The organism is Bradyrhizobium sp. 33ap4 (assembly GCF_032654765.1).
Classification (GTDB): domain Bacteria; phylum Pseudomonadota; class Alphaproteobacteria; order Rhizobiales; family Xanthobacteraceae; genus Bradyrhizobium; species Bradyrhizobium australafricanum.
This window is the reverse complement of the sequence record NZ_JAUMTJ010000033.1, coordinates 1-100,911: the sequence shown is the minus strand read 5'-3', so window position 1 is coordinate 100,911 and position 100,911 is coordinate 1. Positions and strand designations below refer to the sequence as shown.

The window sequence follows — 100,911 nt, the reverse complement described above, 5'->3', positions numbered from 1 at the left end:
CCGAGCCTTCTTCGAGACCGTCCCGGCTCGAAACACCGCTTAAGCCGGGCGCCGGCGCCAGTTCTTCACGAACGACTCAGTCCCCGCCGAGGAACTTCGCAGCGGCGCTCTGGGAGAAGAAGAAGCGGCCATGAGATCCCGAGGCCATGACGAATGCCGCGCGTCCAAACAGCTGGGGCTGACCGCGCATCACCGAGCGCAGCGCTGCCTCGGCAGCATCGCGCTCCCCCTGCTCGAAAAGGCAGGTGGCGAGGTGGGCGCGGGTTGAGCGATCATCCGGGTATTGCGCGAGCACGCGGCGGAACGCATCCGCGGCTGCGGCGTAGTCGCCACGGAGGATCAGGACCCGCCCGAGCTGGTTGAGAATGTCGGGGCGTCCCGGCGCAGCATCACGTGCCGCCGTCAGGACGCTTGCAGCCCGCGCGACGTCATTGGTCTCCTGCAACAGGCGCCCGAGAGCGAGCTTCAGGTCGGCGCTCTCAGGGGCCAGCGCGAGACCGGCCTCGATCGTGCTGATCGCTTCGTCGTGTTGACCGGCCTTGGCAAGCTGCCCGGCGAGTTCCTGAAAGGACGGAAAATATGGCGGGCGGCGTGCCGCCGTGCGCCGAAGCTGTGCGATGCCGTCGGCGACGCGGCCCGCGCCGCACATCAGCGCGCCGAGCAAAGTCTCGACCTCTCCATCGTCGGTGCGACGCGCAACCCGCTCGAGCGTTGCGATCGCCTCGCCGCCCCGGTTCTGCCCCATCAGGGCATGCGCCAGAAGAAGCGCGGCGTGTCTGTCCGTGCGGTTTGATTTCAGGAGGTTCGTCGCAATCTGCTCGGCCTGAGCAAACTGCTGCGCCCGCAACGCCAAGGCGCCTTGTTGCAGCGCCTGAGCGAGGAAATTGTTCTGCCTGCCACTCACGAGAGGTTTCTGGAGGATCCGAGAGAATGTTGAGGGCCCTAGCCCCGCCATCGCGGGGCGTCCAGCAACAGTCTCGTTAAAACGCGACATGAGGTCAACAGCAGCGCCCCGCCCACCTTCTGGCCTACCCAACGGCCTGATGTCGTCGAGCCCATGGCGATCACATCAATTCGCATCGAAATCGCGAAACGGAACCCGTCAATTCGGGACAAGCGTCGGATAAATCCTGTAGTGTCGGAGTTGATCGGCGTGCCGCCGAGCGAATCTGGCACCATGTGGCTCAGATCGGAGAACAGGGATGGCACAGTGTATCGTCGTCGTTCAATTCGACCTTCCGAAACGAACTGAAGAACAGGCCATCAGGGGTGGCATGGGCACCGCCCCCATTTACCGAAAGCTCGCAACAAAGGGGCTGATCCGCAAAGACTATCTCAATGGAGAGGCCGGTACCGGCGGCGTCTATCTCTGGGAGAGCCGAGAGGCGGCCGAGGCATGGTTTACCGAGGCCAAGATCGTCGAGCTCACCGGACGGTTCGGAGTCCGGCCGCGGCTGACCTGGTACGACACACACGTCACCGTCGACAATCTCAAGGGCGAGACGCGGGTGAGCCAAACCGCGCTGATTTCAGCAGCGGAATGAAATCGACCTGAGGTCAGCGTCGAGCGCCCGCATCTGAGCACAGTGCGGGCGCTGTAACGCGGCCGTTTTCGACCGGGGCCTTTGGCCCGACGCCTACTCCCCGCCTCCGGCAATCCCGCCGGGGCTCGGTTGCAGCTTGCCGCGCGCCTGCGCCGATGACGCTTCGCTGTCCATCGCCTCCGGCCGCAATGCCTCCAGCGGACGCTTGCGGGTCTCGATGCCGAGCACCGCAACCGCGATCGCCTGCACCACCAGGAGCCCGGCCACCACAGAGACGACGCCGGTGACGCCGAACCTGATGAACAGCTCGACCACGATGAACGGCGTCACGATCGACATCAGGCGACCGGCGGTGTTGCAGATGCCGGATCCGCGCATCCTGAGCTCGGTCGGGAACAGTTCGGGGATGTAAAGCCCCCAGGCCAGCGCCAGCATCACCGCCACCGTGAACACGAGCAGGAAGCCGATCACGACGAAGGCGACCGGGTTGATGAACATCGGATAGATCAGCCCGAGCCCGGCCGCGGCGAGCGACAGCACGATCAGCGACGGCTTGCGGTCGATCTTCTCGCCGATCCACATGCCCGACAGCGTGCCGAGCGGGCTGCCGAGCGTCATCAGCATGGTGTAGCCGAGCGATGACGACAGGTTGATGCCCTGCTTGACGAAGAAGGTCGGGATCCAGGCGATGAAGCCGTAGACCGCGGTGTTGAGCCCGATCAGGATCAGGCAGCCGACGGTGGTCCGCGCGATCAGTGCGCGCGAGAACAGGCGCGTAAAGCGAACGTCCGGCTGTACCGGCGCCGGCTGATAGGCCGGGGTCGGCAGGGTCCTACCCTTGCCGACCTCCTGCTCGATCGCCGCCAGCACCGCCTCCGCCTCGGCGCTCTTGCCCTGCGTCTCGAGCCAACGTGGCGATTCCGGCAGCGAGCGCCGCAGGAACCAGACGATCATCGCGCCAATGCCGCACAGCGCAAACATCCAGCGCCAGCCGAGGTGCGGAATGACGACCCAGCCGACCAGCGTCGCGACGAACAGCGCACCATTGGTGCAGGTCGCGAGCGCCGCGCCCCAGCGGCCGCGCTGCTGCGGCGGGATGAATTCGCTGAGCACGACATAGCCGACGACGATCTCGGCGCCGAGCCCGAGGCCCATCACGAAGCGGGCCCCGATCAGCCAGCTCATCGACGGCGCGAGCGTTGCCGCCAGCGCGCTGAGGCCGAAGATCAGGAGGTTGGCCTGATAGGCGAACTTGCGGCCGAAGCGGTCGCCGGCGACGCCCGCCAGCCAGGCACCGATCAGCATCCCTACAAAGGTCGCCGAGATGAAGCGCGCATTCTGCGCGAGGTCCGAATAGCCGGACTGAACCAGTGCGCCGAGAATGCTGCCGGCGAGGAAGATCTCGAAGCCGTCGACGAACAGCCCGGCTCCGATCAGCGCGAAGATCCGGTAGTGAAACCTTGAGATCGGCAATCTGTCGAGCCGGCCCCCCGCGTTAACGCCCTTGGTCACTTCAGCCTCCCTGATTTTGATTTTGTTTTGATCGTTGTCCGCGCCGATTTTTGTGCCCGCGCTATCCGGTCGAGACGCGCGCCTCCTCGTCTGCGCTCGCATGCATGGCTTGCGGCCGCGGCAGGCCGAGGTTCTCGCGCAACGTGTCGCCCTGATACTCGCGCTGGAACAGGCCGCGCCGTTGCAGCTCGGGCACGACGAGGCGCACGAAGTCCTGGTAGGTTCCGGGCACATGGGTGGCGGCGACGACAAAGCCGTCGCAGCCGCCTTCGCAGAACCAGCGCTCCATCTGATCGGCGACCGCCTTGGGCGAGCCGACGAAGGTCGGTAGTTCAGCGAGCGTCCCGCGCCCGCTGAACTGCACGAAGTCCCGCGGTGTCGGATTGGGCTTGCCGCTGAGATTCATCACGCGGTCGCGGATTGCTTGCAGCCCGCTGATCGAGGCCAGCTCATCCGACGTGAACGGCTCGTCCATCGGCTTGGCCGCGAAATCGTAGTTCAACACCTCCGACAACAGCGTCAGCGCATCGATCGGCTTGGCGAGCCGGCTGATCGCCGCGAACTTGTCCTCGGCCTCGGCCTGGGTCTCGGCGACGACAGGATAGACCGCCGGCGCGATGCTGATGTCCCTGCCCGTCTTGGCGAGCGTCCCCTTCAAGTCGGCATACTGCTTCTTCGCGATGTCGAGATTGGGATAGATCACGAAGATCAATTCGCCCCAGCGCGCCGCGAAGGTCTTGCCGCGGCCGCTCTGGCCGGCCTGAATGATCACCGGATGGCCCTGCGGCGAGCGCGGCACCGTGAACGGGCCGCGCGAGCGGAAGAACTGCCCGTGATGGTCGAGCCGGTGCACCTTGGCCGGGTCGGCGAACAGCCCGCTCTCGCGGTCGAAGCTGACGGCGCCGTCCTTCCAGCTGTTCCAGTGGCCGAGCACGACCTCCATGAACTCGTCCGCGCGGTCGTAGCGCAGATCGTGGCTGAGATGCTGCGAGGCACCGAAATTCGCCGCCTCGGAGTCGTTCAGCGAGGTCACCACGTTCCAGGCGGCGCGGCCGTTCAGCAGCAGGTCCATCGTCGCGAACACCCGCGCGACGTGGAACGGCTCGTAATAGGTGGTCGAATAGGTCACGCCGATGCCAAGCCGCTCGGTCGCCAATCCCATCGTGAGCGCAACCGAGACGGGATCGAGCTTCGCCGCGCGCACGCCGTGGCGGATGGTCTCACGGAAATCGTCGCCGAAGCGATCGGGGATCGCGAGCCGGTCGTCGAAGAAGGCGAGATGAAACTTGCCGTGCTCCAGCGTGCGCCCGATCTCCTGATAATAGTCGCGCGAGAACCAGTTCGGCTTCGAGTCCGGATGGCGCCAGGAGGCGGGATAGTTCGAGCAATTCTGGGCCTGCAGGAAGCCGATCAATTTCATCTGCCTGGTCATGGCGTGGTTCCTTCGTGGCCGCGGGAGAATTGGGGCATGTCAGATCACCCCGTCGCTGCGCAGCGCGGCGAGCGCCGCCGCGGTTGCGCCGGCAAGTGAGGTCAGGACTTCGTCGGTGTGCGCGCCGAGCGCGACGCCGGCATGCTTGAACTGCGGCGGCGTGCGCGACATTTTTGGGATCGCGCTCGGCACCGCAATCGGCCCGGCGCGCGAGGGCACCTCAGCGATGTTGCCGCGGGCGCGGTATTGCGGGTCGGCGAAGATGTCACTGATGCTGTAGATCGGCCCGCAGGGCACGTCGTAGCGCTCGCACTCGGCAAGCGCCGTCTCCAGCGGCATGGAGCCGATCCAGTCGGCGACCATCCCGTTGACCTCCTCGCGCCGCGCCAGGCGGCCGGCCATGGCCGCATAGCGCGGGTCGGTCGCGAGATCCGGCCGCCGCATCGCCTGCGCCAGGCGCTCGAACATCTTGTCACTCGAACAGGCCAGCGCCACCCATTTGCCGTCGGCGGTCTGGTAATGGCTGTGCGGCACGACATTGACGGTATCGGCACCGAGGCGTTCGCGGACGAAGCCGGTCTTGGCGAACACAGTCGCCATCTCGTCGAGCAGCCGAAACACCGATTCATAGAGCCCGATATCGACCACCTGCCCGTGTCCGGTGGCTTCGGCATGGCGCAGCGCCAGCAGCACGCCGAGCGCGCCCCATAGCCCGGAAATGTAATCGGCGAGCGAGGTCGATCCCGGCATCACCGGCGCCCGTCCGGCCTCGCCGGCAAGATAAGCGAGCCCGCTGAAGCCGTGCGCGATCCGGGCAAAGCCCGGCTTGTCACGCAAAGGGCCGTCCTGCCCATAGGCGCTGATGCGCAGCATCACGAGTTTTGGGTTGATCTCGCGCAATGCCTCGAAGCCGAGCCCCCATTTCTCCAGCGTGCCCGGCCGGAAGTTCTCCAGCACCACGTCGGATTGGCGGACCAGCTCGCGAAACAGCGCCGCGCCCCGCTCGCTGCGCAGATCGAGCGTCACCGACTTCTTGTTGCGGGCCTCGCTGAGCCAGACATAGGTGTCGCCGCATTCGCTCGGCGTGCCGAACCGGCGCAAGGGATCCCCTGTGCCTGGCTGCTCGATCTTGATCACCTCGGCGCCGAAATCGGACAGCACCGTCCCGCAGAACGGCGCCGCCACGAAGGTCGCGATGTCGAGCACGCGAATTCCGGACAGCGGTGGCTCATGCGACATCGCGCGCTCCTTGCCTGCCCGCCGCCTGAATTGCGTCATGGCGGTCGATGATCGCCTGCGCGCGCTTGAGCACCGCAAGATCGATCAACACGCCGTCCTGCCCGTAGGCACCGTCGCCGCCGGCGCTGGCGGACTGGATCTTGGCCGTGATCTCGCGCGCCCAGCCGATCTCGCGTGCGGTCGGCGAGAACACCTCGTTGGCGGTTTCGAGCTGCGAGGGATGGATCGCCCATTTGCCCTCGAAGCCGAGCGCGGCCGCCCGCGCCGCACTGGCGCGAAAGCCTGCGGCATCGCCGAAATTGGCATAGGGGCCGTCGATGGCACGCAGGCCGTGGGCGCGGCAGGCATTGGCGATGCGGGCGAGCGCGAAGTGCCACTGGTCGTTCCAGTGCATCCGGCGCGCGCCTCCCTCGTCCGCATCGGTGAGCACGGCATAGCGCGGATCGGAGGCGCCGATGATCTCGCCGCAGGTACGCAGGTCGATCGAGTAATCGCCGATGCCGAAGATGACCGCTTCCAGCCGTTCCGACGCCTGCACGATGTCCTCGACATTGGCGAGTCCAAGCGTGGTCTCGATCAGGATCTCGATGCCCAGCGGCCTTGCGCGCGGGAACTCGCGCTCGAGCCCCGCCAGCAGCGCGTCGACGAAACGGACGTCGAACGCGGTGCCGACCTTCGGCACCATGACGAGGTCGAGGCGCGGCGCGCGGCTGACGATCTCGATGATGTCGCGATGCGCCCATTCGGTATCGAGGCCATTGATGCGCACCGCCAGCGTCTTGTTGCCCCAGTCGATCCGGTTCAGCGCCTCGATCGCGATCTCGCGCGCCTCGGGCTTTCGCGGCGGCGCAACCGCGTCCTCCAGATCCAGGAAGATGAAATCGGCCGCGCTACTCGCTGCGCGTTCGAAGAAATGGGTCGAGGTCGCGGGAACCGCGAGTTCGGAACGCTGGACGCGGCGCGTGCGCGGCTTGGTGACGGTGAAGGACATTGGAGCATCTTTTCTGCATCGCGCCGCAGGATCGTCTCCCGCGGCCAACAACAATCATGCTAGATGTCCGACACTGATCTTTCTAACGAGATTATCTTAAGAACTGTTCAGTTCTCCGGGACAATCGTCTGCAGGGCAAAACGATGTCGCAGATCAATTTCAAGCTGCTGCACATGTTCATCGCGGTCGCGGAGAACAAGAGCTTTCGCCAGGCCTCCGAGCAGCTCAACCGCTCGCAATCCGCGGTCAGCATGCAGATCAAGCTGCTGGAGGATCAGGTCGGCGCCGCGCTGTTTCATCGCACGACGCGGCGCGTCGAGCTGACCGCGGAGGGACTGCAACTGCTGACGCATGCGCGGCGCGCGCTCGGCGAATGGGAGAACGGCCTGCGCGAGATCCGTGAGGTCATCGACATCCAGCGCGGCACGCTGTCGCTGGCCTGCGTCCCGACCATTGCCGCGACCATTCTGCCGCAGGCGCTGCACGCCTTCCAGGCGAGCTATCCCGGCATCAACATCAATCTGCGCGAGCTTGCGGCCGAGGACATGCTGGACTGCCTGCGCCGGCGCGAGGCGGATTTCGGCATCGGGCCGGAGACGGACGGCTCGACCGAGTTTCAGTTCGCGCCGCTGTTCAACGACCCGATCTATGCGCTGGCGACAAGAGCGTTTCCGTTTCGCAAGCGCAGCGCTGTCGACCTAACCGAACTGTCCGCCTATCCGATCCTGCTCAACTCAAAATCGGCGGCGCTGCGCTCGATGCTGGAGCGCGCGCTCGCCACGCGCAATCTGCAGATGAAGATCAAGTTCGAGGTCGAGCACAGCTACACGCTGGCCGCGCTGGCCGGCGCCGGTCTCGGCGTCGGCATCCTGCCGAAGGTCGCCTTGCCGCGGCCGGTCAGGAAGACGATGCAGGCGCTACCGATCGTCAATCCGACGCTGGAGCGCACCGTCTGCATCGTCTCGTTGCGCGGACAATCGTTCTCGCCGGCTGCCGGCGCGCTGACATCAGTGATTCACAAATTCCTCAAGCCGCGCCCTTAGGTCCGCCGGGCCAACCCGCAGAACGCGCCACCAAAATAGATCAGCGGCGTCTCCCCCTCACGCAGATGCATCGCGCGGACCGCGCCGACGAAGATCGAATGCGTGTCGTGCGCATGCTCGTCGATCAGCTCGCAGTCGAGCCCGATCAGCGCATCCTTAAGGATCGGCGCGCCCGTGGCCAGCGACAGCCAGCCGTCGGCGTCGGAAAAGCGATCGTCCCGCTCGATGCCGCGGCGGCCGGCGAACACATTGGCCAGCTCGGCCTGGTCGGCGTGCAGCATGTTGACGCCGAACGCGGCGGTGCGCCGGATCAGGCCATGCGCGCTCGCCGAGAGGTTGACGCAGGCGATCAGCCGCGGCGGCGTGTCCGACAGCGAACAGACCGACGTCGCCGTCATCCCCGTTCTGTCGCCCGGCCCGCCCGCCGACAGGATCGTCACCGCGCCGGCGTGGTGGCGCATCGCCGCGCGATAGGACGCGGGGTCGACGCTCCCGTGAGCCGGAGCGGCGGCGGTCCGTGAAGCGGTCGAAAGCAGGCTGGTCGGTGCGTTCATCTGACTGTTCCGGGCGAGAGGCGACGGTTTCGAATCGTATAGGCCAGCTCGACCGATCGCAGAAACGCAAATATCTAACCAGTTGTTCAGATCATCCGATCAATGCCGTCGGGCGTGTGCAGGCCGGCGAGCCACGGCAGCGCCTGATCGAATGCCGCGCGATGCGCGCGCGCGGCGACATCCATGTCGGCCAGCACCAGCCGCCTAATACTCAATCCCGAACTCGTCATAGAGGCGGCGGAACACGGCGGGCAGCACTTCGGTGAGATCTTCGGCGATCAGGCCGGGGCCCGCCTCGCTCGCGCTCTCGCCGTGCATCCAGACGCCGATGCTGGCGGCCTCGAAGGCCGCGGCGCCCTGCGCCAGGAAACCCGCGATGATGCCCGACAGCACGTCGCCGGCGCCGGCGGTGGCGAGCCACGGCGGCGCATTGGCGGCGACGGTGGCGCGGCCGTCGGGAGACGCGATCACCGTGTCGGCGCCTTTCAGCAGCACCACCGCGCCGGAGCGCTCGGCCGCCGCGCGCACGCGCTCGAGCTTGGAGCGGCCGGGATGCTTGTTGGAAATATCGCTGAACAGCCGCGGAAACTCGCCCTCATGCGGCGTCAGCACCACCTGCTGACCGTCGCTAGCCTTGATCGCCTCGAACAGCCGGTCCGGCGCGCCGGCAAAGCTGGTCAGCGCGTCGGCGTCGAGCACCAGATGCCGCTGCGCCGACAGCGCGGTGTGGACGAAGTCACGGGTCCGCGCGCTGACCCCGGCGCCCGGACCGATCACGCAGGCATTGAGGCGCTTGTCGCCAAGCAGCTCGGCGAACTGGATCGGGTTGTCGACTGCGCGCACCATCACCGCGGTCAGCGCCGCAGCGTTGACGGCAAGCGCATCACGCGGCGAGGCCAGCGTCACGAGGCCGGCGCCGGCGCGCAGCGCCGCGCGCGCGGCGAGCCGTGCCGCCCCGGTCGAGGCGAGATCGCCCGACACCACGACGGCGTGCCCCCGCGCGTATTTGTGGCCGTCGATCCGCGGTACCGGAAACGACCATCGCCAGGCCTCCGGCGCATTCTCCGCGGTCAGCGGCTTGATCTCGTCGAGCACCTGCGCGGCGATACCGATGTCGGCGACGCGCACCCGGCCGCAATACATCCGGCCCGGCAGCAACAGATGCGCGGGCTTCTTGCGGAAGAAGGTGACGGTCTCGGTGGCCTGCACGGCCGCGCCCATCACCGCGCCCGATGTGCCGTTGATGCCGCTCGGCAGGTCGACCGCCAGCACCGGCGTACCGTTGGCATTGATCGCGGCGATCATCTCCAGCGGATCGCCCTTTACCGGCCGGTTGAGGCCGGCACCGAACAGCGCGTCGACGATCAGCGCCGGCTTGCCGAGCGCCTGCGGGTTAAACGGCAGCACCGGATATTTCCAGCCCTTCGCCGCCAGCGCCGCGTCGCCTTGCAGGCTGTCGCGCTCGCAGAGCAGGATCACCGAGACCTCGCGGCCGCGCGCGGCAAGCTCGGCGGCAGCGACAAAGCCGTCGCCGCCATTGTTGCCGCGGCCGGCGACCACCACGATCGGCCCCTCCTCGACCAGGTCCATCGCGGCTTCCGCGACGGCCTGGCCCGCGCTCATCATCAGCGCGAAGCCCGGCGTTCCGGCTGCGATGGTCAGCCGGTCAGCGCGCTCCATCTCGGTCGTGGTCAGAACGTCCATGCCGAATCCTCAATCGCTTCGCCTTTTCGAGAGGCAATTCCTGTGACGTTCGCGGGGTTTCTACTGGCCGACTGCATACGGATTGATCTATTTGCCTATTTATTAGGCTTGGATATCATAGCCCATGTGGTTCGATATCAGCCGATTGCCTGTTAAAAGGCTGATAACATTCTGAAATCGGGGACCTTAACAACTTGGCATAGACCCTGCTTTTGAGGAAGCCGCGCGCAAGGCCGCTTCATGCGACCATTGCGCGTGTTTCCGGCCACCGGCCGGAAGCCTTAAGACCAACCAGACTGCGCCCCACGCGCATCGAACTCGACCCTGCAATCTGCAATGCCCGGGAGGCGCTCAGTGAAGAAGATTGAAGCCATCATCAAGCCCTTCAAGCTCGACGAGGTGAAAGAAGCGCTCCAGGAAGTCGGACTGCAAGGCATCACCGTCACCGAGGCCAAGGGATTTGGCCGCCAGAAGGGCCATGCCGAACTCTATCGCGGTGCGGAATACATCGTCGACTTCCTGCCCAAGGTGAAGATCGAGATCGTGATCGGCGACGACCTGGTCGAGAAGGCGATCGACGCGATCCGCCGCGCGGCGCAGACCGGCCGGATCGGTGACGGCAAGATCTTCGTCTCCAACATCGAGGAAGCCATCCGCATCCGGACCGGCGAATCCGGGCTGGACGCTATTTAAGGGCGGTGCTATCCGGATTTTCCGACGGCAAAAGAGAAAAAAGGCTGCTTCGGCAGCCTGATTTCGTTTGTGTAGTCACACGAACTCGCCAAAAGCGGGAATAACGTCGCTCTCCGCTGGAAACCGACCCGCACATCCATAAGGGGTATTCATGAAGACCGCCAAAGACGTCCTGAAATCGATCAAGGACAACGACGTCAAATACGTCGACCTGCGCTTCACCGATCCGCGCGGCAAGTGGCAGCACGTCACCTTCGACGTCAGCATGATCGACGATGACATCTTCGCCGAGGGAACGATGTTCGACGGCTCGTCGATCGCCGGCTGGAAGGCGATCAATGAATCCGACATGTGCCTGATGCCCGACCCGGTCACCGCGACGATCGACCCGTTCTTCGCCGAGACCACCATGGTCATCACGTGCGACGTGCTCGAGCCGACCACCGGCGAGCCCTACAACCGCGACCCCCGCGGCATCGCCAAGAAGGCCGAGGCGATGGTGAAGTCGATGGGCGTGGGCGACACCGTGTTCGTCGGCCCCGAGGCCGAGTTCTTCGTGTTCGACGACGTGCGCTATTCGGCCGAACCCTACAACACCGGCTTCCGCCTCGACTCCTCCGAGCTGCCGATCAACTCGGCGACCGAATATGAGGGCGGCAACCTCGGCCACCGCATCCGCACCAAGGCCGGCTACTTCCCGGTGCCGCCGCAGGACTCGGTGCAGGACATGCGCTCCGAGATGCTCGGCGCGATGGCCAAGATGGGCGTCAAGGTCGAAAAGCATCACCACGAGGTGGCCTCGGCCCAGCACGAGCTCGGCATGAAGTTCGACACGCTGACGCTGATGGCCGACCATATGCAGATCTACAAGTACTGCATCCACCAGGTCGCCCACATCTACGGCAAGACCGCCACCTTCATGCCAAAGCCGGTCTACGGCGACAACGGCTCGGGCATGCACGTGCATCAGTCCATCTGGAAGGACGGCAAGCCGACCTTCGCCGGCAACAAATACGCCGACCTGTCGGAGACCTGCCTGCACTACATCGGCGGCGTCATCAAGCACGCCAAGGCGATCAACGCGTTCACCAACCCGTCGACCAACTCCTACAAGCGTCTGGTGCCGGGCTATGAAGCCCCCGTGCTGCTCGCCTATTCCGCGCGCAACCGCTCGGCGGCCTGCCGCATCCCCTACACCGCGAACCCGAAGGCCAAGCGCGTCGAGGTGCGTTTCCCCGACCCGATGGCCAACCCCTATCTCGGCTTCGCCGCGATGCTGATGGCCGGTCTTGACGGCATCAAGAACAAGATCGATCCGGGTCCGGCGATGGACAAGGACCTCTACGATCTGCCGAAGGAAGAGCTGAAGCAGATCCCGACCGTCTGCGGCTCGCTCCGCGAGGCGCTCGAGAGCCTCGACAAGGACCGCGCGTTCCTCAAGAACGGCGGCGTGTTCGACGACGACTTCATCGACGCCTATATCGAGCTGAAGATGACCGAGGTCGCGCGTTTCGAAATGACCCCGCACCCGGTGGAATTCGAGATGTACTACTCGCTGTAAATCTTACGGCACCGACGACAAGCGAAAGGCGCTTCCACCGGAAGCGCCTTTTGTTTTTGGGTGAGAACGGTGCGTAGGATGGGTAGAGCGAAGCGAAACCCATCGCACCGGTGCAAGCCTTGAGATGATGGGTTTCGCTTCGCTCTACCCATCCTACGCAGGGCAGTTACACCTTCGCCTTGGCGAGCCGCCGTCCGCCGGCGTCGAGCGCGCCGAAGGTGCCGGCGATCATGTCCGGCGTCGGAATCATGCCGCCGAGCAACCAGCTCGCCGGCTCGCCCTCCTCGATCTTGGCCCAGACGTTGCGGCGGAAGTCCGGGTTACCCTGCGCCTCGATCTCGACCATGAGGTCGGTGACGCGCTCCAGCAGCGCCTGCTTCTGCGCGACATCGAAGATGCCGCGGACGGTGGAAATGGTGACGCAAGGCATGGTCTCTCTCCATTGCTGAGGGTGTGACAACGCAGCGAAGATGGACCGGCACGGCCAAATCAGGCAGTGGCCGATCGGACAGAGATCGGGCAATATCTGCCACCGCCCGATTGCGCTGATCGGCTAGCATGACGGCAAATTCCGGAGGTCCCATGAAGCTTGCGATCCTCGCGCTGGAAGGCTGCATGCAATCGGCGGTCGCCGGCATCGCCGACATCCTCACCCTCGCCAACCACGTGATGCAGCTGCGCGGCGGCAAGGCGCGCTTCAGCTGGCAGACGCTCTCGCTCGACGGCAAGGCGGTGCGCGCCGGCGGCGGCAAGTTGCTCGCCGTCGATGGTGCGGTGGGCAGGCGGACGGCGTGCGACGCGATCATCGTGCCGGGCAGCCTGGTCGATCATCTCACCGCCGAGCGCCTGCAACCGCAATATGACCGTGCCGGCGCCTGGCTGCGCCAGCAGCATGCCAGCGGCCGGCTGATCGGCGCATTCTGCAGCGGCGTGCTGCTGCTCGCCAATGCCGGCCTGCTCGACGGTCGCCGCGCCACCATCACGTGGTGGCTGCAGAGCGAGCTGCGTCGCCGCCATCCCAAGGTTGATCTCGCCGGTGATGCCGTGATCACGCAGGCCGATCGCCTGGTCTGCGCCGCTGGCCCGATGTCGTGGGTCGATCTGTTGCTGCGGCTGATCGAGCTCGTCGAAGGCGCGGAGGTCGCAAAGGTTTGCGCCGACTATGCGGTGATCGACACCGCGCAGCGCACCCAGGCGATCTTCATGCCGCTCGGCTACATGCTCGGCCAGGACCCGCTGCTGATCAAGGCGGACATGCTGGTGCGCCGCACCGGCAAGACCCCGATCACGGTGCGCGGCCTCGCGCATGCGCTCGGCCTCAGCGAACGCACACTGAACCGCCGCTTCCGCGAACTGACCCACGAGCCGCCGCAGGCCTTCATCATGCGCCGCCGCGTCGAGCACGCCCGCACGCTATTGGAAACAACGGCGCAGCCGATCAAGGCGATCGCCCGCGCCACCGGCTATGAGGACGAGAGCAGCTTTCGAAAGGCCTTCCGCAAGCTCACGCTGACATCGCCGCAGGCCTATCGCGCGCAACGATCGATGCGCGCGGCCTGATCGCGGGAAGCCCCGGAAGACTACGGTCAGCAACGCTGACGAACCTGATGACGTGATGCGAACCGCACACAAGGTTGTGTTTCCGGGATCGACAACGCCTGGGCTCGGGTGTTCACTGCCGGCAAGGACCCGAAAGCGGCTTCCGATAAAACACACATTCATTTTTCTGCATGGGGAGAAACGAGATGTCTTTCGTCGCTCGACGAATGGCGGCGCTTTCGACCGCCATCACCATTCTCGCTGTCTGTGCTGGCAGCGCATTCGCCCAGAAGAAATACGACACCGGCGTAACCGATACCGAAATCAAGATCGGCAACATCATGCCCTATAGCGGGCCGGCATCCGCCTACGGCACCAGCGGCCGGGCCCAGGCGGCCTATTTCCGCAAGATCAACGCCGAGGGCGGCATCAATGGCCGCAAGATCAACTTCATCTCCTATGACGACAGCTACAGTCCGCCGAAGACGGTCGAGCAGGCGCGCAAGCTGGTCGAAGGCGACGAGGTCTTGCTGATCTTCGCCTCTCTCGGCACGGCATCCAACGGCGCGATTCAGAAATACATGAACGTGAAGAAGGTGCCGCAGCTGTTCATTCAGACCGGTGCCACCAAGTGGAACGATCCGCAAAGCTTCCCATGGACCATGGGCTGGCAGCCCAGTTATCAGAGCGAGGGACGGATCTACGCCAAGCACATCCTGAAGGAAAAGCCGGGCGGCAGGATCGCGGTCCTCTACCAGAACGACGATTACGGAAAGGACTATCTCAAGGGCCTGAAGGACGGCCTCGGCGACAAGGCGGCGTCGATGATCGTGATCGAGGATGCGTATGAGGTGGCCGAGCCGACGATCGACACGCACATCGTCAAGATGAAATCGATGAATGCCGACGTATTCGTCGACATCGCCACACCGAAATTCGCGGCGCAGGCCATCAAGAAGGCGGCCGAGATCGGTTGGAAACCGCTGCACATCCTCAACTCGGTAGGTTCCTCGCTCGGCGCCGTGATCCAGCCTGCCGGCTTCGAGAACGCACAAGGCATCATCTCGGTGGCCTACCTGATGGATCCGCTCGATCCGCAATGGAAGGACGATCCCGGCATGAAGGCGTTCGACGAATATCTCTCCAAATATTTCCCCGAAGGCAATCGGGCCGACAGCCTGATTGTGACAGGGTACAATGCGGCTCAGACGCTGGTTCAGGTGCTTAAGCAGTGCGGCGACGATCTCACGCGCGCCAACGTCATGAAGCAGGCCGCCAACCTGAAGGCCTTCCGCACCACCAACCTGCTGCCCGGCATCACAATGAACACCAGCCCGATCGATTTCGCGCCGATCAAGCAGATGCAGCTCAGACGACTCAAGGGCGAGCGATGGGAGCTGTTCGGGCCGATGCTCAGCGCGGAAGTGGGAGGTTAGCCGACCGCAGCCCCTCACTGCGCCGCCCGGCGGTCCGAGCGTTATCCGCGTCATTGCGAGGAGTTCGCGACAAAATTGCAAAGCAATTTTGCGCTGAATCGGCGAAGCAATCCACCTCTCCGCGTATCCGGAAAGATGGATTGCTTCGCTTCGCTCGCAATGACGCTAGTAGCCTTGGATCTGTAGGATGGGTAGAGCGCAGCGAAACCCATCATCTCGCCCCCTGAACAAGCGATGGGTTTCGCTTCGCTCTACCCATCCTACGGAGCTTGACCTACACCCGGAACAGCTTCGCGTACCTCGCCTTGATCTCCTCCGACTGCACCTGCACCTGGGCCGGATCGGCCTTGAGCATTTTCAGTTTGTCGAGCGGCACGTGCCCGGCCTTCTCCTTCACCTTGGCGTGGAACGAGCGGTGCGCGAATTCGTCGGCCAGCATCTGCTGCGTCTCGGCGCTGAAGAAGTAGCTCTGGAACAGCCGCGCCGCATTCGGGTTCGGCGCGTTCTTGAAGATGCCGCTCCGGACGATGATCAGCGGCGCGCCCTCGGCGGGATAGACCACCTCGACCGGCTTGCCCTGATCCTTGGCCAGCACGAGGTTGTAGTCGTTGCCATCGGCCATCACCGCGCGCTCGCCGAGCAGAATCTTCTTCGGCGGATCGGCCGCCGACTGCACCTGCATCACGCGCTGCTGCGACAGCTTCTCCAGATACGGCCAGCCGAGGTCGCGTGCCAGCACGAAGGTCGCGGTCATGATCGCGCCGGAATAGCTCGGGTGGCCCTTGACGATTTTGCCGCGCCACTTGGGATCGAGCAGGTCGGCGTAGCTCTTCGGCGCCTCCTCGCGCTTCACCTGCTCGGTGTTGTAGCCGATTACCTCGAACCAGGCGCAGGATGTCGCCGAGGTGCCGTCGGGATCGATCTGGTCGGCCGGAAAATGCCTGGCGACGTCCTCCGGCACATAGGCCGCGAGCCAGTCGTTCTTCTTCCAGTCGAGGTAATGCGCGGGATCGGTGGAATTGGCGACGTCGACGGCGTTGATGCCGCTGCCCTGCTCCTGTGCGATGCGCTGGAAGATACGCTCCGCGCCCGAGCGCTCGACGCGGACGCTGATCCCGGGATATTTCTGCTCGAAGTCACGCGCGAGACGCTCGGCCGTGTTCAGCTCCAGCGCGCTGTAGAACGAGATCTTGCCTTCCTTCTTGGCGGCTGCGATCAGCTCCGGCGTCACGGCTTCCGCCGGCGGCGCCGCCGCGCGCAGCGGCTCCGCGAATACCATGCCGGCGGCGGTGGCCGCCGTCACCTTGAGCCAGTCGCGCCTCGACCATTGGCGGTCCTGCATTCCATACTCCCTGAAATCGGGCCGTTGACCGGCCGCGCCTTTGTCGCGGGAGCTTAGCGCGTAGGAGGGGTAGAGCGAAGCGAAACCCATCAAATAGCGGCCACATCAGGGATGATGGGTTTCGCGCAGTTTATCATCGGGCCGCGCGTTGCGGACCCGTTGGCATCCAGGTCACGCCACGGTCTACGTTTTCGCGGGCGGATTCTCGCGCAGGAAGCGTTCGAGATCGGGCTGCACGGAATAAGGCTGCGGAACCGGATCGCCCTGAAAGTCGACCTGAAGATCGAGGCAGCGCCGCAGCATCCGCGCCAGCTCGCCGCGCCGATAGGGCTTGGTCAGCAGCGGAATGCCGTGACCGCCACGCCCCTGCTGTGCGGGCAGCACGCCGTCGCTGTAACCCGAGGTGAACAGCACCCGCAGTGCCGGGCGCCCGGCCATCAGCGTCTCCGCCAATTGCCGGCCGTTCATGCTGCCGGGCATCACGATATCGGTGAACAGAAGGTCGAACGCGGTGCCGCGTTTGACGATTTCGAGCGCAGCGTCCGCGTTCGCAGCGACCAGCACGTTGTAGCCGAGGCTTTCGAGCTGGCCCGTGACATAGTCTCGGATCGTAGGGTCGTCCTCCACGCACAGGACCGTCTCGTGGCCGCCCCTGACGGGCAGATCGTCCTCCTCCACCGCGCGCTGCGCGGTACCGTCGGCCTTCGGCAGATAGATCCTGAAGATGGTGCCGCGCCCCTGCTCGCTCTTGACCTCGATGCCGCCGCCGCTTTGCTTCACGAAGCCGAACACCATGCTGAGCCCGAGCCCGGCGCCCTGCCCGACCTCCTTGGTGGAAAAGAACGGATCGAAGATCTTCTCCAGATGCGTCGGCGAAATGCCGGTGCCGGTATCGGTCACCTCGATCACGAGATGATCGCCGGCGCGCTCGACGCCGCACGCCACGGCGTCGGGAATCCCGAGCTGGATGTTGCGGGTCGCAAAGCTCAGCGTGCCGCCGTCAGGCATGGCATCGCGCGCATTGATGGCGAGATTGACCAGCGCAGCACCAAGCTGGCTGCGGTCGACGAAGGCGAGCCAGGCGTTGCGGCCGAGCTCCGTCCTGATCTCGGTCTGCGAACCGAGCGTCTGCGACAGCAGCCGGACCACCTCGCCGACCAGGTCGTTGACGTCGGTCTCGCCGGGCTGCAGCGGTTGCTTGCGCGCGAATGCCAGGAGGCTCGAGGTGAGCTGCGCGCCGCGATCGGCGGCATCGCTGATCAGCTTGGCGATTGCGGCGAGTTGCGGGTTGTCCTTGACGCCGTCGGCGAGGATCTCGATCGTGCCGGTGATCACGGTCAGCATGTTGTTGAAGTCGTGCGCGATGCCGCCGGTCAGCCGCCCCAGCGATTCCGACTTCTGCGCCAGGATCAACTGCTCCTCGGCGATCCGGCGCTGGCTGACGTCCCTGACAAAGGAATTGATGATCCAGCCGTCACCGCGGCGCAGCGCGTTGAGGGACACCTCGACATAGAACCGGTGACCGTCGCGGTGCAGGCACGCCGTTTCATAGCGCATGCCCATGCCGCCGGCCGCGGTCTCCTGCAGGAAGCGGGTGATCCGCTGCCGGTGCGCGAGGCGCAGCTCCTCCGGAAACACCAGTTCGACCACCCGATAACCGACCGCCTCGGAGCGCGTCCAGCCGGTCAGCACCTCGGCCTGCGGGCTCCAGTCGAGAATGACGCCGTCCTGGTCGGTCTGGACGAAGGCGTCGAGCGCGGTCCTGACGATGGCTTGCGCCATCTGCTCGCTCTCGACCAGCGCCTGGTGTGCCCGACGCTGCGCGGTGACGTCGTGCAGTACGGCGACCGCGCCCCGCAGATTGCCGGTATCGTCGCGCAGCGGCCGCGCGTTGACGACAAGGAAGACGGCCGGTTGCGGCGGTTGCGGTTTGACGATCAGCTCGAAATCGTCGACGTCATCGCCGCGCAGCGCACGCGCCATCGGCGTGTCCGGGATCGGCATCACGGTGGTGCCGTCGGCATAATAGTTCTGGAAGGTGCGAACGCCGGTCAGGGTATTAAAACCGGGTTCGACACTATACAGCCGTCGCGCCGCGGCGTTGACGATCACGATCATCCCGTGCTCGTCGGCGACCACCACCGGATCGCGGATGCTCTCGACGGTCTTCTCCAGCAGGTGCTGCCTGCTGCCCAGCTGCGCCGACAATTCGGCAAGCGTCGCCGCGAGCTGAGCGGTCTCGCGGTCATCGCTTGAGCCGAGCGAGACCTGCTGGCCGCGCGACAACGCCTCCGCCGCCCGCACCAGCTGGGCGGGCGTCCTGGACAGCGATCTCGCAATCACCTCAGCCGTCATCAATACCACCGCAACCGCGCCACCCGCGAGCAGAACGCCCGGCCAGGTTACGCCATGGATGAAGCCCAGCGCGAGCAGGAGCGCGGCGACGGGAAACAACATCCCCATCGCCAGACGGCCCGACAAATTCATCCCGACCAACCCCTCGTGTCGGCTGCACCCGAAAATGGAAAAGGAAAAGCAGTATTCGGAAAGGGTCGTCGGCGCCGGAGCAAATATCCCTGTTGCTTAGCCGAGTCCGGCGCCGCAATCCGCCACTATCGTATCCGTATTAGTACGGAGGAAGGCCGATTCCGGCGCACGCGCAATACCGGAAGTATAGCTGCGACCTGTCGACCAGCGGTACATCTCGCCGGCAGCACAACTCAACATACCGAGAATTTGCAGGAGGGCCCCGGAGTACATGTTTGGCGCCGTGGTCAGCCGTCGGCCGAACGCGCCAGGCGGGATGCCGACATGGTCGCTCGCCAAACATGGACCACTCCCGCGTTTCTGGGTCCAGCCCAGCCCTCGCCGGCGCTTGGCGACGCTCTCAACGCCGACTTACGACACCTCGAAGTAACGTGCCTCGGCTGCGAGACGCATCGTGAGGCGGCCGAACAGGACCTCGATCCACGAGCTCGAGCGCCCCGTGGCAAGCGGTGTTCCCGATTGCGGACGAACAATATCTCGGCCAAAATCGTCGGGACAGTTCAGGAAGGATGAGCTTACAAAAAGAGAGACGATGTGACGTGCAGGCCGCATCCTCATCCCTCGTAGGCTTAAGCTGCAAATACCGATCTGGGTCCCGTTGAATGTTAGCGCGCCGAAGAGCGGATCTGCTCTCAAGGCGGGTGACCTTGCATTTGCTACGGAGCACAAAATGGATTCCATGCTGAATGACAGGGTCGCGGAAGGGCGGCTCGTGAGCTTGGAAGAGCAGCTTTCGAACCTCGCGCGCGAAGCAGGAGTCAGCCCTTCCGGCCCGCCGACCGGCAAGAAAGCGCTTCACGCGCCGCTAGAAGCGGTTCATCGATTGGCGGATTGGCGCCACCTGGCCATTGTCGGTTCCGTGCTGGCAGCATGCATTGGTGGCGCTGCTTGGTGGTGGTCGTCACCCAGCGATACGGCGATGGTGGCCTCCCCTGGCCACTCCTCACCTCCTGCGCAAACCCCGTCGAAGGACGCCGCGCCGAAAGACGTTGCGCCGACTGCCGCCGCACTTTCTTCCGACTTGGCGCAGCAGCTTCAACCGATGGCGCGCGATCTCGCTGCCTTGAGGCAAGCGGTCGAACAGCTTGAGGCGAGGCAAGAACAATTGGTCCGCGACCATAAAAATGTCGCAAGCCAACTCGAGGCGAGCCAAGCAGAAATGGCACGCAGCAAAGATATCATCGACCAGATCAAGGCGACCCAGGATCAGATGGCTCGCGAAAGCGAGACGGTCACCGAGCGGCTCAACGCAAGCCAGGACCAGCTGGCCGGTGTCATTGCCAACGCCGCAGAGCCGAAGGTGAGCCCCGAACAGCCAAAGGTAAGCCCCGAACAGCCAACGGTAGCCCCGGAAATACCACTGCCGCGTCCGCGGCCGTCGACCGATGTTGCCCAGGCGCGCAAACCGGCGCCAACCCCGACGCGGCCGCACGCCACCAGCAAACCGCAACCGCCGGCATGGCCATGGTCAGTGCGCTAATGCCGTGACGTGCTGCTTCCTGCGTGCCGTCGACGAACTCAGGACGTCACGAACGCAAAGTGTGTTGTCCCCGCAACGTCTCAAGAGTTCCGTTGAGCATCGCACCTGTTGGGACTTCACTGTGTGGCAAATTCCCCGTTTAATAAAGGCGGACCTGAGGCAAAGATTTTACCACCAAGACGTTCATTTAAGATCAGGTTCAAGAGGCCGCTGACCAGCGCCAGCGGCCTCTTCGTGTTGCTTCATTGATCGCAAAGTGCAGGTATCGGCCGTTGCCGCTAGGAACGATCTACTCGCCTGCCGCTCGGCTCCCATCGATTGGCCAAGGAAAGCCCCGCGTCTTTCATGGCTTCCCGAACCGAGGTTCGACAAACCGACCCGACGGACAGGCGACGCCACACCTTTGGTGTCGTCCCTGCGAAGGCAGGGATCCATAACCACCGACGGTCCTTGTTGAGCAGTGCCGCAACGACGAGTCCCCCTCCACAACAACCGCCGCGGAGCATGGGTCCCTGCCTTCGTAGGGATGACAGCGCGTTTTTCGGAGACGACGTCGTGATTAACGCGCAGGGACGGTGGGGGTGAAACCGTCCTACGCCGCCCGCCGCCGTTCGCGCAGCGCGTCGCCGAAGGCTTCGAACAGGGCGCGGTTGATCGGATTGCGCTGCGGATCGTATTCGGCGTGCCACTGCACACCCAGCGCAAAACCCGGCGCATCGGCGATGCGGATCGCCTCGATGGTGCCGTCCTCGGCGATGCCCTCGATCACGACGCGCTTGCCGGGCTCGAGGATGCCCTGACCATGCAGCGAATTGACTCGAATGGTCTCCCGGCCGAGGATTTTTGCGAACGCGCCGCCCGGCGTCAGCGCGACGTCATGACGGTCGGCGAACACAACGGTCGGGTCAGGATGGATCTCGCCGTTCTCCAGCCGCGGCATCCGGTGGTTCATGCGGCCCGGAATCTCGCGGATCTCCGGATGCAGCGAGCCGCCGAAGGCGACGTTCATCTCCTGCAGGCCGCGGCAGATACCGAAGATCGGCACACCGCGCGCGACGCAGGCTTCCGACAGTGCCAGCGCAACGTCGTCGCGGTGGATGTCGTAGGGCTCGTGGGCGGCGCAAGGTTCGGAATTGAAGCGGGTCGGATGAACATTGGCGCGGGCCCCGGTCAGCACCACGCCGTCGACCACGTCGAGCAAGGCACTGACCTCGGTGATTTCGGGGCTGCCGGCGAACATCAGCGGCACCGCGCCCGACACCTCGGCAACCGCGCGAAGGTTGCGCTCCCCGACCATCTGGACTGTGAAACGATTTTCGATGCGATGGGCGTTTCCGATCACGCCGACCACGGGCCGTCTCATTATTGAAGTCTCGCGCAATGATTCTTCTAAGTTTGCGACGTTGCGGAGACGATCATGCCTTCGAGTTCCCGCCGGATCAACTGTCTATATCTGCACAGGGGGGCTTGCAGTCCTGCACAGATTCGCGCCCCTCGGGACCCAAAGCCGGCCAGATGCCCACCGATCGCGCCCGGCCCCGCACCCCGTCAGCGGCGAACCGGCACGGCCCCGCCAGCTTGATCCCGGCGGGGTTTTCGCCAAAGACTGCTCGAAACACCGTCGCGAAGGGGGAATCACCCGTGACAGACTCGGCTGACAATCGCCTGAAGGCCCGCAACGACTTGGCATGGGCGATCGCCGTCGGCGGCATCGGCGTGGTGCTGTTCGCTGCCCTGCTGACCTTCGCCTGGCATTTTGCCGCGACCTTGTTCCTGCTGTTCGCCGGCATGCTGCTCGGGGTCGCCCTCAATGCCATGACCACCCTGCTCGGCCGGCTGACCAAGCTGCCCCACGCGTTGCGGCTTGCGATCGTCTGCCTGGCGATGGCCGGGCTGCTGTCCGGCATCGTGTTCCTCGGCGGCACCACGATCGCGCAGCAGGCCACGGTGCTGAGCAACACGATCAAATCGCAGCTCGGCAGCGTCAAGGACTTCCTCGAACAGCACGGGGTCGACACCAGCTATCTCGATTTCACCAATGCCGCGGGCGAGGCAAAGGGCGAAGGCACCGCCGTGACGACGACGACAACGACGCCCCCATCGTCGCAGTCCCATGGCATCCCCGGCGCCGGCGCGCTGGCCTCAAGCGGCGGCGCCATCATCAGCCAGACGCTGAAGGTGCTACTCGGCACCGTCAGCGTCGTCGGCAACTTCTTCATCGTGCTGTTTCTCGGGCTCGCCTTCGCGGCCCAGCCCAGCATCTACCGCGCCGGGCTGTTGTTCATCGCGCCGGTCAAGTACCGCGCGCAGGCGACCATCATCGTCGACCGCATCGGCGAGACGCTGGAGCGCTGGCTGATCGCGCAGATCATCACGATGACGGCGGTATTCCTCGTCACCTGGATCGGGCTTGCCATCATCGGCATTCCGAGCTCGTTCATCCTCGGCATCCAGGCCGGCCTGCTCGCCTTCATTCCGACGGTCGGCGCGATCCTCGGCGGGCTGATCGTGGTGCTCGCGAGCCTTGCGACCGGATGGATCGCGGCGCTGTCGGCCTTCATCCTGTTCCTCGGCGTCCACGCGCTGGAAAGCTACGTGCTGACGCCGATCATCCAGCGCCAGGCGCTCGACATCCCGCCGGCCACGCTGTTCGCGTTCCAGATCCTGCTCGGCGTCGTGTTCGGCATCTGGGGGCTGGCGCTGGCGCTGCCGCTGATGGCGATCGCCAAGGTGATGATCGACCACTTCAAGACGGAGGATCCGGCGCGGGCCGCGTGACCGCACGTCAGGAGAGCAGCAGCACCGTTCCCGCGACCATCAGCATCACGCCGGCCAGCATCACCATCGGCCAGCGACTCTTCGGCGGCTGGTATCGCCCCTGCGCGCGCCGTTCGGCGATCAGCGCGGTCTCGTATTCATGCGAGTCCGAGAACAGGCAGGCGAAACCGCTGCGCGCCGAAACCGCGGCGGCTTCGAGCGACATCAGGGCTGACTGCGGATTGCGGGTGCGGATCGACTCCATGCCCGAAAGCATGGGATCGAATGGTTAACCACTCGTTACCGCACTCATGCCCGGATGCTCGCCGGCTTTTGCCGCGCCGAAGCCGGCAGGCCCGCGGTCTTGCGCCGCCAGTTCTCCAGCGAGAGCGGCAATTCCTCCGCTGCCTCGACGCGGTTGCGGCCGCCGCGCTTGGCCTGGTAGAGCGCGGTGTCGGCCGAGGCCAACAGCACCTCGAGCTCGGTGCCGGCGGGACCGCCTGCGACGCCGATGCTGACCGTGGTGTCGACCGCGCCTTCCTCGCAGGTGATGTTGCTGTTCTCGAAGGCTTCGCGCACGCGCTCGGCGACCAGCACACCCTCCTCCAGCGAGCACGGCAGCAGCGCCGCGAATTCCTCGCCGCCGATCCGGCCCGACAGATCGCTGATCCTGAGGCTGTTGACCACGACAGCGGAGAACAGCTTCAGGATCTCGTCACCCGCGGGATGGCCGAAGCGGTCGTTGATTGACTTGAAGTGATCGATGTCGAAGATCATCACGGTGACCGGCCGGCCGGCAATGGACTCGCGCTCGATCACCCGCGCGCAGGCCTCGGTGAAGCCGCGGCGGTTGAGCATGCCGCTCAGGGGGTCGATCGACGCGGCCGTCTTGTGCACGGCCACCGCGCGGTCCGACACCATCATAAAGATCACGAACACCGTGCCGATCGCGTACAGCACGAGTTCGATCGAAAACAGCGTGACCCAAAAGCTGGAGACGAAATTCTGGCCGTTCAATCGCAGCAGGTCGCCGACCAGGATCGGCAGCATCAGGACGCAACCGTGCGCGACCGGGATGACGATCGCAAGCCAGCGCCGTTGCATCGCGCGGCGGCGCTCGCTCCACAGTTCTGATGCGGTCAGCGCGGCGTAGATCGCGACGATCCCGGCACCGATCGTCAGGCGCATCGCGGGATCCTCAACCGTCGTCACCGCCCCGATCCATGCGATCGGGCCGAGCACGAGGCCCAGCAAATTGGCCTTGCGGCCGTGGAAAATGCGCGCGGCATTCCAGACCAGGCCGCAGGCGGCGAATCCGATCGCATTGAGGCCCAGCAGAACCATCGGATCGAGCGTCGAACTACCGACCGTCCAGACCGCGACCGAGGCCGCGCCGAGCAGATAGGCGGTGCCCCACCATTTCAGCGCGGAAATGTTCTCCTGCCTGCCGAACAACCACAGCATGGCGCCGAGCATGCCCGCGACCATGGTGGCGAACAAATAAAGTGTCGATGGATCGAACGACATAAACTCACCCCAGCCCGGTGTGATGCAACGTTCGCAGGCGCAAATGAATACGGTGATGCAGCGCCATTGCGAGCCCGCAAGCTAGAAGGTGCGAGTTCCAATTTCGTTTGCACGCACACGCAAGTTTTCATGAAAAACTGCGCTAATTCGCGCCGAAGCATCGCCGGTCGGACGCAGCAAAAAGGGCGCCTCGCGGCGCCCTCTGCAACTCGATGCCCGCGGCAATTGCCGCGAATTTTAGAACTCGAATTAGCGCTTCGAGAACTGGAAGGACTTGCGGGCCTTCGCCTTGCCGTACTTCTTGCGCTCGACCGAGCGGCTGTCGCGGGTCAGGAAGCCGCCCTTCTTGAGGACGCCGCGCAGCTCGGGCTCGAAGTTGGTGAGCGCCTTCGAGATGCCGTGGCGGACAGCACCGGCCTGGCCGGAGAGACCGCCGCCGGCGACGGTGCAGATCACGTCGTACTGGCCGTTACGGGCGGCAGCGACCAGCGGCTGCTGGATCATCATGCGCAGCACCGGGCGGGCGAAGTAGACTTCGAACTCGCGGGTGTTGACCGAGATCTTGCCGGAGCCCGGCTTGACCCAGACGCGGGCGACCGCGTCCTTGCGCTTGCCGGTGGCGTAAGCGCGGTTGTACTTGTCGACCTTCTTGACGTATTTCGGCGCGTCGGGAGCGGCCGGCTTGACCTGCGAGAGCTGGTCGAGGGACTGCAACGTATCGGACATTATGCGGCCCTCGTGTTCTTGCGATTCAGGGAAGCGATATCGACCTTCTCGGGGCTCTGCGCTTCATGCGGATGATCGGCACCCGGATAGACGCGCAGATTGCCCATCTGCATGCGGCCGAGCGGACCACGCGGGATCATGCGCTCGATCGCCTTCTCGACGACGCGCTCGGGGAAGCGACCCTCGAGGATCTGCTTCGCGGTGCGCTCCTTGATGCCACCGATGAAGCCGGTGTGCTTGTAGTAGGTCTTCTGGTCGCGCTTGCGACCGGTCAGCACCACATGCGCGGCGTTGACGATGATGACGTTGTCGCCGCAATCGACATGCGGGGTGTAGGTGGGCAGGTGTTTGCCGCGCAGGCGCATCGCGACGAGCGTGGCGAGACGACCGACGACCAGACCCTTGGCGTCGATCACGACCCACTTCTTCGTCACTTCGGCGGGCTTGGCCGAGAACGTGCTCATGTGTGAAATCCGTGAAAAAGAAATCGGCGCCGTATGCGCCGAACTGGCAGCTTTCTAGAGAAGCCGCGATCGCGCGTCAACGCCCACGCGCTCAAATTACATCAGAAAAAACAATGGCTTGCAATTATGGTGCAATAATACCGTAGAAAAGCCTATTGATTTGGAATGGAATAGGTCGCCGTGACATGGGCGATGGGATCGGGAGACGAGCCGGACAGCAGGTTGACCTCGCCGACCGCGAGCCGCTTGCCGAGCTTGAGCAGCCTCGCCACCGCAAGTACGTCCTGCCCCGGCTGACCCTTGCGCAGGAAGTTGATGTTGAGGTTGGTGGTCACGGCAAGGCCAACCGGCCCGATCGCCGACAGCAGCACCACGTACATCGCGAAATCCGCCAGCCCCATCAGGGTCGGCCCGGACACCGTACCGCCCGGCCGCAGCATGCGCTCGCTGAAGCGCTGGCGCAGCAGGGCGGTCTCGCCGTCGGCGCTTTCGATCCGGACATCGTCGTAGACGAACGCCTGCGGGAATTCCCTCCGCAGGAACTCCTCCACGTCAGCCACGCTCATTTTCGCAGTCGCCATGCCGTCCCTGCCCTCGCTTCAGCCTGCCTGTTACATTACTTTGATTTGCGATACAAGGCCATAACCTTGAACTCATTGCAAAAATTGATGTTTTGTATCTTGTATGTATGTCACTTCATACGCGTTTTGGGCACTTTTTTGGGCGCGTATCGGGTGTCTGTCGAGTACGACTAATTAACGCTTCGCAACTCAGAGACACACGCCTATACATTCAACCGTTGATTTTGGAATGCTTGAAGTGAAACTTACCAGGGTACTACTCTATACCGCCGTCGCGATCGTGACCGTGGTTCTATACACCGCCCCAGACCGTGCGACTTTCGTTATTCTTGGAATCATCTGCGCGGCGCTTCTCGCGTTGATAATCCAGGCGTGGCGCGATGACTACGACGGTGAATGGCACCCCGTTAAGACCGTGCCTTGGAAGAGCGTCACGCTGATCGACGGCTCTACGGCCCGCGGCGGCAGTGTACTGTTTCGCCGGCGCGAGAAGGGTGCATGGCAATACCGCCGCCCGGACGGCGTCGAGCCGCTGACCGACTATTGGTCGTGGTGACCCCTGACCGAGGATGGACGCTTAGTCTTTCGTCTTATCCGCTTTCTCGCGACGCTTCACTTCCCGCTCAATGGCCTCACGGATGAATTGGGCCATCCCCTGATCGCCAACGAGCGCGCGAATGCGCTCCCGGATTTCCTCCGAGATGCGCACGTTTGTTGATCGAATTCCCAACGGAGGCCGCCCCATACGGCGGGGAATATCCGGTGCCGGAAAAATTGTCAAAACCACCTCCCATAAGCGGTGCCGCTTATTGACACCATAACCGGCACCGCTTATAAAAGCAAGGCCAGCTATGGAGGCAGTAAAATGGTTGTCGTTAATTATCCAAAGGCCCCGCATGGACCTCGCAACCTCAAGGCAGGCGGCTTCACCAATGGCCTATGGAGACTTCAAGAGCGTAGAGACGCCCTGTTGGCTAAGCTTCGCGCTAACCGCGACGAAGCCGCTGCACGAGGTGATCATGCTGAAGCTCTGGCCATCAACGACAGGATCAAAGACCTCAAGGACAAAGTATGACACCGAAGCAACTGGATTATGTATTGAACGGCGCGAAAGTATTCATTTACAAGCGCCCCAGTGATGGCGCGATCTATCCCAGTCTTGAAGATTTTTCGCGATTTGGCGTCAAGGCGCTTGACGTAGTGCGCGTTAAGCTAAGCGCAAAGTCCACAGCGGAGTCTGTTCTGGCTGATCCGAAAGTGGTCGCCGCATGTTCGCGTTCCTGAGCAGCGACGGGGCCTAGCCGTAGAGCTGCGCGAGGCCGCTCCCGCCGAGCAGCGCCTGTCGGCGCTGTTGCGCCTCTGCTGCGGCCACCGCCTGACGGCGCGTGAACTCATCTTCCGCCGGCGGCTGCACGAACGCCGCTGCAAGCCCCACGGGCTCGGCCGGCAGAACGGCGGGCTGCATCGCCGCGGCGATCGGCGCGGGCCCCGCTACGGGCGTCTCGCCAGCAAGCCCGGCCGCCACGCCGTATCGGTTCGCCCACCCATGTCCGGCTTCCGGATTGGCCGTCGTGTAGCCCTGCGGGCGCTCGAAGGCCATGCCGGCGCGCACCGCGTCGCGGACGTTGGTCGCGCCGAACAGCGCGTCGCCGGCACCCTTCTCGGTCGTGCGGAGCTCGCGGTCCATATAGCCGAGCTGCGTGTCGAGATTGGCGGGGTCCTGCCCCGTCTCGCGGGCGAAGCTGTAGAGCCCGGCCAGGCGCGGCCCGCGCCACTGAAAAGCGCCGTATGCCGTCCCGTTGTCGCCCGTGGCGTTCGGGTTCAGCCCGCTTTCCTGCACGCCGTGCCCGACCATCGCCGCGGCCTGCGGCAGGCCGTAGCCCCGCTTTTGCAGCCACTGCAGGGCGTATTGTTGCACGTTACCGGCCATTCTTGTCGTCCCTGTTGATCGCGTCCTTGACGTCATCGGGTGCCGGCTGGCCGGTCAGAATGTCCGTCAGAGTCGACGCCTCGTTGCCGAGATAGGCCTTCGTGGTGCGCGCCAGGGCGGCGCGATTCGCCGGGTTGTTCTCTTTCAATAGCTGCGCGGCGAGATCCGGGTCGAGCAGCGCCTTGTCGAGCAGCCGCTCGATCGCGTCGCCCTGCGCGCCGCGCACCAAGCGCCGAGCCGCGACCGAGCCGAGCGCGGTCAACATGAAACCGAGCGACGTCTGCCCGCGCTTGTAGGCGTAGAGGCGGCTTTGCAGCGTCTCGGGCGTGAGCACGTTCGACAGGCCCTGCGACGTGCCGGACGTGTTCGGCGCCTTGCCGCGGGACCGCAGGTCGACGTTCTGCAGCTCGTCGGCGATCTTCCGGACACGCGCAAGCTGTTCCGGATCGTCGCGGTAAAGCCGCTCGGCGACGGCCGCGTTCGCGGGGTCGTCGAGAAAATTCTTCAGCCGGTTCGGCATCCACGGCTGCGTGCCGTCGGTCGTGCGCGTCGTCTCACCGTTCGACCGCGACTTGCTCTGCATCAGGTCCCAGAACGACTTCTTCGCGCCTTCGACGGCCCGGGCGTCGTTGTTGACGAAATTCAGGGCTTCATCGATCGCGGCGCCGGGGTTCTTCGACGCGATAATACCCTTCAAGGCGTCTTGCGACCGCTCGTCGCCGTAAGCCAGATACTTGCCGACAGTGCTCGTGCCGGGTCGATCCGGCGCGCCGAGCTCACGCGTCAAGTTCGCCTGGCTGGCCGTCGCTTCGTCGAGCGATCGGCGTAGGCCCGCCGCATTATCAAGCTGGCCGCGAACACCCGCAAAGCGGGGGTCGGACAGGACGGTGTTGTAGCGGCCAAGGTATTCGCGGAGTTGGTCGGGTCGCTCGAGCAGTCCGCGATCTCGGACATCAGCCAGGATTTGATCTCGAACAGCGCTGATCGTCCGGTCATCGTTGCCGGTCTCCCTCATCAGGTTGCGGAACTCGTTGATCCGGCCTTCGTCGGCCTGCACGAACTTGCCGGCGATGGCACTGTCGGGCTGGCGGTACTGACCTTCGGTGCGGTCGAGCGTCTGCGCAATGGCCGACTGCGGTCGCGTGAAGCGGTCGTGATAGTCGACCGTGGCGTCGCGTGCCGCGTCGTACTGCTGGCGCAGCGTCTCCGGAACGTTCTGGTCGAGATAGTTGTCGAGCGCCGTCACGTGCTCGTCGATGATGCGCGCCTCGTTCGTACGGCCCGCCGTGCGGGCTTCTCGCGATGCGTCGGTGAGCGCGCTGCGCAGGCCGGTCACTTCGCGCAGCGGCTGCGTGATCGGCTCCGTGACGGGGTTGCCCGCCGCGTCGACCTGCGGCGGCTCGACGGGCCGCTCGCCCGACAGGCGCTGCGGAATACCCGCCTCGTTGGGCTGGAAACGCTCGCGCTCGGCGGTGGACAGCCCGCGATTGACGCGCGCGAAGTCCCGCGCCAGCGGCGCCATGTCGACCTGCTCGCCGCTCCGGTTCAACGGGGCCCACGCCTCGCCGACGATAGCCCGCGCGTCCGCGCTGGCGCCTTCCAGCGCCTGACGGATATTCGCCCCGCGGCCCTCGCCGGTCATCACGGGACGCAGCGACTGCGTTGCGCGCTCGAATGCGTCCTGCGCGTTCTGCGTCTGCACGCCGGCATCGGTCAGGCGGCGGCCGCGCTCTAGATCGAGCTCGGCGCGCAGATCCGCCGGGTTGCCGTTCGGGGCGTTCCGCTGCATCTCTGCATCGACCGCAGCGGTGTTCTCGGTACGGCGCGCGGCGAACTCTCTGGCGTTCGTGCCGGTCTGACGGCCGTATTCCAGCGTCGCGAGCCCCGGGTCGGCTGTGCGATCGGCGATGCTCTCTTTGAAACCGGGGATCGTCTCGCTAACGCGAGGGCCCCGATTGATCGCGTCTACGAGCGGCTGCGAATCAATCGGTTGGCCTTCCACCTTCGGGAGCGTCTCGGCGTTGTTAAGCAGACGGTCGGTGACGTTTTCCTTGACGAGTTGGTTGCTGAACTTGTCGCGATTGAAGAGCGCCTGTCTGACGTCATTTAGCGGCCGTTCGACAATGCGAGCCGCGCCGAGCGCCCCCGCGCCGCCGAGCGCGCCGAGAATGTCCAGCGTGTTAGCGGCTGTGCCGTGTTCCTGCGCACCCATACCGCGCGCCGCTTCGCCGGCGAGGCCTGCGCCGGTCCCCGCTGCGGCTGCAGTCGAGCCTTCGCGCACAGCAAAACGAACTGGGTTGATCGCGGCAGGTTCTACGAACATGCGCGCCAGGACGGGCAATTCGCGAGCGGCTTCGACGCCCATCTTGCCGGCCTGCACAGCGGCGCCGACAGGGACTGCGGCCGCGCCGATTTCTTCGCCGGTACGGCTCAGCAAGCGCTCGGTCATCGTACTCGGCGGTCGCACTTCAGGGATGAGCCCGAAGCCGCCAAGCGCTTCGTCGATCGATTTCGAGCCCATGAACGGCTTCGGGCTGACCGGCGCGCCGGCGACGGCCATCCCCGCGTTCACCAGATCGACCGGCAAGCCGACGATGTTCGCGACGCCACGTCGCGCACCACGCGCCAGATAGGCGCCCTGGTCGCCGATATCGCTCAGCGTACCCATTACGCCACGGGACGGCGCTTCCGGCGCTGGTGCGGCCGGCGGCCCGAACACGGCGTCGTGCAGCGTGTCGTACCAGCCCTTCGGTTGCGAAACCTTCGTCAGCGCCGCGGTGTCCGCGTCGGCCGCCGCGGCCGCCACGGCGGGCTGCGACGCGACTGCGGGAGCCGTCGAAGCGGCCACATCAGACAGGTTCGACGCCGGCGCTGCTGGCTGCGTCGACAGGATCTGCGACACTTCGGCGTCGGTCGCGTCGTCCGGAACCTGAATGACGCGACCTTCGAACTGTACCTGCCTCATTGCGCCCGCCTAAGCTGTCCGTCCGGCCCGCGCTCCCAAACTTCCGGCGCGGCCGGGCTGCTCGGTGCCGGGGTCGGCGTTGCGGCCGGCGTGGGCACCCCGCCCTGCACGGCTCGAGCCGCATCCGGACGAATGCCGGACAGCAGTCCGCGCCGATCGGCGGTGATCTTGTCGAGCTGGTCGAGCGTCGCGATCGTGCGCGCCGTGTTGCCGGTGAGACCGCCCTGGCCGAGCGCACTCGCGACCTGCTTATAGCGGTCGTTCGAGATCCGGCCATCGGGGTCAAGCACCTTCGCGACCTGCGCAGTGAGCAACGTTTCGAGCATGTTCACCGCGGGAATGTTCGGATCGAAGTTCGTGAACTGCTTCGCGATAGCCGGATCGACGCGCCCGGCGGCGATATCGTCCTGCATCTTCTTCATGTTGACTTTGAAGAGCTGGCCGACTTCGTTCCCCGACTGCAACACGTCCTGCACCGTGCCGCGGATGCTGCCGGCGAGGCCCTGCACCGCCTTGTTGTTCGTGACAAGGTTGCGGAGCTGCTTCGACGTCTGGTCGACCAGCGCCAGGTCGACGAGTTGGCTGTCGATGTTGTTGTTCGCCGTCGTGCCGAGCCCGGTGCTTTTCTGATCGCCCTGCAGGTTCGCGCTGTAGGTCTGAACGCCGGCCGGCAGCTCGGCGCCGGTCTGCGTGTCGAACCACTTGTTAGAATCCTTGTCGAAACGCGCGGTACCGACGGCGCCGGCGGGCGTCTTGTAGTTCGCGACCTGCGTCTGACCTTTGTCCTGAATGTATGGCGTCTTGCCGACGGCGTCGGGCGTGAAGGCGACAACCGGCTCGCCCTTGGCGTCCTGCACGTTGGTTGTGCCGACGCCACGCATAGCGAACGCGCGCTGAGCTTCTTCCGGCTGTTTGGCGATGATAGCTGCCGTCATCTCGCTATCGGTCAGCGGCTTCGGCTGGCCGACGATCGTCTCGCCGGTCGCCGTGTTGACCGTCTGGCCCGGGTTGGTCGTGACGTTACCGCGGAACATACCCGGCAAACCCGTGGCTTCGGCGGTCTGGACCGGCAAGACGGCCGTCTGCCCGTCGCTGAGAATGACAGGCTGCGCGTTCTGCCGTGCGAGCGCGCCGGCATTGTTGATGTTCGCCACATTGGCGGCCGACGACGCGGACACGTCGGCGTTGCGGCGCGTCGTCGCGTTATTCTGATCCTGCGCGTAGAAGCTCTGGATCGGCGTGTAGTTGCCGACGGCGATGTTCCTGCGATCGAAATCCGGCTGGTTAGGGTTGTTGTAGAGATCGGACAGCCGCGCCGCCTTCTCGCGCTCGGCGTTCGCTTTCGTGTAGCCGTAGACGTCCGCGCCGGTTGGCGTCTTGAACGCTTCGGCCAGGTTGTCGAACGCCGACGCAATCGTCGGGTCGAAGTAGAGCCCATTTCGCCGGACGGCCATATTATGCCCCGTAGGTGAGGAACGGCGTGGCGCCGCTCGCGAAGACGTTCGAGCCGTTCGGCGCCAAGCTGGCGGCAAGATTTCCGACGGCGGGCTTCACAGCGGCCGCTGCCGGTGCAAACGAGCCGGACAGGCCCGCGGTCAACCCGACCTTACCAAGCCCGCCGAACAAGTCCGACAGCGCCTTGTAGCTGTTGCCGGCGTTGTTGGCGCTGTCGAGCTCGAGCTGTTCGACCGCCTGCGACCCTTTCTTGAAGCCACCGATCTGGTTGACTGCCTGCGCGTCCTGCGCCTGACCGCGACCGATCGTGCCCATGAGATCGCCGAACGAACGCAGGTTCGCCAGTGCGTCGCCTTGATTGGCGACGTAGTTGCTGGCGATCGCATTGCGGTTCGTTAGATCCCGCGCAACAAGGTCGGACGGCGTCGCCGGCAGCGGGTTCGTCGTCTGTGCCGTGTTGAACGTCGTTACGGGCGCCTTGAACATGTCGGCGAGCCGGGCCGTGTCTGCGGCCTGCTGCTGATCGAAATTGGCGTACCGGCCGAGCGACTGGTTGTTGACGCCCTGCGCTTCGGTATCGAGCGCTTGCTGCCTGGTGCGTTCGGCCGCGATGACCTTGGCGCGCGCCGCATTGACCGCGTCGTTCGCGTTGTTGCCCAGAATCGACGATACGATGGTCGAACCGCCGCCGAGAAGTGCAAGTGAAAGCGGGTCCATTATGACACCTTTACCGAACCGCTCGGCGCAAACAGGCCGGTGTTGAACGGCGCCTTGACCGTGCCGCCGCTGTAATACTGCGCGCGTTCAGCGTTCGCCTGCGTCCCGAGCGCGCTGGTGAAGTTCGAGAAGAGCTGGCCGAGCGGCGAGAACTGCTGCGGCTGCGACAAGGCCGTCGCGCGCGACAGGGCGTCACTTACAGACTGCTGGTTGTCGCCGGTCGTGTTGAGCTCGTTAATCAGGTCCGAACGCGCCTGCGCGACCGAATTGCGGGCCTGGTTCTCCGTCGACAGAGCGGTGTCTGCGATCTGCTGTTGCGCGGTACCGGCTTGCTTGTTCAACGTGCCTTCGAGATCGGACCGTGCCGAGCTATTCAGCAAGTGCTGGCGATCGAGCGAATAGGTCAGTTGCTTCCGCGCGTCGGCGAGCTGATCTTCGAGCTGCGGCGTCGCGTATTGGGTGTAGGCGTTGCCAACCCCCTTGAAGAAATCGTCGGTGAAGCCCTTGAACGTGTTGCCGGCGAGCGGGTCCGGCGTTGCGCTCGTCGAGTCGGTACCGCCCATCGCGTGCGACAAATCTGGCGGCGTGCCGCTCGAAGTCGTCAATGCAGGAACCGGCGTTCCGTCGAACAGAGCGTTGATCCGCGCCGTGCCGTTCCGGATATTGGCCTGCCGGGCCTGTTCGTCGGCGCGCGCCTGTGCGGCGTTCTGCGCTGCCGCGTCGTCACCGCCCTTTTTCGCCATTGACCCCGGCCTTCCGTCTGAGGAACGCTCCGACACACTCCCAGCCAAAATGGCCCATTAGGCGTATCGTGCGATCAGTCGTCAGATTGTTGTCGTTGCCGCCCGTGCTCTCGATCGCGCCTAGCTGATCGCTCCAACGGGAAAATTCCTGCAACAACAGCGCGGCGGCCCGAGTGCCGCGTTTGTCGGGTCGAACATATGTACCACAAAGCGTCGTATAAATGCCATCGGCAAAATCAAAGGCCGAGATCGTCGCCTGCGCGACGCCGATAACCTGGCCGTCCTGCTCGGCGAAGAAGATCGTCGGGTGCGCGCTGGCGATGTACCGGCGGAAGGTCTCCCGGGTGTTTTCCTCGCTGAACGTCAGGTGCGGGTAGTTCTCCGGGAGCATCAGCCTGGCAAGCTCGACGAACGTGTCTTCCTCTTCCGGCATGGCGAGACGGACATACATCATTCGCCGCCGTCCCCGTCGAATTTGATGACCGCCGACGACACCTTCTTTTCGCCGGCGCCGACACCCTTAAAGCGCAGACTGACATGCGTCGTTCTGTGCTCGAACGGGATCTTGTCGCCGGCGTAGGTCGAGCCGTTAACCACGGCGACTTTGTCCGACACGTTCGGGTTCTTCGGATCGAACGCGACCCGAACTTCCCACTGTCCTTCGCAGCCGACGTCGAGCGTCCGGAACTGCTTGTCGTCGGCCGGTGCCCCGCAATCGAGGTATGGCGTCCAGAGCTCCGGTGACGTCTCGTCGTAAATGACGTCATTGCCGAGCCCGCCGAACACGTAGATCGTGTCGCCGGACCGCAAATAGACCTTCTTTTTGAAGACCGCGTAGTCGTCCACCAGAAACGGCACGCCATCCACGCCAGGCGTGTAGGTTGCCCACGAACTGATTTTCGAGCCCTCGAAGAAGCTCAGCACGACGATCAGGTCTTTGAAGCCGAGCCAAAAACGACCGGACGTCGGTTCGATCAGTCCGACGATCTTGCTGCGATCGGCGGTCGACATGGGCCGGATCTTGTCGACAACGAGCGTATCGACGGCCACGCCTACGTCGCTCGTCGAAGCGGCATTCGAGGCGTCGCGGGCGCGCAGGGAGCGGACGCCGCTCTCGTCTAGGAAGAAGACGTCGCTGTCGCCGAATTGCGTCACGCTGCGCGGGCTGGTCGTCCCCATGTTGTTGAGAACCTGAACCTGCGCGTATTTCGTCGGGTCCGGGTCGATTGCCCAAATCTGCGTAACGCGCTCGGCGAAGACTGCAATCCACTGCTGATACTTCGCGAGGGCCTGCAGCGATTCCGAGCCGCCGGCCTGTGTCGACATATCGATGAAACCGGCGCCGGTGTTGTCCGGCGCTGTCGCAGTGGTTTGAAACCCGGTCGGGTTGTCGATCGCCGAGAAGTTCAGATATTGACCGTTCGTGACGTACTCTTTCGAGCCGATCGTCTTCGCGAACGTGCCGGATTGAAAGATGTTGCCGGGGTCGAGCCCGCCGGACAGAATGCCCGCCGGCGTGAACGTCATGCCCCGCAGCAACGTAAAAGCGACCGCAAAGCCGTTCGCCGCAACCCCGGGATCGGCGGCCAGGATATTCACCCTGTCGCCGACAGCCGTCGCTGTGTAGTCCGGCAGAGACGCGTAGCTGTTGATCGAATCGACGATCGCCTGTGCCGTCGCTTCGTTGCTGGTCGCCCACGTAACCGGCCCGGCCAGGATCGACACGCCATTGACCGTAATGTCGGCCACTTGCGAAGGCGCTGCGTCCGCGCCACCCTGCATCGCCGTCACGTTCGAGACGGCCGTGTCGCCGTTCAGGACGAACGTCGGCGTCGGCCCGTTCGCGACCGCGCCGGCGGTGATGGCGAAAATGGTCACGACGGGACCGTCGAACGCTGCGGAGTAATCCGGGTTCGACACGTAAGCGTTGATCTGCGCCGCGATGGCGCCGGCCGTCGTGGTGTTGTTCCCCGTGTGCTGCACAGGAACGCCGAGAATCGACACGCCGCCGATCTGGATATCGCCGAACGTGTTGACGATGCTGTTCGAGCCGCCCGACACCGTGAATTGGCAGGACGCCTGAATGGCTGGCTGCGGTCCGCCGGCGACGACGCGGAAGGGAAACCGCGCGCGGCCGTCCTGCCAGTCGGTGACGCGCTGGCCGTCGTAGAAGTGGTAAATCGTGCCGTCTTCATATTCGGCCACGACGTAGAGCTTCGTAGCGAAGAGATCGTAGGCCCGGATACGGTACAACGGCGTGATGCCGTCGGGGTGCTGAAGTTGCTGGTAGAGCACGCCGCGCGGCGTTGCCGGCGCCGGGCCCGAGCCGAACACGTAGAGGCTTCGCTGCGTCGCGCCCAATCCGATCGTGCCAGCGGGAAGAGAATAGGCCTGCACGAACGCTGGCCGCTGCTCGAACTCGCCGCCGCGCGAGACGTGGCCGTCATTGGCGCGAATGGCCGAGCCGCCGGGCAGCGCCTCGCTCATGCGCCGCGTGTCGAGCCCACCTTTGATGTCTTTGAGCCAGAGCGTTCCCATCAGGCGCCCGGCGGCCTGTATTGCCCGACGAACAGGCGCCGGACCGGTTCGGCGCGGCCGATGCCGAACATCCTGAACTCGCGCCGCGGCGTGAGATGGCCTTTCAGCCGCGCCAGGCGCCGGTTCGCGATGTTGAGCGCGATCTTGCCCTTCTGCGATTCCGGCTCGAGCTTGTTGGCCGCGTAGTTGACGATGACGTCATCGTCCAAATCGCAGCGGTCGCTGTCCGCGACAAGCGGCCGCAATCGGCGAATGCCGGTGACCTTCAGCGTACCTTCGAGCGTCGCCGGCTCGGCGTTCTGATCGGGGATCGGCCAGACTTCGACCTGCTCATTCTCGGCGATGCGCCAACGGCGGACCGGCCACGCGCGCTCACCAAGCTCGGTGTTGTGCGCGCGCAAATGCCCGGGGTCGATACCCGGCAGGACGGGGTTCCAGAGCCCCGCGTTCATGACTTCTATCCGCTCGATACGATCGATGTCGAAATCGTTGTGGATGTCGTAGAGGTACTGTCCGGCCTGCAGCGGGTAGTTGCGCCAAACGCGCAAATGCGGCCATGTGAAATCGTCCCACAGCCACTCTTGCGTCTTTTGCAGCGCCTTAACTTGGCGATCCCGGACCTGATTATTGTGGGCCGGGTTCAGCGAGAGGCCGAGCGCGGCGCGTAGATCGTCCAGCAGCTTTACCAGCGTCGTTCCACGCGCCATCGCCCAAGCACCTTTCAGTCGAGAACGCTGCCCTTGTCGGCACCGTCGCCTTCGGCGTTCTTCCGGCCGATCTCGTCGTTCATATCCTCGCCGACGTCTTCATCGTCACCGTCGGTGTTGTCGTCCTGCGCGACCGGCGCGGGTTTGGCGGCGCCCTGCGATTCGATCGCCAACGCGATCTCTTCTTCGGTGCTCTTCGAGGCGTAGCCGTTCGGCGGGTAGTGCTCGGCGCGATAGCCGGCGGCCATCCACTCGGCGATCGTCGGCCCGTCCTGGCGCAAGCCGGCATCCCAGCCGGGGCGGCTGTCGGTCGTCATGTGGCCCTGCGCCTTGAAGAAGGCTTCGGGAATGTCCAGTTCGTGCAGCTCTTCGTGAACGCGAGCCGCTGCGCCCGGGTAAAGGTTCTCGACAATGCGTTGCTCGCTGTTCGGCACCTTGGCGTTGCCGTAGATATTCATCAGGCGTGCGCGTTCGACGGAATGGGCGCGCTTAATGTTGCCGACCGGCTCGACGTCCTGAACCGACTCCTCGCCGTGGATGGCGCGCAGGACGGCGATCTCGGCCGCCGTGACGCCCCACTTGTAGACGGTGTTTCCGTGGTCGCCGCCGAGCGACAGGCGGATATTCGCTGTGTGCATGGTAACTCCAAAGAGGTTGCTGCGGTGGTGGGTAGTTGAGCGGGGCGCGCGGCCCCGCCCTAGGCGATCAGTAGTTGAACGCCGAGTTCTTCCGGATGCGGATATTGACGAACCCCTGACCTTCAGCGAAGGCCGTCACGCCGGCCGCTTCGATCGAGAGTTTGCTGTCCGGGGTGAGCACGTTGGCGCCGGTGATCGCCGCGCCGGCGACGACCTTGCCCAGCGGAGTCGCGTTCGCTGACGTCAGGGCGATCAGGCCGCCGCCGACGTTGGTCGTGCCGATTTCGAGGTTCAGGGTCGCCGCCTTGGCCGCCGTGGTGACGGGCTTGGTGACAACGAACTCCCAATACTCGATCGAGCCGTAAAGGCCCGGCCGGATCTCGGTCATGACGTCGCCGTTGGCGGTGATCGACGCCAGGTCGATCGGGACCTGCAACAGGACGATATCGTTGCCGTCCTGCTGATCGGCGCCGAGCGACAACTTCGTGCCGGCGGCCCACGTGTAGGTCGAGTTGTTGGTGATGGTGATCGCCGACGCGCCGAAGGACAGCGAAATCTGCGCCGCCGCGACGGTCAGCTTCTCGTTGTCGTTCAACATCACGTAGGAACCGGGGCCGGCGAGGCCCGCGTTGAACGTGTCCTGCGTAGTGCCGGTCGGATAGGGAACGTCCACAGTCGCAGCGTTCGCGACCGCCGATGCGAGTACCGTCGTCACGACGGCCATACGATTCGCGGGCATGTGAGCCTCTTCAAAAACTGGTTGCCGGAAGGGTGGAACGGGCGCCGTGGCGCCCGCTGTATCACCTTGTCTTACGCGATATCATACACCGCGGACGTGTTGAGCTGCTTCGCGATCATGACGGCGGTCGTCGAGATGCCGTTGTACATGACCATGCGGTCATACGGCCGCGCCGGGTTGTGCTTCTTCATGCGCTGCCCGTCCATGTAGAGCACGCGGAGGCCCGTCTTGCTCATATCGATGACGTACATGCGCTTGGAGAGGCCGAGATCGTCGAGGGTCGGGTCCCAGACGATCGGGTTCTCTTTCCAGTAGACCGGGCCCTGCGAGCCGTCGACCGAGCCCTTCAGACCGTTCATGGAGTAGAAGCCGTTCGCCCGCATTTCCTTGCGGTAGCCCGCAATGAAGTCGGAACCGGCGAACAGCTTGTAGCGCGTGGTGCCCTTCCGATACTTCGAAAGCTGCAGCCACTCTTTCTCCAAGAACTCGATCAGCGCGCCGCCGCTGGCGGTGTTGACGGCGATCGGGCCCTGCCCGCCGGCGCCGGCGTTGGCGGTGGTCGCCGCACGGTTGCGCCAGTAGGCCAGCGCGACGCGCGAGAGACCGCCGGTCGAGCCGAGCGTCGGGGCGTCGAGAATGATCGACTGAATGCCCGCAAGGGCCTTCGCGTCGGTCGAGCCGTCGCCGTGGATGAGCCGATCGAGGCTGAACGCATAGTCTTCGCCAAGGTCGTCCATCTTCTCGTCGAGCAGGTTCGCCAGGGCATGCTCTTCGCGGCCGCTGACTTCGCTGGTCGTCTGATCGGCGCCGTCTTCGGTGACGTTGATGCCGTCGATCTTCAACTCGGTGTGCGTGATCTGCACGCCGATGAAGTGCTCTTTCCACGGGAAGCGAGCCCGCTTCGTGCCGGTCGGGTTGTAGTAGGAAAGCTGATCGTCGCCCGAATAGCCGGCCAGCGAACCGCCGCCCTGCCCCGCCTTGACCGCGAAGCTGACGTTGGTGTTGCCGCCCGAGAACTTGCCGGCCGCGGCGTTGAACGCCTCGAGCATCGGCTTGTTCGCGACGTTCTGAGCCCAGACCTTGCCCTTGTCGATATAATCTTCAAGGGCAGAGTTGTTGATGTTGGCAATTTCGTCTGCCGTGAAGGCCATTTTTCAAACCCGGAGTTTAGCCCGCGCTTGCCTTCCCCCGGGCCCGAACAATGTCGAGCGTGGTTCGAGGCTTCTCGCGGACCGAGCCATTGACTGACCCACCATTCACGGGCTTGATCGCGGGCTTCCGACCTGCCGGCGGTGCGCCGGACTGTTGCGCAGCGGGCGCCACGAACGTCTTGTTCACGGCGTCGTATGCCTTTTTGAGCTGCGCCAGCACGCCGTCCTTGTTGGTCGGCTTGCCTTCGGTCGTCTGCAGATAAGCGATCTCCCGCATGATGAGAGGTTGCTTGGCGGCCCAGTTCGGGTCTTTCGCCTGGCGATCCTGCTCCCAAGTCTGCGCAGTGGTCGCGAGCTCATTCGCAAGAGAAACCTGCGACTGGCGCTGCGCGCGCTGCTGATCGAAGCTCTGCCGTGTTTCGTGCGACTTGACGCGCGCACGCTCCCGGCTCAGTTCGAGCGCCGTCTCGGCGGACATTTCGCCCTTCTCGACGCGCCCCCTCAGGTCATCCGGCAAAACCTCGCCGGCGGCGACCAAGAGCTGCTGCAACCAGGGCTTCAGTTCGGCGAAGGCGCCAGCCGGGTCGACCTTCGCGCGAGCGAAAGTGTGCAGGGCGTTGGCGGCTTCTTCGGCGTTCAAGCCATTCGCGTCGAGATAGTCGGTGATATTCTTGTACCGACCAGCGTCTTCGCGAAAGCCGTTGCGCTGCCGAATGACTTCCTGAAACCGTGGATGCTTGTGGAACGGAACGTCCGAGAAATTCTCGTTGTCCGGTCCGGCTTGGGTTGCTGAATCGCCGGTCGCCTGACCGTCGGTTCCGCCTTCGGCTGACGAAGCCGCCGCTGCGGGCCGCTCGCTGACAACGTCTTTGACAACGCTCAGAAGCGACGCATCGTTATCGTCGGTGTTCGCGCTGGATGACTGCGCGGCTGCGCCTTCGCCTTCACCGCCTTCGGCGGCTTGGCCTTCGGTCGCGGCATCCGGGTTCGAATTGGTGGACGAGCCCAACTCTTCGATATCTTCGTCCGTGTTGTTACCAATAGGAGGCATACAATTCCCTTGGATGGTGGTGCTGTTTGTATCTCGTGTATGTCACAATATCAAGCCATTTGGTACAAAAAGCCTAAACGCGGTTGTTGCCCATCGGCGCGTCGCTGCCTGCGGGCTTCTCTGCGGCCGGCTTCGGGGCGTTCTGCCCGCCCTTGCCGCCCTGCGCCGCCGGGTTGTCCTGCGCGCCAACCGCTTCCGGCTGCGCCATCTGGTTCAACTGCGCGATCGACGGCAGGCCGTCGACAAGGGCGTCGGTCAGGTCGAGCTTGTCGTCGAGCCGACGCAGCGTTTCCTTCGCCAGCCAGATCGGCTTGATACCCGGCATCTGGATCAGGAACGGCAGCATGTTCTGCCAGTTCTTGACTTCGATCGCCTGGTTGGGCTTGCCCATCGACCCGGCTTCGATCTCGAGGAAAACCTCGTTGGCGATATCGGCGAGCGACATATGCGGCCACACCGCGCCGGGCCCGAGCTGCGCCTTGACGGTCTCTTCCGACATCTCCCGCAGCAGGATCTGACCGGCGGCCCGCGCGATGACGGTCATGAAGCCGTCGAGATCGTCGACGCTCGAGCCGTCCGAGTTGTTCGTCGTGCCGGCGGCGATCGCCGATTCCGTCGCGGTCGCGCTCGACGTGGCGCCGAGTTGCGCGGCCTGCGCTCCGACGGCGAGTTGCGCGTCGCCGAACACTTCGCCCGTGTCGTAGAGGTTCGGGTCGACGCCCGGGACGGGAATGCGCTGCAGCGCCTTCGACATGTCGGTCGCCGGGTCGACGTTGAGACCGATCGCGTCGAACGGCTTCATCTTCTTCAGCCGATCGACGTCTTCATCCTCGAACAGCCCGTTCGGGAACACCCAGCGCGGCCGCGCGGCTTCGCGGTGCTCGCGCTTGCCCTGGCGCGAACGGTTGAGTTCGTTCTGCATGTCAAGGATCAGTGACACGTCGGACGGCGGGAACAGCTCGTCTTCGCTCTCGACTTCGTTGAAAGTCAGGGCGTAGACCGGCCAAAAATCCTCAACGAACACGTCCGGCGGCGCCGGCTCGCGCAGGAAGGCGTTGTAACCGTCCGCCAGGTAGTAGCAGAGCCCGCTCGGCTTGTCGTAGTGCTTCCACACGCGGCACAGGCCTTCGCCCGGCTTCGTGCTGGTGCGCTCGCCGTCTTCGTCGAACAGCGCACCAGCAACTTCGCCGACGGTCTTCCCTTCCGCCGTATAGTTGGCGCACTGCGACAGGTCGACGTCGAACAGTTCGCGGATCTCGGTCGGCGTGTATTCGTATTCGATCGTGACGTGACGCGCGCCGACAAAGCCGACGAGCGTCTTCGTCAGCATGTCCGGAATAACCTTCGTCGACCGCGGATAGTCGAACACCAGACCTTCGCGGATCAGGATTTCCGGCTCGTTCTGCAGGGCCGTCATCGATTCCTGCAGCTCGGCCATCTCGGCGTCGTACTCTTCGATCTCGCCCGCCTGCGCCTTTTCGGCAAGCACGCGCAAATGGTCGAGCCGCGTCCGCGCATCGGCCATGTGATCTTCAAGCCCGGGCCGCGGCCCGTACTCGCGCTGGAAACCGAGCTCGATATAACCGACGCTGGTCGTGCAGGTCCGCCGGACCAACTGCTTCGCCGCCGTCTTGAAGTCGACCGGCTTTTGCTCGCGCAAGGCGCGAGCGTAAAGCAGCTCCATCGTCTTGCCGACGCGGTCGAGCAGCTTGCGGTACTCCATGCCCTGCTGAAAGTCGGCCAGCAGCGCGCTCGCCTGCTGTGCTTCCGGCGAGGGTTGGTAGGGCTGCATCGCGGCGTCGTCGAGCGGCGGGCCGCCATTGTGGCCCATGACTGCCGTGTGAATCGGGCTCGGCGGCGCGGCCGCCATGGCTGCGGCTTGCGCTTGCGCGTGCGCAGCCTGCGCTACTGCGTCCTGCTGCAAGGTCTGCAGCGCCTGCATCAGCGACTGCGGGTCTTCGTCCCACACCGCAAAATCGAGCCGTTCGGTGCGGCTCGCCGTCGCCTTCGGGTTCTTCGCATACAGGGTCGCCGTCTTCTGTTTGACGTGCTGGCCGGCGATATTGGCCTTGTAGTTCTTCTCGCTCCAATCTTCCTCGCGGCCGTGCATCGCGACAAACATGTCGCGCTTCATCCGCTTGAACGCCTTTTCGTGATGCTTTTTGTCGGCTCGGATCTTCTTTTTGATCGCGTTGACCTGCGCCTGCACGTTCTGCGGCGGTTCGTTCTCTTCGGTGTTCGCCTTCTCGCCGCCGTTCTGCACCGTCGACAACGTCGTGTCGGTGTCGTCGGGTACTTCGTTGGTGATCGGCGCGCCGTAATCGTCCGTAGCCATGTCAGAAGCCCCCGGCCGCGCGCTCAGCGGCCTTTTCCTGCGACCATTTGTCCTGCATCTTCAGCCAGGCGACTGTTCCGAACGACGGCCGCTTCGGCGCGCGCTCGGTGGCCGATCTGCCGGGCTTGACCTGGCTTTCCATGCCGCGGCCGATCAGACCGAGCGTGTCGGCCCATTCGTCGTGAAGGCCGTTCGGGAACGACAGCAATTCCGCGATTGCGCGCTCAACCCACGTCGCTTCTTTCGGCCAGTAGACCTTGCCCATCGCGAAGCGGCCGATGATCGACTGCGCGCCCTGCACCTTGTCGCCGATCGTCGGCACTTCGCGGATATTGATGTAGACGCCGCGTTCGTTCATGCGCTTGCGCAGGAACGGCCCGATCGACTTCGTGATGTGATCGCGACCAGCCCACCAGAGCAACGGCTTCTCGACTTCGGCCATGTTCAACATGGCTTCAGTGACGGTGTCCGTCGGCGCCCGCCGCCAGAAGATGTTCGGCATGATGTAGATGTCGTTCTGCCGGCTGATGCCGACGGATAACATCAGCGTCGGGTCGTTGCGCTGCATCTGGCCGAGCGCGTGGTCGGAAGCGGCGTATTTGCGCAGCTCGAGCGGCAGTTCGTCCTTCGTGTAGTAGCGGACGTTTTCGCGCTTGAAGAGATCGCCGTCGAGCGCGGAAGGCCGCCCCTGATACAGGGCGGCGAAGCCGAGCGGGTCGAGATCCTGCTGTTCCTGCAGAAAATTGAGATCAAACTTGTCCGGCCCGTCCGGCCACAGCGGCTCGCCCGGCTTGCGGCCGAGCGGGTCGTTCTCTTCCGCGATGGCCGGCATGTTGATGATCTTAATCTTCTTCGCCAAGCGCGCGTTGTAGTGCGGGTTCTCCGGATCGGTGAGCCGGCCGATCGGATCGTCGGCGTGCCAGCGAGTAAACGTCAGGATGACGAGCTTTTTGCCCATGCGTCGCGTCATCGCAACTTTGGTGAACCACTCCCACGCCTGGTTGCGAACGGCCGGGCTGGCGGCTTCCTTCGCGTCCTTGATGAGATCGTCGCAGATCAACAGATGGGCGCCGCGGCCCGTGAGCGCGCCACCCCGGCCGACGAAAAACAGCAGGCCGCCGGCCGTCGTCTCAAGGCGCGCCTTGGCGGTGCCGCCGCGCGTCAGTTTGACTTCGGGGAAGACCTGCTTATAGGCGGGCGAGTTCATGATCGCGCGCACATTGGCGCCGAAGTCTTCCGCGAATTCGTCGCTGTAGGTCGCCACGACGACGTTGTGGTTCGGGTGCCGGCCGATATACCAGGGAGGCAAACGCCGCGAGACCTGTTCGCTCTTGCCGTGTCGCGGTGGCTCGACAAGAATCAGGAACTCGTAATTGGCCTTCTCGACTTCCTCGAGCGCGCGGGCCGTGGCGTCATGATGCCGGGCGTTCTTGTATCTGGACCGCTTGACGTCGTTCGGTGCTTCCGGATCTGGCGACGTGAATTTGATGAACGGCATGAAGCGTTCGCGCGCCAGCGTCGCGGCGTCCGCGCGCTCGAGCACGGCGACCTGACGGCGCAGCGCGACAACTTCGGCGTCCTGATGCGCAGGATCGACAAAGTCAAACCGCTTCCCCGTTCGCGGGTTAATTTTGTTTGGCGCGGGCATGCGGCAAGTTGCCTTCCATGCGCTCCAGGCGCTTGTCGAGCTTGTCGAACGCTTTGTCGATATCTGTCTTCAATTCTCCCATCGACGTGTAATAGCTGTCGCGGCGCATATACTTTTCGGCAGCTTCAGCGCGGAACTTCAATGCTTCCAGTTCCTGCGCGTGCAACAGATCCTTCATCTGCTGAATCGCGGTCCCGATATTTCCCTCGCTGGTGTCGTGCTTCAGGAACACTTCCTTGCGAAGGTCGGCGAGCTCTGTATCGACGTAGCTCTTCATGGCCGCTTCAGTCGCAGCGGTACGGTTTCCGGCGCCCCACACGCGGTCGAAAACAAAAAACGCGAACATTGCACCTGATATGCAAAGTGCGGCAACGCTGGTGTCCATTACGAAACGGGCTTTCTGAACTTCGACCGGAATTTCTGCCAGCGCGACTGCTTCACTGGCGCCGCCTTCGGCACCGGAACGGGCGCAGCGTCGAGCGACGCGGGCCGCTCTGCGGGGCGATCCCACGCGCAGCCAGCGACGCCTGATTCCGTGATCCGGTCCGCCCACCTTTGGTCGAAGGCGGTTTTGCCGACGATCCGGTACTGCGGCCGCTCGAACGCGCTGCACGCGCCCTCGCCTTCCTTTTCGCTGGCGCCAGGCGCGCCGAACGTCGCGAAGGTCGGATTAGTGGCACAGCCCGCTAGCAGTATCCCAGAAACCGCCGTTAGCGCTGCAATCGTCCACCTTAGAAACTGCACCTTTGACAGCACGGATAGTCTCCGCATTGCGGCTGGCTACGCCTGCAATGGCGTCGTTCCAACCCTTGTTGTAGATGTGAAAACCGATGCCGGTGACTGCGCCGGCCGCGACCAGCGCGACGACACCGTAAACTGCGTACTGAGCGACGAGACGTGCGAGAAGCGCCTGCATATCAAACTCCCTGGTCGCGCATCTTGCGCCAGCGCTCGAAGATGACGAACACCGCGCAGCAGACGGCCGCAGTGACGGCGATGACAGCGATCGTCTGCCAGGTCGACGGCGCGAGCCCAAGGAACGGCTTCACGGTGTTGACGATGACGGTCGCATTGTCCTTCGCTACCGAGATCGTCTGCGCGACGTCGCTCGCGTGCTGCAGTTTGTCGGCGACGTTGTTGATCGTGGTGACGGTCGTGTCGGTGTTCGCGTTCTTGGCGACTTCAGCGCCGCCAGCGGTCGCAAGCGAACCGATGACGCCGCCGGCGCCCTTCACGATGTTGGACGTGACCAGCGTCTTGCCCGCCGGGTCTTCGGCCGCTCTCGGCCGCGGCAAAGGCGCCTCGATCCCGGGTAGAACCTGCTTCCACTGGCGCAGCAGCACGGCGCGCTCGGCAGTGCCGTTGCTGTTCGGCCCGTTCACGCGTCGCGTCACAAGCGCGACGTTGTCGGCATCCGCCGCCGGCAGGCAGTTCAACGCCTTGAACTCGGCCGCCGCGACGCGCAGGGACGTCTCCGGACCGTCGAGCAGTTCCGGGTGCTCGTAGAGCGGGAAGCCCGTCATTTCGCCGATGCGCTTGTAGCTACCGGCGCCCGTGAGCTGCAGGAAGCCGCCGCCGCGGCAGCGGTAGGCGTCGCCTGGCCGCGTATTGCCGAGCTCTTTCGCCTTCTTCGGGTTGCCGAGCCCGTAGACGCGTTCAGCCAGCGCTTCCGGACGGTGCGCGAGCTGCTGCGCCTCTGCGTCGGTGACCTTCGCCGAGTGGTGCCATTTGCCCTTCGCCTTGTCGAAGCCAAACACTTCGACGATCCGCTCGGCGCGATAGTTCATGTTCTCGCGGGAAATTGTCCCACGACCACTCTCCCAACTGATTTGGGCCATGAAATGCGCGACGCGCAGCGGTGTGTTGATCTCGTACCTGGCGAAGACCTGCTCATGCGTCCGCACGATCGCGTCGACAACCGCGGCCGACGCGCGGGGCCACATGCGGTGCATAATTTCGGCGGTGAGCATGTCCGTCGTCTCTCGCTGTCTGTCGCCAATCAATACAAACGAACCGTTAATATTTGATACAGAACTGCTTCGCCACGTTCCGGGGCCGCGTCTCGGTGCCGCCGAGCCCGCCGTTCACGCCGCCCGTCGTGTTGTCGGAGTGCGCGCCGCCGATACCGCCGCCGGCATTGAGAGAACCGCCGTCATAGCCGTCGTAAGGGTGCGTGTGATCCTTCAGCAAATCACCCTGCCAAGCGCCGACGAACCGGCCCGCGTCGATGCCGCGCGCGTTGTCCCAGCCGCGGATAAACTCGCCGCGTGAATCCGGTAGACGGAATGTCGTGGCGAGATCGCCGGTCGAGAATGCGCCGTTGTTCCCTGCCGCCCACGTCGCTTCGGACACGATCGCGCCGGATGCCTGCGCCCATGTCCAGAGCGCGGGGTAAGTCGTGCGCGATACCAGCGCGCCATTCTCGGCGAGGAACCCGGGCGGTACGGTGCTGCCCGTCATCATGATCGTGCTGCCGACGGGAAGTGTCGCCTGGCTTTCCCAAGCCGTCCAAGCGATTCCGCCGCCCGTGTCGTAGCCGTGGCGCCGGAACGGAACGATGACCGACGTTGCGGTGCCGGCCGAGTACGGATAGGCGATCTGCGTGACGTAGTGTGTGCTCGCCGCGAGTACCTGCACAAGCCAACCGATCTGGCCGGCGTACACAGGCGCGTTGGCCGCTCCCGCAGCGCTGTACCATCCGCTGTCCCCGACGACGTTCCAGTCGGTAACACCACCCATGCCAGCCGTTTGCTTGGCGAGACGGTAGGTCGCGTTCGAACCGTCGATCTTCATCGCGCTGATGTTCGCGAGCGCGGTATCCGGGCTACCGATGCCGGCGAGATTGCCGGCCTTCGTCAGGAACAGGGACAGGTTGACGCTGCTGGCCGATGCTGCGGCCGCTGCCGCAGACGTCGCGGATGCCGCTGCTGAGCCCGCCGCTGCGGTCTCTGAGGCCGCTGCCGCGGCCGCCGATGCCTCCGCGCCAGCGACCGCCGCGGCGACGAGATCGCCGTTCGTCGGGTCGAACGTGAGCTGCAGCCCAAGCGCCAGGCTGTCGTAGTTGACGATCCCGTTCTTCAGCGCGCCGTCAGAACGCCGCACGTCCTTGATCGCGTTGACGAGCTGCAGAATGGCCGACGCGATGTTGTCGTACTCGTTGTCGACCTTCGGCGCCGGCAGCGGCGACGTCGGCGAGTTCGCTTGAAAGCTGCTGAAGTTGTAACTTGGGCTGTACGGCTGCGGATCTGACATGTCTGCCCTCAGAACGGCGGGAGCTGGAACGAGATATTGGCGAGCGACACGTAGGTCGCCGCGCCCGGGAAGCTCGACAGAGTGATGCTGCCGTCCACGCCGATATATATAACCGTGACAGACCCGGTATTGGTGCGCGCGTTGAATTCGAGCGTCATCGTCGGGCACAGATTGCGCGGGAGCGTCGCGATAATGACCGGCTCCGCGACCGTGCCCTTGTCGAGCACGCCGGCAAGATTGACGACGCCGTCGCGGCTGACCGAATAGCTCGCCGGGAACGTGGCATCGAGCGTCCAGCTATTTTTCAGCCAGCTCGAATGGAAGGCGGTCAACGGCTCGCGCTGCGTCATTTCGGTGACCGTGCCAGCGAGCAACGCCCGCGCGTTGGCGACACCGATCTTGCGCTGCGCGTACAGCGTTTCGTGGATATTGTCGCGCACCTGCGGGTCGCGCCCGGCCACGGCGAGATCGTCCGGCGTCACGGCGGCCATCACTTCCGTCAGATCGACCAGGCCGCAGCCCTTCACACCCGCCAACCGCCGGATGCCTGCGCGCAGCCTACCGTGCTGGTCGTTCGCGCCTGCATTGAAGCCGCCGCCAGACATGGCTTCCGTGTACCAGAGATATGGGACGTTGAGGATGATGTGGCTGAGATTGATCCCGTTAGTGATGAGCAACGTAATCATGTTGGTGATGTTGGTGAGCGTGCCACCAGCGCCGCCCGACTGATCGTCGTTTGCGCCCACATCAATCACGACGTGAGTGATCGACGGAAGCAACGCAGTGTTCGCGACAAGCGCGTTGTACTGGTCGGTGCTGGTGTTGCCGGGAACCGCGATGTTGTGCACTTCCCAGACGCGCAAGCCGGCCGAGCCTTCAAGGATCTCGACCGCATGGTCGACCCAACCGCCGGCAATCGGCGCGTCCTTGCTGTCGCCGATAACAAGCAGACGCATCGGCGAGCGGCCGGCCGCTTCCGAGCGGCGCACTTTCGAGAAATACTGCATCGATCCGGTGACGGCCGCCACGCCGAGCATAGCGAAACCGGCGTCGGTGATCGCGCCCGGCGTCGGTTGCCGTTCGATAATCTCCATGCCGTTGAACAGGATCGAATAGCTGTGGCTGTCGTTGATACGAACCTTCCAGTCCGCTTTGTCCGGAGCCCATGCCGGGTTGTTGCTGAGCCCGAACCACGACAGCGCCGCCGAATCCGCCGCCGCCGAGCCGATCAGCTTCGTGCGCAAGATGCCCTGCGCGTTATTCGCATAGAACGCGTGCCACCCGCCGGCGAAGCGGATCAGCGCCATGCGGACAAAATTGCCTTGAATGAAGCTGATGCTGACTTCGTCGCCGCCGCGAACAGGCACCAGCAACGCGCCGCGAATCTGTCCGTCATTCGCCAGGTTGACCGTGACCGTGTCTGCGTTCGTTGCCGCAGAGACGTCAGTCGCGAACGTGTCGCCGGTCGTAAAATCCGCGGTCACGCAGCCGAGCGTCGACATGTCGTAGCCGGTGATATACTTACGCTCGAGATCGCCGACGTTCAGCCACATCTCTTTGTCGTGAACCGGCCGATACCATTTCGACGAGAAGCCATAGCCGTTGTAGGCAAAGCCCGTGTTGTCGGAATAGTTGACGGGAATCTCGGCGATCGACCGCGCCGCGGGATCGAAGACGACCGGGCCTGAGATCGTGACGCCAGGATCGGCGTCGATCACAACGCCGGCCGGGTTGAAGCCCGGGCCGGCCGGGTTGAACGCATAGCGGCCGATGCCGAGCTTCGGGAGCTTCAGACGACGGGCCGAGCCGACGAGCTGCGACTTCGCTGCGGCCCATGCCGTGTCGTTGAACGCGACGCCGTTGTCGCTGCCGCCGTACTGCAAAATGTTCGGCTCGTCTTCGGCGAGCTCCCACCACGCACCGTCCGCCGACTGGAACCGGGCCAGATGCGCGGGCATTGCGCCGGCCTTCCGGTAGAGCGCCCCGCCCCCGTCGCCGGCGCTCGCATACCCGACCAGCCGGACAGCGTTCACGCCCGCCGGCGTGTGCGCCGCGGTCGCCAACGCGACGGTGTCGAAAGTGAATGCCTGGTTGTTGATCGACGCGGCCGCAGCTACGGCCCCTGCTTCGGCCGTTGCCGCATTCGTCGCGCTGGTCGCGGCCGCGGCGGCTGATGCGACTGCCTGGTCGGACGCTTCGACAAGCTCTTCGACCGCTGTCGTGTCGCCGATCTGCGCCCGCACCGTCAGCGAAAGCTGGTCGATATCGACGCTGCCGTTCGCGAGCTTCCCGTCGGACCGCAGAACGCCCTCAATGAACAGCGCGAGGCTCGAAATGCTGCTTTCGAGCCCGGCGAGATCGGCGTCTAGCTGCGTGCCCGGGAAGCTGTCATCGCCCTGCGCCTGCTGAAAGCCGGTGTAGCTGTAGGTGACATCGTAAATGACCGGATAAGCCACGCCAGCGCCCCGAGTTGTATCGAATGTCTCACGACAATGCATGATTTCGATACAAAACGCAAGAAAAGGCCCGCGGGAGGGCACTCTCGCGGGCCAAAGTCAGGGAGGAAACACGCCGATGAAAGCGTAGAAGCCTTGTATCTCGCGTATCGCGATTCGGCAACCGCCGAATTACATCGGCTGGCGATCGCCCGGCAGTTTCACGCGGGCCGGCTTGAAGATCGCGCGGTTGATCGCCATGAAACCCTTCTCGAAATCGGTTCGGCCGATCGCGAGCCAACGCTGATCGACGGCGATAACGCTCGGCTTGTCGTTCGAGGCCGCCGGGCCCTTCATGTTGGCGAGATTGTCGAGCACGCGCAGAACCTGCTCTTCGAGCCGTTTGTTCTGGTTGACCAGTTCGATGGAAACGCTGTTCTGGGATTGATAGCCGGCAACCGGCAGGCCTTCATGCTTCGCCTGGTCTTCGGCCGTGTACGTGGCTTCGAAAATGTCAGGCTTGCAGGGGTAAATCTCGCCCTTCACGCCGCGGATGACGTAGTCGCCGACGTTGGCGGTCATGACGCCTTCGAGTGTTTTGATCTGCATCGTCACGTTCGACAGGCTATCGCCGGTGAATGTCACGTCGCCGCGAACGATCGCTTCCTTGATCCAAAGCGGATCGTCGGTCTGATCGGGGCCGGCGGTCCATTTGAAGGCGTCGATGACAACGGGTTTCTTGCGGTACTGAGCCACGGATGGGGTCCTTTGCGGTGGTGACTTTTGGTGCTGAAACGTCGGCCGGTTACGGGAGGGCCTGTTCGAGCCGGTCGAGCGAAGAAAGCGCCTCGTTGAGCGAGGCGGCCGTGCGCAACGCGTGCTGCGCCATCGCCGGCAAGACTGCGGACTGATCGACGGCCTCTGCACCGCACGCGCCCGTGGTCGGCGCCGGGCCGATCATGCGGTTCGTGACCTCGTCAACGCGGTTGGCGAGTCTGCGGGCCATGTCGAGCGTCTGAGCGACGGTGTCAAAATCGGTGTGGCGCTTATTCGGCGGCGCGGGATTGGTCTTCGAAGTGGCGGCCGTGGCTGCGTAGTAGTCGGAAGTGGTCAGCATGGGGCGGTTTCTCGGGGTTGCGGTGGTGAATGTAACGCGATGTATCACGCAATGACATACAACGCAATTTTTATCCGAAACGGTACGAAAAGGCCGGTTCGGCCGGTTCGCCGATTTCCCAGAATCGGTTTTTGAGGCGCAATTTTGTACGGGTGCCCGACGCCGTCTTCGATTTGCGCCGCGGACCGTGGCCAGGGGGCGGGTCGCGGGCCCTCCACCGGGCCGGCGCTCGCCGAGCTGGCGCGCCAGGACCTGCCGACAAAGCTCAATACTTTGTAGCAAGCCAGCGATTACAGCCGCTTAGAAGTCGGAGGCCAAGCGGTCTTAGGAAGACAACTATAACACTCAACTCCTTGGCTCACAGAACGACATGGCTACGATCCGACTTTACGTTCCTCGAGCTGGCGTTGCGCCTGCCCTAGCAACTCGCGGATCTTGTCCGGCGGCATGTCGGCTAGGTCCGCCTCCGTGAGGCTCTGCGCGGTCGTAATGCCGCTGAGCTGCACCAGGGCTTTAGCGGCCGCGCCGCGCGTGCTGCCCTTCTGCTTCACGTCTTCTGCCAGCTCAATCAACACTCTAACGCCGACTTCGGCGCCTTCGGTTTGCAGCCGCTGGCGAGCTCGGCGCCGCACGTCTTCGGCCACGTCCGGGTTTTTCGCCAGGCGATTGCCGGCAACCGCCGGGAACCGATAGCCCGCTTTCTCGGCCGAATAGGTCGCGTCGCCCGAAACGGCGTATTTGGCCGAAAAAGCCGCTTCCATTGGCGTTAACGCTCCCTTTCGCTTCCCCACAACAGCAAATCCCGATCGCAGAACAGGCACAAAAAGTTACTAAGGCACAGCTTAGCCGCTGCAGGCCTACGCTACCGCCTCGCCGAAAAAATATCAACGCGTCTGTATTTTGTCTCTTGCAAATGGCATACAAATGACATACAAATAGTCGCACACCAACTAGGGGACTTCCAATGACTAAACCGAAGATATCGACAGATGCCCGCGTCGTGCTGGCCTGGTGCGCGACCAACCAAAGCCAAACCTCTTCCCGTGTCATCAAAGGCAAGATTTGCCCTGTCGTGAACATCTGGTGGACCGGCATCGCCCGCGCGCTTGGCTATGCCGACGACTGCCGCGAAGCGACCTTGCGCGCTCTCGACGCGATGCGCGAGCTGCGCAAAGCCGGCTTGCTGGCCCACTACGACGAAGGCTCGAACACTTTCGGCCACACCACGACGTGTTTCGTGCCGCAGGCCTGACCCATGACAACGCACCCTTACCAACCGCCGCATGCTCTCGCTGGCCGCCAGCGAGAGATCAGCGAAGCGAATCGCCGCACTGAAATGGCGCTCGCCGCGATTTACGCCGCGCTCTGGCCCAACGCCGAACAGGGCTGGAACGCTTGGAACCGCTACGCAGCAAATGGGGAATGGCAATGAAGACCGAAATGTACCGCTTCGAAACAAAGCACTTCCAGATAATAGCTTCGATCGTGCCCGACACGGATCTAGACCTGTCGTGGGACGAAGACGGAGAGACGCGCGCCAAGCTCGAGAGTGGCGAATACGAAGCCTTCGGCACAGTCGTTGACGTGTTCTGCAACAGCGCCAAGGTTGGCTCCGATTCGCTTTGGGGTTCGATCTATGTCAACCCGCGCGAATTCTTCGACGGCCACCGCGACGCCGATCCGCTGAACCGCAACAGCTCGATCATGCGCGACGCGCGAGGGCAGAACGTCTGCATTTGCCACTACTTTCCCGACATGATCCGCCAGGCAATCCGCGAAGCGCGCGAGACGCTCGACGACATGCCAGCGCTGCGCAAGCGCGACTGAACCGTATCGAATGCCGCACGACACACAGAACATCGAAGGACACCGCACCATGCCCCGCGTTTATGTTGGCACCTACGCCAAGTACAACTCCGGATCGATCAAAGGCGCTTGGATCGATCTTGAAAACTGCGCCAGCCATGGCGATTTCATCGCCGAGTGTAACAAGCTGCACTCGGACGAGCGCGACCCGGAATTCATGTTCCAAGACTTCGAGGGCTTCCCGCGCAGCTACTACAACGAAAGCAGCATTTCCCCGGATCTCTGGGATTGGTTCAAGCTTGACGAAAACGACCGCGAACTGTTGGCCGTCTATCAGGACAACGTCGACCAAAGCGGCGATATCGATCGCGCTAGAGAGGCCTTCTGCGGCAAATACGATACCGAAGCGGATTGGGCGGAAGAGTGGTTGAACGACACAGGCGGACTTGAAGGCGTTCCGGAACACCTGCGAAACTATATCGATTTTGAAGCCTATGCCCGCGACGCGCGAATCGGCGGCGACATGGTCTTCGCTCGTCACACCGATGGCGAGCTCTGGGTTTTCTACGCGAACAGTTGAGGCGCCCCGTGATTGTATGGTTGATCCTGTTCGGCGGCCTGTTGCTGGTCCTGACGTTGCCCGCTCGCCTGTTCGGTTGGCTATGCGGCTGCATCGTCCGCCGATGGGTGCGCGACCGCAAGCCGCCCCTGCCCCCACCGATATAGGCATACGTCCTAGTATTCGGCCTGCCCCGCCCCGTGAGCGCCCCGCCAGGCTCTCGCGGGTTTCATTTTGAATAGCATACGTTTTCGACCCCGAAGACCCCGGGCGTGGGGTGAGCGCCCAAAAGGCGCTACCCACCCCGTAGGGGTGGTACTTCGATGCACTCACTTTGATGCACATCGATGCAGACATACACGCAACGCCTTTTTCCTTTTGTTTCATGACGTTATCCGCGCGACCCGGGCAAAACGCCGTGTATGTCGATGCAGCTTCGATGCAAAACATGTCGATGCAGCTTCGATGCAGACCACAAGCCCTTGCGCAATCAAGCGAATACCCGAAAACGGCATACATTGGGAAAATCACTTCGATGCAGCGAAAAGTCACTTCGATGCACGCTTTGATGCAGTCAACCGAAGACATTTTCAGGCTCTTCGGCGCTCTCAACCTGTACGACTTTGAAGCCTACAATTGGCATACGGTTGTGAGCCTTCCTGCCGACGACAGCGACCGCCACCCGACCAGCCGTTAAGACGCGTTGCCAGCCCGCCTCTATCTCGTCCATCAGGTACACGCCGAGCGCGTCGTCATTCCGCTTGAACACGCGCGGCGCCCAATGTGGCGAGTTGCTGGCCTTCGATAGCGGCACGCCTTCAGCGGCCAGGCGCTCAACCGCGGCCAGGATGGCGTCATCAATGACATTGCCCATAGACTTCACAGGAAGCCCGGCACCGGCCGAATCATCGGCGACGTCGTCCAACAGCTCGCCGCTCTTCGCGCTCTCCAAGGCGAATGCCCCGCGCGCCCAGCGCAGCATGAACACGTCACCGGATGCACCGTAATTCGCCTTGCGGTTCTCGAGCCGACGGAACGGCCCCGTCCGGTCTTTCGCCGCATGCTGCAGGTAAAGGCGCGATCTAACCGACGCGTGCCATGCCGTAGAGCCGGACGTGCCGTCACCGCCGGCGGCTTCGCCGCTCTTCGACGGATGGCCTAGCGCCATGACGGCACCGCCGATCTCTTCAGCCAGGCGGCCAAGGCAGGCCTGCACGAATTGCCGGACCTGCGTGCGATCGATCTCAGATCCGCCGAACGTGTCGGCGATCGTGTCGACTATCAGCAGCTTGGCGCCGAATGCGACAGCGTCGTCGCGCAACGCCTTCCAAACCGCCGTGCGTTTCATCTCGCCTGTGTTGCGGTTCCAGATGGCGAGCAGGTTGTCCATGTATTTGCGCGACGCGATTCGGAGCCAGGGCGAGACGTCGGCCATATCGAGACCCATTGACGCGTTGATATCGCGCTGGCGCAAATTCAGCTCGTCTTCGCTGTCTTCGCACAGGAACATCATTACCTTGCAGCGCTCAGTCTCACGGCCTAGGAACGGCAGGCCCTGCGAAACCGCTGTGCCGCCCTGCTGTGCTAACAGCGTCTTGCCGACGCCGCCCGTGCCCGTCAGCAGCGTTACCTCGCCGTCGGGCACCATGCCCGTGATGCGCCATTTGCGCTTCGGCGGCGTCGCGCCGTTCCACTCGATCGGGTCGACCCACTTGATCGCGACGGGCTGTTGAGGGTCTTCTAAAAGGCGTGTCGAATTTTCTATAAACAGACTTTCCGGCTCATCAGGAATTTCCGTGAACCAGGCGTCGACGCGCTTGAAGCTGTCGGGGTTGTGCTGCTCGGCCAGCTCGAAGAGCCAACCAGCGCCGCGCCTAAAAGGCCCTTTGAACCGTTTCCACTCGGCCTCGAGGTACCCCGGGTCGTTGCCAGGCTCAGCGGGCTTGCCGCCTTCCGTCCAGCGTGCCGACCACTCGGAAAATATCTCGAACGCTTCGGCCTCGTTATCGGGCAAGGCGGCCTTGATCGCGTAACCGAAATCACGCCACGTCTCGCGGGTCGGGAACGCTTCGCTGGTGTTCGGCGTCGCCGCTACAGCCTTGCGGACCGTCTCGATATCGCCGCGCAGCGATGCTTGGCTAACCTCGTTGCCGGCACCTTCGGTGATGACAGCCTTGGCGGCCGGCAACATCTGGCGCAGGTCTTCGAGGAACGCCGCGAGCTGCTCGGGCGTGACGACGGGAAGCTGATCGAACGGTACCAGCGGGAACGGCCATGTATACGGCGCGCCGGTCTTCGGGTGGATGCCGTGAAAGACGGCCTGGCGCCCTTCCGTGAGGATCTCCACGCGCTCGTTGTCGCCGAACTCGACGCGCTTGTACGGCATCGGGCCCGACACGCGCACCAGATAGAGTGCCTTCGGGAAATTCCCGATGCGACACGGCGGGACGCCAACATGCTGCGTGACGGCCTGCTGAATTATCGACGCCAGGCGCTTGTCGAGCGTGTCCGCGTCGATCGCAGCGAGGCCGTCGCCCATGCGGCACCCGATGCCGGCGCCCATACGCGCCCAACGCGCGAGATCGCTCTGCGCCGTCTCGGCGCGCAGCCAGTCATAGGAAAACCAAAGCCCATCGGCGCCGCAGACGCCAGGCGTCTTGCCGCGGCCATCCTGCTTCGTGCCGACCCGCTTATGCAGCGTCGAGCGTTCACTGATCTTCGCGTTGGGCGGTACAATAGGAATCAGGCGCGTGGTGTAGCCAAGGCGCCAAAAGTCGTCGAACGTCGCAGGCACGGTCAATCGAAAACACTCCTGCGCGTGAGCACCGAATGCGACACAACCTTGAGGCAGTGCGCAAGGTATTGCGGTGACGACATTTGCATCTTTGCGGAGTTGCAGCGGTCGCAGCACGTCCGGGAGTTCTCGAACGTGTAGCCCTTGAAGGCGTTTTCGCGGTCGATCCCGTTGTAGTGGATACCCGCAGCGCCGCGCTTCCGCTCGGGCTGCGTCCTGTCGATCGACATGGGCGGCGATCCGCAATAGTAGCAGTCCGCGTAGATCAGGCTTTCTACCTGCTCAAGCGTTAGGGTGCATTCCCACCCGCGGTTTCGACACCGATATAGCACGGCGCTGACAACCTGCTCCCGGCGCGGGCGCCTCTTGACAGGCCGGATGCAACCGCAAGACTTTCTATTTCCAAAGCCGGCTGACGGGAACGTTTTCTTCCTGCCACACTTGCACAAGCACAGAAGAGTGCGGCGCCCTTTGGCGTCTCGCCTCACTTCCAGCACCGTAAGTTTGCCTAGCTTCACCCCTGGCAAGATTCGCGGCGGCCGTCCGATCGTCACGATTGCCCCTTCTCCACCAGTTCGCCCTTCAACCACTTGTCGAGCGCGAGCCCGCCGGCGTGCAGCCTGCAGTACGGCTTGCCGTCGATCTCGACCGTGCTCTCGCGCTGGCACGCGTCCGGGTTAAAGGACGGCCGCAGCTTCAGATAGCGGTCACGGCGCCACATCGTTGCTTTCGTCGGCGGTTCTACCGGCGCGCAGCATTGCGGCGTGACGACGCGCGCCGGCTTGATGATCTTCGCTTTGATCTCGCCGATCATTGGCCGCCCCGCAGCCACCGCGCCACGCGCTGCTGCCAGGTCGGCGCAATGCAGGGGCCCGACGCGCCGATGCGGGTGCAGTAGCAGCCGTGTTGCGACATGCCGATGCAGTCTTCGCAATCGAACAACGGTTCGGCTATATCGTGCAGCCAGCGCCAGGATCTGATCCACCGCCTCATGCGTTCCCCGGCTCCCGTGTGTATTTGGCGTTCAGCGCGGCCGCCATCAGGTCGCACTTGGCTTTCCCGTGGTGCGCGACGATCGCCGCCAGGCTCGTCTTCGCCAGCTTGGCGACGAGCGTATTCGGGTTCTGACACGCGAAAATCGCCTGCTCGAAGTCGGCGAGCTCTTCAGGCGTGAACGTCTGCGCGTGCAGAACGGTGACGCCCGGCTTCGGCTTGTTCGGGCAACCGTGCGAGTGCGTTGTCGAGTAGTTCGCCCCGCAGTAGCGGCAAGGTGCGCTGGTCATTTCGACGCCTCCACCAGCGTATTCAGCACCGTGTGAAGCACGTGCAACACGCAACGGATCAGAGTGAACGCGAAGAAACAGGTCGCCAATCGGCGGAGAAACCCGACGTCGTCCGTGCTCCATACGTAGCTGACCAACGGAACGAACGCGATCATGAAGAGGATAGAGGCGACGTGTCCCAACACGTCTATAATCGGTGTTTTTGTCTTATCGGTCATGGGTGTGAATCCCGCACTGGCCGCGAACGATCGCGTTCTGAATGCCCTCGCTCAGCCCCTCGCCGTACATGTTCGTCGGCGCGTGCGGGTCGAACAGCTTGCCGTACTCGAGCCGCAGGTAAATCCAGCGGACGTACATCAGCAGGACGAGCAACAAAAAGGCGATGAAGACGAGAAGCAAATTCGTGTCGTTCATGCCTGCACCCCCTTCAACAAGCGGATCGCGAAGGCGATGTTGTTGCACATCTGCAGTTCATCCTCAGTCGGCGAACCACCGTCGGGCGGGACGAGACAACCGTTTTCGGCGATCCGGGCCGCGTCTTCGAGCGCCGCTTCGCGCGATCCGTTCACGGCGCCGCGCAGGCGTTCACAAGCCACGCGCAACGCCGCGATTTCGGTCATCGCGCGTCGGATGCACGCTCCGGTGTAATAGTGGCTGCGCTCTTCGGTGGCCTGTTTGTATAGGTCGCCGAGATCGGCGAGAATGTCAGCCATGTTGCACCGCCTTCAGCGCGTGTGGTCCGCAATACGGCTTGCCAGCGGCCGGCGTGCAGCCGCAGAAACGAAAATCAGGGGCGCCCACTTCACCGATCGGCCAGCGGCAGGTTTCGGCGGTGAGCTCGAGCAGCGACACGCCTGGCGATTTACCCGGGCAGTCGACCCAGCGCGGTTCCGGCGACGGCAGTAAATCGTCGACGATCACAACCGACGCGGTTCGGCCGCTGACCGGGCCGAGCCCTGCCGGCTTCGGCGGTTTGGGCGCCCGGAACGGCGCCGAGCGAACCGGCTTCGGTCCGTCACTCGGCTGCACCTTGGCGCGCGGCTTGCCCCGGCGCCCCATCAGGCCGAGCCGGTTCAGCTTGCCGGCGACGGCGCTGCGCGACATGTTCAGCGCGTCGGCGATCTGGCCTTGCGTCCATTTCCGCTCCCAGCGGTCCTTTAGGATCTCGACCTTCTCGTCGGTCCAATCGGTGTTGACGTGATTCGCGTGCGCGGTCATCGCTGCGGCGCCTTGTGCGGGTTGCAGACCAGGCAGACGTCATCGGCCTTCGGGAAGTGCGTGCAGGGTCGCGGCGGCAACTTGCGCAGCGCCATGACGGCTTCGGTCTGGTTGTTGGCGCCGAGCAGACGCCAAAGCTCGTTGAGCGCGACGCGCAGCACTTGCTCGCCGACCCCGACGAACTTCAGATCGTCCCGCCGGCACTCTTCCAACACCGTGATCTTACGCCAAGCCGCTTCGAGCGCTTCGGGCGGCGAATCAAAGACCGGCTTATAGAGCGACCTGAAACGCTCTTCGACGTGCTCGAACTGCGCGGGCGTGATGAAATAGTAGCCGTTAACCCCGCCCTCGCGGGGCCACAGGTAGCCGAACGGCTCGACCGTATGGGCCGTCTCTTGCTTTTCGATACTAGATGAGGTAGTCATGCGGTGTTCCTCGCTGTTGCAGAGCGCAGGGATATTGCGGTGGTGCGCGGGCGGCGGGCTCTTCGGGGTCCGCCGTTTTCCTTTTGGCGCGTCGTGTATCTAAACCCGCGTCTCGCGATGTATCAAGACATTTGATACAAACTGGTCACAAATAGCCGCCGTTCCGGAAGAGAACGAACAGGTAGACGGCGGCCAGGAAGATGCAGCCGGCGATCACGAAGGCGGAAAACAAGTCCAGCCCGAAGCGCCACATCGGCCGCCAGATCAGCACCCAGAGCAGCCGGCGCGTCATCCGAACACCTGAGCGTCATGCAGCGGCGGCTTCTGCAGGAAGATCGGGAGCGGGTTGTCGTCGACGTGCATATGCCCACGCATGCGGTCAGCGCTGGTCATCTCGGGGGCTGTCGGCGCCACGGGCAGTTGGTGCGCGGTCTGCAAGGCGACGTGAGCTCCTTCGATCGCCGCCCGCTTCGCTTCGACCGTCACGGGAGCGCCGTAGGGCGCGGCGAGCACCGGGTCTTTGCCGACCGTGCGCGCAGGCTCTTCGGGCTCAGCCTTCTCGTCCGCGCAGGCCCCGACGCAGCCCGGCGGGTTCGGACAACCTTCGCAATGCGTGAAGCCGGCCGGGGCGGTCGCCGGCGCGTGCTCGTCGCCGCTGTCGCCCTGGTAAGCCGCCGGATCGGGCTCGGCTTCCGGCTCGACCGGCTGGCGCTCGGGCTCGACGGCAGCATTGACGGCGTCCAGCACGGAGGCAGGAACGTCGATCGCGGCGTTGATCGTCTTCACGGGCCACGCTCCCGGGATAAGGACGCCGGGACCTTGCGCCTTCAGGGTGGCGATATCGTCGGCGGTGATCGTCGTGTTCGGAGGCACGAGCGCCACGGGCACAGCGGCGAGCGACTTGCTGCCTTCGCTCGGCTTGACGTCGCCGGCGGTCGGGCGCGACACCTTCAGCATGAGCAGCGCGGCGTTCGCGACGTCGTTCGCGTGCTTGCGGGTCTCTTCAACGAGGGCCGCAGCGTCGGCGTGCTTGCTCTGCAGCTCGGCGTGGTCCGCCTGCAAGGCGGCCAGCGCGTTGCGCAGCGCGCCGTTCTCGGCGAACAGCGATTCGACTTTGGTCAGCGCGACCGATAGGTCGTGCTCGATCGTAGCTACTTGATCGGAAATTGCGGGCATGTGACCTCCTCTGTGGTTTAGCGGGGTAGAGCGGACGCCAGCAAGAACAGCATGCCGGCGGAAAACACTTCGAAACGCAGGGCGATCAGCGCGGTCAGATCGACGGCGCCTTTCATTAGGTCGTGGTAGAGCTTCGGCAGGCGCAGCAGCGCTGACGTGAACAGCAACAATGCCAAATAGCTAGCGGCCTTCCCGGCGGTCACGTTCAATACTCCGGGTGTTCAGCCAGCACGGCGACGCCGGCGGGCGTGAGTTGCGGCGTGCGGCTACCGTCGGATTTCATCCGAATGCAGCGGCGTTTCTTCAGCGATTGCATCTGACACGTGACGTCGAAGCCGTGCGTCCGGAACGCCTCGAAGCGGTCGTAACCGACGCGCTTCTCGTAGCGCTGCACGTCGCCATCTCTCACCGCAGCCAGCGCCGCGAGCTGCAGGTCGGTCAGCTTCGGCAGCGGATACATTTTGCGCGTGGAGTAGCTGAACCGCTCCGTCACTGGCCGGTTGAAATAGGCGACGTTGTTCATCAGAAGTCACCGCGCAGCGGCAGTTGCCGTTCGATGATCTTGCGGCAAACATTCGCGCCGAAGGGCGACATGTCGTTCCACGCCTTGACCTTGAAGTAGCCCAGCAGCTCGTCGCGGCGGCGTAATGCTTCGTCCCAACCGAAGTTCACCATGTAGCAGCGCATGACGGCACGCAGGCTTTCGTGCTCGATACTCGGGTCGTAAAAAGAGGCAGGCGTGTAGACGGGCCACGGCATGGCTATTCCTCAATCGAAGATGCTGCGCAGAGCGGGGGCGGGTTCGGGCTGCTCTTCCGGTGGTGCAGGGAAAGCGGCCAGGATGGCGTCGGCTTCGGTCTCACCCGTGAAGGAATAGACCTGGCCGTCGTCGGTGTAGATTTCGAGCGTTACAATCCCGCGCGGCTCCATCGCGTAGACGGCGAATGCGAGATCCGGCTGCGCGCGGCGCAGGTCATCCAAAGATGGGCGCGGCTGCTGCATCGGGCTTTTCCTCGTTGGTGCTGGCGTTGCCGCCGGTCTTCAGGCCGAGCCCCTTGCGCAGGTAGAAGTCGATGGAGCCCGCGAGCGATCTGCCCTCACGTTCCGCGCGCTCGTCGAGCTTCGCGCGCAGGGCATTGTCAAGCCATATCGACGTGCGTTTCGATCGCTGGTTCTTCGGCTTTTTCGGCAAGGTGTCGCTCCGTTTGCGGCGGTTGAGATGACGGGCGCGTTGTCGTCGCGCCCTGCGCGCTTCGGCGAATGTCCTGCGCGACCGCCCGTCATCTCAACGGCGTGTATTATGTGTATGTCACTTGTATTCTATAGTCAAGGCTTCGTGATACAAAATTCACCATCAGTCTTTTTTGTACCGTTTCGCAACAAAACCGCTCGCCGTCAGAGGCAGGCCCTTGTATTCGGGCGGGAGCCGGCAAATTAGTTGCTCGAAGAACTTCAAGTCGCTGGTGCCGCGCAGCTTCTCGGTGATGATCTCGTCGTGCACATGCCCGATCGGCGGGTAGCCGTTCTCTTCCGCGAGCGTCAGGCCGTTGTCGAGAATGTCGAGCGCAATCGCCTGCACGATGTTCTCGAAGGCCAGGCCGCCGTAGAGCGCGAATCGGACGAGCTTGCGTGTCACGCTGTCGACGCCGAGCGCCGTTGCCGCCGGCTTCGCTTTGCCTTCGATCTTGGCGAGCCCGGCGCGCTCCAACCGCTCGGCCTGGTCGGTAGGCAGGATCTCGGCGTCGCCCCACTCGCCGGTCGCCGGGTCTTTGCGCTTCACCCACGACTGCTGTTTCAGTTGCGGCTTGCCGTAGGCGAGGCAACGGCCGCTTGGCAGGCGGCACCACAGGAAGCCCATCTTTACGAGGTAGGTGCATTTGAGCACCGTGACCTGCCGGCCGGGGTTCTCGATCGCGTCGCGAATGCCCTGCTCGAGCAGCTTCCACGCGTTGCAGATCGCCGGGTGCGTGGCGCGCCAGCCGACCTTGACGAGCTCGGCGGCCAACCAAGCCTTGCGCGATAGCTGCTTCGTCGGCGCCTCGCCGCGCTTCAGGCAGCTCTCGTAGCGCTTCTCTGCGGCCGCGCGGCGCTCTTCGCTGGCGACAGCCCACACGGGGTCATAGACCGGCTCGATTTTCAGGCTGTAATTGCGGGCCATCGATCGGAACGCGCCGACGCCACCCTGATACTGCAGGGACAGCTCGGACACCTTGCCGACTTGCCGGCGCGGGTCTTTCTTGCCGAGCAGGTCGACGTCGGTATTGAAGATGCCGGCGGCCGCGCGGCGGTACAGGTCCGGCAGTGACGGGTCGCGGATCAGGTCGAACATGGCGTCGACCTTCCACTGCTCGTCGGCGAACCACGCCGCGACGGCACCCTCGATACCCGAATAGTCGGCCACGCAAAGCTCATGGCCTGGCGCGGCCCAGATGAAGCTGCGCAGCGAATCGGAGATCAAATGCAGCGGCTTGCCGAGCTCGTCGCCGTAGCTGAATTTCAGCCACTCCGGATCGCCGAGCCTGATGTTCTCGAACAGGATCTTCAGGTCGGGGTGCGTGTCGCCGTAAATCTTCCGCGGCCGCGGCAGGTTGTGAAGCTGCGCGCCGACCGACGAATAGCGGCCCGTGCCGGCGGCGCGGAACAGGAAGGCGTCGCGCAGCCGGTCGTCGACAGGGTCGGCGCGCTTCAGGAACGCACTCAGCTTGGACACCGACGTCTTGGCGGCTTCCTGGCGCAGCTCGAGGGCCTTGCGGACGTGCGACGGCAGGTCGTCGGCTTCTAGCAGCTCCTCGATCTCGGCCTTCGCGGCGGACGGGATCGGCACGCCCTGCCCGTTGATCCATTCGACCAGCTTCGTGACCTGGCTGCAGGCCGTAACGTAACCCTTCGGGTACGCCTCAGACGCAGTCACTTTAGCCATCTGCTTGTCGAGCAACACCTTGGCGCGCTCGGCCATCCGCAGCGCCGCGCGGGCGGATTGCACGTCGATCCGGATGCCGCGGTCGTTGATGCGCTGGTCAAGCTGGTACAGCGCCTGGTCGCGGTCGGACAGCGGCACCATGCGGGTGTCCGCTTCGGCCTCCGATTCCATATCCGAATCGCAATAGTCGTGGAACGCGTCGAACTTTTCCGGGAAATCCTCCGGTTCATTGAAATACAGCCCGGGCGGCTCGTCCTTGCGGGGCTTGCGCGGCATGCTGAAGAAGCGAATGAGCGCGTCGCCGGCCTTGTCCTTTTTGACCTTCAGGCCGAGCGCGTCGCCGAGCCCGGCCAGGTCGCGCGGGAGCGCCATAGCGGCCGCAGTCGCGGCGGTGCATCGGAATTGTTCGTTCCGCGGCGTCGGCCAACCCTGGCGCACCGCGAGCACCTTCTGCAGAATGCCACGCTCGAAGCTGGCGTTGTGCGCGCGGATCTCACCACCCTTTTCGATGTGCTCGCGAATATCGGCCGGGCACGGCTCGGTGTAGCGCCAGCGCCGGCGCGGGCCGCCATTGATCTTGTAGGACGCGAGCAGCGCCTTCGTGTGCGGAGACGCGAAGTAGAGATAGCCGCCGACCTGGCGGATATCGACGTCGCTCCGGGTTTCGAAGTCGATCTCGAGCCCGCTCACGCTTCACACCATGCGGCGCTGCAGGCTTCGGGCTCGTCACCCGGTTCGGGCGGCGCATATTTGCCGCGCGGGCTATTCGCCCATTTGATTATCTCGCGGATGCCGGTCGCGCCCATATGCCGGTGCGGGCGAAACATCGGCCTGCCAACCTCGTCTTCAAGCCCCGCGATCTCTAAAATGTCCGCTTCGGTGTAGCGCTGTAGGTCGCTCTTGTTCGAGTTGATGCAGCGGCACTCGCCTGATCGGTGCGGGAGCGGCTTCACGCCGGCACGTCTCACAAAGGCGTCGCGCGTCTCGGCGGTCCAATCGACCATAGGCGCGAGCATCATACGGCCGCCGTGATTCTCGCTGCGGACTAGATATTCGGGGAAATTGGCGCGCGTGCTCAACGGATCGGCGGCTTCGCTGCGCCTGGCGCCGACGACGCAGATCGCTATCTTGTGCGGGTCGTTCTCTTCGAGCCAGCGCATGCTCGGCTCGATCTTCAGTACGTAGGAACACCACTGATAGCGCTGCGTCGGAAAGCCCTGCTTTTGTCTGGCTAGTTCAGCGAAGCCGATGCTCTGCGTCCGGTAAGGCGTGAAGCCGCAGTCGCGGACCCACCCTTCCATGATATCAACGCGAAGCTCCCAATCGGCGAACGCCCACCCGGTATCGCAATAGACGACGGCAACGTCTTCGAGACTGTTCTCGCGCGCCCACTGTATGAGCGCGACGCTGTCGTTGCCGTAGCTGGCGAAAATGACGAACCGAATCATCCGAAGACGTCCACCTTCGGTTTGACCACGTTCAGCGCGGCGACGATCCGTTCGGCGTCGTCGCCGCGATCGCAGCGGGCAATATCCTGCTCGCTGCCAAGCCGACGGTCATAGATGGCGTAGGTCCAAGTGTCGTCGATCAGTTCGACGTGCTCGTAATAATACCGGGCCATCAGTCGAACACGCTGCTGTCGGTTGGCGGTTCGGGCTCGAAGACTTCCCGCGCGGCGCGGACGTCACCCCGCGGCAATTCGAGCGGCCCGCGACCGTTGAACAGTTCGTCGACCGCCTGTTCGATCGTGTCGGCGACGCGGATGCGGAACGAGTTGTGCGCGACGCCTAGACTGGCCTGGTAGCCGTTCTGCGCCCGCCAAATCGAGAAGCCGTAAAACTTGCCAACGGCGCGCAGCTCTTCGAGCTCAACGAGAAGGTCAACCATCAGTCGAAAATCCCCACGCTGGCCTCACCGGACGGAGTCAAACCGTCATTCCGCGTTTCAACCGCGGGCCTATCGTTGGCTGACAGTGAGATTTCTGGCCCGGCCGCAGCTTCGGCCAGCGCTCGCGCCGTCACCGCCGCCCCGCCGTATTTGGCGTCGTAGTCCTGCGTGGCGGGCAGGATGTCGAGCGTCTTGCTGAGCGCGCCCGCCGGTGTGTCGGCGATCTGCGCGACGGAGCAATTGAGGTAGCACTGCCACCCCCTGCCGCCGCTGCGCGCGATCAACGTCACGCTGGTCAGACGTCCTTCGGCGGCGAGCCGGTCCATTTCCTCGCCGACGTTCATGCGGGCACCGCTTCAGCTTCGGGCTTCGGGTCGCTCATGATGTAGCCGCGGCCCCAAACCGTATCGATGAACCAATTGCCGTCCGGCGCGGCGGCCGCCAGCTTCTTCCGAACCTTGCAAATGAAGACGTCGATAATCTTCAGTTCGGGCTCGTCCATCCCGCCGTACATGTGGTTGAGGATCATATCCTTGGTGATCGTCGCGCCCTTGCGGAGCGACATTAGTTCGACCAGGGCGTATTCCTTGCCGGTCAGATGCACAGGCTGGCCGGCAACCGTGACGCGCTTCGTATCGAGATTGACGCTCATGTCGCCGGTCGTGATGATTGACTGCGCATGGCCTTTGGATCGCCGCACGATCGCGTGAATGCGCGCGACATACTCGTCTTTGTGGAACGGCTTCGCCAGGCAATCGTCAGCGCCAGCGCTGAGCACGCGGGCGACGTCCTGATACCCGGCCGTATCGGAGAGAACCAACACTGGCGTTTTCACGCCGGCGCTGCGCATGCGACGCAGAACATCATAGCCGGACATGTCGGGCAGGCTGAGATCGAGCGAGATCAGATCGTAGTCGTAGAGCTTGGCGAGGTCTAAGCCCTCTTCACCGAGATCGGTCGTGTAGACGTTGAACTTCTCCGATATCAACATCAGTTCGATAGACTGCGCGACCGCCTGGTCGTCTTCGATCAGCAAAATCCTCATCCGAAAATCCCCAATGCATCGCGGTAGAGATCGACGATGGTTTCGTGTTCGGCGCGCTCGTTGGGGTCCTGCTTCCGCAGCTTCACGATCTCGCGCAGCGCCTTCGTGTCGAAGCCGTTGCCCTTGGCTTCGGCATAGACGTCGCGAATGTCATCGCTGATCGTCTTCTTCTCTTCCTCGAGCCGTTCGATGCGTTCGACGATCGACTTGAGTTGGTCCTTCGCGAACCGAGTTGCCGGCTCTTCCTTCATCGCCGCGCTGTTGTCGCCGGCGACGGCACGGGGGTTGTCTGCTTTAGTCATTGCGGATGGTGCTCCGGGTTGGTGTGGGAGACGTTATGTCTCCCACTGTCTTGCGTCATTCAATACAAGCTAGCCGAAAAGGCCGCCCGCTCCCGCGCCGCTCTTGGTGCTGTCCGGCGCCGCACCTTCGTCCGGAATCTCTTCGGCCCACTTGTCGACGTCGACACCGCCGCCACCACCGAGCCGGTCGCCGTCCTTGGCGACTTGGAACATGTCGAGCCCGAACGTCAGGCCCTTGCCCTTTTCCTTGTTCTCCCAGGTGAAGCAGTGCAGCACCGCGTAGCCGTAGCAGCCGCTGTAGAGCTGATCGCGCGACGTGATCGGCAGCTTCTTCCGGTCGATCAGCGTCGGCCGGTACGCCTCGCCCGACTTGACGCGCAGGAACCAATGCCCGGGGAAACCGGCATGCGGCTCGCCGGTCTTTTTGCTCTTGCCCTGCGGGCCGTCGCCGTCGAGGAACGGGCTATGGATGATCTTGTCCTTAATCATCTTGATAGCCTTCTCGTTGCCGCCCCATTCGGCAGCGGCCGCTTCGACGGCGGCCTTCTCGTAGGCGGCCAGGCTGTCGCTCTTCGGGATCAGCAACGAGCACGTCCAGCTTTTGCTGCCGCGGTCATCGGTGACGACTTCGAAAAGACCGTCGACGAATGCCGCGCGCACCAGCGCCGGGGTTTTGAACTGTTCAGACCTGCTAGCCATTTTGACCTATACCTCTGTAAAGAAACGATCCACCGCAGACGGGATTGCCTCGCGTGTCGTCTTATCGGCGCGAACAAGGTTCGTGCCTCCCGATGGCGTGTTGGACAGGCCAGCAACCATCGATTCCTTTTTGCCAAGCGCTTTGCGGACCTGCTTCGGGGTCTTCAGCTTGGCGGGGTTCAGGTATTTCTCTTGCGCGATACCGGCCGACACCGCGGCCGCGCGAACGACGTCTTCGACGCCTTCGTTCCAGACTTCGCGCTTTTCCTTCGGCACCAGCACGTAGCCGGGGATCGTAACGCCCGCTTCGGCTTGGCTGTGCGCATAGGCGCGCCTGGCGTTGATCCAGTCGGATATCATGTCGAGCATGTCGAGATCCTGCGCGAGCATTTCCGGCGTGTCGAACGCCGGGCTGTTGCTGATCTTCGGTTGGTCGAGATCGTCGAACCAGACATGCGCCGCGTCGAGCGCCTTCTGTTTCAGCGCCGGGCAAGAGCCTTCCTGCGGGCAGAATTTGCAGCTTCCCGGCGTGAGCCACTTCGCCCACCAGGCGGCGAAGGGCGTTGTGTCGAACTCGTCGAGCGCCTGCTTCGACAGCTTCATCCGCTCGACGAGCTCGGCGGTCCACTCGACCAAATCAGCAACGTGGAACGTCTCGCTGCGTATACGGCCGTTCTTGTGCGGGGCGCGCGGCTGAACGATCGTCGTCATGACCTTGTCGACGTTCAACCCGCGGTTCGCGAGCAGCGAGCCGAGCCCGTAGGTGCGGAGCTGCTTATTGTCGGCAGCTTCGACGACACCGCGGCCGCCTTTCAGGTCGACGATCTCGATCAGGCGCCATTTCGGAAAGAACATGACCGTATCGCCGGTCCCGCCGGCGTCGAACGGGCCGCCGAGCCGGTCGAGCGGCAGCGCCTGCTCGTGAATTACGGTCGGCTCTTCGCGGTGTTCGAGGAAATACATTTCGATGCGCTTGCGCACATAATCGACGTAGACCTGCGCCGTTTCGGCGAGCTCTTCGTCAACTTCGATCTTGCGCTGCTTCGTGGCTTCGACAGTGCCGATAAACTCGTCGGCGTCCTTGCCTGTCTTGAAGCACTTTTCGGACAACTGATGGCAGGCAGTGCCCCACGCTGACGCCTCGCTCTCAACTTCCGGCTTGCGATTCCGGATATTGAGCGCGATGGCGCCAGAGCAGAGCCAGTTGCGCGCCGTCGCACTGGCCGACCACGTTGCGTGGTCGCGTGAACCGTGATCGGCCGATGCGGTCATGTGGCGCCCCTTACTTCACAGCCTTGGCCGCGACGACGAGCGGCTTGATTTCGGCGATCTTCTCCGGGGAGATGCCGTCACCCGCCATGTTGCGAGCGGTCGGCGGTTTCTCGATCGCGCCGGCGAGCGCGAGGATCGCCTTGGCGAGCGCGGCCTGGTCGTCCTTCAGCTCGGAGACCTTGGCGACGCCGAGAATGCCCGGGACGTCGGCCTGCGCGGCTTCCATGCCGTACATCTGCACGTAGCCGCTCATGACGGCGCGAACGCTGTCGTGGGTGAGCTTGACCGCTTCCGGCTCGGCGGCCTTCGTGTCCGCCGCTTCGTCCTTGGCGTCCTGCTTCGCCGTCTCGGGGTCGGGCTGCTTGGCAGCTTCAGCAGCGGCGGCGGCTTCCTTGGCCGCGACCAGTTCGGCTTCCTTCGCAGCCTTCTCGGCGGCCTTCTTCTCGGCCGCGGTCATGCGCTTCGGCTCGTTAGCCGGGCCGGCGTCGCTGACGGTCGCAACCGGCGCGCTGGCGCCAACCGGAGCGAAGCCGATCGCGGCGAGCGATTCGATAACCTGATCGCGCTGCGAGCCCGCTACGGGGTCCGCCACGGTGTAAACTTCGATCTTTATCATGCAGAAAGTACCTCTCTAATTGCGGTCCAGAGCATCATCAGCCTGGCTTGGATGGCCTCGTCGATTGAGTTTTCGATCACACAAACCCGGACGACGGCCTGGCGGGTCTGCGTGTGGTTGGTGACGCGAAGCGACATCTGTTTCATGTCTTTCGGCGTGAATGACGGCTCGACGAACCAAAGCGTCGCAGCGCTGCTGAGATCGATCGCCTCGCCGGCGGCAACGATTTGCGCCAGGAAAACCCGCTTCGACTTGTCGGTGAGCCACTGCTGTTCGATCGGTCCGCGCTGCGCCGGCGGCGTCGCACCGTCGAGCCGCAGCACGCCGAACTCGGCGAGCTCTGCGGCGAGAATGTCGCCGACTTCCTTGTGCCAATAGGCAAGAACAATCTTGTCGAGCCCGCCGGCGAACTCGTCTTTCACCGCTGCGGCCACTGCGGGCGCCTTCAGACGGCCGGTTACGCGGCGCAATTCGCCGAGATGGACGTCGAGCTCTTTCGTCTTGCCGGCGTCGATCGCGGCGAGCACAGCCTTGGCGTCGATATCGCCGTCTGCTTGCCGGCGCGCCGCGTCCGAAACCAGCAACGGCAGCAGATCATAAACGGGCGGCCGAATGCCGACTTCCTTCTGTGTCCGCAGCAGAATGAAGCCTTCGAGCCTGGCGCGCAGTTCGTCGAGATTGCGGCCACCCACGACGACCGGGATGCGCCGGAAGTTCGACGTCTTCTTCATCCGGACGACGCAGTAGTGGTGCAGAAACTCTTGGTACTTCGTGACGTCGGGCCAGTCCTTCGCAGGATCTGCGGTCAGGCGGTGCGGCGCGAGCGCGCGCAGCATGGGGTATATGTCGCTCGGGTCGTGCGGCATCGGCGTCCCCGACAGACACCAGACGCCCTTCGCACCGGCCGCTATCGAGCTGCGCGCGACCAGCACTTCGCCGTCGCGTATCACGTCGCCATAGGCGGCCTGCGTGCGCTTGGCGTCGAAGTTCTTCGCGTAGTGGCTTTCGTCGTAGATCGCGCGATCGAATTTGCGCGTCATCAGCGCGGCGCGCATGCGCGGCTCGCCGATCTGCGGCCAGCCAACGATCGTCACGCCGTCGAGCTTTTCACCCTGCTTCGGCGGGGCGGTCAGCACGCGCGCCTTGCGCGGGATTGCCGACCAGTCCTTCACCGCGCGCCGCCACACAGGCCGGCCCGACGCTGTCGTCACGATCAGGATATCAGCGTCGAGATTGTAGTCGGCGGCGAGGATGGCGGCGCCCGTCTTCCCAACGCGTGGTTCGTCAGCCAATAGCGCGTGCTGGCTGTTAGCCAGAAAAAGCGCGCCAGAAAGTTGCGTGGGCAAGGGTTGCATGCGGTGCGAATCAGGCAGACTAGGAAATCATTAACTGTATGTCGTTGTATCACGTCATTTGATACAGTCAAGACACGTCTAAAGCGATCTCGCCCGCGATAGCGAAATAAGTTGCGCCATCGACGTAGGTGTCGCGCACCGGTTTCGGGCTGGTCGCGACGCGACCGATCTTGGTCAGCACCATGTCGATCGCCTCGAGCTCGCCAGGCGACAGGTCGCGGATCATGTGCTTGCGGAAGACGGCCTTCAGTTCACCCGAACACGCCAGGTTCACTTTCGGCGGGCCGTAACTTGCGTCTCGCGAGCCGTTCGTCACCCGCGCGCCCTCTTCCAGAATGTCGACGCGTGTCGGCTTCATTTTGCTGCTCCGTTTCGATGGGGGTTACTCGGATCTCGGTGCGCGGCCGATCGCTGTAGAACTTGCGAACGCGCGCCTCTACGATTTGCTTGTCGTCGATCCAGACGAGCAGATTGAGCGCGTCGGTCAGCTTGCCGCCGTTGTCCCAATCGGGCTTGACCGTCGGCCGTATCTCGCCCCGCAAAGCGGCGTCGCGCCACTTCGCCGGCTTCGAGGCAGGAACCGGAAAGTACATGTCGACTTCGAGCGACAGCGGGCCGTCGAACGGCGGCCGGTCGCCCATCGCGAGCTGCGCCGCATAGGCAAGCCGGCCCTCGTAGCTGACGGTCCGTTCCGGGGTATAGGCGTGCCCATCGGCGGCGCGCTTCACGCGTTCCTTGCCGCGTGGCGCGCCCGACAGGCTGAACTGTATCACGCTATGACTGCGGCCGCGTCCGACGGCGGCGTATGCCTGGCTATTTCCGCAGCACAGGCGGCGCGCAAACGATCACTATCTGTGTGCAAGTGAATCGTCCGAAGCTCGTCAAGGTGGAACTCGACGTCGTCGGCGATCCCGGTCCGCGCCGCGGTGGCCAGATCGTGCTTGATCGCGAAATATTGGCTCAATTCTGTGGATTGCAGGGGAGGTTGCATGGTGGTGATGCCGCACTTCCAGTTGAAAATTTTAATTATTTGTCTCTTTTGTAACTCAGTGTATGCCATCTTAATGACAGAAGGTCAATGACAATTAACCCGTGATAGTACGGGGTTTCACCCTACGTTCGTATCTGTTCCAGCCCTGCAACCGCGAGCTTGTAGCCCGATCGGGTTACTCCGTGATACGCTTAATAAAGTATTACGATTTGCATGGAGTGTCGGAACCAGCCTATTGACGTATGCCACTCAGTAAGGTATTCGAGACATACAAACGGCATACAGTTGCTTCAACAATTGTCGTAGAAAAGGCGTACAACAATGGCTAGAGCTAACAGACCGCATTTGCCTCCCAGTAATAAACCACCGAAGTCGACGCTCATTCCAAAACAGCTCACCAAAGACGAGTTTGCGCGGCGCCTCTACAAGCTCATGATGGAGAAGGGTTGGCGCCAGGCCGAGTTCGCGCGTCGCGCCGGCCTGCCCCGCAATGCTATCTCCGTGTATCTACGGGCGGCGTCGCTGCCGAGCCCGGAGAACCTGAAGAAGATCGCCGACGCGTTGAAGATCGACCCGGAAGTTTTGCTTCCGAACTACGCACAGAGCGCGATCGAGCAGGACAACCCCGAGCTGGAAATGCGTGTCAGCCCGGCCAACCCGCAGAAAGCGTGGCTGCGAATCAATCGACTCGTATCGACGTCGATCGCTGTGCAGATTCTAGAACTGCTCCAAAAAGACGATGCCGGATCTGACCGAAGCTGAAGTTGCTGCCGAACTGCGATGCTCGCGCGCCACCGTGAAGCGTCTTAGGTTGAGCGGCAGGCTTGGCTACAATAAACGCCGGCCTGTCACGATCTCCCAAGAGGCGCTTTCGATTTACCGGAAAAGTATCGAATGCCCCGCTACACCTTGCGACAACACGACAACGGCGTCTTCTACATCCACTGGACCGAAAACAGTGAAGACCCTGTTACCGGCAAAATCACTCGACGTTCGAAGCGTGCAAGCACAAGCCAGACGGAAGATGTTGCGGCGCAAATTTTCCTTGGCGAGTGGCTGAAGGGCGAAGCGGTCGACGCAACAGGCGCGGCGCCGATCTATACTTTCGGCGAATTGTGGGACGTCTACGAGAAGAAGCAGCTCACGCGCAACGGCGTGGTGCCGCAGCCGTCGACCGGCAACAATCTGAAGGCTCATCTCGGCGCGCTCACGCTGCCAGAGTTTGCCATCACGAACGACGCAGGCTTCACGCCCGTCGAAGTCTACATTGCGCTGCGACGAGAAGGTAAGATCGGCAAGTGCCCCGCGGCGCCGGCGACGGTGCGCGATGAGATCAGCATGGCGCGGTCCTGCCTGAACTGGTGCGCGCACCCGAAGCAGAAGCTGATCGACCCCGGCGCCATCCCGGCATTCGACATTCCGGAAGGAAGCCCTCCCCGCGATATCTGGCTGCGCGCCGAACAGATCAAGGCGCTGGTCGACGCGATGGGCGAGCTCGTCGCCGCCGGCGAGGCGCCGAAGGTGATGCTAACGTTCCTGTGGCTCGCCCTCGAGACGGCCGCGCGCCAGGGCGCGATCCTGCAGCTCACGCGGAACCGGGTCGACTTCCAGACCGGGAACATCGACTACCGGAAACCGGGCCGACGCATCACCAAAAAACGGCGCGCGATCGTCCCCATGTCGGCCGCGCTGCGCCCGATTCTTGTCGACGCTTGCAAGGGCCTGGTCGGCGAAGATTTGATCTGCGGCGGCTTCCCGCGGCAGTCGTATGACTATTACCTGAAGAAGGCGGCGACCCGGGCCGCGGTGCCGATCGAGCACGTCAGCCCGCACGTGTTGCGCCATACTGCGGCCAGCCATATGCTTCGCAACGGGACGCCAATCTGGATCGTGGCGCGGATCTTGGCCGACACGGTCGCGACCGTCGAGCGCGTCTACGCGCACCATATCCCGAGCGACCTGTCGGCCGGCGTCGAGCAGATTTACAGCGCGGCCGTGCTCGCCGGGCTGGCGAAAGAGACCGAACCGGAACCCGCCGAATAGGAGCTACCAATGATCCACTATCTTGTCGTTGCGCCCGGGCACATTGCGCAGTTTGCGATCTATGAGCAGGCCGTCGCTTTCGCGAAGGACTTCGCGGGCGTGGTGCTGAACATGTCGGGGCTTTTACCGCCGCAGCGGCGCCCCCTGATGTTCTACCGCCGCGATCTCGGAACCTTCATGTCAATGCGCCCCGACGATCTGTCCGATCTTGCCGGCGAATGGCTCGTCGCGGCGGTCGAGAACTTCCGCGCGAAGGGCCGTGAAGCGCCCCGCGCGGCCCTTGACCGGCTTCCGAAATGAGCGCGCTTTCTTGGGCGCAAAACGCCCAAAATGAGCGCGGTTTGTATGCCAAAATGACCTACAAAGCGCCATACAGAGCCGTTGAAAGCCTTCTAAATCAGCGCTATTATGGTGAAACGCTAGTAAATACAACGACAGACAAAGCAGACGCCGACAAAGTACATTAAGTTGTCACAGAGACCAAAGTGGAATTTCACCATGTCCGCCCAAGCCGCCCGCGCCGAAGCGCCGCAACACCAGCCGATCCTGCTGCGCGAGACCGTCGGCAGTATCGCGCTACTGACGCTCAATCGCCCCGGAGCGCGCAACAGCCTCTCCGAGGGCCTGATCGCCGAGCTGCACGCCGCCCTGAACGATGTCGGCGGCGACAAGCGCATCCGCGCCGTCGTGCTCGCCGCCAAAGGCCCGGCGTTCTGCGCCGGCCACGACCTCAAGGAGCTTACCGCGCGCCGTAGCGATGCCGACCGCGGCCGCGCCTATTTCGCGCAAATCATGAACGCCTGCAGCGCGATGATGCAGGCCATCGTGCGCCTTCCGAAGCCGGTGGTCGCATCCGTCCAGGGCATCGCCACCGCGGCCGGCTGCCAGCTCGTCGCAAGTTGCGACCTCGCGGTCGCCTCCGAAGCGGCGGCGTTCGCGACGCCGGGCGTCGACATCGGGCTGTTCTGCTCGACGCCGATGGTGGCGCTGTCGCGCAACGTGCCGCGCAAACAGGCCATGGAGATGCTGCTGACCGGAGAGCCGGTCTCGGCGGCAACGGCGCAGAGCATCGGCCTCGTCAACCGCGTGGTATCCGCTGGCACCGAACGCGACGCCGCGATCGCGCTGGCCGAGAAGGTCGCGCTGAAATCGGCCTACACCGTCAAGCTCGGCAAGGAAGCGTTCTATCGCCAGGCCGAGATGAACCTCGCCGATGCCTATCGCTTCGCCGCCGAGGTGATGACCGAAAACATGATGGCGCGCGACGCCGAGGAAGGCATCGGTGCCTTCATCGAGAAGCGCGATCCGAAGTGGCAGGACAAGTGACGACCTGAGGTCGTCATTCCGGGATGGTGCATTAGCACCAGACCCGGAATCTCGAGATTCCGGGTTCTCGCTGCGCGGGCCCCGGAATGACAAACCCGGAAGAAAAATGAATCACGACGCCTACGACGACAACTACATCCGCAGCATTCTGAACAACGTCAAGACCATCGCGATGGTCGGCGCCTCGCCGGTCAATGTGCGGCCGAGCTATTTCGCGTTCAAATATCTGGCGCAGCGCGGCTACGACATGATCCCGGTCAACCCCGGCCATGTCGGCAAGACGCTGATGGGCAAGCCGTTCGTCGCCTCGCTTGCGGACATCGATCGGCCGATCGACATGATCGACATCTTCCGCAACTCAAGCCACATCATGCCCGTGGTCGAGGAGGCGCTGAAATTGTCGACGCCGCCGAAGGTGATCTGGATGCAGCTTGGCGCGCGCGACGATGCCGCTGCCGAGAAGGCGGAAGCCGCGGGCCTCAAGGTGGTGATGAACCGTTGCCCGAAGATCGAGTATGGCCGGCTGTCGTCGGAGATCTCGTGGATGGGCGTCAACTCGCGCACGCTGAGCTCCAAGCGTGCGCCGATCCCGACGCAGGGCATGCGGCTGTCGCTCAATCGCACGAGCTTCGGCGGCGGACAGACCGCGGCGTCCGACCGCGCGGCAAAGAACAAGACCGAGACGACCTGACATCGCAGCGGAATAATCGCTGCGATCATCCGGTATAGCGCGGATGCCCGTCCAACTGGCGGTGTGCCTAACTCGCTTGACGGCGGGCGCCGTCGCCATCAGCATGCCGCGCGTTTCGACCAGGCCACAACAGGATACTAAAGAATGACCGATCGCCTTCCGGGATTTTCCACCCTCGCCGTGCACGCCGGCGCGCAGCCTGATCCCACCACCGGCGCGCGGGCGACACCGATCTACCAGACCACGTCATTCGTCTTCAACGATGCCGACCACGCGGCCTCGCTGTTCGGCCTGCAGGCTTTCGGCAACATCTATACTCGCATCGGCAACCCGACCAATGCCGTGCTCGAGGAACGTGTCGCAGCCCTCGAAGGCGGCACCGCGGCGCTCGCCGTCGCTTCCGGTCACGCGGCGCAGGTCGTCGTGCTGCAGCAGCTGTTGAAGCCCGGCGATGAGATCATCGCGGCACGCAAGCTCTATGGCGGCTCGATCAACCAGTTCACGCACGCCTTCAAGGCGTTCGGCTGGAACGTGGCCTGGGCCGACCCAGATGAGATCGAAAGCTTCGAGCGCGCGGTGACGCCGCACACCAAGGCGATCTTCATCGAGTCGATCGCCAACCCGGCCGGCAGCATCACCGATATCGAGGCGATCGCGGCCGTTGCGCGCAAGGCCGGCGTGCCGCTGATCGTCGACAACACGCTGGCCTCGCCCTATCTGATCAAGCCGATCGACCACGGCGCCGACATCGTCGTGCACTCCCTGACCAAGTTCCTCGGCGGTCACGGCAACTCACTCGGCGGCATCATCGTCGATGCCGGCACCTTCGACTGGTCGAAGGACAACAAATATCCGATGCTGAGCGAGCCGCGCCCGGAATATCACGGCATCCGGATCCAGGAGACCTTCGGCAACTTCGCCTTCGCGATCGCCTGCCGCGTGCTCGGCCTGCGCGACCTCGGCCCCGCGCTGTCGCCGTTCAACGCCTTCATGATCCTGACCGGCATCGAGACGCTGCCGCTGCGCATGCAGAAGCACTGCGACAACGCCAAGGCGGTGGCGGAATTCCTCTCCACTCACCCCGCTGTGTCGGCGGTGAACTATGCCGGCCTGCCCGGCGACAGGTACAACGCCTTGCAGCGCAAATATGCGCCGAAGGGAGCCGGGGCGGTGTTCACGTTTAGCCTTAAGGGCGGCTATGACGCCGGCGTCAATCTGGTGTCGAACCTGCAGCTGTTCTCGCATCTCGCCAATGTCGGCGACACCCGCTCGCTGGTGATCCATCCGGCCTCCACCACCCACAGCCAGCTCGACGACGCCGCCAAGGTGAGGTCGGGCGCGGCGCCCGAGGTGGTGCGGCTTTCGATCGGCATCGAGGACAAGGAAGACCTGATCGCCGACCTCGACCAGGCCCTGCGCGCCTGATCCCGCAATTGTTCCGGAGCGGTGCGCCGTATCGCTCCGGCAACTTGCCCAAGGCGGCGGGCCTCCCGTTAACGCTTAATACCGACGGGCCTCTCGTTAACGTTCAATCCGGCTTAAAGTGGCAGTGATAGGCTCCGGATGATTCGGGAGACCATTGATGCTGCGCTGGACATTGCCGCTCGCGATCGCATTGTTTGCGATCCCGCCTGCTGACGCCGCCGACGGCCCGGCCGTCGCCAAGAGCGCGACCGTCAAGGCCGCGCGCCAGCTGCCGGCGGGCCTGCCGCACCGGCATTACGCCTACCGCACCACGATCACATCGCCGACCTATGTGCGGCGCGGACGCCAGCTCGTGGTCGTCGAGCAGCCCGTGGTGATCCCGCTCAATTCCGAGCCGTATATCCCGTTCGTGCCCGGCGAGCCGCTGCTGCCGGGGTCGTCGTCGCTGCCCGGCTATTACGGCAATTGGCACTCCTACAACTATTTCGGCCCGTACTACGGCGGTGCCTATGTGACCTATTGGGACCGCCTACCCTACGCCTGTGGCGTCTACGGCTACTGCTAGCGCGGACCGATCGGGTGGCCAGATCGCCGCAGAAATCCAGCGCACCGGCTTCGGGGAACGCGGTGACCGCTGATCTCGTCGCGGTGCTGGTCGCCGTCACCGAGGGCACGCCCAAGATCATGACCATCGCCGGCGGCTCCGCGCTGCCGAGCGGCCCGTTCGAGTTCACCCATCGCTCGCTGCAGACCGCGCTGCGGGCCTGGGTCGAAGCGCAGACCGGCCACCCGCTCGGCTATGTCGAGCAGCTCTACACCTTTGCCGACCGCGGCCGCTCCGGCGATGCCAAGGGGCCGCACAGCGTCTCGATCAGCTATCTCGGCCTGACCCGCGAGGATCGTGTCGGCGAAGGCTTTGAGGCGCACTGGTCCGGCTGGTACGACTACTTCCCCTGGGAGGATCATCGCGCCGGCGCGCCGGCCTTCCTGGCGAAGACGATCGCGCCGAAGCTGAAAACGTGGGCGAAGGCGGCGCCGTCGCCGACGCTGCAGCGCGAGCGCTGGCAGCGTTGCGCCATCACTTTTGGACTCGACGATCGCGACTGGAACGAAGAGCTGGTGCTGCAACGCTATGAGCTGCTCTACGAGGCCGCGCTGATCCCGGAAGCCGGACGCGGGCATGCCCGCGAGGCGCCGGTCGTACCGGGCAAGCCGATGACGGCGGATCATCGCCGCATTCTCGCGACCGGGATCGCGCGGCTGCGCGCCAAGATCAAATACCGTCCGGTGGTATTCGAGCTGATGCCGGCCGAGTTCACCCTGCTGCAACTGCAACGCAGTGTTGAGGCGCTCGCAGGCCGGCTGGTCCACAAGCAGAACTTCCGCCGGCTGATCGAGCAGCAGGAACTCGTTGAAGAGACTGGCGCAATGGCCGCCGATACCGTCGGCCGGCCGGCCAAGCTATTCCGCTTCCGCCATGCCGTGCTGGCCGAACGGGCCGTCGCCGGCACCAAGCTCCCGCTTTCGCGCACTTGACACGCCTTATGCTCAGGATAAGTATAAGCCATCTTATGCTCACGGAGAGTATAAATGGTTGCGCTCGATACCGATCTGCTCACCCGCACCGCGCCGCTTTATGAGCGCGTCAAACGCGTCATCCCGCCGTTCGAATGGGCCACGTTCGCCGAGGACGTCGATGCGATCCTCGCGCTGAAACGCCGCCGCAACGCGGTGGTACTGGCGCATAATTACCAGACGCCGGAGATCTTCCACGGCGTCGCCGATATCGTCGGCGACAGCCTGTTGCTCGCGCGCGAAGCAACCAAGGTCGATGCCGATGTCATCGTGCTCGCGGGCGTGCACTTCATGGCCGAGACCGCGAAGCTACTCAATCCGGCCAAGACCGTGCTGATCCCCGACCTCAAGGCCGGTTGCTCGCTGGCGGATTCCATCACCGCGCAGGACGTGCGGCTGATGCGCGCGCGCTACCCGGACGCACCGGTCGTCGCCTATGTCAACACCTCGACCGCGGTGAAGGCCGAGTCCGACATCTGCTGCACGTCGGGCAATGCGCTGAAGGTGGTTGAATCGCTCGGCGCCGAGCGCGTCATCATGCTCCCGGATGAATATCTGGCGCAGAACATCGCCAAGCAGACCAGCAAGAAGATCATCGCCTGGAAGGGCCACTGCGAGGTGCACGAGTTGTTCACCGCCGATGACGTGCGTCAGCTGCGCGAGGATCATCCCGATGTCACCATCCTGGCGCATCCGGAATGCCCGCCCGAGGTGGTCGCCGAAGCGGACTTTGCCGGGTCGACGGCTGCGATGCAGTCGTTCGTCGAGACCAAACGTCCGCCGCGCGTCGTGCTGCTGACGGAATGCTCGATGAGCGACAACATCGCCGCGCTAAATCCCGGTGTCGACTTCGTCCGCCCCTGCAATCTCTGTCCGCACATGAAGCGGATCACGCTGAAGAACATCCGTCACGCGCTGGAGACCAACCAGCACGAGGTCACCATCGACTCCGCGATCGCTGATCGCGCGCGCAAGAGCGTCGAAAGGATGCTGGCGATATGAGCATCGATATCTCCGATCTCAACGGCCGCCCGGTGATCATCGGCGGCGGTGCCGCCGGGCTGATGACCGCGCTTCAGCTCGCCCCCGAGCCGGTCGTGCTGCTGTCGAAGTCGCCGCTCGGCGCGGAAGCTTCCAGCATGTGGGCTCAGGGCGGCCTTGCGGCGCCGGTCGGCGCAGATGACAGCCCTGCCCTGCATCTCGCCGATACGCTCGCGGCCGGCGCCGGCCTTTGCGACGCGGCCGCCGCGAGCCGGATCGTCCACGCCGCGCCCGCCGCCGTCGAGCAGCTGGCGAGGCTCGGCGTCGCCTTCGACCGGCACGCCGACGGCAGCTGGCGCCTCGGGCTCGAGGCCGCACACCGCCGCAACCGCATCGTGCACGCCACCGGCGACGGTACCGGACGCGAGATCATGCGCGCGCTGATCGCGGCGGTCCGGCGCACACCATCGATCACGCTGCTGGAAGGCGTCGAGGCGCGCCGGCTGCTGGTCGAGGACAATGCGGTCAGGGGCGTGCTTGCAGCCAACGCAAGCGGCGCGCTGACGATCACGACCAATCGCGTGGTGATCGCGACCGGCGGCATCGGTGGGCTGTTCGCCGACAGCACCAATCCCGGCGGGTGTTTCGGCCAGGGGCTCGCACTTGCCGCACAGGCCGGCGCGAAACTGTCGGACATCGAGTTCGTCCAGTTTCATCCGACCGCGTTCGACGGGCCGTCGCGCCCGATGCCGCTGCTGACCGAGGCGATCCGTGGCGATGGCGCGGTGTTGATCGACGAGACCGGCGAGCGCTTCATGGCCGATCAGCCCGGCGCCGAGCTTGCGCCACGCGACATCGTGGCGCGCGCCGTGTGGCACCACCGTGCCGCGGGGCATCGCACCTTCCTCGACGCGCGCCAACATCCGGGCGCGGAGTTTGCGCAGCGCTATCCCGTGATCAGCGCGTTCTGCAAGATGGCCGGCATCGACCCCGCCCATGATCCGATCCCGATCCGGCCGGCGGTTCACTACCATATGGGCGGCATCGCGGTTGATGGCTATGGCCGCAGCACGGTGCAGGGCCTGTGGGCCTGCGGCGAGGCCGCGCGCACCGGGTTGCACGGCGCCAACCGCCTCGCCAGCAACTCGCTGATGGAAGCGATCGTCTGCGCGCGCTGGGTCGCGGAGAGCATCGAAAGCGTAAGTGCGGGCCCGCGCGCCATGCTGCGCGACGATGCGATGCCACAGGCTTCCGATCCCTCCGCCGTGCGACCGATCCTCACCCAGGGACTCGGCGTCCTGCGCGATCGCGACGGGATCGCCCGCGCGATCCGCAGTCTCTATCCACTCGCATGCGGTCACAGTGCGGCGTCCGACGCAGCATTGGTCGGATTGATGGTCGCGGTTGCCGCCATCCGGCGTGAGGAAAGCCGCGGCGGCCACTTCCGCACCGATTTCCCGCACATTGCTGCGTCGGCCGTTCCGTCGTCCCTTACCCGCGCCGATGCACTCGCCGCCGCGCGCGACATCGTCGAATCCACGCCATTTGCCAGGAGTGCCCTGTCATGACCCTCACCCCCCTGCTGCCGCTGATCTATGAGCCGATCGTGCAGACCGCCTTGCGCGAGGATCTCGGCCGCGCCGGCGATATCACCGCAGACGCCATCGTGCTGGCCGGCCAGCAGGCGCGGCTGGTGATGCGGGCGCGGCAGCCCGGCGTGATCGCCGGGCTCGATGTCGCGCGGTCAGCCTTCCAGACGGTGTCGCCGGCCATCACGCTGCGCGCCGAACGGCCCGACGGCAGCGCGGTCGAACCCGACCAGGTCATCGCGATCATCGACGGCCCGGCCCGCAGCCTGCTCACCGCCGAGCGGACCGCGCTCAACTTCCTCTGCCATCTGAGCGGTGTCGCCACCGCAACGGCTACGCTGGTCAAGGCCGTGGCGGGCACCCGCGCGCAGATCGTCTGCACCCGCAAGACCACGCCGGGACTGCGTGCGCTGGAGAAATATGCGGTGCGCGCCGGCGGCGGCGGCAATCATCGCTTCGGGCTGGATGACGCGGTGCTGATCAAGGACAACCACATCGCGCTCGCCGGCGGCATCCGCACCGCGATCGAGCGCGCCAAGGCCAATACCGGCCATCTCGTCAAGATCGAGGTCGAGGTCGACACGCTGTCGCAGCTCGAGGAGGCGCTGACGCTCGGCGTCGACGCGGTGCTGCTCGACAACATGACGACCGAGCAGCTCAGCCAGGCGGTCGACATGGCGCGCGGCAAGGCGATCACCGAAGCCTCCGGCCGCATCACCGCGGCGACGGCCGCAGCGATTGCCGCAACCGGCGTCGACCTGATCTCGGTCGGCTGGGTGACCCACAGCTCGGCCGCGCTCGATATCGGGCTCGACTATCTGTCCTGATCGATCAAAGAGGTTGATCGATCAACCGGGCTGGCCGACCGCAACGAGGGTCGGCTGATCCCGCTCGGTCCGGCGCGCGGCGAAGCGCTCGGCCTGCAGCACCGCGAGCGTCAGCACGACGATGGCGACGGCCTGGTGCGTCAGCGCCAGATCGATCGGCACCTGATGCAGCAGCGTCAGGATGCCGAGCGTCGCCTGCAGCGTGATCGCCGCCACCAGCCACCAGGCGCCGGCGATCACCGCGCCGCCGGCGCGCGCGCGCATGGCATCGATCGCATGTGCGATCGCCAGCGCGAACAGCAGATAGGCGGTCATGCGATGTTCGAACTGCACCGTCAGCGTGTTGTCGAACAGATTGCGCCACCACGGTGTCTCGAACCAAAGCCGGTCAGCCGACGGAATGAAGCCGCCGTCGATGTCGGGCCAAGTATTATAAACCCTGCCCGCGCGCAGCCCCGCGACCAGCGCGCCGAAATAGAGCTGCACGAAGGTCAGCACGAGCAGCACCGCGCTCGTGAGCTTCAGCCTGAGCGGCGCGATCACGCTTGGGCGGTCGGTCAGGCGCCGCAGCGTCCAGACGATCGCCGCGAAGATCAGAAGCGCCAGCACAAGATGCGTCGCCAGCCGATACTGCGATACCTCGATGCGTTCCGAGAGGCCGGACGCGACCATCCACCAGCCGACGCCGCCCTGCAGCGCGCCGAGGCCGAAAATCACCCACAATCGCCGGCCGAGTTCGCCGCTCACCGCGCCGCGCCACAGGAAATACAGGAACGGCAGCAGATAGGCCGCGCCGATCACGCGGCCAAGCAGCCGGTGGCTCCACTCCCACCAGAAGATCGTCTTGAATTGCTCGAGCGTCATCCCGGCGTTGAGCTCGCGATATTGCGGGATCCTCTTGTAGCCCTCGAAGGCTTGGGTCCACTGCGCCTCGGTCAGCGGCGGCAGCGTACCGGTCACCGGCTTCCATTCGACGATCGACAGGCCGGACTCGGTCAGCCGCGTGGCGCCGCCGACCAAGACCATCAGGGCGATCAGGGCGGCCACCGCGACCAGCCATACCCTGACGGCGCGAAGCTGCGATGTCTTTGCGGAAATACCGGCCATTTCGCCCTGACTTGATTGGATTTTCGGGCCCCTTATAGTCCGCCGCGCCCGCGGCGCAAGCCGCCGTCCGGAGCCTCGTTTCCGATCAAGTCGGAAGCAAGCTCCAGAACGTTGTTTTGACGCGTTTTCTTTGCGCGAACCGGTGCCCGCTTCGCTCGAAAACGCCCTGGATCACGAGTTGCAAATATCCGCCATGGCCATACGCACCCGCAAACTGCTCGGAACCATCTTCCTGCTGATCCTGGTGGTGGTGTGGTCGCTGCTTGGCATGACGGTCGCGCAGACGCCGTGGCTTGCCAATTCGGGGCTGCTGCAGGCGATCTTCTACGTCGTCGCTGGCCTCGGCTGGGTGCTGCCGGCGATGCCGATCGTCGCCTGGATGTCGCGGCCCGATCGCGCCTAAGTAACGTCCTGGTCGCGCGCGCTGCGCGTCGGCCGCACCGGCGCGAACATCACGCCCGACAGCAGTACCCGCATCATCCGCAGCGAGCGCACGCGGCCGTCCCATGCGATGCGCGGCAGCGCGTGAAGGTTGGTGCGCCCCTGCGCCTCGATGACCCCTGGTATGGTCGACACCGCGCTGGCAAAGCCGGCCTCTTCGGCCATCACGACATGCGGACGGCCGAACGCATCGCGGTCCCCGAACGGGAATGCGAAATGTCTGACCTGCCGCCCAAGCGCGCTCTCGGCCACCGCCTTGCCCATCGCCATCTCGCGCTGCGCGTCGGCATCCCTGAGGCTCGACAGCGCCGGATAGTTCACGGTCGCGCTGCCGAACGTCACGTTCGGATCGGCGGCAAGCTTCGCCAGATCCTGCCAGTCGAGTGACGCATTGCGTGACAATTGGGCTGCGTCGGCCGAATAGCGCCTGGCGAGATCGTTCAGCGCGTAGGACAGGTCCGACGGCGGCAGCTTGCGCAGCCAGCCGGACAGGAAATCGAACAGCTCGTATTTGTCCGAGAGATTTGAAATCGCGAAGTGCCGCTCCCGGCCGTCGATCATCATGCTGATGCGGTTTTCGCGCGCGATGATTTCCTCCAGCACCAGCCACCACGCCACGCCGACGCCATCGGGAAAGGCCGTCGGCAGATACAGCGCGAAGGGAACGCCGTGCCTGGCGAGCACCGGCCAGGCATGGGTGACGATGTCCTTGCTGGCGCCGTCAAAGGTCAGGCAGGCAAAGCGCCGGCGCTCCGGCAAGGTCACCGCGCGGCGGCAAGCCTCATCGATCCTGACGATGTCATACCGCCAGCGCTTCAACCCACGGATCGTGCGATCGAGGAAAGCCGGCGTGATCTCCTGGGACTTCAGCGGCTGAAACCGGCCGCGTCGCGCGGGACGAACGCGGGCGAAGCGCAGGATCACCCCGGCGCCGCCGCTCTCGCGTTCCCGCAGCTTGAAGGCGCCACTGAAATACGCGAGCTCCATTCCGGCCCGTCGTAAAATCCCGCTGTCCGGCGCCAAGATCCCCGTCCTTGTCAGGCGGTTCCCGCACACCGCCGCGGCATTGTTCTTACTCTTTGTTGACATTTCCCTGCGAAGGTCGGCCCCAGCCGAGAACTGTAAATTAATACCCTAAAATTTCGGGTTCCGAGATGACCATGGCGGCGGCAATCGAAGGCCAGACGGCCGAGACGCGGGCGTGGCCGAACGCGATCCGCGTCGCCGGCGTCGACATCTTTCATGATCTCACCGCGGCCGAAGCGACCTGGCGCGGCTTCGAGACGTCGCAGCACAGCTACACGCCCTATCAGCGGTTCGATTTCCTCGCCAGCTGGCAACGCCAGGTCGGCGAGCGCGAGGGCCTGCGGCCCTTCATCGTCGTCGCTCATGACAGCGAACGCCGGCCGCTGCTGCTGCTGCCGCTCGCAATCGAATCCCGCCTCGGCGCGAACTGCGCGAGCTTCATGGGCGGCAGGCATGCGACCTTCAACATGGCGCTGTGCGCGAAGGATTTCGCCGCCGATGCGACGGAAGCCGACATCGCGGCCCTGATCCGATCGATCGCCGAACGCTCCCGCGCCGATGCGCTCGCGCTCTGCCAGCAGCCGCTGCGCTGGCGGGATCTGCCGAATCCGCTGGCGCTGCTGCCGCATCAGGCTTCGGTCAACGACTGCCCGGTGCTGGCGATCGAGCCCGGCGCGGCACCGGCGGCGCTGGTCAGCAACTCGTTCCGCCGCCGCCTCAAGGGCAAGGAGCGCAAGCTGCAGGCGCTGCCCGGCTATCGCTATTATGTCGCGAGCGAGAGCGCCGATGTCTGCCGCCTGCTCGACTGGTTCTTCCGCGTCAAGCCGCAGCGCATGGCCGAGCAGAAGCTGCCGAACGTGTTCGCCGAGCCGGGCATCGAGCAGTTCATTCGTGCCGCCTGCCTCGCGCCGCGCGCCGACGGCAACGGCTACGCGATCGACATCCACGCGCTGGAGTGCGACGAGGAAGTGATCGCGATCTTCGCCGGCGTGTCCGACGGTCATCGCTTCTCGATGATGTTCAACACCTACACGATGTCGGCCAATTCCAAGTTCAGCCCCGGCCTGATCCTGATGCGCGATATCATCGATCGCCATGCCGGCCTGAACTACCGCGCTCTGGATCTCGGCATCGGCTCGGACGAGTACAAGCGGCTGTTCTGCAAGGACGATGAAGCCGTCGTCGACAGCTTCGTTCCGCTCAGCTTGCGCGGCAAGCCGGCGGCCAGCGCGCTGTCGGCCATCAATCGCGCCAAGCGCGCTGTGAAGCAAAATCCGGCGCTGTTCGAGATTGCCCAGAACCTGCGCAGCATGTTCCGCTGAGTGTTCAGCGCGCCGCGTCGCCCTGCTCTGCGCCGCCATTCGGTACGCCGAGCCGTTTCATCGCGTCGAACAAGAGTGCCGCAGCGGGTGACAGCGCACGCTTGCGCAACTTGATCAGGCCGTAATTCTCCAACAACAGCCTGTCGCGCAGGCGCAGCACCTTGAACCGCTGCGGATCGACCAGATCGAACACCAGCATGGGGACCGGCACGATCGCGTCGATGCCCGCGGCAATTCCGACCGATGCGAAAAACGACTCGGTGTTGATGACCCGGCGCGGCGGCGTCACGCCGCGGCTCATGAACAGCCTCTCGAGTGCCTGGCGCATGAAGGATTCGCGCGGCTGGCAGATCCATTGCTGGTCGGCCATGTCCTCCAGCTCGACCGTCTCGCGGCCGGCCAACGGATGCTCCGCGCGAACGAGCAGCACCGCCTCCTCCGCGCCGATCTCGTAATAGTCGAATTGCCGGGGGTCGATGCCGGCGGGAATCCTGGCGACGACGAAATCGAACTCGAGCGCCAGCAGTCGCGTGATCAATGGCGGGCTGGTGCTGACATCGAGCGAGATGTTCACCCGATTCAGCTTTTCGCCGAGATACTGGATCACGTCGACGACGAGGTCGATGCTCGGCTTGGCGACTGTTCCAACGGAGACGGTGCCGAGCTCACCGGATTTGTAGCCCGCGAACTCGTCGGTGACCTGGTCGAGATCGGCCAGCACGCTCTTGCCGCCACGGATCAGGATCGATCCATAGGCCGTCGGTTCGACGCCGCGCGCCGTGCGCTCGAACAAGGGAACCCGCGCCAGCGCCTCGATTTCGGCAAGCATCTTCGATGCCGCCGATTGGGTGATGTTCAACCGCTCGGCGGCGAGCTGCAACTTGCGCTCATTGTCGAGAGCGACCAGCAAGCGCAGCTGGCGCAGTTTCAGATTACTGATCACGGCCCGCCACCATCCTGCCCGGCAAGGGCCCTTTCCGTTCCGATTAAGCCGGAACGGGGCTCCAGATTCTGCTTTGAGGCGTTTTCTTGACGCGAGCCGGCAGCCACTTCGCCGGAAAACGCTCCAGGGTTCCCGCGTTTATACCGCGGTGCATCATGACAGTTTCGCCGTGGCTCCATTCCCAAATGCCATTAGTCACGCGGCAGTCGATTACACAACAATGAAGAAGACTTGCAAGAGCAACGCGACGAACCGCTGCGGGTGCGCCAGTGCCGCCCCGAACAGCAGTGATCGTCTGCCGAATCGAAAAACAGGAAGGGATGGGAACGATGAGCGACGATGTCGAGAAGCGCGCGATCGGAAAGATGATGCGGCGGCTGATTCCGTTCCTCATCCTGTGTTACTTCGTGGCCTATCTCGATCGCGTCAATGTCGGCTTCGCCAAGCTGCATATGAACGCGGCGCTCGGCCTCAGCGAGGCCGCCTACGGGCTCGGCGCCGGGCTGTTCTTCATCGGCTACTTCTTCTTCGAGGTGCCCTCCAACATCCTGCTGGAGCGGTTCGGTGCGCGGCGGTGGATCGCCCGCATCATGATCAGCTGGGGCATCGTCTCGGCCGCATTTGCCTTCATCCCGCAGATGTCCGCGGCGAGCGGCCTGTCGAGCGAATGGATCTTCTACTTCCTGCGCCTCCTGCTCGGCGCCTGCGAAGCCGGCTTCTTCCCGGGCATCATCTTCTATTTGACGCTCTGGTTCCCGTCGGTGTACCGCGCGCGCGTCATCAGCCTGTTCATGCTGGCGATCCCGATCTCGAGCATCATCGGGGCGCCGATCTCGGGATTGCTGCTCAACCTGTCGGGCGCCGGCCTGACCGGATGGCAGTGGCTGTTCGTCTGCGAGGCATTGCCGTCGGTCCTGGTCGGCTTCGCTGTCCTGACCTTCCTGCCGGATTTTCCGCGCCAGGCAAGCTGGCTGCAGCCCGACGAGGTCAAGTGGATTCAGACGACGCTTGAGCGCGAGCGGCAGCAAACCGAGGCCGTGGAGCATATTTCCGTCCTGCAGTCGCTCACCGACTCGCGGGTCCTTGCCTGCGCCTTCGTGTATTTCTGCCTCAACGCGGCAAGCTACGGCGTCGCATTCTTCCTGCCCACCATCATCAAGGCGTTTGGCGTCACCGACACCCAGACCGGCTTGATCGCGGCCCTGCCCTTCGTGTTCGGCGCGGTCGGCATGGTGCTGCTCGGCCGCCATTCCGACAAGACCGGCGAGCGGCGATACCATGTCGCCGGCGCGCTGACGCTCGCCGCCGTCGGTATCGGCCTTGCCGGGCTGGTGTCGAATCCGGTGCTGATCGTCGCCCTGCTCTGCCTTGCGCAGATCGGCGTGTCGGCGGTGCCGCCGATGTTCTGGCCGATGCCGGCAGGTATCCTGACCGGCGCCTCGGCGGCGGCAGGCATTGCCGCGATCAACTCGCTCGGCAACCTGTCAGGCTTCGCCGGCCCATTCGCCGTCGGCTATCTGAAGGACCTGACGGGCAGCTTTACGGCAGGGCTGCTGCTGCTCGCCGTGATGGGACTGATCGGCGCGCTGGTCACGATCAGGCTGCGGATCGATCCGGTGCTCGAGCGAACCGCGCGCGAGCCGATGATGGCGCACTAGGCATCGGGCGCCTCCACCGGATGGGATGGGAACGGCGCCGGTAATGCCTGTCACCTGCCGGCGGCCGCCTTGCTTGCGGCCGCCTTGGCGATCTCACGGATGCACGCGATGAAGATCTCGGCGGTCGGGCCCAAGGTGCGGCCTTTCAACGTGACGATCGCGGCCGAGACGGCGGCCGCTCGCGGAAGCTGAACCGGAAGCTCCTTCAGCCCGAGATCACCGCCGGCAAACCGCGCGACCGAGCCCGGCAGCACGGTGATGAAGCGGCCGGTCGCGGCGAGCCGGCAGCACAAATGAAGCGACAGCGTCGTGATCGGCGCGCTTGGCATCTGCATTCCGAATTCGCGAAACGTCTCCGCCACCGCGGCGCCCGGAAAGGTGTCCGGCGGAGGCAGCACCCAGCGCTCGTGTGCGAGGTCGGCCAATTCGAGCCTGGACGCGCGCGCCCATTTGCTTCGCCTTCCCGCGACCACGACGCGCCGATCGTCGAGCAAGGGCTCGACCGCCAGGTCCGTCTCGTCAAACGGCGTCGGCGTCCATCCAAGCAACAGATCGATGTTGCGCTCGCGCAGTTCGCGGTAGCGCAGATCGCTGAGAACGGTCTGCGCGACATTGATGCGGATGCCGGGATGCTGCCGCGTGAAGCGGTCGATCGCCACCGGAAGCAAGCCCGCTGCGATGCTCTCCGTGCTGCCGATGCGCAACTCTCCGATGCTCGGATCGGCCAGAAACTCGAGCTCCTGCAAGCCCTGGGTAAGCTCGTCGAAGATCGAGACCCCGCGTCGCACCAGAGCATGGCCATAGGCCGTCAGTTCGATGCCGTTACGGCAACGATCGAATAGCCGAAGGCCGAGCGCGTGCTCCATGCCGCTGACCGCCCGCGAAATCGCCGGCTGCGACACCGCGAGCTCCGCGGCAGCCTTCGCCATGCTGCCGCGCTGCGCGATAACGAGCAGGATGTGCAGGTCGCGCAGCTTGATCCGGCGTCGGGCACGCTCGATGTCCTGCATCAGCGATCCTTACCAAAACGGTTATGGACGCCTCAGACACTAGCATTGGACGTTTATCCCCGCCTCACGCATCCTCCGCGTGCGATGACGCAGATCGTCGCGCCCCGAACGGCGCGGCTCGACGACCATGGAGGCATGCATGTTGACCCGTCGCGACGTCCTGACCGCGTCAGCGGCCGGTGCCGCGCTCGCCGCCGCAGGCCTGGTCCGGCCAGTCGGCGCGCAGCCCCGCCTGAAGACCGCCCATATCCTGACCGGCTACACGCCCGGATTGCCCGACGCCGTCGCAAGGCTCGTTGCCGGGCAGATGAAGGACTATGCCGACTCCATCGTCGTTGAGACCCGGCCCGGCGCGAGCGGCCGGATTGCGATCGAGGCGGTAAAGAACGCCGAGGCCGATGGATCGGTCGTGCTGCTCGCGCCGCTTGGGTTCATCGCGCTGTTTCCACACACCTACAATTCGCTCGCATACACACCGCAGGACTTCACGCCGGTATCGACCGTCGGCTCATTCGCGACGCTGCTGGCGATCGGCCCGAAAGTCCCGAACGATGTCAGGAGCCTCGCCGACTTCGTCGCCTGGTGCCGCGCCAACCCGACACAGGCGACCTACGGCACGCCGGGCGTTGGCACCACCCTGCATTTCATCGGTGCGATGCTCGGCCGAACCGCGGGCTTCGACTATCTCCACGTGCCCTATCAAGGCAGAGGGGCGGTCCAGGATCTCCTGAAGGGCGAGATCGCGTCGGCGGTGATGCCGATCGACAGCCTGCTGGGTCAGGTCCAGTCCGGACAGCTTCGCGCTCTGGCGACGACCGGTCCCAGCCGTCTCAAATCCCTCCCCGATGTGCCGACGGTGGCGGAAGCCGGTTACCCCGGGCTTCAGGACGTGACCTGGTTCGGCATCTTCCTGCCGGCGAAGACGCCCGCGGCAATCGTCGCGCAACTCAACGGCGCGATCCAGGCGTCATTGCGCAGCGACGAGGTCAAGTCCGGCATGGCCAAACTGTCGGTCGACGTCGACGCAATCGCGATGAATGACTTTGCGCAACTGCTCGCCACCGAATCCGATCGCTGGAAAGGGATCGTGCGGGCGACCGGATTTACCCCGACGGGCTGACGGTGGCGCTCAGGCAGCCACCACCCGCGGGCCCCTCACAGCCGCTTCCGACGCCGCGCAGGGCTTGCTCAGCATCGTCACTTCGGCGAAGCCGACCGCCCTGAGTTGCTCGACCATCGAGTGGCGGGCATCCTGCGCCATGGTGGCGTCGGGCACGACGACCGCCTGCGCCTTCGCGGTCAGCAGTTCGGCCGGCAGGTCGAGGGCCGAACCGGCGTCGAGCAGCACGTGGTCGTAGACCCTGAGCAGCGCATCGATCGCAAGGGCGAGCCGCGGCGATTGCAGATGCGAGCGATCGAAGCCCGGACGCCCGGCGCTGACGATCTGAACACGCGACTGCCGGTCCTTGGTGATGATCTGCGCGAAGGTCGCCTCGCCCTGCATCAGCTCGGCAAGGCCGGGCGCCGCCGGATCGACGGTCGCCGACGTCAGCACCGGCGAGGACGCGACGAGATCGACGACGACAACCTTGGCCTGGCGCGCCATCAGACGCGCCAGCGTCAGGGCGGTCAACGTAACGCTATCAGCCGCGGCCGGGCCGAGCACGGTGACCTTGTGGGCGGCGGGACCGGCGGCGACAAGGCGCTCGGCGAGCTCATCGATCTCGTCGGCAGTCTGGGCGGACTCAGGCTGCGGCGGAGGTTCATAGGCAGCCGCAGGCTCCAGCGGCAGTTCGGGCTCCACGGCCGGCTTCGGCGCGACCGGCGATGCGAGCGCGGGTTCAGGGGGCAGCGCCGGCGCGGGGTGGTCCACGGTTGCGGCATCCATGACCGGCTCGCGGCGCCTGATCACGGCAGCCGCCGGCGCGAAGGCGCGGCCAACCGCACCGGGCGCGGAGATGCGCAGCAGCTCGCCGGTGATGATGATGCCGGATGACAGCAGCAGCGTCGCCAGCGTCGCGATCAGCACGATCGGCAGCTTCTTCGGATAGGCCGGCGTATTCGAAACCGAGGCGCGCGAGATGATGCGACCGTCGGTCGGCGCGGCCTCGATGTTCTCGCGCGCCGTCGCCTCGCGGTACTTGGCGAGATAGGCCTCCAGCAGGTCGCGCTGCGCCTTGGCTTCGCGCTCCAGCCCGCGCAGTTGCACGTCCTGGCTATTGCTAGACGACGCCTGCCTCTTCGACTGGTCCAGGCTCGCCTGCAACGCCATGACTCGGCCATCGGCGACGCGGGCGTCATTGTCCAGCGAGCGCGAAACCTTGCCGGCTTCTTCGCGCAATTGCCGGTCGAGATCGGCGATCTGCGCCTTCAATTCCTTGATGCGCGGATGGTTGTCGAGCAGCGTCGACGACTGCTCGGCAAGCTGCGCGCGCAGCGTGCCGCGCTGTTCGGCCAGCCGGCGGATCAGCTCGGAATTGAGCACCTCCGACGCCTCGATCGGCTTGCCGACCTGAAGCATCTCCCGGATCAGCCGTGCCTTGGTCTCGGCATCCGCCTTCAGCGCGCGGGCATTGTTGAGCTGCGTGTTCAGCTCACCCATCTGCTGGTTCGACAGCGGGATGTTGTTGGTGCCGACGAACAGGCTCGACTTCGAGCGGAATTCCTCGACGCGCGAATCCGCCTCCGCGACCTTGGTGCGCAGCTTGTCGATCTCGCCGAGCAGCCATGTGCTGGCGGATTTGGCCTGGTCCTGCCGCGCGGCCTGCTGCAGCACGAGATAGCCGTCCGCGATCGAGTTGGCGACGCGCGCCGCAAGCTCGGGATCCTCGGACTGGAACTCGATTACCATGACGCGCGACTTGTCGACCGCAAAAGCCTGGAAGCGCTCGTAATAGGAATCAAGCACCCGCTCTTCCGGCGTCAGGCTGAACGGGTCACGGCCGATGCCGAACAGCGCCAGCAGCGACTTCAGCGGCGAAAAGCCCCGCAGCACCGGATCGAACTCCGGACGTTCGGCCAGCTTGTTCTTCTTGATGATGTCGCGCGCGAGATCGCGCGACAGCAACAGCTGCACCTGGCTCGTCACCGCCTCGGCGTCGAGCGAGGTGCGCTCCAGGTCGCGCTCGCCGTTCGGACGCAGGAAGGCGTTCTCGCGATTGTCGATCAGGATTCGCGCTTCCGACTTGTAGCGCGGCGTCACGACGTTGACCGCGGCAAGCGACAACGCGAACACCAGCACCGTCGGCACGATGATCCAGCCGCGCTTGCGCGCCAGCGCGCGGCCGAGCACGTGCAGGTCAAGATCGGCCGCCTCCGCCGGACGGGCCGGCTTGTCAGGAGCAGGCTTGTCGGGATCAGGCTTGGGCGCAGCCGGCTTCACGACAGCTTCGTCGGCAACGGGCGCAGACTTCGGCAACGCCCGTTGCACGACGGCCTTATCCTTGCCTCTACGCCAGAATGCAAAACGCATAACGAACCCCCGCGGACACCGCGACTCCATCTCAATGGGGCGATTACAGTCCATTAAGGTTGCCGCTGGGTTAATCGGTGGGGTTGACGGGCATGGCCGCCACCACCCGCCCCGTCATTCTTTGTTAACCATGGGTGCCGTTAATCGGAGCCGATATTGTCGCGGGATTCCTTGCATGCGCGATCTGCGCGCTCCCCTTATTTGTCTGGTCGCTGCGCTCGCGCTGTCGGGCTGCATTGGCCGAACGTCGCCGCTTGCCGGTGACCCCGGTCTCGAACCGATGGCGTATGCTGCGCCCGTGGCCTATGCCGATCCCGCACCGACGCGCGAGGGCTATAATCTCGGCCCCGGCGACAAGCTCCGCGTTGTGGTCTATGGCCAGGAAGGGCTGACCAACGCCTATGCGATCGACGCCGCGGGCGCGATCACCATGCCGCTGATCGGCTCGGTGCCGGCGCGCGGCCGGACGCCCGCCGGGCTTGCCGCCGAGATCACCGCGCGGCTGCGCAACGGCTTCATCCGCGAGCCGTCGGTCGCAGTCGAGATCGAGGCCTACCGGCCGTTCTTCATCCTCGGCGAAGTCCAGGCCCCCGGCCAATATCCCTATGTGCCCAACATGACGGTCGAAAGCGCGATCGCGATCGCCGGCGGCTTCTCGCCGCGCGCCAGGCGCGACGAGGTTACCGTCACCCACACCAATGCATCCGGCGCCGGCCGCTTCGTCGCTCCCCTGGGCACGCCGATCGGCCCCGGCGACACCGTGTTCGTCGGCGAGCGCTGGTTCTGATCGATGGCGCAGGATCAAAATCAGCAACCGCCCCTCCGCATCCTGCACGTGGTGCGTGCCCCGGTCGGCGGCATCATTCGTCACATCCTCGACGTCGCCAACGGCCAGATCGAACGCGGCCATCATGTCGGCATCGTCGCCGACAGTTTGACCGGCGGCGCGCGGGCCGACGCGGCGCTTGCCGAGATCGAGCCGCGGCTCAAGCTCGGCGTCCACCGCGTCGCGATACGCCGTGAGCCGCGCTTCGCCGACTTCATGGTCTGGGCCCACATCGCCGGCCTGATCCGCAAGCTGAAACCCGATGTCGTCCACGGGCATGGCGCCAAGGCCGGCGCCTATGTCCGGCTGCGGCGGCGGTCGGGCAAGGTGATCCGGGTCTACACGCCGCATGGCGGCTCGCTGCACTACCCGCTCGACACCTGGAAGGGCCGCTTCTACAGCCAGCTCGAGCGCACCCTGATGAACAGCACCGACCTGTTCCTGTTCGAGAGCGCGTTTGCCCGCGACACCTATCAGCGCACCGTCGGCAAGCCGGCAGGCCTCGTGCGCTGCGTGTTCAACGGCGTCACCGCGGAGGAGTTCGAACCGGTCCCCCGCGCCGACGATGCCACCGACGTGGCCTATGTCGGCGAGTTCCGGCGCATCAAGGGCGCCGATCTGCTGATCGACGCGGTGGCGAAGCTGCGCGCCGAGGGCGAGCCGGTGACGTTGACGCTCGGCGGCGACGGCGAGGAATTCGAGCGCCTCAAGGAGCAGGTGAAGCGGCTGTCGCTCGGCGAGGCCGTCCGCTTCATCGGTCACGTCAAGGCGCGCTATGGCTTTTCGAAGGGCAGCCTGCTCGTGGTGCCCTCGCGCGGCGATTCGATGCCCTATGTAGTGATCGAGGCGGGCGCGGCCGGCGTTCCGATGATCGCCGCCGATGTCGGCGGCATCCCGGAGATCTTCGATACCCACACCGACGCCCTGTTCGCGCCGAGCAATGCTGGAGCGATGGCCGACGCGATCAAGGCCGCGCTCGACGATCCCGCCGCGACCGCGGCGCGCGCCGAGCGATTGCGCGAGCGGATTTCGGAACATTTCTCGCAAAGCGCGATGGTCGAGGGGGTACTGGCCGGCTATCGCGACGCATTTGCCAAACGTTAACCACTTCTTGCACACGTAACCGTTTCTTCCGATTTGTCCCCTTAAGTCACGCCCGGGGGAATTTTCGTGCTGCGCGCGGATGCCCATCTGCATGCGCAGGAATGGACGTGGACTCGTGGAACCGTTTAACGCACGCTCGATGCTGGATGCCGCTGCGTCTGCGACGGCCGCTCAGCCGCAGATCGAACGGCGCCGGCGCCTCTCGCCGGCCGCGCTCGCCGTTACCAACCAGAAGGTTCGCGGCGCCTACTCGCCGGTTGTGATCGCCGGCGCGGTTCGCCTCGCCGACTTCGTGCTGCTCAGCCTGGTCGGCGTCGGGCTCTATCTCGCCTATGTCAGGCCGCTCGCCGGCGGCAGTATTCACTGGGGGTACATCGCATCGATCCTCGGCATGTCGGCTGCCGCCGTGGTCTGCTTCCAGGCCGCCGATATCTACCAGGTGCAGATCTTCCGCGGCCAGCTTCGCCAGATGACGCGCATGATCTCGTCGTGGGCCGTCGTGTTCCTGCTGTTCATCGGCATCTCCTTCCTGGTCAAGCTCGGCGGCGAGGTCTCGCGGGTCTGGCTGTCGTCGTTCTTCTGCGTCGGCCTTGCGGTGCTGATCGCCGAACGGCTGCTGCTGCGATCGATGGTGCGCGCCTGGGCGCATGACGGCCGGCTCGACCGCCGCACCATCATCGTCGGAGCAGACCACAATGGCGAGCAGCTGATCGAGGCGCTGAACGCCGAGGATGATTCCGACATCCATCTGCTCGGCGTGTTCGACGACCGCAATGACGATCGCGCCACCAACACCTGCGCCGGCGCACCGAAACTCGGCAAGATCGATGACATCGTCGAATTCGCCCGCCGCACCCGCGTCGACCTCGTGCTGTTCGCGCTGCCGATCTCGGCGGAGACCCGCATCCTGGAAATGCTGAAGAAGCTGTGGGTGCTGCCGGTCGACATCCGCCTGTCGGCCCATACCAACAAGCTGCGCTTCCACCCCCGTTCCTATTCCTATATCGGCAAGGTGCCGACGCTCGATATGTTCGAGGCGCCGATCACCGACTGGGATCTGGTGCTGAAATGGCTGTTCGACCGCGTGGTCGGCGGTCTGGCCTTGGTTGCGGCGCTGCCGGTGTTGGGACTGGTGGCGCTCGCGGTGAAACTCGACAGCCCCGGCCCGGTGCTGTTCCGCCAGAAGCGCTTCGGCTTCAACAATGAGCGGATCGACGTCTACAAATTCCGCTCGCTCTACCACCATCAGGCCGACCCCACCGCCTCCAAGGTGGTGACCAAGAACGATCCGCGCGTGACCCGCGTCGGCCGCTTCATCCGCAAAACCTCGCTCGACGAATTGCCGCAACTGTTCAACGTTGTGCTGAAGGGCAATCTCTCGCTGGTCGGCCCGCGCCCGCACGCCGTGCAGAGCAAGCTGGAGAACCGCCTGTTCGACGAGGCGGTCGACGGCTACTTCGCCCGCCACCGCGTCAAGCCCGGCATCACCGGCTGGGCGCAGATCAACGGCTGGCGCGGCGAGGTCGACACTGACGAGAAGATCCAGAAGCGCGTCGAATACGACCTCTATTACATCGAGAACTGGTCGGTGCTGTTCGACCTCTACATCCTGCTCAAGACCCCGTTCTCGCTGCTAACGAAAAGCGAGAACGCGTACTGATCGAGGCGGGTTCAAACCGCACGTCATTGCGAGCGCAGCGAAGCAATCCACGCTGCCGCTAGGGGATAGGTGGATTGCGTCGTCGCTGACGCTCCTCGCAATAACGGGTGTCAGGTTCTGTGTCCGTTGCGTTGCGTGAGTATCCGATGGCCTATGCGGCGACAGCCGGGACGACCCATTCGCTGACATCAGCACCAACGGGCGTGCTGGCGCTGCAGCGGGCGCTGGTGTGGCTGGCCGGCGCGTCCGGCGCCATCGTGTTCATCGAGCCGAGCCCGTATGAGCTCGTCACGCTGACTGCCTGCGTGCTGTTCTTCGCCACGGGCCTGCGCATGCGGCTCGTGTTCATGCCGCTGCTGTTCACATTGATCGTGCTCAATGTCGGCTACAGCATCGGTGCGGTGCCGTTCCTCGACAAGCCGGAGGTGGTGAACTGGATCCTGACCTCCTGGTACATGGCCATCACCGTCATCTTCTTCGCGATGGTGATGTCGGAGGATACCGAAGCCCGCCTCGACATGCTGCGCCGCGGCCTGATCGTCGGCGCGATGATCGCTTCGCTCGCCGGCATCGCCGGCTACTTCCGTCTGGTGCCCGGCGGCTACGACCTGCTGACGCTGTATGACCGCGCCCGCGGAACCTTCAAGGACCCGAACGTGCTCGGCGCCTTCCTGATCCTGCCGGCGCTGTTCACGCTGCAGAGCGTGGTCTCCGACCGCTTCGGCAAGGCGCTCCGCAACGCCATCGCCTTCGGCATCATCTCGCTCGCGATCCTGCTGTCGTTCTCGCGCGCCGCCTGGGGCGGCCTCGTGATCACCGCGGCCTTCATGCTGGCGCTGATGGTGTTCACCAGCCGCTCGCAGGCGCAGCGCTCGCGCATCATCGTGATGACCTTGATCGCCGCGATCCTGGCCGTGGCGCTGATCGCTGTGCTGCTCTCGATCGGCTCGGTCGCGGACATGTTCAAGCAGCGCGCGAGCTTCGACCAGAGCTATGACGAAGGCCGCTTCGGCCGGTTCGGCCGCCACATCCTCGGCGCCCAGATGGCGCTCGAGCTGCCGTTCGGCATCGGGCCGCTGCAATTCCACACCTACTTCCCCGAGGACACCCACAATTCCTATCTCAACGCCTTCATGTCGGGCGGCTGGATCTCGGGGATTTGCTATCCGGCGCTGGTGTTCGTCACCGCGATCATCGGCTTCCGCTACATCTACATGCGGGTGCCGTGGCAGCGCGGCTATCTCGCGGTCTTCTCGGCGTTCCTCGGCTTCGTCGGCGAGAGCTTCATCATCGATACCGACCACTGGCGGCACTTCTGGATGATGCTGGGCACGATGTGGGGCATGTATGCGGCAGCCGAGCACTACCGCGCGACGTCGGCACGGATCATCGACGAGTCTTCGGCGGCATCTTGAGACTGGCGCGCTGCTCCGGCGGCATGTCGATCACCGCCTTCAATGCTCCGGTCGCTTCCAGCACGCCCTTGTAGCCGTCATTGGCGAAGCGCAGCAGCAAGCGCAGCTCGTCGTCGGTGTAGCTGCTCCACAGCTTGAGCATCGCCTCCTGCATCGGCACGTAGAACTTGCCGATCTCCGCCGCTTTTTCCTCCACCACCGAGATGAAGACCTTGCGGCGGTCGCTCTCGTCCCGCTCGCGGCGCACGTAACCCGCCTTCTCCAGACGATCGACCACGCCGGTGATCGCGCCGGTGGTCAGCCCGGTGACCTCGGCGAGGCGCCCCGCGGTCACACGCCCCTCAAGGTGCAGGATGTCCATGCATTCCATGTCGGAGTTGGAGATTCCGGCCATGTTTGCAACGGCTTGGCCGTACATCACGCCCTGCGCGGATGACCGGCGCATCGCCTCCTCGAGTTCCTGCATCAGCGCTTCGCGCGACGTCGTGCTTGACAAATCGGCTCCTATATCTTACTCGCCTAATATCTTATAAACTAAGATAATTAGCAACTGACCTTTCCTATCCCACACGGATGCATGGAGCAAGGCATGACCTCACGTCCCCGTAAAGCTCTGATCATCGGCGCCGGCATCGCAGGCCCTGTCACCGCGATGTTCCTGACCCGCGCCGGAATCGAGACCGAGCTCTATGAAGCCTGGCCCTACTCCACCGGGATCGGCGGCGGGCTGCAGATCGCGCCGAACGGCATGCACGTGCTGGCGGAGCTCGGCCTCGCCGACGAGTTGATCCGCAACGGCTCGATCGCGGAGTCCTTCGACTTCTATTCGCAGGGCGGCAAGAAGCTCGGCTCGCTCAACCAGAACATGCAGCAGCGCTTCGGCCAGCCCGCGGTGAACATGTGCCGCGCGACGTTGAACGAGACGCTGATCGACAAGGCCTGGGCCTCCAACGTCTCGGTGTTCTTCGAGAGGAAACTGGTGAAGATCGAGGACCGCGGCGATCAGCCCGTGATCGCCTATTTCAACGACGGCACCACCGCCGAGGGTGATTTCGTGATCGGCGCCGACGGCGTGCACTCTGCGGTGCGGCGCCATGTGATCCCTGACGGCCCGACGCCGTTCGACACCGGGCTGATCGGCTTCGGCGGATTCGTGCCCCGCGCGGTGATCGAGAAGCTGCCGATCGGCCAGAGGGTGGCGACCACGTTCGGGCAGAGCGGCTTCTTCGGCTTTGGGATGTGCAGCCCCGATCCGGACACGGGCGCGATGTGGTGGAGCACGCAGCCGTCGCACGGCATGACCGCGGCGGCCTACCGGTTGCAGAGCCAGGCCGCGATCAGGCAGCATCTGCGCGATTTCCACGCCGGCTGGCACGCGCCGATCCCCGAGATCATCGAAGCCGCCGAGAATATCGTGGTCACCGACACGCTCGACGTCGCGACGCTGCCGACCTGGTCGCGCAAGCGCACCCTGTTGATCGGCGACGCCGCGCACGCGACGAGCCCGCATGCCGGCCAGGGCGCATCGCTGGCGCTGGAAGACGCGCTGCGGCTCGGCATCCTGATGCGCGACGGCCAGGAGCTCGGCATGACGTTCCAGGCTTTCGAGCACGAGCGGCGCCCGCGCGCCGAGAAGATCGTGGCGATCGCCCGCCGCAACGGCAACAGCAAGCGCGAGTTCAGCCCGACCGGCGCCTGGCTCCGCGATCACATGTTGAAGCTGCTGCTGCCGGTGTCGTCCAAGGGAATGGACTTCATGTACGCTTATAATCCGCGCGCGGCGGCGTAGCGCCTCTCCCTCTCCCCGTCCTTCACGGGGTCGAGACGAGCGAAGCTCGCTCTTAGAGGGTTGGGGTGAGCGGCTCTCTCCACGAGCAATGCGATCGGACGGACCTGTACCCCTCACCCGGATCGCATCTGACGATGCGATCCGACCTCTCCCCGCAAGCGCTGGGGTGTCCGGGGAAATTCAGGCATAGCGGAGCTCCATCTGGTCAGGTGAGATGGTTGATTTCCGACGGCTGGGGTT

110 protein-coding genes and 1 pseudogene are annotated in these 100,911 nt (G+C 64.4%); 36 read left to right on the top strand and 75 right to left on the bottom strand.

From position 1 onward, the window contains the following. Positions 1-76 precede the first annotated feature (76 nt). On the bottom strand, positions 77-853 hold the full coding sequence (locus Q2M23_RS24950; RefSeq protein ID WP_141341006.1) for a tetratricopeptide repeat protein: 777 nt from the start codon (positions 851-853) through the stop codon (positions 77-79). Positions 854-1,202: 349 nt separating this feature from the next. Between Q2M23_RS24950 and Q2M23_RS24945 the strand changes: the two genes are divergently transcribed. After that, entirely contained in the window at positions 1,203-1,544 is a 342-nt protein-coding gene (locus Q2M23_RS24945; RefSeq protein WP_063790074.1) for a hypothetical protein, read from the top strand. A 93-nt stretch (positions 1,545-1,637) separates the two neighbouring features. Here Q2M23_RS24945 and Q2M23_RS24940 read toward each other — a convergent pair whose 3' ends face one another. From Q2M23_RS24940 to Q2M23_RS24925, 4 genes are all read right to left on the bottom strand, one after another. Next, positions 1,638-3,056, bottom strand: a complete 1,419-nt coding sequence (locus Q2M23_RS24940) for an MFS transporter (protein ID WP_316397366.1) — start codon at positions 3,054-3,056, stop codon at positions 1,638-1,640. 61 nt (positions 3,057-3,117) lie between these two features. Next, positions 3,118-4,488, bottom strand: coding sequence for an LLM class flavin-dependent oxidoreductase (locus tag Q2M23_RS24935; RefSeq protein ID WP_316397365.1), 1,371 nt, complete (start codon positions 4,486-4,488; stop codon positions 3,118-3,120). A gap of 39 nt (positions 4,489-4,527) precedes the next feature. Next, positions 4,528-5,727, bottom strand: a complete 1,200-nt coding sequence (locus tag Q2M23_RS24930) for a CaiB/BaiF CoA transferase family protein (protein ID WP_229191158.1) — start codon at positions 5,725-5,727, stop codon at positions 4,528-4,530. After that, entirely contained in the window at positions 5,717-6,718 is a 1,002-nt protein-coding gene (locus Q2M23_RS24925) for an HpcH/HpaI aldolase/citrate lyase family protein (RefSeq protein ID WP_229191159.1), read from the bottom strand. The genes Q2M23_RS24930 and Q2M23_RS24925 overlap by 11 nt, the downstream gene beginning before the upstream one ends. A 143-nt stretch (positions 6,719-6,861) precedes the next feature. Here Q2M23_RS24925 and Q2M23_RS24920 point away from each other — a divergent pair, with 143 nt between their 5' ends. Beyond that, the gene (locus Q2M23_RS24920) at positions 6,862-7,761 is read left to right on the top strand and encodes a LysR family transcriptional regulator (RefSeq protein WP_057016444.1); all 900 of its coding nucleotides are present in this window, start codon (positions 6,862-6,864) and stop codon (positions 7,759-7,761) included. Here Q2M23_RS24920 and Q2M23_RS24915 read toward each other — a convergent pair. The 3 genes from Q2M23_RS24915 to Q2M23_RS24905 form a co-directional block, all read right to left on the bottom strand. Beyond that, complete coding sequence (locus tag Q2M23_RS24915; RefSeq protein WP_229191160.1) at positions 7,758-8,315, bottom strand: flavin reductase family protein; 558 nt, start codon at positions 8,313-8,315, stop codon at positions 7,758-7,760. The genes Q2M23_RS24920 and Q2M23_RS24915 overlap by 4 nt on opposite strands. An 86-nt stretch (positions 8,316-8,401) precedes the next feature. Then, on the bottom strand, positions 8,402-8,530 hold the full coding sequence (locus tag Q2M23_RS24910; protein ID WP_256520413.1) for a hypothetical protein: 129 nt from the start codon (positions 8,528-8,530) through the stop codon (positions 8,402-8,404). After that, positions 8,520-10,019, bottom strand: a complete 1,500-nt coding sequence (locus tag Q2M23_RS24905) for an NAD(P)H-hydrate dehydratase (RefSeq protein WP_253590109.1) — start codon at positions 10,017-10,019, stop codon at positions 8,520-8,522. Before Q2M23_RS24905 ends, Q2M23_RS24910 begins: the two co-directional genes overlap by 11 nt. A gap of 354 nt (positions 10,020-10,373) precedes the next feature. Between Q2M23_RS24905 and Q2M23_RS24900 the strand changes: the two genes are divergently transcribed. After that, positions 10,374-10,712: a P-II family nitrogen regulator gene (locus Q2M23_RS24900; protein WP_011441447.1), complete on the top strand. Its 339-nt coding sequence runs from the start codon at positions 10,374-10,376 to the stop codon at positions 10,710-10,712. 151 nt (positions 10,713-10,863) lie between these two features. Continuing rightward, positions 10,864-12,273 carry a type I glutamate--ammonia ligase gene (gene glnA / locus Q2M23_RS24895; protein WP_028333940.1) on the top strand — a complete coding sequence of 470 codons (1,410 nt, stop codon included), beginning with the start codon at positions 10,864-10,866 and terminating at the stop codon, positions 12,271-12,273. A 166-nt stretch (positions 12,274-12,439) separates the two neighbouring features. On the opposite strand, the gene Q2M23_RS24890 is transcribed toward glnA, so the two are convergent. Further along, complete coding sequence (locus tag Q2M23_RS24890) at positions 12,440-12,703, bottom strand: tautomerase family protein (RefSeq protein ID WP_316397364.1); 264 nt, start codon at positions 12,701-12,703, stop codon at positions 12,440-12,442. Between the two features lie 152 nt (positions 12,704-12,855). Between Q2M23_RS24890 and Q2M23_RS24885 the strand changes: the two genes are divergently transcribed. Then, positions 12,856-13,833, top strand: a complete 978-nt coding sequence (locus Q2M23_RS24885) for a GlxA family transcriptional regulator (protein WP_076825317.1) — start codon at positions 12,856-12,858, stop codon at positions 13,831-13,833. A 185-nt stretch (positions 13,834-14,018) separates the two neighbouring features. Further along, entirely contained in the window at positions 14,019-15,248 is a 1,230-nt protein-coding gene (locus tag Q2M23_RS24880; RefSeq protein ID WP_076825315.1) for an ABC transporter substrate-binding protein, read from the top strand. 274 nt (positions 15,249-15,522) lie between these two features. Here Q2M23_RS24880 and Q2M23_RS24875 read toward each other — a convergent pair whose 3' ends face one another. Beyond that, entirely contained in the window at positions 15,523-16,590 is a 1,068-nt protein-coding gene (locus tag Q2M23_RS24875; RefSeq protein ID WP_316397363.1) for an ABC transporter substrate-binding protein, read from the bottom strand. A 183-nt stretch (positions 16,591-16,773) separates the two neighbouring features. After that, complete coding sequence (locus tag Q2M23_RS24870; RefSeq protein ID WP_316397362.1) at positions 16,774-19,047, bottom strand: PAS domain S-box protein; 2,274 nt, start codon at positions 19,045-19,047, stop codon at positions 16,774-16,776. A gap of 760 nt (positions 19,048-19,807) precedes the next feature. Here Q2M23_RS24870 and Q2M23_RS24865 point away from each other — a divergent pair. Then, entirely contained in the window at positions 19,808-20,617 is an 810-nt protein-coding gene (locus Q2M23_RS24865; protein WP_316397361.1) for a hypothetical protein, read from the top strand. A gap of 592 nt (positions 20,618-21,209) precedes the next feature. Here the strand turns inward: Q2M23_RS24865 and Q2M23_RS24860 are convergent. Next, complete coding sequence (locus Q2M23_RS24860) at positions 21,210-21,980, bottom strand: gamma-glutamyl-gamma-aminobutyrate hydrolase family protein (protein WP_316397360.1); 771 nt, start codon at positions 21,978-21,980, stop codon at positions 21,210-21,212. A gap of 278 nt (positions 21,981-22,258) precedes the next feature. On the opposite strand from Q2M23_RS24860, the gene Q2M23_RS24855 reads away from it, so the two are divergent. Further along, entirely contained in the window at positions 22,259-23,395 is a 1,137-nt protein-coding gene (locus Q2M23_RS24855; protein WP_316397359.1) for an AI-2E family transporter, read from the top strand. Between the two features lie 7 nt (positions 23,396-23,402). Here Q2M23_RS24855 and Q2M23_RS24850 read toward each other — a convergent pair whose 3' ends face one another. The 5 genes from Q2M23_RS24850 to Q2M23_RS24830 form a co-directional block, all read right to left on the bottom strand. Further along, positions 23,403-23,639, bottom strand: a complete 237-nt coding sequence (locus Q2M23_RS24850; protein WP_316397358.1) for a hypothetical protein — start codon at positions 23,637-23,639, stop codon at positions 23,403-23,405. Between the two features lie 44 nt (positions 23,640-23,683). Then, positions 23,684-24,901 (bottom strand): GGDEF domain-containing protein, encoded by a 1,218-nt coding sequence (locus Q2M23_RS24845; protein WP_316397357.1) that lies wholly within the window; start codon positions 24,899-24,901, stop codon positions 23,684-23,686. A gap of 249 nt (positions 24,902-25,150) precedes the next feature. Beyond that, positions 25,151-25,627: a 30S ribosomal protein S9 gene (rpsI, locus tag Q2M23_RS24840; RefSeq protein WP_028333930.1), complete on the bottom strand. Its 477-nt coding sequence runs from the start codon at positions 25,625-25,627 to the stop codon at positions 25,151-25,153. Continuing rightward, positions 25,627-26,091, bottom strand: coding sequence for a 50S ribosomal protein L13 (gene rplM, locus Q2M23_RS24835; RefSeq protein WP_016840522.1), 465 nt, complete (start codon positions 26,089-26,091; stop codon positions 25,627-25,629). Before rplM ends, rpsI begins: the two co-directional genes overlap by 1 nt. Before the next feature lie 152 nt (positions 26,092-26,243). Continuing rightward, complete coding sequence (locus Q2M23_RS24830) at positions 26,244-26,672, bottom strand: PaaI family thioesterase (protein ID WP_057020654.1); 429 nt, start codon at positions 26,670-26,672, stop codon at positions 26,244-26,246. A 229-nt stretch (positions 26,673-26,901) separates the two neighbouring features. Between Q2M23_RS24830 and Q2M23_RS24825 the strand changes: the two genes are divergently transcribed. After that, entirely contained in the window at positions 26,902-27,228 is a 327-nt protein-coding gene (locus Q2M23_RS24825) for a hypothetical protein (RefSeq protein WP_316397356.1), read from the top strand. Between the two features lie 21 nt (positions 27,229-27,249). On the opposite strand, the gene Q2M23_RS24820 is transcribed toward Q2M23_RS24825, so the two are convergent. Continuing rightward, on the bottom strand, positions 27,250-27,453 hold the full coding sequence (locus tag Q2M23_RS24820; RefSeq protein WP_316397355.1) for a hypothetical protein: 204 nt from the start codon (positions 27,451-27,453) through the stop codon (positions 27,250-27,252). Positions 27,454-27,537: 84 nt separating this feature from the next. Here Q2M23_RS24820 and Q2M23_RS24815 point away from each other — a divergent pair, with 84 nt between their 5' ends. Further along, the gene (locus Q2M23_RS24815; protein ID WP_316397354.1) at positions 27,538-27,747 is read left to right on the top strand and encodes a hypothetical protein; all 210 of its coding nucleotides are present in this window, start codon (positions 27,538-27,540) and stop codon (positions 27,745-27,747) included. After that, a complete protein-coding gene (locus Q2M23_RS24810; RefSeq protein ID WP_316397353.1) occupies positions 27,744-27,956 on the top strand; it encodes a hypothetical protein in 213 nt (70 codons plus the stop codon). The genes Q2M23_RS24815 and Q2M23_RS24810 overlap by 4 nt, the downstream gene beginning before the upstream one ends. Positions 27,957-27,969: 13 nt before the next feature. On the opposite strand, the gene Q2M23_RS24805 is transcribed toward Q2M23_RS24810, so the two are convergent. The 22 genes from Q2M23_RS24805 to Q2M23_RS24700 all read right to left on the bottom strand — a co-directional run bounded on the left by Q2M23_RS24805 (position 27,970) and on the right by Q2M23_RS24700 (position 52,854). Next, positions 27,970-28,602 carry a phage tail tip lysozyme gene (locus tag Q2M23_RS24805; RefSeq protein ID WP_316397352.1) on the bottom strand — a complete coding sequence of 211 codons (633 nt, stop codon included), beginning with the start codon at positions 28,600-28,602 and terminating at the stop codon, positions 27,970-27,972. Next, positions 28,592-31,567, bottom strand: a complete 2,976-nt coding sequence (locus tag Q2M23_RS24800; protein ID WP_316397351.1) for a hypothetical protein — start codon at positions 31,565-31,567, stop codon at positions 28,592-28,594. The genes Q2M23_RS24805 and Q2M23_RS24800 overlap by 11 nt, the downstream gene beginning before the upstream one ends. Further along, a complete protein-coding gene (locus tag Q2M23_RS24795) occupies positions 31,564-33,021 on the bottom strand; it encodes a hypothetical protein (protein ID WP_316397350.1) in 1,458 nt (485 codons plus the stop codon). Before Q2M23_RS24795 ends, Q2M23_RS24800 begins: the two co-directional genes overlap by 4 nt. 1 nt (position 33,022) lies before the next feature. Further along, positions 33,023-33,739: a hypothetical protein gene (locus Q2M23_RS24790; RefSeq protein ID WP_316397349.1), complete on the bottom strand. Its 717-nt coding sequence runs from the start codon at positions 33,737-33,739 to the stop codon at positions 33,023-33,025. Beyond that, positions 33,739-34,482, bottom strand: coding sequence for a hypothetical protein (locus tag Q2M23_RS24785; protein WP_316397348.1), 744 nt, complete (start codon positions 34,480-34,482; stop codon positions 33,739-33,741). Before Q2M23_RS24785 ends, Q2M23_RS24790 begins: the two co-directional genes overlap by 1 nt. Beyond that, complete coding sequence (locus Q2M23_RS24780; protein WP_316397347.1) at positions 34,463-34,936, bottom strand: GNAT family N-acetyltransferase; 474 nt, start codon at positions 34,934-34,936, stop codon at positions 34,463-34,465. The genes Q2M23_RS24785 and Q2M23_RS24780 overlap by 20 nt, the downstream gene beginning before the upstream one ends. Next, positions 34,933-37,020, bottom strand: a complete 2,088-nt coding sequence (locus tag Q2M23_RS24775; RefSeq protein WP_316397346.1) for a hypothetical protein — start codon at positions 37,018-37,020, stop codon at positions 34,933-34,935. Before Q2M23_RS24775 ends, Q2M23_RS24780 begins: the two co-directional genes overlap by 4 nt. Further along, entirely contained in the window at positions 37,020-37,727 is a 708-nt protein-coding gene (locus Q2M23_RS24770) for a hypothetical protein (protein ID WP_316397345.1), read from the bottom strand. The genes Q2M23_RS24775 and Q2M23_RS24770 overlap by 1 nt, the downstream gene beginning before the upstream one ends. Positions 37,728-37,741: 14 nt before the next feature. After that, on the bottom strand, positions 37,742-38,365 hold the full coding sequence (locus Q2M23_RS24765; RefSeq protein WP_316397344.1) for a hypothetical protein: 624 nt from the start codon (positions 38,363-38,365) through the stop codon (positions 37,742-37,744). A 67-nt stretch (positions 38,366-38,432) separates the two neighbouring features. After that, on the bottom strand, positions 38,433-39,104 hold the full coding sequence (locus Q2M23_RS24760; RefSeq protein ID WP_316397343.1) for a hypothetical protein: 672 nt from the start codon (positions 39,102-39,104) through the stop codon (positions 38,433-38,435). A gap of 71 nt (positions 39,105-39,175) precedes the next feature. After that, a complete protein-coding gene (locus Q2M23_RS24755; RefSeq protein ID WP_316397342.1) occupies positions 39,176-40,255 on the bottom strand; it encodes a phage major capsid protein in 1,080 nt (359 codons plus the stop codon). Positions 40,256-40,271: 16 nt separating this feature from the next. Beyond that, positions 40,272-41,306 carry a hypothetical protein gene (locus tag Q2M23_RS24750; RefSeq protein WP_316397341.1) on the bottom strand — a complete coding sequence of 345 codons (1,035 nt, stop codon included), beginning with the start codon at positions 41,304-41,306 and terminating at the stop codon, positions 40,272-40,274. A 73-nt stretch (positions 41,307-41,379) separates the two neighbouring features. Then, positions 41,380-43,641 (bottom strand): hypothetical protein, encoded by a 2,262-nt coding sequence (locus Q2M23_RS24745; RefSeq protein ID WP_316397340.1) that lies wholly within the window; start codon positions 43,639-43,641, stop codon positions 41,380-41,382. Position 43,642: 1 nt separating this feature from the next. Further along, positions 43,643-45,289 carry a terminase large subunit domain-containing protein gene (locus tag Q2M23_RS24740; RefSeq protein ID WP_316397339.1) on the bottom strand — a complete coding sequence of 549 codons (1,647 nt, stop codon included), beginning with the start codon at positions 45,287-45,289 and terminating at the stop codon, positions 43,643-43,645. Beyond that, complete coding sequence (locus Q2M23_RS24735; RefSeq protein WP_316397338.1) at positions 45,267-45,902, bottom strand: hypothetical protein; 636 nt, start codon at positions 45,900-45,902, stop codon at positions 45,267-45,269. Before Q2M23_RS24735 ends, Q2M23_RS24740 begins: the two co-directional genes overlap by 23 nt. A gap of 57 nt (positions 45,903-45,959) precedes the next feature. Beyond that, positions 45,960-46,205: a hypothetical protein gene (locus Q2M23_RS24730; protein WP_316397337.1), complete on the bottom strand. Its 246-nt coding sequence runs from the start codon at positions 46,203-46,205 to the stop codon at positions 45,960-45,962. 1 nt (position 46,206) lies between these two features. Continuing rightward, a complete protein-coding gene (locus Q2M23_RS24725) occupies positions 46,207-47,259 on the bottom strand; it encodes a hypothetical protein (RefSeq protein ID WP_316397336.1) in 1,053 nt (350 codons plus the stop codon). Positions 47,260-47,305: 46 nt separating this feature from the next. Then, positions 47,306-48,541 carry a hypothetical protein gene (locus Q2M23_RS24720; protein ID WP_316397335.1) on the bottom strand — a complete coding sequence of 412 codons (1,236 nt, stop codon included), beginning with the start codon at positions 48,539-48,541 and terminating at the stop codon, positions 47,306-47,308. An 8-nt stretch (positions 48,542-48,549) separates the two neighbouring features. Continuing rightward, a complete protein-coding gene (locus Q2M23_RS24715; protein ID WP_316397334.1) occupies positions 48,550-51,081 on the bottom strand; it encodes an SGNH/GDSL hydrolase family protein in 2,532 nt (843 codons plus the stop codon). An 87-nt stretch (positions 51,082-51,168) separates the two neighbouring features. Further along, positions 51,169-51,732, bottom strand: a complete 564-nt coding sequence (locus tag Q2M23_RS24710; RefSeq protein WP_316397333.1) for a hypothetical protein — start codon at positions 51,730-51,732, stop codon at positions 51,169-51,171. Positions 51,733-51,781: 49 nt separating this feature from the next. Further along, entirely contained in the window at positions 51,782-52,093 is a 312-nt protein-coding gene (locus Q2M23_RS24705) for a hypothetical protein (RefSeq protein ID WP_316397332.1), read from the bottom strand. Positions 52,094-52,467: 374 nt separating this feature from the next. Continuing rightward, positions 52,468-52,854 carry a hypothetical protein gene (locus Q2M23_RS24700; RefSeq protein ID WP_316397331.1) on the bottom strand — a complete coding sequence of 129 codons (387 nt, stop codon included), beginning with the start codon at positions 52,852-52,854 and terminating at the stop codon, positions 52,468-52,470. Between the two features lie 203 nt (positions 52,855-53,057). Here Q2M23_RS24700 and Q2M23_RS24695 point away from each other — a divergent pair, with 203 nt between their 5' ends. From Q2M23_RS24695 to Q2M23_RS24685, 3 genes are all read left to right on the top strand, one after another. Beyond that, positions 53,058-53,345: a hypothetical protein gene (locus Q2M23_RS24695; RefSeq protein WP_316397330.1), complete on the top strand. Its 288-nt coding sequence runs from the start codon at positions 53,058-53,060 to the stop codon at positions 53,343-53,345. Between the two features lie 176 nt (positions 53,346-53,521). After that, positions 53,522-53,920: a hypothetical protein gene (locus Q2M23_RS24690; RefSeq protein WP_316397329.1), complete on the top strand. Its 399-nt coding sequence runs from the start codon at positions 53,522-53,524 to the stop codon at positions 53,918-53,920. Positions 53,921-53,969: 49 nt separating this feature from the next. Continuing rightward, positions 53,970-54,479, top strand: coding sequence for an antirestriction protein ArdA (locus Q2M23_RS24685; RefSeq protein WP_316397328.1), 510 nt, complete (start codon positions 53,970-53,972; stop codon positions 54,477-54,479). Between the two features lie 553 nt (positions 54,480-55,032). Here Q2M23_RS24685 and Q2M23_RS24680 read toward each other — a convergent pair. The 29 genes from Q2M23_RS24680 to Q2M23_RS24540 form a co-directional block, all read right to left on the bottom strand. Further along, positions 55,033-57,252 (bottom strand): AAA family ATPase, encoded by a 2,220-nt coding sequence (locus Q2M23_RS24680; RefSeq protein WP_316397367.1) that lies wholly within the window; start codon positions 57,250-57,252, stop codon positions 55,033-55,035. Positions 57,253-57,254: 2 nt separating this feature from the next. Then, complete coding sequence (locus Q2M23_RS24675) at positions 57,255-57,482, bottom strand: hypothetical protein (protein ID WP_316397327.1); 228 nt, start codon at positions 57,480-57,482, stop codon at positions 57,255-57,257. A 320-nt stretch (positions 57,483-57,802) separates the two neighbouring features. After that, on the bottom strand, positions 57,803-58,066 hold the full coding sequence (locus Q2M23_RS24670) for a hypothetical protein (RefSeq protein WP_316397326.1): 264 nt from the start codon (positions 58,064-58,066) through the stop codon (positions 57,803-57,805). A 175-nt stretch (positions 58,067-58,241) separates the two neighbouring features. Next, positions 58,242-58,535 carry a hypothetical protein gene (locus Q2M23_RS24665; RefSeq protein ID WP_316397325.1) on the bottom strand — a complete coding sequence of 98 codons (294 nt, stop codon included), beginning with the start codon at positions 58,533-58,535 and terminating at the stop codon, positions 58,242-58,244. Further along, positions 58,532-58,753, bottom strand: coding sequence for a hypothetical protein (locus Q2M23_RS24660; RefSeq protein WP_316397324.1), 222 nt, complete (start codon positions 58,751-58,753; stop codon positions 58,532-58,534). The genes Q2M23_RS24665 and Q2M23_RS24660 overlap by 4 nt, the downstream gene beginning before the upstream one ends. Beyond that, positions 58,743-58,949, bottom strand: a complete 207-nt coding sequence (locus tag Q2M23_RS24655; RefSeq protein WP_316397323.1) for a hypothetical protein — start codon at positions 58,947-58,949, stop codon at positions 58,743-58,745. The genes Q2M23_RS24660 and Q2M23_RS24655 overlap by 11 nt, the downstream gene beginning before the upstream one ends. After that, entirely contained in the window at positions 58,946-59,248 is a 303-nt protein-coding gene (locus Q2M23_RS24650; protein ID WP_316397322.1) for a hypothetical protein, read from the bottom strand. Before Q2M23_RS24650 ends, Q2M23_RS24655 begins: the two co-directional genes overlap by 4 nt. Next, the gene (locus tag Q2M23_RS24645; RefSeq protein WP_316397321.1) at positions 59,241-59,753 is read right to left on the bottom strand and encodes a GcrA family cell cycle regulator; all 513 of its coding nucleotides are present in this window, start codon (positions 59,751-59,753) and stop codon (positions 59,241-59,243) included. Before Q2M23_RS24645 ends, Q2M23_RS24650 begins: the two co-directional genes overlap by 8 nt. Further along, a complete protein-coding gene (locus Q2M23_RS24640; RefSeq protein WP_316397320.1) occupies positions 59,750-60,178 on the bottom strand; it encodes a hypothetical protein in 429 nt (142 codons plus the stop codon). The genes Q2M23_RS24645 and Q2M23_RS24640 overlap by 4 nt, the downstream gene beginning before the upstream one ends. 145 nt (positions 60,179-60,323) lie before the next feature. Continuing rightward, entirely contained in the window at positions 60,324-60,470 is a 147-nt protein-coding gene (locus Q2M23_RS24635) for a hypothetical protein (protein WP_316397319.1), read from the bottom strand. Further along, positions 60,467-61,354, bottom strand: a complete 888-nt coding sequence (locus tag Q2M23_RS24630) for a hypothetical protein (protein ID WP_316397318.1) — start codon at positions 61,352-61,354, stop codon at positions 60,467-60,469. Before Q2M23_RS24630 ends, Q2M23_RS24635 begins: the two co-directional genes overlap by 4 nt. A 17-nt stretch (positions 61,355-61,371) precedes the next feature. Continuing rightward, on the bottom strand, positions 61,372-61,557 hold the full coding sequence (locus tag Q2M23_RS24625) for a hypothetical protein (RefSeq protein ID WP_316397317.1): 186 nt from the start codon (positions 61,555-61,557) through the stop codon (positions 61,372-61,374). A 2-nt stretch (positions 61,558-61,559) separates the two neighbouring features. Beyond that, positions 61,560-61,877 carry a hypothetical protein gene (locus Q2M23_RS24620; RefSeq protein WP_316397316.1) on the bottom strand — a complete coding sequence of 106 codons (318 nt, stop codon included), beginning with the start codon at positions 61,875-61,877 and terminating at the stop codon, positions 61,560-61,562. Then, the gene (locus tag Q2M23_RS24615; protein ID WP_316397315.1) at positions 61,877-62,113 is read right to left on the bottom strand and encodes a hypothetical protein; all 237 of its coding nucleotides are present in this window, start codon (positions 62,111-62,113) and stop codon (positions 61,877-61,879) included. Before Q2M23_RS24615 ends, Q2M23_RS24620 begins: the two co-directional genes overlap by 1 nt. A 9-nt stretch (positions 62,114-62,122) precedes the next feature. Further along, entirely contained in the window at positions 62,123-62,356 is a 234-nt protein-coding gene (locus tag Q2M23_RS24610) for a hypothetical protein (protein WP_316397314.1), read from the bottom strand. Next, a complete protein-coding gene (locus Q2M23_RS24605; RefSeq protein ID WP_316397313.1) occupies positions 62,328-62,546 on the bottom strand; it encodes a hypothetical protein in 219 nt (72 codons plus the stop codon). The genes Q2M23_RS24610 and Q2M23_RS24605 overlap by 29 nt, the downstream gene beginning before the upstream one ends. A gap of 162 nt (positions 62,547-62,708) precedes the next feature. After that, a complete protein-coding gene (locus Q2M23_RS24600) occupies positions 62,709-64,964 on the bottom strand; it encodes a hypothetical protein (protein ID WP_316397312.1) in 2,256 nt (751 codons plus the stop codon). After that, the gene (locus tag Q2M23_RS24595; protein ID WP_316397311.1) at positions 64,961-65,722 is read right to left on the bottom strand and encodes a phosphoadenosine phosphosulfate reductase family protein; all 762 of its coding nucleotides are present in this window, start codon (positions 65,720-65,722) and stop codon (positions 64,961-64,963) included. The genes Q2M23_RS24600 and Q2M23_RS24595 overlap by 4 nt, the downstream gene beginning before the upstream one ends. Beyond that, positions 65,719-65,895 carry a hypothetical protein gene (locus Q2M23_RS24590; RefSeq protein WP_316397310.1) on the bottom strand — a complete coding sequence of 59 codons (177 nt, stop codon included), beginning with the start codon at positions 65,893-65,895 and terminating at the stop codon, positions 65,719-65,721. The genes Q2M23_RS24595 and Q2M23_RS24590 overlap by 4 nt, the downstream gene beginning before the upstream one ends. Beyond that, positions 65,895-66,161: a hypothetical protein gene (locus tag Q2M23_RS24585; RefSeq protein ID WP_316397309.1), complete on the bottom strand. Its 267-nt coding sequence runs from the start codon at positions 66,159-66,161 to the stop codon at positions 65,895-65,897. Before Q2M23_RS24585 ends, Q2M23_RS24590 begins: the two co-directional genes overlap by 1 nt. After that, entirely contained in the window at positions 66,161-66,505 is a 345-nt protein-coding gene (locus tag Q2M23_RS24580) for a hypothetical protein (RefSeq protein WP_316397308.1), read from the bottom strand. Before Q2M23_RS24580 ends, Q2M23_RS24585 begins: the two co-directional genes overlap by 1 nt. Then, positions 66,502-67,206, bottom strand: coding sequence for a response regulator transcription factor CtrA (gene ctrA / locus Q2M23_RS24575; RefSeq protein ID WP_316397307.1), 705 nt, complete (start codon positions 67,204-67,206; stop codon positions 66,502-66,504). Before ctrA ends, Q2M23_RS24580 begins: the two co-directional genes overlap by 4 nt. Next, positions 67,203-67,508, bottom strand: a complete 306-nt coding sequence (locus Q2M23_RS24570; RefSeq protein WP_316397306.1) for a DUF2312 domain-containing protein — start codon at positions 67,506-67,508, stop codon at positions 67,203-67,205. Before Q2M23_RS24570 ends, ctrA begins: the two co-directional genes overlap by 4 nt. Before the next feature lie 69 nt (positions 67,509-67,577). Next, the gene (locus Q2M23_RS24565) at positions 67,578-68,207 is read right to left on the bottom strand and encodes an ssDNA-binding protein (RefSeq protein WP_316397305.1); all 630 of its coding nucleotides are present in this window, start codon (positions 68,205-68,207) and stop codon (positions 67,578-67,580) included. Between the two features lie 6 nt (positions 68,208-68,213). Beyond that, on the bottom strand, positions 68,214-69,479 hold the full coding sequence (locus Q2M23_RS24560) for a DUF2800 domain-containing protein (RefSeq protein WP_316397304.1): 1,266 nt from the start codon (positions 69,477-69,479) through the stop codon (positions 68,214-68,216). 10 nt (positions 69,480-69,489) lie between these two features. Further along, positions 69,490-70,095, bottom strand: a complete 606-nt coding sequence (locus Q2M23_RS24555) for a hypothetical protein (RefSeq protein ID WP_316397303.1) — start codon at positions 70,093-70,095, stop codon at positions 69,490-69,492. Further along, positions 70,092-71,387: a helicase-related protein gene (locus Q2M23_RS24550; RefSeq protein ID WP_316397302.1), complete on the bottom strand. Its 1,296-nt coding sequence runs from the start codon at positions 71,385-71,387 to the stop codon at positions 70,092-70,094. The genes Q2M23_RS24555 and Q2M23_RS24550 overlap by 4 nt, the downstream gene beginning before the upstream one ends. Before the next feature lie 130 nt (positions 71,388-71,517). Next, positions 71,518-71,808 carry a DUF6378 domain-containing protein gene (locus Q2M23_RS24545; protein WP_316397301.1) on the bottom strand — a complete coding sequence of 97 codons (291 nt, stop codon included), beginning with the start codon at positions 71,806-71,808 and terminating at the stop codon, positions 71,518-71,520. Continuing rightward, complete coding sequence (locus tag Q2M23_RS24540; protein WP_316397300.1) at positions 71,702-72,223, bottom strand: RusA family crossover junction endodeoxyribonuclease; 522 nt, start codon at positions 72,221-72,223, stop codon at positions 71,702-71,704. The genes Q2M23_RS24545 and Q2M23_RS24540 overlap by 107 nt, the downstream gene beginning before the upstream one ends. A 32-nt stretch (positions 72,224-72,255) precedes the next feature. On the opposite strand from Q2M23_RS24540, the gene Q2M23_RS24535 reads away from it, so the two are divergent. From Q2M23_RS24535 to nadC, 13 genes and pseudogenes are all read left to right on the top strand, one after another. Then, complete coding sequence (locus Q2M23_RS24535; protein WP_316397299.1) at positions 72,256-72,495, top strand: hypothetical protein; 240 nt, start codon at positions 72,256-72,258, stop codon at positions 72,493-72,495. Between the two features lie 267 nt (positions 72,496-72,762). Continuing rightward, the gene (locus Q2M23_RS24530) at positions 72,763-73,203 is read left to right on the top strand and encodes a helix-turn-helix transcriptional regulator (protein WP_316397298.1); all 441 of its coding nucleotides are present in this window, start codon (positions 72,763-72,765) and stop codon (positions 73,201-73,203) included. Then, positions 73,181-73,255: pseudogene (locus Q2M23_RS44075) on the top strand (hypothetical protein); the annotation flags it as partial. The gene Q2M23_RS24530 and the pseudogene Q2M23_RS44075, both read left to right, overlap by 23 nt. A gap of 80 nt (positions 73,256-73,335) precedes the next feature. Beyond that, the gene (locus tag Q2M23_RS24525; protein WP_316397297.1) at positions 73,336-74,484 is read left to right on the top strand and encodes a site-specific integrase; all 1,149 of its coding nucleotides are present in this window, start codon (positions 73,336-73,338) and stop codon (positions 74,482-74,484) included. 9 nt (positions 74,485-74,493) lie between these two features. Beyond that, positions 74,494-74,784 carry a hypothetical protein gene (locus Q2M23_RS24520; protein ID WP_316397296.1) on the top strand — a complete coding sequence of 97 codons (291 nt, stop codon included), beginning with the start codon at positions 74,494-74,496 and terminating at the stop codon, positions 74,782-74,784. Positions 74,785-74,982: 198 nt separating this feature from the next. Next, positions 74,983-75,810: an enoyl-CoA hydratase gene (locus Q2M23_RS24515; RefSeq protein ID WP_316397295.1), complete on the top strand. Its 828-nt coding sequence runs from the start codon at positions 74,983-74,985 to the stop codon at positions 75,808-75,810. Between the two features lie 106 nt (positions 75,811-75,916). Next, entirely contained in the window at positions 75,917-76,501 is a 585-nt protein-coding gene (locus Q2M23_RS24510) for a CoA-binding protein (RefSeq protein WP_057020656.1), read from the top strand. 144 nt (positions 76,502-76,645) lie between these two features. Next, positions 76,646-77,926, top strand: a complete 1,281-nt coding sequence (locus tag Q2M23_RS24505; RefSeq protein WP_141342882.1) for an O-acetylhomoserine aminocarboxypropyltransferase — start codon at positions 76,646-76,648, stop codon at positions 77,924-77,926. Positions 77,927-78,083: 157 nt separating this feature from the next. Continuing rightward, complete coding sequence (locus Q2M23_RS24500; protein ID WP_018271884.1) at positions 78,084-78,491, top strand: hypothetical protein; 408 nt, start codon at positions 78,084-78,086, stop codon at positions 78,489-78,491. Between the two features lie 119 nt (positions 78,492-78,610). Continuing rightward, complete coding sequence (locus tag Q2M23_RS24495; protein WP_233475385.1) at positions 78,611-79,462, top strand: NUDIX hydrolase; 852 nt, start codon at positions 78,611-78,613, stop codon at positions 79,460-79,462. A gap of 54 nt (positions 79,463-79,516) precedes the next feature. Further along, the gene (gene nadA, locus Q2M23_RS24490; protein ID WP_057020659.1) at positions 79,517-80,503 is read left to right on the top strand and encodes a quinolinate synthase NadA; all 987 of its coding nucleotides are present in this window, start codon (positions 79,517-79,519) and stop codon (positions 80,501-80,503) included. Next, on the top strand, positions 80,500-82,050 hold the full coding sequence (locus tag Q2M23_RS24485; protein ID WP_316397294.1) for an L-aspartate oxidase: 1,551 nt from the start codon (positions 80,500-80,502) through the stop codon (positions 82,048-82,050). The genes nadA and Q2M23_RS24485 overlap by 4 nt, the downstream gene beginning before the upstream one ends. Next, entirely contained in the window at positions 82,047-82,898 is an 852-nt protein-coding gene (gene nadC, locus Q2M23_RS24480; RefSeq protein WP_168855921.1) for a carboxylating nicotinate-nucleotide diphosphorylase, read from the top strand. Before Q2M23_RS24485 ends, nadC begins: the two co-directional genes overlap by 4 nt. A 21-nt stretch (positions 82,899-82,919) precedes the next feature. Here the strand turns inward: nadC and Q2M23_RS24475 are convergent, their stop codons facing one another. Beyond that, positions 82,920-84,005, bottom strand: a complete 1,086-nt coding sequence (locus Q2M23_RS24475; protein ID WP_168855922.1) for a COX15/CtaA family protein — start codon at positions 84,003-84,005, stop codon at positions 82,920-82,922. 193 nt (positions 84,006-84,198) lie between these two features. On the opposite strand from Q2M23_RS24475, the gene Q2M23_RS24470 reads away from it, so the two are divergent. Further along, positions 84,199-84,408, top strand: coding sequence for a DUF2842 domain-containing protein (locus Q2M23_RS24470; protein WP_016844954.1), 210 nt, complete (start codon positions 84,199-84,201; stop codon positions 84,406-84,408). On the opposite strand, the gene Q2M23_RS24465 is transcribed toward Q2M23_RS24470, so the two are convergent. Further along, positions 84,405-85,433: a polysaccharide deacetylase family protein gene (locus Q2M23_RS24465; protein WP_168855923.1), complete on the bottom strand. Its 1,029-nt coding sequence runs from the start codon at positions 85,431-85,433 to the stop codon at positions 84,405-84,407. The two genes, Q2M23_RS24470 and Q2M23_RS24465, sit on opposite strands and share 4 nt — an antisense overlap. A 167-nt stretch (positions 85,434-85,600) precedes the next feature. On the opposite strand from Q2M23_RS24465, the gene Q2M23_RS24460 reads away from it, so the two are divergent. Continuing rightward, positions 85,601-86,794, top strand: coding sequence for a GNAT family N-acetyltransferase (locus Q2M23_RS24460; RefSeq protein WP_076825293.1), 1,194 nt, complete (start codon positions 85,601-85,603; stop codon positions 86,792-86,794). Positions 86,795-86,798: 4 nt separating this feature from the next. Here Q2M23_RS24460 and Q2M23_RS24455 read toward each other — a convergent pair whose 3' ends face one another. Further along, positions 86,799-87,737: a LysR family transcriptional regulator gene (locus tag Q2M23_RS24455; protein ID WP_229190299.1), complete on the bottom strand. Its 939-nt coding sequence runs from the start codon at positions 87,735-87,737 to the stop codon at positions 86,799-86,801. Between the two features lie 320 nt (positions 87,738-88,057). Between Q2M23_RS24455 and Q2M23_RS24450 the strand changes: the two genes are divergently transcribed. Beyond that, positions 88,058-89,395: an MFS transporter gene (locus Q2M23_RS24450; RefSeq protein ID WP_016844958.1), complete on the top strand. Its 1,338-nt coding sequence runs from the start codon at positions 88,058-88,060 to the stop codon at positions 89,393-89,395. Between the two features lie 50 nt (positions 89,396-89,445). On the opposite strand, the gene Q2M23_RS24445 is transcribed toward Q2M23_RS24450, so the two are convergent. Then, positions 89,446-90,405 (bottom strand): LysR family transcriptional regulator, encoded by a 960-nt coding sequence (locus Q2M23_RS24445; protein ID WP_316397293.1) that lies wholly within the window; start codon positions 90,403-90,405, stop codon positions 89,446-89,448. A 139-nt stretch (positions 90,406-90,544) separates the two neighbouring features. Between Q2M23_RS24445 and Q2M23_RS24440 the strand changes: the two genes are divergently transcribed. Continuing rightward, positions 90,545-91,525 (top strand): Bug family tripartite tricarboxylate transporter substrate binding protein, encoded by a 981-nt coding sequence (locus Q2M23_RS24440; protein WP_316397292.1) that lies wholly within the window; start codon positions 90,545-90,547, stop codon positions 91,523-91,525. Positions 91,526-91,534: 9 nt separating this feature from the next. Here the strand turns inward: Q2M23_RS24440 and Q2M23_RS24435 are convergent, their stop codons facing one another. Then, the gene (locus Q2M23_RS24435) at positions 91,535-93,877 is read right to left on the bottom strand and encodes an exopolysaccharide transport family protein (RefSeq protein WP_316397291.1); all 2,343 of its coding nucleotides are present in this window, start codon (positions 93,875-93,877) and stop codon (positions 91,535-91,537) included. A 175-nt stretch (positions 93,878-94,052) separates the two neighbouring features. On the opposite strand from Q2M23_RS24435, the gene Q2M23_RS24430 reads away from it, so the two are divergent. From Q2M23_RS24430 to Q2M23_RS24415, 4 genes are all read left to right on the top strand, one after another. Continuing rightward, positions 94,053-94,664 carry a polysaccharide biosynthesis/export family protein gene (locus Q2M23_RS24430; protein WP_076825284.1) on the top strand — a complete coding sequence of 204 codons (612 nt, stop codon included), beginning with the start codon at positions 94,053-94,055 and terminating at the stop codon, positions 94,662-94,664. 3 nt (positions 94,665-94,667) lie between these two features. Beyond that, positions 94,668-95,807, top strand: a complete 1,140-nt coding sequence (locus tag Q2M23_RS24425; RefSeq protein ID WP_316397290.1) for a glycosyltransferase family 4 protein — start codon at positions 94,668-94,670, stop codon at positions 95,805-95,807. 115 nt (positions 95,808-95,922) lie between these two features. Next, complete coding sequence (locus tag Q2M23_RS24420) at positions 95,923-97,467, top strand: undecaprenyl-phosphate glucose phosphotransferase (RefSeq protein ID WP_316397289.1); 1,545 nt, start codon at positions 95,923-95,925, stop codon at positions 97,465-97,467. 146 nt (positions 97,468-97,613) lie between these two features. Continuing rightward, positions 97,614-98,882 carry an O-antigen ligase family protein gene (locus Q2M23_RS24415; RefSeq protein WP_076825280.1) on the top strand — a complete coding sequence of 423 codons (1,269 nt, stop codon included), beginning with the start codon at positions 97,614-97,616 and terminating at the stop codon, positions 98,880-98,882. Here the strand turns inward: Q2M23_RS24415 and Q2M23_RS24410 are convergent. Next, complete coding sequence (locus tag Q2M23_RS24410; protein WP_141341084.1) at positions 98,854-99,348, bottom strand: MarR family transcriptional regulator; 495 nt, start codon at positions 99,346-99,348, stop codon at positions 98,854-98,856. The two genes, Q2M23_RS24415 and Q2M23_RS24410, sit on opposite strands and share 29 nt — an antisense overlap. Positions 99,349-99,471: 123 nt before the next feature. Between Q2M23_RS24410 and Q2M23_RS24405 the strand changes: the two genes are divergently transcribed. Beyond that, the gene (locus tag Q2M23_RS24405; RefSeq protein WP_310885897.1) at positions 99,472-100,671 is read left to right on the top strand and encodes an FAD-dependent oxidoreductase; all 1,200 of its coding nucleotides are present in this window, start codon (positions 99,472-99,474) and stop codon (positions 100,669-100,671) included. The last annotated feature ends 240 nt before the right edge of the window (positions 100,672-100,911 follow it).

Coding starts and splice junctions, on each gene's coding strand:
- Q2M23_RS24945 (WP_063790074.1), top strand. CDS start 1,203: ATGGCACAGTGTATCGTCGTCGTTCAATTCGACCTTCCGAAACGAACT.
- Q2M23_RS24935 (WP_316397365.1), bottom strand. CDS start 4,488: ATGACCAGGCAGATGAAATTGATCGGCTTCCTGCAGGCCCAGAATTGC.
- Q2M23_RS24930 (WP_229191158.1), bottom strand. CDS start 5,727: ATGTCGCATGAGCCACCGCTGTCCGGAATTCGCGTGCTCGACATCGCG.
- Q2M23_RS24925 (WP_229191159.1), bottom strand. CDS start 6,718: ATGTCCTTCACCGTCACCAAGCCGCGCACGCGCCGCGTCCAGCGTTCC.
- Q2M23_RS24920 (WP_057016444.1), top strand. CDS start 6,862: ATGTCGCAGATCAATTTCAAGCTGCTGCACATGTTCATCGCGGTCGCG.
- Q2M23_RS24915 (WP_229191160.1), bottom strand. CDS start 8,315: ATGAACGCACCGACCAGCCTGCTTTCGACCGCTTCACGGACCGCCGCC.
- Q2M23_RS24905 (WP_253590109.1), bottom strand. CDS start 10,019: ATGGACGTTCTGACCACGACCGAGATGGAGCGCGCTGACCGGCTGACC.
- glnA (WP_028333940.1), top strand. CDS start 10,864: ATGAAGACCGCCAAAGACGTCCTGAAATCGATCAAGGACAACGACGTC.
- Q2M23_RS24890 (WP_316397364.1), bottom strand. CDS start 12,703: ATGCCTTGCGTCACCATTTCCACCGTCCGCGGCATCTTCGATGTCGCG.
- Q2M23_RS24885 (WP_076825317.1), top strand. CDS start 12,856: ATGAAGCTTGCGATCCTCGCGCTGGAAGGCTGCATGCAATCGGCGGTC.
- Q2M23_RS24880 (WP_076825315.1), top strand. CDS start 14,019: ATGTCTTTCGTCGCTCGACGAATGGCGGCGCTTTCGACCGCCATCACC.
- Q2M23_RS24875 (WP_316397363.1), bottom strand. CDS start 16,590: ATGCAGGACCGCCAATGGTCGAGGCGCGACTGGCTCAAGGTGACGGCG.
- Q2M23_RS24870 (WP_316397362.1), bottom strand. CDS start 19,047: ATGTTGTTTCCCGTCGCCGCGCTCCTGCTCGCGCTGGGCTTCATCCAT.
- Q2M23_RS24865 (WP_316397361.1), top strand. CDS start 19,808: ATGGATTCCATGCTGAATGACAGGGTCGCGGAAGGGCGGCTCGTGAGC.
- Q2M23_RS24860 (WP_316397360.1), bottom strand. CDS start 21,980: ATGAGACGGCCCGTGGTCGGCGTGATCGGAAACGCCCATCGCATCGAA.
- Q2M23_RS24850 (WP_316397358.1), bottom strand. CDS start 23,639: ATGGAGTCGATCCGCACCCGCAATCCGCAGTCAGCCCTGATGTCGCTC.
- Q2M23_RS24845 (WP_316397357.1), bottom strand. CDS start 24,901: ATGTCGTTCGATCCATCGACACTTTATTTGTTCGCCACCATGGTCGCG.
- rpsI (WP_028333930.1), bottom strand. CDS start 25,627: ATGTCCGATACGTTGCAGTCCCTCGACCAGCTCTCGCAGGTCAAGCCG.
- rplM (WP_016840522.1), bottom strand. CDS start 26,091: ATGAGCACGTTCTCGGCCAAGCCCGCCGAAGTGACGAAGAAGTGGGTC.
- Q2M23_RS24830 (WP_057020654.1), bottom strand. CDS start 26,672: ATGGCGACTGCGAAAATGAGCGTGGCTGACGTGGAGGAGTTCCTGCGG.
- Q2M23_RS24825 (WP_316397356.1), top strand. CDS start 26,902: ATGCTTGAAGTGAAACTTACCAGGGTACTACTCTATACCGCCGTCGCG.
- Q2M23_RS24815 (WP_316397354.1), top strand. CDS start 27,538: ATGGTTGTCGTTAATTATCCAAAGGCCCCGCATGGACCTCGCAACCTC.
- Q2M23_RS24810 (WP_316397353.1), top strand. CDS start 27,744: ATGACACCGAAGCAACTGGATTATGTATTGAACGGCGCGAAAGTATTC.
- Q2M23_RS24805 (WP_316397352.1), bottom strand. CDS start 28,602: ATGGCCGGTAACGTGCAACAATACGCCCTGCAGTGGCTGCAAAAGCGG.
- Q2M23_RS24800 (WP_316397351.1), bottom strand. CDS start 31,567: ATGAGGCAGGTACAGTTCGAAGGTCGCGTCATTCAGGTTCCGGACGAC.
- Q2M23_RS24795 (WP_316397350.1), bottom strand. CDS start 33,021: ATGGCCGTCCGGCGAAATGGGCTCTACTTCGACCCGACGATTGCGTCG.
- Q2M23_RS24790 (WP_316397349.1), bottom strand. CDS start 33,739: ATGGACCCGCTTTCACTTGCACTTCTCGGCGGCGGTTCGACCATCGTA.
- Q2M23_RS24785 (WP_316397348.1), bottom strand. CDS start 34,482: ATGGCGAAAAAGGGCGGTGACGACGCGGCAGCGCAGAACGCCGCACAG.
- Q2M23_RS24780 (WP_316397347.1), bottom strand. CDS start 34,936: ATGATGTATGTCCGTCTCGCCATGCCGGAAGAGGAAGACACGTTCGTC.
- Q2M23_RS24775 (WP_316397346.1), bottom strand. CDS start 37,020: ATGGGAACGCTCTGGCTCAAAGACATCAAAGGTGGGCTCGACACGCGG.
- Q2M23_RS24770 (WP_316397345.1), bottom strand. CDS start 37,727: ATGGCGCGTGGAACGACGCTGGTAAAGCTGCTGGACGATCTACGCGCC.
- Q2M23_RS24765 (WP_316397344.1), bottom strand. CDS start 38,365: ATGCACACAGCGAATATCCGCCTGTCGCTCGGCGGCGACCACGGAAAC.
- Q2M23_RS24760 (WP_316397343.1), bottom strand. CDS start 39,104: ATGCCCGCGAATCGTATGGCCGTCGTGACGACGGTACTCGCATCGGCG.
- Q2M23_RS24755 (WP_316397342.1), bottom strand. CDS start 40,255: ATGGCCTTCACGGCAGACGAAATTGCCAACATCAACAACTCTGCCCTT.
- Q2M23_RS24750 (WP_316397341.1), bottom strand. CDS start 41,306: ATGCCTCCTATTGGTAACAACACGGACGAAGATATCGAAGAGTTGGGC.
- Q2M23_RS24745 (WP_316397340.1), bottom strand. CDS start 43,641: ATGGCTACGGACGATTACGGCGCGCCGATCACCAACGAAGTACCCGAC.
- Q2M23_RS24740 (WP_316397339.1), bottom strand. CDS start 45,289: ATGCCCGCGCCAAACAAAATTAACCCGCGAACGGGGAAGCGGTTTGAC.
- Q2M23_RS24730 (WP_316397337.1), bottom strand. CDS start 46,205: ATGCAGGCGCTTCTCGCACGTCTCGTCGCTCAGTACGCAGTTTACGGT.
- Q2M23_RS24725 (WP_316397336.1), bottom strand. CDS start 47,259: ATGCTCACCGCCGAAATTATGCACCGCATGTGGCCCCGCGCGTCGGCC.
- Q2M23_RS24720 (WP_316397335.1), bottom strand. CDS start 48,541: ATGTCAGATCCGCAGCCGTACAGCCCAAGTTACAACTTCAGCAGCTTT.
- Q2M23_RS24705 (WP_316397332.1), bottom strand. CDS start 52,093: ATGCTGACCACTTCCGACTACTACGCAGCCACGGCCGCCACTTCGAAG.
- Q2M23_RS24700 (WP_316397331.1), bottom strand. CDS start 52,854: ATGGAAGCGGCTTTTTCGGCCAAATACGCCGTTTCGGGCGACGCGACC.
- Q2M23_RS24695 (WP_316397330.1), top strand. CDS start 53,058: ATGACTAAACCGAAGATATCGACAGATGCCCGCGTCGTGCTGGCCTGG.
- Q2M23_RS24690 (WP_316397329.1), top strand. CDS start 53,522: ATGAAGACCGAAATGTACCGCTTCGAAACAAAGCACTTCCAGATAATA.
- Q2M23_RS24685 (WP_316397328.1), top strand. CDS start 53,970: ATGCCCCGCGTTTATGTTGGCACCTACGCCAAGTACAACTCCGGATCG.
- Q2M23_RS24675 (WP_316397327.1), bottom strand. CDS start 57,482: ATGTCGATCGACAGGACGCAGCCCGAGCGGAAGCGCGGCGCTGCGGGT.
- Q2M23_RS24670 (WP_316397326.1), bottom strand. CDS start 58,066: ATGATCGGCGAGATCAAAGCGAAGATCATCAAGCCGGCGCGCGTCGTC.
- Q2M23_RS24665 (WP_316397325.1), bottom strand. CDS start 58,535: ATGACCAGCGCACCTTGCCGCTACTGCGGGGCGAACTACTCGACAACG.
- Q2M23_RS24660 (WP_316397324.1), bottom strand. CDS start 58,753: ATGACCGATAAGACAAAAACACCGATTATAGACGTGTTGGGACACGTC.
- Q2M23_RS24655 (WP_316397323.1), bottom strand. CDS start 58,949: ATGAACGACACGAATTTGCTTCTCGTCTTCATCGCCTTTTTGTTGCTC.
- Q2M23_RS24650 (WP_316397322.1), bottom strand. CDS start 59,248: ATGGCTGACATTCTCGCCGATCTCGGCGACCTATACAAACAGGCCACC.
- Q2M23_RS24645 (WP_316397321.1), bottom strand. CDS start 59,753: ATGACCGCGCACGCGAATCACGTCAACACCGATTGGACCGACGAGAAG.
- Q2M23_RS24640 (WP_316397320.1), bottom strand. CDS start 60,178: ATGACTACCTCATCTAGTATCGAAAAGCAAGAGACGGCCCATACGGTC.
- Q2M23_RS24635 (WP_316397319.1), bottom strand. CDS start 60,470: ATGACGCGCCGGCTGCTCTGGGTGCTGATCTGGCGGCCGATGTGGCGC.
- Q2M23_RS24630 (WP_316397318.1), bottom strand. CDS start 61,354: ATGCCCGCAATTTCCGATCAAGTAGCTACGATCGAGCACGACCTATCG.
- Q2M23_RS24620 (WP_316397316.1), bottom strand. CDS start 61,877: ATGAACAACGTCGCCTATTTCAACCGGCCAGTGACGGAGCGGTTCAGC.
- Q2M23_RS24615 (WP_316397315.1), bottom strand. CDS start 62,113: ATGCCGTGGCCCGTCTACACGCCTGCCTCTTTTTACGACCCGAGTATC.
- Q2M23_RS24610 (WP_316397314.1), bottom strand. CDS start 62,356: ATGCAGCAGCCGCGCCCATCTTTGGATGACCTGCGCCGCGCGCAGCCG.
- Q2M23_RS24595 (WP_316397311.1), bottom strand. CDS start 65,722: ATGATTCGGTTCGTCATTTTCGCCAGCTACGGCAACGACAGCGTCGCG.
- Q2M23_RS24590 (WP_316397310.1), bottom strand. CDS start 65,895: ATGGCCCGGTATTATTACGAGCACGTCGAACTGATCGACGACACTTGG.
- Q2M23_RS24585 (WP_316397309.1), bottom strand. CDS start 66,161: ATGGTTGACCTTCTCGTTGAGCTCGAAGAGCTGCGCGCCGTTGGCAAG.
- Q2M23_RS24580 (WP_316397308.1), bottom strand. CDS start 66,505: ATGAACGTCGGCGAGGAAATGGACCGGCTCGCCGCCGAAGGACGTCTG.
- ctrA (WP_316397307.1), bottom strand. CDS start 67,206: ATGAGGATTTTGCTGATCGAAGACGACCAGGCGGTCGCGCAGTCTATC.
- Q2M23_RS24570 (WP_316397306.1), bottom strand. CDS start 67,508: ATGACTAAAGCAGACAACCCCCGTGCCGTCGCCGGCGACAACAGCGCG.
- Q2M23_RS24565 (WP_316397305.1), bottom strand. CDS start 68,207: ATGGCTAGCAGGTCTGAACAGTTCAAAACCCCGGCGCTGGTGCGCGCG.
- Q2M23_RS24560 (WP_316397304.1), bottom strand. CDS start 69,479: ATGACCGCATCGGCCGATCACGGTTCACGCGACCACGCAACGTGGTCG.
- Q2M23_RS24555 (WP_316397303.1), bottom strand. CDS start 70,095: ATGATAAAGATCGAAGTTTACACCGTGGCGGACCCCGTAGCGGGCTCG.
- Q2M23_RS24545 (WP_316397301.1), bottom strand. CDS start 71,808: ATGAAGCCGACACGCGTCGACATTCTGGAAGAGGGCGCGCGGGTGACG.
- Q2M23_RS24535 (WP_316397299.1), top strand. CDS start 72,256: ATGCCTGGCTATTTCCGCAGCACAGGCGGCGCGCAAACGATCACTATC.
- Q2M23_RS24530 (WP_316397298.1), top strand. CDS start 72,763: ATGGCTAGAGCTAACAGACCGCATTTGCCTCCCAGTAATAAACCACCG.
- Q2M23_RS24525 (WP_316397297.1), top strand. CDS start 73,336: ATGCCCCGCTACACCTTGCGACAACACGACAACGGCGTCTTCTACATC.
- Q2M23_RS24520 (WP_316397296.1), top strand. CDS start 74,494: ATGATCCACTATCTTGTCGTTGCGCCCGGGCACATTGCGCAGTTTGCG.
- Q2M23_RS24515 (WP_316397295.1), top strand. CDS start 74,983: ATGTCCGCCCAAGCCGCCCGCGCCGAAGCGCCGCAACACCAGCCGATC.
- Q2M23_RS24510 (WP_057020656.1), top strand. CDS start 75,917: ATGAATCACGACGCCTACGACGACAACTACATCCGCAGCATTCTGAAC.
- Q2M23_RS24505 (WP_141342882.1), top strand. CDS start 76,646: ATGACCGATCGCCTTCCGGGATTTTCCACCCTCGCCGTGCACGCCGGC.
- Q2M23_RS24500 (WP_018271884.1), top strand. CDS start 78,084: ATGCTGCGCTGGACATTGCCGCTCGCGATCGCATTGTTTGCGATCCCG.
- Q2M23_RS24495 (WP_233475385.1), top strand. CDS start 78,611: ATGACCATCGCCGGCGGCTCCGCGCTGCCGAGCGGCCCGTTCGAGTTC.
- nadA (WP_057020659.1), top strand. CDS start 79,517: ATGGTTGCGCTCGATACCGATCTGCTCACCCGCACCGCGCCGCTTTAT.
- Q2M23_RS24485 (WP_316397294.1), top strand. CDS start 80,500: ATGAGCATCGATATCTCCGATCTCAACGGCCGCCCGGTGATCATCGGC.
- nadC (WP_168855921.1), top strand. CDS start 82,047: ATGACCCTCACCCCCCTGCTGCCGCTGATCTATGAGCCGATCGTGCAG.
- Q2M23_RS24475 (WP_168855922.1), bottom strand. CDS start 84,005: ATGGCCGGTATTTCCGCAAAGACATCGCAGCTTCGCGCCGTCAGGGTA.
- Q2M23_RS24470 (WP_016844954.1), top strand. CDS start 84,199: ATGGCCATACGCACCCGCAAACTGCTCGGAACCATCTTCCTGCTGATC.
- Q2M23_RS24465 (WP_168855923.1), bottom strand. CDS start 85,433: ATGGAGCTCGCGTATTTCAGTGGCGCCTTCAAGCTGCGGGAACGCGAG.
- Q2M23_RS24460 (WP_076825293.1), top strand. CDS start 85,601: ATGACCATGGCGGCGGCAATCGAAGGCCAGACGGCCGAGACGCGGGCG.
- Q2M23_RS24450 (WP_016844958.1), top strand. CDS start 88,058: ATGGGAACGATGAGCGACGATGTCGAGAAGCGCGCGATCGGAAAGATG.
- Q2M23_RS24445 (WP_316397293.1), bottom strand. CDS start 90,405: ATGCAGGACATCGAGCGTGCCCGACGCCGGATCAAGCTGCGCGACCTG.
- Q2M23_RS24440 (WP_316397292.1), top strand. CDS start 90,545: ATGTTGACCCGTCGCGACGTCCTGACCGCGTCAGCGGCCGGTGCCGCG.
- Q2M23_RS24435 (WP_316397291.1), bottom strand. CDS start 93,877: ATGCGTTTTGCATTCTGGCGTAGAGGCAAGGATAAGGCCGTCGTGCAA.
- Q2M23_RS24430 (WP_076825284.1), top strand. CDS start 94,053: ATGCGCGATCTGCGCGCTCCCCTTATTTGTCTGGTCGCTGCGCTCGCG.
- Q2M23_RS24425 (WP_316397290.1), top strand. CDS start 94,668: ATGGCGCAGGATCAAAATCAGCAACCGCCCCTCCGCATCCTGCACGTG.
- Q2M23_RS24415 (WP_076825280.1), top strand. CDS start 97,614: ATGGCCTATGCGGCGACAGCCGGGACGACCCATTCGCTGACATCAGCA.
- Q2M23_RS24410 (WP_141341084.1), bottom strand. CDS start 99,348: ATGCAGGAACTCGAGGAGGCGATGCGCCGGTCATCCGCGCAGGGCGTG.
- Q2M23_RS24405 (WP_310885897.1), top strand. CDS start 99,472: ATGACCTCACGTCCCCGTAAAGCTCTGATCATCGGCGCCGGCATCGCA.